This is a genomic window from Pseudomonas jilinensis (genome assembly GCF_003586265.1).
GTDB lineage: Bacteria > Pseudomonadota > Gammaproteobacteria > Pseudomonadales > Pseudomonadaceae > Halopseudomonas > Halopseudomonas phragmitis.
In genome coordinates this window covers 1-115,343 of record NZ_QJSA01000003.1, presented here as the reverse complement: position 1 = coordinate 115,343, position 115,343 = coordinate 1, and the positions used below count along the sequence as shown (strand labels likewise).

General features: G+C 60.5%; 99 protein-coding genes, 3 tRNA genes and 1 pseudogene (1 of these 103 running past the window's edge). 53 read left to right on the top strand and 50 right to left on the bottom strand.

Going from position 1 to position 115,343, the window contains the following annotated elements:
• Positions 1–1,178, bottom strand: the 5' portion of a protein-coding gene (locus C2846_RS04050) for a marine proteobacterial sortase target protein (protein WP_165443754.1). The gene continues 823 nt to the left of window position 1, outside the view; the window shows 1,178 of its 2,001 coding nt (coding positions 1–1,178); it begins with the start codon at positions 1,176–1,178; the stop codon falls past the left edge of the window.
• Positions 1,179–1,324: 146 nt separating this feature from the next.
• Here C2846_RS04050 and C2846_RS04045 point away from each other — a divergent pair, with 146 nt between their 5' ends.
• Positions 1,325–2,893: a thymidine phosphorylase family protein gene (locus C2846_RS04045; protein ID WP_080049442.1), complete on the top strand. Its 1,569-nt coding sequence runs from the start codon at positions 1,325–1,327 to the stop codon at positions 2,891–2,893.
• Positions 2,893–3,804, top strand: coding sequence for a ribose-phosphate diphosphokinase (locus C2846_RS04040; RefSeq protein ID WP_080049443.1), 912 nt, complete (start codon positions 2,893–2,895; stop codon positions 3,802–3,804). Before C2846_RS04045 ends, C2846_RS04040 begins: the two co-directional genes overlap by 1 nt.
• On the opposite strand, the gene C2846_RS04035 is transcribed toward C2846_RS04040, so the two are convergent.
• The 3 genes from C2846_RS04035 to C2846_RS04025 form a co-directional block, all read right to left on the bottom strand.
• Positions 3,801–4,982 (bottom strand): MFS transporter, encoded by a 1,182-nt coding sequence (locus tag C2846_RS04035; protein WP_119700747.1) that lies wholly within the window; start codon positions 4,980–4,982, stop codon positions 3,801–3,803. The two genes, C2846_RS04040 and C2846_RS04035, sit on opposite strands and share 4 nt — an antisense overlap.
• Before the next feature lie 5 nt (positions 4,983–4,987).
• Complete coding sequence (locus C2846_RS04030) at positions 4,988–5,920, bottom strand: alpha/beta hydrolase (RefSeq protein ID WP_119700746.1); 933 nt, start codon at positions 5,918–5,920, stop codon at positions 4,988–4,990.
• Positions 5,921–6,002: 82 nt separating this feature from the next.
• A complete protein-coding gene (locus C2846_RS04025; RefSeq protein ID WP_165443753.1) occupies positions 6,003–6,551 on the bottom strand; it encodes a TetR/AcrR family transcriptional regulator in 549 nt (182 codons plus the stop codon).
• A gap of 172 nt (positions 6,552–6,723) precedes the next feature.
• Between C2846_RS04025 and C2846_RS18605 the strand changes: the two genes are divergently transcribed.
• Entirely contained in the window at positions 6,724–6,873 is a 150-nt protein-coding gene (locus C2846_RS18605) for a hypothetical protein (protein ID WP_165443752.1), read from the top strand.
• An 8-nt stretch (positions 6,874–6,881) separates the two neighbouring features.
• On the opposite strand, the gene C2846_RS04020 is transcribed toward C2846_RS18605, so the two are convergent.
• Positions 6,882–7,703 (bottom strand): SDR family NAD(P)-dependent oxidoreductase, encoded by an 822-nt coding sequence (locus tag C2846_RS04020; protein WP_205890090.1) that lies wholly within the window; start codon positions 7,701–7,703, stop codon positions 6,882–6,884.
• A gap of 236 nt (positions 7,704–7,939) precedes the next feature.
• Here C2846_RS04020 and C2846_RS04015 point away from each other — a divergent pair, with 236 nt between their 5' ends.
• The 4 genes from C2846_RS04015 (at position 7,940) to trkA (ending at position 12,992) form a co-directional block, all read left to right on the top strand.
• On the top strand, positions 7,940–9,388 hold the full coding sequence (locus C2846_RS04015) for a TrkH family potassium uptake protein (protein ID WP_095624856.1): 1,449 nt from the start codon (positions 7,940–7,942) through the stop codon (positions 9,386–9,388).
• Positions 9,389–9,397: 9 nt separating this feature from the next.
• Complete coding sequence (locus C2846_RS04010) at positions 9,398–10,825, top strand: sensor histidine kinase (RefSeq protein ID WP_119700744.1); 1,428 nt, start codon at positions 9,398–9,400, stop codon at positions 10,823–10,825.
• Positions 10,821–11,504 carry a response regulator gene (locus C2846_RS04005; RefSeq protein ID WP_205890104.1) on the top strand — a complete coding sequence of 228 codons (684 nt, stop codon included), beginning with the start codon at positions 10,821–10,823 and terminating at the stop codon, positions 11,502–11,504. The genes C2846_RS04010 and C2846_RS04005 overlap by 5 nt, the downstream gene beginning before the upstream one ends.
• 111 nt (positions 11,505–11,615) lie before the next feature.
• Positions 11,616–12,992: a Trk system potassium transporter TrkA gene (trkA, locus tag C2846_RS04000; protein ID WP_119700742.1), complete on the top strand. Its 1,377-nt coding sequence runs from the start codon at positions 11,616–11,618 to the stop codon at positions 12,990–12,992.
• 6 nt (positions 12,993–12,998) lie between these two features.
• On the opposite strand, the gene C2846_RS03995 is transcribed toward trkA, so the two are convergent.
• The 3 genes from C2846_RS03995 to C2846_RS03985 are packed head-to-tail and all read right to left on the bottom strand — an operon-like array spanning position 12,999 to position 15,271.
• Positions 12,999–13,394, bottom strand: coding sequence for a CBS domain-containing protein (locus C2846_RS03995; protein WP_119700741.1), 396 nt, complete (start codon positions 13,392–13,394; stop codon positions 12,999–13,001).
• 15 nt (positions 13,395–13,409) lie between these two features.
• On the bottom strand, positions 13,410–13,757 hold the full coding sequence (locus C2846_RS03990; protein WP_119700740.1) for a transcriptional regulator: 348 nt from the start codon (positions 13,755–13,757) through the stop codon (positions 13,410–13,412).
• Positions 13,754–15,271, bottom strand: coding sequence for a DUF1538 domain-containing protein (locus tag C2846_RS03985; protein WP_119700739.1), 1,518 nt, complete (start codon positions 15,269–15,271; stop codon positions 13,754–13,756). The genes C2846_RS03990 and C2846_RS03985 overlap by 4 nt, the downstream gene beginning before the upstream one ends.
• 101 nt (positions 15,272–15,372) lie before the next feature.
• Here C2846_RS03985 and C2846_RS03980 point away from each other — a divergent pair, with 101 nt between their 5' ends.
• Together C2846_RS03980 and rarD are read left to right on the top strand one after the other, a co-directional pair.
• On the top strand, positions 15,373–18,264 hold the full coding sequence (locus tag C2846_RS03980) for a hybrid sensor histidine kinase/response regulator (RefSeq protein WP_119700738.1): 2,892 nt from the start codon (positions 15,373–15,375) through the stop codon (positions 18,262–18,264).
• Positions 18,265–18,322: 58 nt separating this feature from the next.
• On the top strand, positions 18,323–19,222 hold the full coding sequence (gene rarD / locus C2846_RS03975; RefSeq protein ID WP_080049456.1) for an EamA family transporter RarD: 900 nt from the start codon (positions 18,323–18,325) through the stop codon (positions 19,220–19,222).
• Positions 19,223–19,335: 113 nt separating this feature from the next.
• Here the strand turns inward: rarD and C2846_RS03970 are convergent, their stop codons facing one another.
• Together C2846_RS03970 and C2846_RS03965 are read right to left on the bottom strand one after the other, a co-directional pair.
• The gene (locus tag C2846_RS03970; RefSeq protein ID WP_080049457.1) at positions 19,336–19,854 is read right to left on the bottom strand and encodes a glycine cleavage system transcriptional repressor; all 519 of its coding nucleotides are present in this window, start codon (positions 19,852–19,854) and stop codon (positions 19,336–19,338) included.
• Between the two features lie 50 nt (positions 19,855–19,904).
• On the bottom strand, positions 19,905–20,789 hold the full coding sequence (locus C2846_RS03965) for an HDOD domain-containing protein (RefSeq protein WP_080049458.1): 885 nt from the start codon (positions 20,787–20,789) through the stop codon (positions 19,905–19,907).
• A gap of 108 nt (positions 20,790–20,897) precedes the next feature.
• Here C2846_RS03965 and C2846_RS03960 point away from each other — a divergent pair, with 108 nt between their 5' ends.
• The 3 genes from C2846_RS03960 to ptsP all read left to right on the top strand — a co-directional run bounded on the left by C2846_RS03960 (position 20,898) and on the right by ptsP (position 24,953).
• Positions 20,898–22,091, top strand: coding sequence for a class I SAM-dependent rRNA methyltransferase (locus tag C2846_RS03960; RefSeq protein ID WP_080049459.1), 1,194 nt, complete (start codon positions 20,898–20,900; stop codon positions 22,089–22,091).
• Between the two features lie 103 nt (positions 22,092–22,194).
• Positions 22,195–22,686 (top strand): RNA pyrophosphohydrolase, encoded by a 492-nt coding sequence (locus C2846_RS03955; RefSeq protein ID WP_080049460.1) that lies wholly within the window; start codon positions 22,195–22,197, stop codon positions 22,684–22,686.
• A gap of 2 nt (positions 22,687–22,688) precedes the next feature.
• Entirely contained in the window at positions 22,689–24,953 is a 2,265-nt protein-coding gene (gene ptsP / locus C2846_RS03950; RefSeq protein WP_119700737.1) for a phosphoenolpyruvate--protein phosphotransferase, read from the top strand.
• Between the two features lie 66 nt (positions 24,954–25,019).
• On the opposite strand, the gene C2846_RS03945 is transcribed toward ptsP, so the two are convergent.
• A complete protein-coding gene (locus tag C2846_RS03945) occupies positions 25,020–25,781 on the bottom strand; it encodes an NRDE family protein (RefSeq protein ID WP_080049462.1) in 762 nt (253 codons plus the stop codon).
• A gap of 107 nt (positions 25,782–25,888) precedes the next feature.
• Here C2846_RS03945 and C2846_RS03940 point away from each other — a divergent pair, with 107 nt between their 5' ends.
• From C2846_RS03940 to C2846_RS03925, 4 genes are read left to right on the top strand one after another with little or no spacing between them, the layout of a single operon-like run.
• Positions 25,889–26,671, top strand: coding sequence for a sulfite exporter TauE/SafE family protein (locus tag C2846_RS03940; protein ID WP_080049463.1), 783 nt, complete (start codon positions 25,889–25,891; stop codon positions 26,669–26,671).
• Between the two features lie 9 nt (positions 26,672–26,680).
• Entirely contained in the window at positions 26,681–27,475 is a 795-nt protein-coding gene (gene lgt, locus C2846_RS03935) for a prolipoprotein diacylglyceryl transferase (protein ID WP_095624863.1), read from the top strand.
• Positions 27,472–28,266, top strand: a complete 795-nt coding sequence (locus tag C2846_RS03930; protein WP_119700736.1) for a thymidylate synthase — start codon at positions 27,472–27,474, stop codon at positions 28,264–28,266. The genes lgt and C2846_RS03930 overlap by 4 nt, the downstream gene beginning before the upstream one ends.
• The gene (locus C2846_RS03925; RefSeq protein ID WP_080049466.1) at positions 28,263–28,778 is read left to right on the top strand and encodes a dihydrofolate reductase; all 516 of its coding nucleotides are present in this window, start codon (positions 28,263–28,265) and stop codon (positions 28,776–28,778) included. Before C2846_RS03930 ends, C2846_RS03925 begins: the two co-directional genes overlap by 4 nt.
• On the opposite strand, the gene C2846_RS03920 is transcribed toward C2846_RS03925, so the two are convergent.
• Positions 28,751–30,433 (bottom strand): putative bifunctional diguanylate cyclase/phosphodiesterase, encoded by a 1,683-nt coding sequence (locus C2846_RS03920; RefSeq protein ID WP_119700735.1) that lies wholly within the window; start codon positions 30,431–30,433, stop codon positions 28,751–28,753. The genes C2846_RS03925 and C2846_RS03920 overlap by 28 nt on opposite strands.
• Before the next feature lie 231 nt (positions 30,434–30,664).
• Positions 30,665–32,503 (bottom strand): dihydroxy-acid dehydratase, encoded by a 1,839-nt coding sequence (ilvD, locus tag C2846_RS03915; RefSeq protein ID WP_080049468.1) that lies wholly within the window; start codon positions 32,501–32,503, stop codon positions 30,665–30,667.
• Between the two features lie 216 nt (positions 32,504–32,719).
• Here ilvD and C2846_RS03910 point away from each other — a divergent pair, with 216 nt between their 5' ends.
• The 7 genes from C2846_RS03910 (at position 32,720) to C2846_RS03880 (ending at position 39,016) form a co-directional block, all read left to right on the top strand.
• Positions 32,720–32,902 carry a DUF2292 domain-containing protein gene (locus tag C2846_RS03910; protein WP_080049469.1) on the top strand — a complete coding sequence of 61 codons (183 nt, stop codon included), beginning with the start codon at positions 32,720–32,722 and terminating at the stop codon, positions 32,900–32,902.
• 242 nt (positions 32,903–33,144) lie between these two features.
• Positions 33,145–34,164, top strand: a complete 1,020-nt coding sequence (locus C2846_RS03905) for a sulfate ABC transporter substrate-binding protein (protein WP_119700846.1) — start codon at positions 33,145–33,147, stop codon at positions 34,162–34,164.
• 62 nt (positions 34,165–34,226) lie between these two features.
• The gene (cysT, locus tag C2846_RS03900) at positions 34,227–35,051 is read left to right on the top strand and encodes a sulfate ABC transporter permease subunit CysT (protein ID WP_373279488.1); all 825 of its coding nucleotides are present in this window, start codon (positions 34,227–34,229) and stop codon (positions 35,049–35,051) included.
• A gap of 49 nt (positions 35,052–35,100) precedes the next feature.
• Positions 35,101–35,940, top strand: coding sequence for a sulfate ABC transporter permease subunit CysW (gene cysW / locus C2846_RS03895; RefSeq protein WP_119700845.1), 840 nt, complete (start codon positions 35,101–35,103; stop codon positions 35,938–35,940).
• Positions 35,941–36,199: 259 nt separating this feature from the next.
• Positions 36,200–37,279: a sulfate/molybdate ABC transporter ATP-binding protein gene (locus tag C2846_RS03890; protein ID WP_119700734.1), complete on the top strand. Its 1,080-nt coding sequence runs from the start codon at positions 36,200–36,202 to the stop codon at positions 37,277–37,279.
• 88 nt (positions 37,280–37,367) lie between these two features.
• Entirely contained in the window at positions 37,368–38,228 is an 861-nt protein-coding gene (gene yghU, locus C2846_RS03885) for a glutathione-dependent disulfide-bond oxidoreductase (RefSeq protein WP_119700733.1), read from the top strand.
• A gap of 5 nt (positions 38,229–38,233) precedes the next feature.
• A complete protein-coding gene (locus C2846_RS03880; protein ID WP_119700732.1) occupies positions 38,234–39,016 on the top strand; it encodes a class II glutamine amidotransferase in 783 nt (260 codons plus the stop codon).
• Positions 39,017–39,080: 64 nt separating this feature from the next.
• Here the strand turns inward: C2846_RS03880 and C2846_RS03875 are convergent.
• The 4 genes and pseudogenes from C2846_RS03875 to argA all read right to left on the bottom strand — a co-directional run bounded on the left by C2846_RS03875 (position 39,081) and on the right by argA (position 43,395).
• Positions 39,081–39,905 (bottom strand): annotated as a pseudogene (locus C2846_RS03875) (sigma 54-interacting transcriptional regulator).
• A gap of 14 nt (positions 39,906–39,919) precedes the next feature.
• Entirely contained in the window at positions 39,920–40,501 is a 582-nt protein-coding gene (locus C2846_RS03870) for an RBBP9/YdeN family alpha/beta hydrolase (RefSeq protein WP_080051659.1), read from the bottom strand.
• A gap of 141 nt (positions 40,502–40,642) precedes the next feature.
• Positions 40,643–41,950 (bottom strand): OprD family porin, encoded by a 1,308-nt coding sequence (locus C2846_RS03865; protein ID WP_080049476.1) that lies wholly within the window; start codon positions 41,948–41,950, stop codon positions 40,643–40,645.
• A 152-nt stretch (positions 41,951–42,102) separates the two neighbouring features.
• The gene (argA, locus tag C2846_RS03860; protein WP_080049477.1) at positions 42,103–43,395 is read right to left on the bottom strand and encodes an amino-acid N-acetyltransferase; all 1,293 of its coding nucleotides are present in this window, start codon (positions 43,393–43,395) and stop codon (positions 42,103–42,105) included.
• Positions 43,396–43,492: 97 nt separating this feature from the next.
• Here argA and amn point away from each other — a divergent pair, with 97 nt between their 5' ends.
• The 4 genes from amn to C2846_RS03835 all read left to right on the top strand — a co-directional run bounded on the left by amn (position 43,493) and on the right by C2846_RS03835 (position 51,990).
• The gene (gene amn, locus C2846_RS03855; protein ID WP_119700731.1) at positions 43,493–44,962 is read left to right on the top strand and encodes an AMP nucleosidase; all 1,470 of its coding nucleotides are present in this window, start codon (positions 43,493–43,495) and stop codon (positions 44,960–44,962) included.
• Between the two features lie 151 nt (positions 44,963–45,113).
• On the top strand, positions 45,114–47,357 hold the full coding sequence (locus C2846_RS03850; RefSeq protein WP_165443750.1) for a type I secretion system permease/ATPase: 2,244 nt from the start codon (positions 45,114–45,116) through the stop codon (positions 47,355–47,357).
• Complete coding sequence (locus tag C2846_RS03845) at positions 47,354–48,766, top strand: HlyD family type I secretion periplasmic adaptor subunit (protein WP_119700729.1); 1,413 nt, start codon at positions 47,354–47,356, stop codon at positions 48,764–48,766. The genes C2846_RS03850 and C2846_RS03845 overlap by 4 nt, the downstream gene beginning before the upstream one ends.
• Positions 48,767–49,023: 257 nt before the next feature.
• Positions 49,024–51,990, top strand: a complete 2,967-nt coding sequence (locus tag C2846_RS03835) for a calcium-binding protein (RefSeq protein ID WP_165443749.1) — start codon at positions 49,024–49,026, stop codon at positions 51,988–51,990.
• A gap of 50 nt (positions 51,991–52,040) precedes the next feature.
• On the opposite strand, the gene argE is transcribed toward C2846_RS03835, so the two are convergent.
• The 3 genes from argE to C2846_RS03820 are packed head-to-tail and all read right to left on the bottom strand — an operon-like array spanning position 52,041 to position 55,217.
• Positions 52,041–53,198 carry an acetylornithine deacetylase gene (gene argE / locus C2846_RS03830; protein WP_119700726.1) on the bottom strand — a complete coding sequence of 386 codons (1,158 nt, stop codon included), beginning with the start codon at positions 53,196–53,198 and terminating at the stop codon, positions 52,041–52,043.
• A 56-nt stretch (positions 53,199–53,254) separates the two neighbouring features.
• Positions 53,255–54,511 (bottom strand): inorganic phosphate transporter, encoded by a 1,257-nt coding sequence (locus tag C2846_RS03825; protein ID WP_119700725.1) that lies wholly within the window; start codon positions 54,509–54,511, stop codon positions 53,255–53,257.
• Between the two features lie 28 nt (positions 54,512–54,539).
• Positions 54,540–55,217 (bottom strand): TIGR00153 family protein, encoded by a 678-nt coding sequence (locus C2846_RS03820; protein WP_080049481.1) that lies wholly within the window; start codon positions 55,215–55,217, stop codon positions 54,540–54,542.
• A gap of 137 nt (positions 55,218–55,354) precedes the next feature.
• On the opposite strand from C2846_RS03820, the gene C2846_RS03815 reads away from it, so the two are divergent.
• The 3 genes from C2846_RS03815 to C2846_RS03805 all read left to right on the top strand — a co-directional run bounded on the left by C2846_RS03815 (position 55,355) and on the right by C2846_RS03805 (position 59,506).
• Positions 55,355–56,758, top strand: coding sequence for a CYTH domain-containing protein (locus C2846_RS03815; RefSeq protein WP_119700724.1), 1,404 nt, complete (start codon positions 55,355–55,357; stop codon positions 56,756–56,758).
• Positions 56,759–56,822: 64 nt separating this feature from the next.
• A complete protein-coding gene (gene tfpB, locus C2846_RS03810; protein WP_119700723.1) occupies positions 56,823–58,622 on the top strand; it encodes a type IV pilus assembly ATPase TfpB in 1,800 nt (599 codons plus the stop codon).
• 41 nt (positions 58,623–58,663) lie between these two features.
• Positions 58,664–59,506, top strand: a complete 843-nt coding sequence (locus C2846_RS03805) for a 23S rRNA (adenine(2030)-N(6))-methyltransferase RlmJ (RefSeq protein ID WP_080049484.1) — start codon at positions 58,664–58,666, stop codon at positions 59,504–59,506.
• A gap of 42 nt (positions 59,507–59,548) precedes the next feature.
• On the opposite strand, the gene C2846_RS03800 is transcribed toward C2846_RS03805, so the two are convergent.
• Positions 59,549–60,727, bottom strand: a complete 1,179-nt coding sequence (locus tag C2846_RS03800) for a saccharopine dehydrogenase family protein (RefSeq protein WP_080049485.1) — start codon at positions 60,725–60,727, stop codon at positions 59,549–59,551.
• A 252-nt stretch (positions 60,728–60,979) separates the two neighbouring features.
• On the opposite strand from C2846_RS03800, the gene C2846_RS03795 reads away from it, so the two are divergent.
• The 3 genes from C2846_RS03795 to C2846_RS03785 are packed head-to-tail and all read left to right on the top strand — an operon-like array spanning position 60,980 to position 61,963.
• Entirely contained in the window at positions 60,980–61,276 is a 297-nt protein-coding gene (locus C2846_RS03795; RefSeq protein WP_095624883.1) for a DUF883 C-terminal domain-containing protein, read from the top strand.
• The gene (locus tag C2846_RS03790; RefSeq protein ID WP_119700722.1) at positions 61,273–61,710 is read left to right on the top strand and encodes a hypothetical protein; all 438 of its coding nucleotides are present in this window, start codon (positions 61,273–61,275) and stop codon (positions 61,708–61,710) included. The genes C2846_RS03795 and C2846_RS03790 overlap by 4 nt, the downstream gene beginning before the upstream one ends.
• Positions 61,685–61,963 (top strand): hypothetical protein, encoded by a 279-nt coding sequence (locus tag C2846_RS03785; protein WP_119700721.1) that lies wholly within the window; start codon positions 61,685–61,687, stop codon positions 61,961–61,963. Before C2846_RS03790 ends, C2846_RS03785 begins: the two co-directional genes overlap by 26 nt.
• Before the next feature lie 18 nt (positions 61,964–61,981).
• Here the strand turns inward: C2846_RS03785 and C2846_RS03780 are convergent, their stop codons facing one another.
• A complete protein-coding gene (locus C2846_RS03780; RefSeq protein ID WP_080051660.1) occupies positions 61,982–62,842 on the bottom strand; it encodes a DMT family transporter in 861 nt (286 codons plus the stop codon).
• 285 nt (positions 62,843–63,127) lie between these two features.
• On the opposite strand from C2846_RS03780, the gene C2846_RS03775 reads away from it, so the two are divergent.
• Positions 63,128–64,573: an HDOD domain-containing protein gene (locus tag C2846_RS03775; protein ID WP_080051661.1), complete on the top strand. Its 1,446-nt coding sequence runs from the start codon at positions 63,128–63,130 to the stop codon at positions 64,571–64,573.
• Here C2846_RS03775 and msrA read toward each other — a convergent pair whose 3' ends face one another.
• Positions 64,574–65,224, bottom strand: a complete 651-nt coding sequence (gene msrA / locus C2846_RS03770) for a peptide-methionine (S)-S-oxide reductase MsrA (RefSeq protein ID WP_177344566.1) — start codon at positions 65,222–65,224, stop codon at positions 64,574–64,576. It abuts the gene before it with no gap.
• Between the two features lie 133 nt (positions 65,225–65,357).
• Here msrA and C2846_RS03765 point away from each other — a divergent pair, with 133 nt between their 5' ends.
• Complete coding sequence (locus tag C2846_RS03765; protein ID WP_080049490.1) at positions 65,358–65,807, top strand: thioesterase domain-containing protein; 450 nt, start codon at positions 65,358–65,360, stop codon at positions 65,805–65,807.
• Between the two features lie 4 nt (positions 65,808–65,811).
• On the opposite strand, the gene nudE is transcribed toward C2846_RS03765, so the two are convergent.
• On the bottom strand, positions 65,812–66,378 hold the full coding sequence (gene nudE / locus C2846_RS03760) for an ADP compounds hydrolase NudE (protein ID WP_080049491.1): 567 nt from the start codon (positions 66,376–66,378) through the stop codon (positions 65,812–65,814).
• Between the two features lie 70 nt (positions 66,379–66,448).
• On the opposite strand from nudE, the gene yrfG reads away from it, so the two are divergent.
• A complete protein-coding gene (gene yrfG, locus C2846_RS03755; protein ID WP_119700720.1) occupies positions 66,449–67,123 on the top strand; it encodes a GMP/IMP nucleotidase in 675 nt (224 codons plus the stop codon).
• Position 67,124: 1 nt separating this feature from the next.
• Here the strand turns inward: yrfG and rimK are convergent, their stop codons facing one another.
• Positions 67,125–68,030, bottom strand: coding sequence for a 30S ribosomal protein S6--L-glutamate ligase (gene rimK, locus C2846_RS03750; RefSeq protein ID WP_080049493.1), 906 nt, complete (start codon positions 68,028–68,030; stop codon positions 67,125–67,127).
• Between the two features lie 11 nt (positions 68,031–68,041).
• Entirely contained in the window at positions 68,042–68,509 is a 468-nt protein-coding gene (rimB, locus tag C2846_RS03745; protein ID WP_119700719.1) for a retropepsin-like aspartic endopeptidase RimB, read from the bottom strand.
• 183 nt (positions 68,510–68,692) lie between these two features.
• On the opposite strand from rimB, the gene C2846_RS03740 reads away from it, so the two are divergent.
• The 6 genes from C2846_RS03740 to C2846_RS03715 all read left to right on the top strand — a co-directional run bounded on the left by C2846_RS03740 (position 68,693) and on the right by C2846_RS03715 (position 72,204).
• The gene (locus tag C2846_RS03740; protein ID WP_080049495.1) at positions 68,693–69,109 is read left to right on the top strand and encodes an RNA-binding S4 domain-containing protein; all 417 of its coding nucleotides are present in this window, start codon (positions 68,693–68,695) and stop codon (positions 69,107–69,109) included.
• Between the two features lie 31 nt (positions 69,110–69,140).
• A complete protein-coding gene (gene hslO / locus C2846_RS03735) occupies positions 69,141–70,022 on the top strand; it encodes an Hsp33 family molecular chaperone HslO (protein ID WP_080049496.1) in 882 nt (293 codons plus the stop codon).
• Positions 70,023–70,224: 202 nt separating this feature from the next.
• Positions 70,225–71,769: a phosphoenolpyruvate carboxykinase gene (locus tag C2846_RS03730; protein WP_119700718.1), complete on the top strand. Its 1,545-nt coding sequence runs from the start codon at positions 70,225–70,227 to the stop codon at positions 71,767–71,769.
• A 180-nt stretch (positions 71,770–71,949) separates the two neighbouring features.
• Positions 71,950–72,025, top strand: a tRNA-Asn gene (locus tag C2846_RS03725).
• A 13-nt stretch (positions 72,026–72,038) separates the two neighbouring features.
• Positions 72,039–72,115 (top strand) — tRNA-Pro (locus tag C2846_RS03720).
• Between the two features lie 13 nt (positions 72,116–72,128).
• Positions 72,129–72,204, top strand: a tRNA-Lys gene (locus C2846_RS03715).
• Between the two features lie 121 nt (positions 72,205–72,325).
• Here C2846_RS03715 and C2846_RS03710 read toward each other — a convergent pair.
• From C2846_RS03710 to C2846_RS03700, 3 genes are all read right to left on the bottom strand, one after another.
• Positions 72,326–73,549, bottom strand: coding sequence for an MFS transporter (locus tag C2846_RS03710; RefSeq protein WP_119700717.1), 1,224 nt, complete (start codon positions 73,547–73,549; stop codon positions 72,326–72,328).
• A gap of 107 nt (positions 73,550–73,656) precedes the next feature.
• Positions 73,657–74,982 carry an NAD(P)/FAD-dependent oxidoreductase gene (locus C2846_RS03705; protein WP_269434108.1) on the bottom strand — a complete coding sequence of 442 codons (1,326 nt, stop codon included), beginning with the start codon at positions 74,980–74,982 and terminating at the stop codon, positions 73,657–73,659.
• Positions 74,983–75,046: 64 nt separating this feature from the next.
• The gene (locus C2846_RS03700) at positions 75,047–75,223 is read right to left on the bottom strand and encodes a DUF3094 family protein (RefSeq protein WP_080049499.1); all 177 of its coding nucleotides are present in this window, start codon (positions 75,221–75,223) and stop codon (positions 75,047–75,049) included.
• A gap of 198 nt (positions 75,224–75,421) precedes the next feature.
• Here C2846_RS03700 and C2846_RS03695 point away from each other — a divergent pair, with 198 nt between their 5' ends.
• Positions 75,422–76,105 (top strand): energy-coupling factor ABC transporter permease, encoded by a 684-nt coding sequence (locus C2846_RS03695; protein ID WP_080049500.1) that lies wholly within the window; start codon positions 75,422–75,424, stop codon positions 76,103–76,105.
• 91 nt (positions 76,106–76,196) lie between these two features.
• Positions 76,197–76,412, top strand: coding sequence for a hypothetical protein (locus tag C2846_RS03690; RefSeq protein ID WP_080049501.1), 216 nt, complete (start codon positions 76,197–76,199; stop codon positions 76,410–76,412).
• Here the strand turns inward: C2846_RS03690 and C2846_RS03685 are convergent.
• Entirely contained in the window at positions 76,409–77,110 is a 702-nt protein-coding gene (locus C2846_RS03685) for an SIMPL domain-containing protein (RefSeq protein WP_080049502.1), read from the bottom strand. The genes C2846_RS03690 and C2846_RS03685 overlap by 4 nt on opposite strands.
• A 179-nt stretch (positions 77,111–77,289) precedes the next feature.
• Between C2846_RS03685 and C2846_RS03680 the strand changes: the two genes are divergently transcribed.
• Positions 77,290–78,561, top strand: a complete 1,272-nt coding sequence (locus C2846_RS03680; RefSeq protein ID WP_119700716.1) for an ATP-binding protein — start codon at positions 77,290–77,292, stop codon at positions 78,559–78,561.
• Complete coding sequence (locus C2846_RS03675; RefSeq protein WP_080049504.1) at positions 78,558–79,112, top strand: response regulator transcription factor; 555 nt, start codon at positions 78,558–78,560, stop codon at positions 79,110–79,112. Before C2846_RS03680 ends, C2846_RS03675 begins: the two co-directional genes overlap by 4 nt.
• A gap of 45 nt (positions 79,113–79,157) precedes the next feature.
• Here C2846_RS03675 and C2846_RS03670 read toward each other — a convergent pair whose 3' ends face one another.
• Complete coding sequence (locus tag C2846_RS03670; RefSeq protein ID WP_119700715.1) at positions 79,158–80,006, bottom strand: TIM44-like domain-containing protein; 849 nt, start codon at positions 80,004–80,006, stop codon at positions 79,158–79,160.
• A 112-nt stretch (positions 80,007–80,118) separates the two neighbouring features.
• Between C2846_RS03670 and C2846_RS03665 the strand changes: the two genes are divergently transcribed.
• Complete coding sequence (locus tag C2846_RS03665) at positions 80,119–81,138, top strand: Leu/Phe/Val dehydrogenase (RefSeq protein ID WP_119700714.1); 1,020 nt, start codon at positions 80,119–80,121, stop codon at positions 81,136–81,138.
• A 20-nt stretch (positions 81,139–81,158) separates the two neighbouring features.
• Here the strand turns inward: C2846_RS03665 and C2846_RS03660 are convergent, their stop codons facing one another.
• From C2846_RS03660 to C2846_RS03650, 3 genes are read right to left on the bottom strand one after another with little or no spacing between them, the layout of a single operon-like run.
• Positions 81,159–81,989, bottom strand: a complete 831-nt coding sequence (locus C2846_RS03660) for an SDR family oxidoreductase (RefSeq protein ID WP_119700713.1) — start codon at positions 81,987–81,989, stop codon at positions 81,159–81,161.
• Positions 81,990–82,025: 36 nt separating this feature from the next.
• Complete coding sequence (locus C2846_RS03655; protein ID WP_080049508.1) at positions 82,026–82,490, bottom strand: hypothetical protein; 465 nt, start codon at positions 82,488–82,490, stop codon at positions 82,026–82,028.
• Positions 82,491–82,539: 49 nt separating this feature from the next.
• Positions 82,540–83,340 carry a TatD family hydrolase gene (locus C2846_RS03650; RefSeq protein WP_119700844.1) on the bottom strand — a complete coding sequence of 267 codons (801 nt, stop codon included), beginning with the start codon at positions 83,338–83,340 and terminating at the stop codon, positions 82,540–82,542.
• Between the two features lie 360 nt (positions 83,341–83,700).
• Between C2846_RS03650 and C2846_RS03645 the strand changes: the two genes are divergently transcribed.
• Positions 83,701–84,921, top strand: a complete 1,221-nt coding sequence (locus tag C2846_RS03645; RefSeq protein ID WP_119700712.1) for an alginate export family protein — start codon at positions 83,701–83,703, stop codon at positions 84,919–84,921.
• Positions 84,922–84,967: 46 nt separating this feature from the next.
• Here C2846_RS03645 and C2846_RS03640 read toward each other — a convergent pair whose 3' ends face one another.
• Complete coding sequence (locus C2846_RS03640; protein ID WP_080049510.1) at positions 84,968–86,554, bottom strand: peptide chain release factor 3; 1,587 nt, start codon at positions 86,552–86,554, stop codon at positions 84,968–84,970.
• A 135-nt stretch (positions 86,555–86,689) separates the two neighbouring features.
• On the bottom strand, positions 86,690–87,712 hold the full coding sequence (locus tag C2846_RS03635) for an adenosine deaminase (RefSeq protein WP_119700711.1): 1,023 nt from the start codon (positions 87,710–87,712) through the stop codon (positions 86,690–86,692).
• A 386-nt stretch (positions 87,713–88,098) separates the two neighbouring features.
• Between C2846_RS03635 and C2846_RS03630 the strand changes: the two genes are divergently transcribed.
• From C2846_RS03630 to C2846_RS03620, 3 genes are all read left to right on the top strand, one after another.
• Positions 88,099–89,493: a CmpA/NrtA family ABC transporter substrate-binding protein gene (locus tag C2846_RS03630; RefSeq protein ID WP_080049512.1), complete on the top strand. Its 1,395-nt coding sequence runs from the start codon at positions 88,099–88,101 to the stop codon at positions 89,491–89,493.
• A gap of 46 nt (positions 89,494–89,539) precedes the next feature.
• Positions 89,540–90,559, top strand: coding sequence for an ABC transporter permease (locus C2846_RS03625; RefSeq protein WP_119700710.1), 1,020 nt, complete (start codon positions 89,540–89,542; stop codon positions 90,557–90,559).
• Positions 90,560–90,659: 100 nt separating this feature from the next.
• A complete protein-coding gene (locus tag C2846_RS03620) occupies positions 90,660–91,454 on the top strand; it encodes an ABC transporter ATP-binding protein (RefSeq protein WP_231705600.1) in 795 nt (264 codons plus the stop codon).
• Positions 91,455–91,507: 53 nt separating this feature from the next.
• Here C2846_RS03620 and C2846_RS03615 read toward each other — a convergent pair whose 3' ends face one another.
• The 12 genes from C2846_RS03615 to C2846_RS03555 all read right to left on the bottom strand — a co-directional run bounded on the left by C2846_RS03615 (position 91,508) and on the right by C2846_RS03555 (position 111,103).
• On the bottom strand, positions 91,508–92,860 hold the full coding sequence (locus tag C2846_RS03615) for a sigma-54-dependent transcriptional regulator (RefSeq protein WP_119700709.1): 1,353 nt from the start codon (positions 92,858–92,860) through the stop codon (positions 91,508–91,510).
• On the bottom strand, positions 92,857–94,677 hold the full coding sequence (locus tag C2846_RS03610; protein WP_119700708.1) for a sensor histidine kinase: 1,821 nt from the start codon (positions 94,675–94,677) through the stop codon (positions 92,857–92,859). Before C2846_RS03610 ends, C2846_RS03615 begins: the two co-directional genes overlap by 4 nt.
• A 90-nt stretch (positions 94,678–94,767) precedes the next feature.
• Positions 94,768–96,957, bottom strand: coding sequence for a TRAP transporter permease (locus C2846_RS03605; RefSeq protein ID WP_119700707.1), 2,190 nt, complete (start codon positions 96,955–96,957; stop codon positions 94,768–94,770).
• A gap of 67 nt (positions 96,958–97,024) precedes the next feature.
• Positions 97,025–98,008 (bottom strand): TAXI family TRAP transporter solute-binding subunit, encoded by a 984-nt coding sequence (locus tag C2846_RS03600; protein WP_119700706.1) that lies wholly within the window; start codon positions 98,006–98,008, stop codon positions 97,025–97,027.
• 218 nt (positions 98,009–98,226) lie between these two features.
• Positions 98,227–98,922, bottom strand: a complete 696-nt coding sequence (gene urtE / locus C2846_RS03595) for an urea ABC transporter ATP-binding subunit UrtE (RefSeq protein ID WP_080049519.1) — start codon at positions 98,920–98,922, stop codon at positions 98,227–98,229.
• Positions 98,923–98,924: 2 nt separating this feature from the next.
• Positions 98,925–99,704 carry an urea ABC transporter ATP-binding protein UrtD gene (gene urtD / locus C2846_RS03590; protein WP_095625037.1) on the bottom strand — a complete coding sequence of 260 codons (780 nt, stop codon included), beginning with the start codon at positions 99,702–99,704 and terminating at the stop codon, positions 98,925–98,927.
• A gap of 53 nt (positions 99,705–99,757) precedes the next feature.
• Positions 99,758–100,858, bottom strand: a complete 1,101-nt coding sequence (urtC, locus tag C2846_RS03585; RefSeq protein WP_119700705.1) for an urea ABC transporter permease subunit UrtC — start codon at positions 100,856–100,858, stop codon at positions 99,758–99,760.
• A gap of 28 nt (positions 100,859–100,886) precedes the next feature.
• Positions 100,887–102,527: an urea ABC transporter permease subunit UrtB gene (gene urtB / locus C2846_RS03580; RefSeq protein ID WP_119700704.1), complete on the bottom strand. Its 1,641-nt coding sequence runs from the start codon at positions 102,525–102,527 to the stop codon at positions 100,887–100,889.
• 115 nt (positions 102,528–102,642) lie between these two features.
• Entirely contained in the window at positions 102,643–103,938 is a 1,296-nt protein-coding gene (gene urtA, locus C2846_RS03575) for an urea ABC transporter substrate-binding protein (RefSeq protein ID WP_080049523.1), read from the bottom strand.
• A 103-nt stretch (positions 103,939–104,041) separates the two neighbouring features.
• On the bottom strand, positions 104,042–104,779 hold the full coding sequence (locus C2846_RS03570; RefSeq protein ID WP_080051664.1) for a GntR family transcriptional regulator: 738 nt from the start codon (positions 104,777–104,779) through the stop codon (positions 104,042–104,044).
• Between the two features lie 23 nt (positions 104,780–104,802).
• Positions 104,803–108,423: an urea carboxylase gene (gene uca, locus C2846_RS03565; protein ID WP_119700703.1), complete on the bottom strand. Its 3,621-nt coding sequence runs from the start codon at positions 108,421–108,423 to the stop codon at positions 104,803–104,805.
• Between the two features lie 550 nt (positions 108,424–108,973).
• On the bottom strand, positions 108,974–111,103 hold the full coding sequence (locus C2846_RS03555; protein ID WP_119700701.1) for a TonB-dependent receptor family protein: 2,130 nt from the start codon (positions 111,101–111,103) through the stop codon (positions 108,974–108,976).
• Between the two features lie 528 nt (positions 111,104–111,631).
• On the opposite strand from C2846_RS03555, the gene C2846_RS03550 reads away from it, so the two are divergent.
• On the top strand, positions 111,632–112,795 hold the full coding sequence (locus tag C2846_RS03550) for a type III PLP-dependent enzyme (protein WP_080049527.1): 1,164 nt from the start codon (positions 111,632–111,634) through the stop codon (positions 112,793–112,795).
• Positions 112,796–112,864: 69 nt separating this feature from the next.
• Here the strand turns inward: C2846_RS03550 and C2846_RS03545 are convergent, their stop codons facing one another.
• The gene (locus C2846_RS03545) at positions 112,865–114,118 is read right to left on the bottom strand and encodes a type II toxin-antitoxin system HipA family toxin (protein WP_119700700.1); all 1,254 of its coding nucleotides are present in this window, start codon (positions 114,116–114,118) and stop codon (positions 112,865–112,867) included.
• Positions 114,108–114,350: a helix-turn-helix transcriptional regulator gene (locus C2846_RS03540; protein ID WP_119700699.1), complete on the bottom strand. Its 243-nt coding sequence runs from the start codon at positions 114,348–114,350 to the stop codon at positions 114,108–114,110. Before C2846_RS03540 ends, C2846_RS03545 begins: the two co-directional genes overlap by 11 nt.
• Before the next feature lie 216 nt (positions 114,351–114,566).
• Here C2846_RS03540 and C2846_RS03535 point away from each other — a divergent pair, with 216 nt between their 5' ends.
• Positions 114,567–115,325 carry a protein NO VEIN domain-containing protein gene (locus C2846_RS03535; RefSeq protein ID WP_119700698.1) on the top strand — a complete coding sequence of 253 codons (759 nt, stop codon included), beginning with the start codon at positions 114,567–114,569 and terminating at the stop codon, positions 115,323–115,325.
• Positions 115,326–115,343: the final 18 nt, after the last annotated feature.

Here is a 115,343-nt window from a genome sequence, read left to right as displayed (position 1 = left end):
ATCTCGGTGCCGCCCGAAGCGTACAGGGCGTTGACCCAGTCGCGGGCCATGGCCAGGTGTGTGGCATCTGCGGGCACCGGCTGGCGGAACAGCTGGCTGTGCTGGTGGTTGAATTCGAACAGATTGAAGCGGTCTTCCGGTTGCAGCCGGTCCAGGGCATGCAGCAGGCTCTGACGGGCCTGGCGCATCCGCTCACCCTGCATCGAGCCGGAGGTGTCGACGATCAGCAACACTTCACGAGGCTGGCGTACGTGACTGACCGGGCGCTCGGCTGGCGACAGCATCAGCAGGGCGTAGTGGCCGTCGTCCAGGGTTTCGCTGAATACCGCGGCCTGGTTGCCAATATCGGCCGGCAGGGCCCATTCGAGGATGAAGTCGCTGTCCATGATCACTGGATTGTGGGCCAGTTGAATCCGGTAGCCACGGCCATCATAGTCATGGTCGAGCTGGTGGCTGGGGCTGTGGATGCTGTCCAGCGGCATGCCGGCGTCCAGATAGATATCCAGGCGCGCCTGGTGCGATGGCCCGTCACGCCACAGGCCTTCAACGATCGGGCCTTCCACGGCGGTGTACGGGTGTACGACGGGCACGGGGTTGTCGCTCGGTTGCGGGGCGGGGGTGTAGCGTGGGGTCATGGTCAGCGGCAGGCGCAGATTGAAGCGCCCGGCATCGGGAACCAGCAGCTCGGTGTATTCCAACGTCACGGCAATGCTCTGGCCGGCCTCGATATTGGCTACCGAAGTGCTGAACAGGTTGGGCCGACGCTGTTCGACCAGACCAGCGCGCTGGCCACTGGCCCGGGCCTGTTCATAGGCCTGCCGCGCCTGCTGTTTTTCCCTGATCTGACCGATGATCCGGCGCTCGCCGATTTCCAGTTGCATGCCGTGCACTGCGGCATTCTCGGACGTGGGCAGTACATACAGGCCTTCGGCAAAGGCCAGCCCGGGATTGCTGAAGCGTTGGCGAATTCTTACCCGGGCCAACGGGCCGCTGATGGTGACTTCCATTTCGGTATTAAGCAGCAGCGCTGGTTCCCAGGCCGACTGGTTGTCGTTGCGCAGTAGAAATACCCCGGTCCCGGCCTGATCAAGCAACGCTGTGCGCGACTCCTGAGCCTGAGCCGGGGGCAGGGTAAATAGCAGGCTGATAATGAATAACCATCCGAATCTGGATTGCATGGCGCACCTCCCTGAGTGATTGACCGCTGCAGTGTCGCCGGGCTGTTTGTGACGATGATGTGGTTTATGTGTGGATGGACTGATCGAGGTCATTGGCGTGGTTTGAGGGTGGCGGTTACAGTTCAAACACAGACACAGGAGTTGCCATGACTCAGGTTTCCAATAGCAGTGACAGCCCGCAACCGTTGCGCTTGCGTCGTGTCGGGATCGACACTTACCGCGAGAACGTTGCCTACCTGCACCGTGAGTGCGAGTTGTATCGTGCCGAGGGTTTTCAGGCCCTGGCCAAGGTTGAGGTCCGCGGCAATGGCCGGCGGATTCTCGCCAGCCTCAATGTGGTGGATGACGACAATATCGTTGACTGTGGCCAACTGGGTCTGTCGGAGGATGCCTTCGCCCAGTTGGGCTTGGCTGAAGGCTATGCGGTCAGCGTTTCGCAGGCCGAACCGGCCCGTTCGATTCCGGCCCTGCACCGCAAGATCGCGGGTGAGCGTCTGAGTCGCAAGGACTTTGGCGCCATTGTCGAGGACATCGCCGCCCATCGTTACTCGAAGATTGAATTGACCGCCTTTGTGGTGGCCTGCAACCAGGGCGAACTGGACCGTGAGGAAGTGTTCTACCTCAGCGATGCCATGAGCCGGGTTGGTCGTCGTCTGGACTGGCATGAGCACCCGGTGGTCGACAAGCACTGCATTGGCGGTATACCCGGCAATCGCACTTCGATGCTGGTGGTGCCGATCGTTGCAGCACACGGCATGCTGTGCCCCAAGACCTCGTCACGGGCGATTACCTCGCCGGCCGGCACCGCCGACACCATGGAAGTGCTGGCCAATGTCGAGTTGCCGTTCGATGACCTGCGTGATCTGGTGCATACCCATCGCGGCTGTCTGGCCTGGGGTGGTACCAGCGATCTGTCGCCGGCCGACGATGTGCTGATTGCGGTCGAGCGCCCGCTGTCGATCGACTCGCCCGGGCAGATGGTGGCGTCTATCCTGTCGAAGAAGGTGTCGGCCGGCTCGACCCATCTGCTGCTGGATATCCCGGTCGGGCCGACTGCCAAGGTGCGCTCGATGCCGGAAGCGCGCCGCCTGCGCAAGCTGTTCGAGTTCGTTGCCGGACGTATGGGGCTGCATCTGGAGGTGGTGATTACCGATGGCCGGCAGCCGATTGGTCGAGGCATTGGTCCGGTGCTGGAGGCGCGGGATGTGATGCAGGTGCTGCTCAATCACCCGCAGGCACCAGATGATTTGCGGCTGAAGTCCTTGCGTCTGGCCGGACGGATGCTCGAGTTCGACCCCGATGTGCGAGGCGGCGAGGGCTTTGCCATTGCCCGCGACATTCTCGGCTCCAGCCGGGCGTTGGAGAAAATGCAGGCGATTATCGCGGCTCAGGGGGCGAAGCTGTTCGATCCTGAACAGCCGCCTCTGGCGCCACTGGGCTTTGAGGTCACGGCGGCGACCGATGGTGTGGTGATCGCGATCGACAACCTGCAACTGGCGCGCATCGCCCGGCTGGCCGGGGCCCCCGGGGCCCAGGGGGCCGGAGTCGATATGCTGGTGCGGCTGGGTGACAGCGTTGCGCGTGACCAGCCACTGTACCGGGTATACGCGGCCTATCCGACCGAACTGCAATTCGCCCGCCAGGCCAGCGAACGCTTTACTGGCTTCATGATTGGTCGGGCCGAGGAACTGGTGGATCTGAATGTGGAGTTCTGATGGATACCTTGCTGTTATTTTTTGCCGATGAGCAGGCGCCCGCCCGGCGCCTGGCTGAAGCCGCCGGGCTGGCCTGTGCCGAGGTCATCAGCCACCGCTTCCCTGACCAGGAACTACGGCTTACCCTGCCGTTTTCCCAAGGCCAGGAGCTGCCTGGTACTCTGGTGCTTTATCGCAGCCTGGATCGACCTAATGACAAATTGGTCGAGCTGCTGCTGATCGCCCGGCATGCCCGTCAGCTCGGGATTGCCCGGCTGGTGCTGGTGGCACCCTATCTGGCCTATATGCGCCAGGACATCGCTTTCAATCCCGGTGAAATCGTCAGCCAGACCATTGTTGGCGGCTTTCTCGGTGAGTTGTTCGATGCTGTGATTACGGTCGACCCACACCTGCACCGGATCAGTCATTTACAGCAGGCTATCCCCCGTGAGCAGGCCATTGCCCTGTCGGGCGCACCGCGACTGGCTGAGCTGATTGCCGGGCGGCGTGACAACCCGCTGCTGGTTGGCCCCGATGCCGAGTCGGCCCAGTGGGTCGAAAGCGCAGCTCGGCGCCAGGGCTTTGACTATGGCGTCTGCCTGAAGGTCCGCCACGGTGATCGGCAGGTTGAAATTCAGCTACCGGATATCCCGCTGCAGGGGCGGGCGGTGGTGCTGATGGATGATGTGGCCAGTTCCGGGCATACCCTGGCCCGGGCCGCAGAGCAGTTATTGGCTGCGGGTGCGGTGTCGGTGGACGTGGCGGTTACCCACGCGCTGTTTGCCGAGGATGCCCTGGACGTGATCCGGGCTGCTGGGATTGGCGAGGTCTGGAGTACTGACTGCATCGCCCACCCGAGCAATGCCATCACCATGGCGCCCGTGCTGGCGGCCAGTCTCAAGCAGGTGCTGGCTGTTGGCGGAAAGCCTTAGCTTTTTTCCATAACCGGTTCGGCATTCGGTGTCTGCCACTGCCAGGCACAGAGCGCCCCGAGCAGCGCCACCAGCATGCCGGTCAGGCCGAGTAGCTGCAGACTGAGCAACTGGCTGACCCAGGCGCCCAGTGCTGCCCCCAAACCCTGGCCGAGAAACATCACCGAGCCATTCAACGCGACCGTGACCTGACGCGCCCCCGGTGCGGCCTCGAGCAACTGGGCCTGGACCAGCGGCGTCAGGGCGAACAGTGCGGCGGCGCCGAACAGTACCGCTGCCCCCAGACTCAGCCAACTGACCAGCCCCTGCTCGGGGAACACCAGCATGGCGACTGAGTACAACGCCTGGGTCATGGCGATGATCATGAAAATCCGCACCAGCACCCGGTTCGGGCTGGAGGAGTTGCCAAGCCGGGCGGCGATGGTGATGCCGATCAGGGCGCCGACGCCAACCAGCATCTGCGAGAACGCCACCTGCTCGGTGCTGCCGACGATGTTCTGCATGACCGGGGCGATATAGGGGATTACGCAGAACGTGGCGCTGAAAGCGGCCAGGCTCATCAGCAGCAGACGGCGGATATCGGGTTGCCAGCCGTGGGCCAGCAGATGCCAGCCGGCACCATCCTCGCTTTGCACTACCGGCAAGCTCAAGCGGTTGATCAGTGCAGCGGCCAGACACAGCACTGCGGCCAGCAGAAAAGTCGCGCGCCAGTCGAACCATTGGCCGATCAGGCTGCCCAGCGGCATGCCGAGCAGGAAGGCCAGGACCATGCCACCGGTCACCATGGCCAGAGCCTGGCCGCGTTTTTCCACCGGCAGCAGCGCAGCGATGATCGGCGGCACCACCGGCATTACCAGGGTGGCCGCCAGCCCGGCCAGAATCCGCAGGCCGATCAGTTCGCTGAAACTGCCGGCCAGCGCTGCCAGAAGATTGATCAGGCTCAGCCCGAGCAGCGCCAGCCAGAGCATCCGCCGGCGCTCCAGACGCCCGGTCTTGAGGGCAATCAGCGGTGCGGTCAGGGCATAGGTGATGGCATAGGCCACGGCCAGGTAACCGGCTGTGGCCACGCTGATGCTGAGGTCGGCAGCCAGTTCGATCAGCAGGCCGGCAAACACGAAGGTTTGTGTGCCGACTGCGCAGGTGGCCAGGGCCAAAGCCGGGATGGGGTTGCCGCGCATAATCGTTATCCTTGTTCTGACAGGCTGGTCAGGGACTCCTGACGTTCATGCAACTGTCCGGCATGGTAACGCAATCCGGCCGGATAGCGGTTGCGGCGCTGGCTGGTCTTGAGAAAGCTCATCACTGCCCTGATCACCACCTGATCGCCCAACGGGCGGTTGTGGCCGCCGTTTTCCAGCCATAGGGTCTTGGGAGAGCAACTGGCGGCATTGGCTTGCGCCGCGCTGATCGGTACTACCGGGTCGTCTTTGGCATGCACCAGCATCACCGCGGTTTGCTCCAGTCCGGCCAGGGCCCTTGGTACTTCAAACTGTTCGAGGGGAGCGCCCAGTACCTGCTGCATGTGCTGTTCCATGCGTTTGATCGCTCGCTGTGACAGGCCCTGCATCCGGGCCTGGGCCTGGGCCTGATAACGCACCGCATGCGGTGCGCCGATCAATACCAGCCGGCGGGATTCCAGACCATAGGCCTGCATGGCCAGGGCGCTGCTGGCGCCGCCGACCGAGTGGGCAATCACCGCATGCAGCGGGCCCAGGCGCTGGCCGATCCGGCTGATGGCCTGGGCCAACAATGGCAGTGGCCCCTCGCGACCGCTGGCCAGCCCGTGGGCCGGCAGATCCAGGGCTGCAACCTGGTAACCGGCGTCCAGTAATGGTTGAACGAAACCGCCCATGGCGTAGTGATCAGCTTCCCAGCCATGGACCAGCAGGACCACCGGCCCCTGGCCTCGGGTCCAGAGTGGTATCTGCTGCTCGCCAAGGGACTCGGTCAATCGCTCGAAGTCGTCGAAAGCCTGATGCCAGTGGCGTGGTTGCGGGCGCTGACGCGGGCGTACGAACTGGCGGGCACCAAGGGCGCCAAAATAGTCCGGAAACACGGCCGAAAGAGTTTTGACCATGCCCAGACGGGCGTTACGACTGAGGCGAATACTGTTCATGGTTTTGCTCCTGACTACCTACCAATTGGTAGTTTTGCGGTGGTTAAAAAAGCCCCCAAGGGGCTTCGGATCAACTCATGGATCAACGTTTGAGTTCGCGGCGTACTTCGCTGATGGCCTGCTCGATCGGCAGGGGGCTGCCCTTGACCCGCGACAGAAACAACCCGCCCTGGACCAGCATCAGCACCCGCTCAGCCCAATGCTCGGCCTGTTCGCTGTTTTCAGCGCACTGACCGCTCAGGGCAATCCCGGTCAGCCAGTCATGCTGCAAGTCCAGCAGGCGCTGGGCGCGCTGACGAAGTTGCTGATCCAGGTGGTCCCAGTCGCCCAGTACTCCGCCTACCGGGCACAGGCGCCGGCCCGGGCCGATACTGTTGAGGTAGATGGCGAAAAACGCCTCCAACTGCCGAGCTGCCGGTTGCCCCTGCTGGGCCTCAATGTGGCGGCGCAGGGCCTGAATACTGGTGTCGATTACATCGGCCACCAGGGCATCCTTGTTCCGGTAGTGGTGGAACAGGCTGGCCTTGCGAATGCCTACACGGTCGGCGATGTCCTGCAGGCTGAAGCCGTTGAGCGACTGGCGCTGAAGCAGGTCGGCGGCGGTGCTGAGAATTTGGGTTTTGGTATCCATGAGCCTACCGTATGGTAGGTTTTGCTGATTGTCAACGATTATTGAGAAGAGCTGACTGCCGCTCGTCGCGGTGTTTACCCTGCCGCTCGAGTACATCGCTGGCATCGCCCACCGGCAGATCAAGCAGTTCGAGCAACTGATCAAAAACGAAATCTGACCCGGAGCCCGGCCCATGCTAGCCAAGGACATCATGAAGTCCAAAGCTCATGGTCAACATGAGCCTGCCACGGATTCTGGTCAGCAGCGCCAACGAACTGGTCGGGATCATCACCATGAACGACATTTCGGGGCGATTCTGGAGATGGCCGACGGGGAGGCCTGACCCTCGCGTTACTGCCGGCCAATATAGCCAGGATTGAACACCACCTGCTCGCCCTGGATCATGTCGAAGATATCGCGGGCCGCAATTGCCGGGTCTTCCCAGTCGGCGGCCCGGTCTACTTCGGGATTGGCCTGCGGGCCAGTGGAGTGCCGGCTGATATGGGTGCGCATGCCGGCCGGAGCGGCAATGAAAATCTTGATATTGTCAGCCTGCAACTCTTGCGCGGCACTCTGGAACAAGCCGTGCAGTGCGTGCTTGGTCGCGGCGTAATGCCCCAGATTGGCTGGTGCCGGGCGCATGCCCAGAATCGATGACACGTTCAGGATAGTACCGCCGTCCTGCTCCCGCATGACCGCGATCGCCTGCTGAGCCAGATCGGCGTAGGCCCAGAAATTGACTTCCATCTGGTGCCGGGCCTTGTCCATATCCATTTCATCCAGCCGCGCCAGATAGGAATAGCCAGCATTGTTGAACAGGAAGTCGACCTGGCCATACTCGGCCCGCGCCCGCTCGATCAACCCGGCACGCTGTTCCGGGTCTGCCAAGTCCACCTCCAGTACCAGCGCCTGCCCACCCTGACTACGAATCTGCTCGGCCAACTGCTGCGAAGGCTCGGGGCGGACATCGACCAGAACCAGCTTCATGCCCTCGCTGGCACCCAGTAGCGCCAACTCCCGGCCCAGGCCATAACTGCTGCCGGTCACCACTGCCACCCTGTCCTTGAACGCTGGACTATCGGCCTGTGCTGGTGCTACCAGCCAGAGCATCAGCCAAACCAGCAACACGCCCGGCAGCGGCAATTGCAGCATTTTTCTATGGTAAGTCGTCATACCCCGCACTCCCTGAGTTATTGGCAACCGCTACACCTTAATGGGATTGCCCCACCAACAGTAGCAACAGAAACATTTCGAATCAGTGCACGGCATGCGACCAACGGTCGACAGCGCATGGTTGACTTATGGTGCTGATCGATCATTTACGCAACATTTACAGCCGCTTGCAGTTTTGGACATCGCTTGTTTATGCGGTTTGGCTTTAGGCTTTCGGACAGCATAGGAGGCTGTCGATGTTTGCTTTCTTTCGCCCGGTACTGCTGGTAGTGGGCATCCTAACCCTGATCATGACCGGGCTAATGTCCTGTGTGGCGTTGTTCGCCTTTTGGCGCGGCGACCCGGAGCTGTCAGTGTTCCTGATTTCAGCGGCGATTGCTGGTGGTGCTGGACTGACCTTGGTGTTGTTGGGGCGTCAGGCACGCTTCCATCTGGTAGCCCGTCAGTTGTATCTTTTGACCAGTCTGAGTTGGCTCGGTATGTCGCTGGTGGGCGCCTTGCCGCTGTTCTTTAGCCATTTCCAACTGAGCTTTGTCGATGCCGTTTTCGAAGCGGTATCGGGGATCACTACCACTGGGTCGACAGTGCTGTCCGGGCTGGAGCAGTTGCCGCCGAGCTTGCTGCTGTGGCGCTCTATGCTGCAATGGCTGGGTGGGTTGGGCGTGATCGGTATGGCCGTGTCGATTCTGCCGTTTTTGCGGGTCGGCGGGATGCGCCTGTTTCATACTGAGTCGTCTGACTGGTCGGACAAGTCGATCCCACGCATTCAGACGCTGGCCAGGCTGCTGGTGGCGATCTATCTGTGCATCAGCCTGGCCTGCATGCTGGCCTATTGGCTGGCGGGCATGAACCTGTTTGATGCGATCAATCATGCCATGACTACAGTGTCGACCGGTGGTTACGCCACCGATGACCGCTCCATGGGACGTTTCGACGAACGGGTGTTGTGGGTCGCCATTGTGTTCATGCTGCTTGGTGCTTTGCCGTTTACCCTGATCATCGCTTTTGTCCAGCGCCCACGGTTAGCGCTGTTGAGCAATAGTCAGGTAATGGCTCTGCTGTCTGTTGTCGCAGTGGTTTCGTTGCTGCTGAGCGCTTTTCTGGTATTGAATGGTGAGCTGCCATTGTTCAGCGCCTTGACCCAGGCCACTTTCAATCTGGTTTCCGTGATCACCACTACGGGCTATGCCTCTGCCGATTATACCCAGTGGGGCGCCTTCAGCGTGGCGCTGTTCTTTGTGGTGATGTTCATTGGTGGTTGTTCAGGGTCAACCAGTGGCGGCATGAAGGTTTTCCGTTTTCAACTTAGCTACCTGTTCCTGCGCAGTCAGATCCGCAAACTGGTTCACCCCAGTGGCGTATTCGTAACTCGTTATAACGGCAAAACGGTGCAGGACGATATCATTCTGTCGGCAGTCGCCTTTTCCTTTCTGTTTTTTCTCACGCTGGCGGTACTGACGCTGCTATTGGCGCTGCTCGGGCTGGATCTAGTGACCAGCCTGAGTGCCGCTGCCACGGCGTTGACCAATGTCGGTCCGGGACTTGGCGATATCGTTGGCCCTGCGGGCAACTTCCAGCCCCTGCCGGCAACCGCCAAATGGCTGTTATGCTTCGGTATGTTGTTAGGCCGACTGGAGCTGTTGACGATGATGGTGCTATTCACACCGATGTTCTGGCGCGGCTGAGGCAGAGGTATGCCGACACCCATGCACCCACGCTGGCCGGCACTGGTTCTGCCCTGGCTGGTGCCTCTGTTGGCCAGCCTGTTGGCGTGGCCACTGGCAGACTGGCTGCCCAGCGCCAATCTGGCCCTGATCTATTTAGCCGGCGTGTTGCTGACGGCGATCTATACCCGGGTTCGGCCGGCCCTGGCCTGTGCACTGTTGAGCTTTTTGGCGTACAACTTCTGGCACACCGAGCCGCGTTTCTCGCTGCAGATGTTCCATCGTGAAGATATCCTGACCGCCGGGTTACTGGTCATGGTGGCGCTGGTTTGCGGCCAACTGGCAGCTAGGCTCAATGAACAGCTTAGTGCCTTGCGTGATAGTCAGAGCTGGAGCAATCGGCAGATGGATTGTGCACGGGCACTGTCATCCTGTGTGGCTGCCGACGAGGTGGTCAACCGATTTATGGAGCAGGTTCAGGCCTGTCTGGGTTGGACCTGCCGACTGCAGGACGATGCGACCCGGTTACCAGATGGGGACGGGGGGATCGGCTGGTGCCAGCATGAACAGGGTATTCTGATCGGCTTTCAGGATGGTCAGGGCAATGCCCTTGCGGTCAGTCTGGCTGCTCAGTCGGCTCTGAAGGCGCGTGATCGCGAGCGGCTGGAAGCCTTGCTGGATCTGACCCGCCTGGCCTGGGGGCGGGTACGGCTGGCCGAGCGTTTGCGTCAGGAAACTCTGGTCAAGGAGCGCGAACAGTTGCGCTCGGCACTGTTGTCGTCGATATCCCATGACCTGCGCACCCCACTGGCAACCATGATTGGCTCGGTCTCGAGTCTGATCGATCTGCATGCGGCCCTGAGTCCGGAGCAGCGCGCCGAGCTGTTGGCCAATACCCTGAGCGAGGCTCAGAGGCTGGATCGCTATATCCAGAAACTGCTGGACATGACTCGTCTGGGGCATGGTGAACTGACCCTCGACCGTGACTGGGTCGGGGTCGATGATATTGTCAGTGTAGTGATCAAACGCAGCCGGGCTCTGCTGGGAGACAGGCACTTGGAGCTGAGCCTGACAGCGGAACTACCGTTGCTGCATGTGCATCCCGCTCTGATTGAGCAGGCATTGTTCAATGTGTTGGAGAACGCCATCCGGTTCTCGCCATCAGGAGCGGTCATTCGTCTACAGGCGAGCAGTGAGCCTGGCTGGTTGCATATCGATGTTAGCGATGCCGGTCCTGGAATCGATGCCGCCGATCATGAACGGGTATTCGATATGTTCCATACCTTCAGCTATGGCGACCAGTATGCGGCGGGAACCGGGCTGGGGTTGGCAATCTGCCGCAGCATTCTGGCTGCACATGGAGGTTCTTCCCGGGTGCTGAGTAGCGCGCCGGGGCAGGGCACTACCATGCGTTTGAGTGTGCCGCTCTCGGGTGTGCCGGCTAGTGTGGAGGATTGAGGTGACACGTGTTTTGGTGATTGACGACGAGCCGCAGATTCGCCGCTTTCTGAATATTTGTCTGGGCTCCCAGGGCTATCAGGTACTTGAAGCCGAGGACGGCCGGCGAGGCTTGGCGCAGGCCGCGCTGCATCAGCCCGATGTGCTGATCATGGACCTGGGTTTGCCGGACATGGACGGACAGCAGTTGTTGAAAACTCTCAGGGAGTTTTATCTAGGGCCGTTGATCGTACTGTCGGTACGCAACGGTGAGCGTGACAAGGTTCAGGCGTTGGACAATGGCGCCAATGATTATGTTGAAAAGCCTTTCGGTGCCAATGAGCTGTTGGCCAGAATCCGTTCAGTACTGCGAACTTTCGCCAGTATCGAGGTGCCCCCAAGCGGGTTCGACGACGGCTACCTGAAGGTTGACCTGCAAGCTCGCCGGGTTCGTCTGGGAGATGAGGATGTGCACTTGTCGCGCAAGGAATTCGAACTTCTGCGCTGTCTTATCAGTCATCCCGGACGCATCATCACCCAGCAGCAGTTGCTCAAGGACATCTGGGGACCGCATCACAGTCACGATACCCACTACCTGAGGATTTTCATTGGCCGGCTGCGCAGCAAGCTGGATGATGATCCCACAGCACCACGTTACATTGAAACCGAGGCCGGAGTCGGCTATCGGTTTATCGGCTGAGAACGCGTTTGGCAGCGTATACGGTTTTTTTACTATCACCCGGCAAAGCGGGCATGGTTTTTTTACGCGCAGCATCAAGACAATGAGGCATGCCTTTCGACGGAGAGTCGCATGCGAATCATCATTCTTGGCGCTGGTCAGGTCGGCGCCACACTGGCCGAACACCTGGCTGGTGAAGCGAACGATATCACAGTGGTTGATACTGATATTCAGCGCCTGCGGATGCTGCAGGATCGTCTTGATCTGCGCACCTTGTGTGGCCCGGCCTCTCATCCGGTAACCCTGGCCCAGGCCGGTGGTGAAGATGCCGATATGCTGGTGGCGGTAACCAGCAGAGATGAAATCAACATGATTGCCTGCCAGGTGGCGCACAGCCTGTTTAACATCCCCACAAAAATTGCCCGCGTGCGCGAGCATGATTACCTGGTTCATGAGCAGGCTCTGTTTGCCAAGGCCGCCGTGCCGGTGGATGTGCTGATCAGTCCAGAAGAGTTGGTTACCCGCCATCTCAAACGCTTGATCCAGTACCCGGGGGCCTTGCAAGTGCTGGACTTTGCTGACGGCAGAGCCCAGATGATGGCGGTCAGAGCAGAGCCGGGCGGTGCGTTGGTTGGTCAGCGAATCGCCTCATTGCGCGAACACATGCCCAATATCGATAGCCGGGTGGCGGCCATTTTTCGCCGCGAACGATCGCTGGTGCCCACCGGCGATACGCAGATCGAAGCTGGCGACGAGGTGTTCTTTATTGCTGCCCGGGAGGACATGCGTCAGGTCATGAGCGAGTGGCGGCGGCTGGATAAACCCTACAAACGCATTCTGATCGCCGGTGGCGGCAACATTGGTGCGCGTCTGGCTGCCAGCCTGGAGTCCAGTTACCGGGTAAAGGTGATTGAGCACAATGGCAATCGTTGTCAGTGGTTGTCCGAGCACCTGGATCGCAGTGTGGTACTGCATGGCAATGCCTCAGACCGCGAGTTGCTGATAGAAGAGGGGATCGAATCGGTCGATGTGTTCCTGGCCTTGACCAATGATGACGAGGCTAATGTCATGGCCTCGATGCTGGCCAAACGACTGGGCGCGCGCACCGTAATCACTCTGATCAACAACCCTGCCTACGTCGACCTGGTTCAGGGTGGGCTGATCGATATTGCTATCTCACCCCAGCAATCGACCATCGGCGCGCTGCTGACTCATGTGCGACGAGGCGACGTCGTTGCTGTGCACTCACTACGCCGTGGTGCAGCCGAAGCACTAGAGGCAGTTGCGCATGGTGATCAGGGCAGCTCGCAAGTAGTGGGGCGACGTATCGATGAACTGGAGCTGCCTGCCAGTGCCACGGTGGGCGCACTAGTACGAGGTGAGCAGGTACTGATTGCCCATGACAGCACCCAGGTCGAGTCTGGTGATCATGTGATCATCTTCGTCGCCGACAAACGTGACGTACTCCGGGTCGAGCGTTTGTTCCAGGTGGGCCTGGCCTTCCTCTGAGTGCTTTCAGCAATCCCCGTCGGCCATCTCCAGAATCGCCCCGACAATGTCGTTCATGGTGATGATTCCGACCAGTTCGTTGGCGCTGGTGACCAGAATCCGTGGCAGGCTCATGTTGACCATGAGCTTTGCCACGTACTTCACGTCCAGCTCGCGTGAGACGATCAGTGCCGGTTTGGCGCAGATGTCGTAAACGTTGAGCAAGTCGATGTCACCCTCTTCGGCGACAATGGTCTTGAGGATGTCGGTGTAGGTGATCAGTCCATAGGCGTCGTGCTCATTGCCTTTTTCCACCACCAGCGACTTGATGCCGTGCTGGCGCATCTTCTGCATGGCCTCGCGCACAGTGGCCAGGGCGGAGATGGTGATGACGTTGGACTTCATGATGTCCTTGACTAGCATGGGCCGGGCTCCTGGTCAGATTTCATTCTTGATCAATTGTTCGAACTGTTCGATCTGCTGGTGGGCGATGCCGGCGATGTGCTCGATTGGCAGGGTAAACACCACCCCACGGGTATGGTTTTTCAGATCAAGGTCCTTGACCAGTTGCTTCATCACCCGCAGTGACAGCTTCTTCTCCAGCACGAAGATCATGACCGACTGGCTGCCTTCGTAAGTCAGGCCGAAGAACGATTTTTTCTGCTCGGCACCCAAACCGCGACCGTTGAGCAGGGTGACGCCGCCGGCGCCGGCGGCTTTGGCCGAGGCGATGGCCTGTTCTTCCAGGTCCTCGGCGAGCATGGCGACCAGTACCGAGAATTTCATGCAGTTGCTCCTCTAAAGCGGCTGAGCTGTTCCATGGCAATGGCGTACAGCATCACCGTAACTATAGGAAAGATCGAGGCGAAGGCGATCAGCCCGAAGCCATCGATGAGGACGCTGCGGCCCTCGATTTGTGAAGCCAGGCCGATGCCCAGCGCGGTAACCAGCGGCACCGTGACCTCCGAAGTGGTCACCCCGCCCAGATCGAAAGCCAGCGGCACGATGAACTTGGGCGCCAGAGCCGTCAGCATGATGACCAGCGCATAGCCGCCCATGATGTAATAGTGGATCGAATCACCAGTGATGATCCGATGAACCCCAAGCGTGATCCCGATGGCAACACCAAGCGCCACCAGAATGCGGATGTGATTGCCTTTGAGCCGGCCATGGGCCGCTTCCTCGGCCTGCTCGCCGATGGCGATCAGGGCCGGTTCGGCCATGGTGGTGGCGAAGCCGATGCAGAAGGCGAACAAATAGATATAGCCCAGAGTATCCAGCGCCATCAGTTGCTCGGCCATGCTCTGGCCGACCGGGAACAGCCCTAGCTTGAGGCCGACCACAAAGGCGTACAGGCCGACAATCACCATGGCGAAACCGATGCTCACCCGGCGCAGGTAGGGGATCGGCTTGCGGATCACCGCGTACTGGAAGAACAGGATCACAGCGATGATCGGCAGCACGTCGCGGAGCATGTGCAGCAGATCACCGAGCATGCCCAGGAGGTAGCTGGCGATACTCGGCACGAGCACACTTTCTGCCTCGCTGGCCAGCCCGTTCAGGCCATCCAGTGCAGCGTTCGGGTCGGCCGGCCACAGGGTGAATACGGCGATGCCGTATAGCTGGACCACGATCATCGGCACCATCACCGCCAGTGCGACCAGGCCAAAACCGTGTACCAGCGGGTTGCGGCCCTTGATCGAGGAGGCCAGGCCGATGCCCAGTGCAGCGATCAGTGGCACGGTGACAATGTTGGTAGTGACCCCGCCGGAGTCATAGGCCAGCCCGACGATTTCCTCGGGCGCGAAGAAGGTCACCGCCACCACCAGCAGGTAGCCGCAGATCATGTACCAGTGCAGTGAGTGGCCGAGCAGGGTACGCAACACCCCCAGCGCGACCACCGCCCCGACCGAGGTGGCGACCAGGGTGCGCAGAACAAGGGCATTGATGCGACCTTCGCTGATCAGCTCGGCTTGACTGGCAACCGCAATCAGCGCCGGCTCGGCAATCACAGCGGCAAAGCCCAGAGAAAAACCGAAAATCATCAGCAACGGCAGCGAGCCTTTGCGAGCGAAGGCATTGGACAGGTTCTTGCCGACCGGGAAAATGCCCAGTTCCAGGCCCTGAAGAAAAATCGCCACACCGAACACCACGATCAGCAGACCGACCAGCATGCCGATCAGACCATCGGGTACCTGACCGATAACCAGGCTCTGGAACAACCCAACCACCAGCACAATAGGCAGCAGATTGCGGAAAGAGTGTTTGAGAGTATCCCAGAATACCTTCAGATCATTCACAATAGGCGCGGTCCCGGCGTTGATTACTGGACCATACTAGCAGAGGCCGGTGGCATCTTACTGACACCCGTCAAGGTACTCGATAAAAAAGTGGACATGGAATGACTAAAGCGACCAGCTTGCGCAAGTGGATGTGGCGGGCCTTTGTACAGAGCGCCCTGATCCCTCTAATTCTTGTCGAGACGGTGCTGGTAGCAGCCTACCTGTTGACCAACGCAGCGATTCGCGATGCCCAGATCGAGCATCTGCGCCAGGCCGCGCTCAGTGACCTGCAAACCTCAGCCGGTCAGGAGGCCGAATTGGTCAGTCAGCGCCTGCAGCACATCAGCGACCTGACTGCCCTGTTCGGCGGCCAGGTGGAGGACGTACTGACTCGTCCTGACGTATTTGATGATGCCCAGGAGCGGGCACGTTGGGAGCGCGATGCCAACAATGTTCTCTACAGCCGCAGTGATGATGGTCGGGCGGCAGTGTTCTACTCGGCGGTGACCCCGCCTGAGCGCCAGGATCTGGACAAGGTCATGCGGGTGGCCCAGCTCGACCGGCTGATGAAAGATACCGAGGAGCGCAACAGCCTGGTGGCGGCGGTGTATTTCAACACGCATGACAGCTACAACCGGATCTGGCCCTGGTTCTACACTCCGGACCAGTATCCCTACGACATGGATATTCCGCGCTACAACTTCTATTACCTGGCCGATGCCGAGCACAACCCTGAGCGGCGGGTGGTCTGGACCGACATTTATGTTGATCCGGCCGGGCAGGGTTGGATGATGTCGGCGCTGGCGCCGGTCTATCGTGGTGACTTCCTCGAGGGCGTCGCCGGACTGGACATCACCGTTGGCAACGTCCTTCAGGAAATTTCCAGTCTGCGGGTGCCCTGGGGCGGTTATGCCATGTTGGTCAGCGACGAGTTGAACATCATGGCACTGCCAGCCTCCGGCGAGGCTGATCTGGGCCTGACCGAGTTGACCGACTTCAGTTACGACGAAGCGATTCGCCAGGAAATCTTCAAGCCGTCTGACTTTAATCTGAGCAAACGCGGCGACACTCGTGATCTGGCCGCTCTGGTAGCCAGTCAGGGTGAAGGGGTTGAGCCTGTGCGGTTGGGTGGGCGCAGTCAGCTGGCGGCCTGGGCGACCATTCCCGAGACCGGTTGGAAACTGATTACCGTAGTCGATGAGGCCGAGGTATTTCGCCAGACCAATGATCTGGCCAGTCATTTCCAGCGGATCGGCTATCTGCTGATCGCCGGGCTGGTGTTGTTCTATCTGCTGTTCTTTGCCGGCATGTGGATTCGTTCGCGCCAGCTCAGCCACCAGTTGGAGCAACCGATTGCCGGCGTTGGGCGGATGATGAGCGAGATCGGTGAGGGTAACTGGTTCCCTGAGCGTCAGGCCTCACCGATCAGTGAGCTGGATCAGATGGCCTCCACCACCGTGGCAATGGGTCGACAACTGGCCGACAGCGAACAGCAGCGTCAGCAGGCCAGTGACCAGTTGGAGCGGGTTCTGGAGTCGACTACTGAAAGTCTGTGGGAGGTTGATCTGGACCAGCGCGAGGTTCAGATTCAGGGGCGCCTGCCCGAACGTCTGGGGTTGGAGGCTACCCGCTTGCCGCTGGAACGGTTCTTCCAACGGATTCACCCGGATGACCTGATGGCCGCGCGCGACAGCCTGGCACCCAGCCGGCTCAACCAGCGGCTGGAGGCCGAGTATCGGCTGCGTGACAGTGCCGGGCAGTATCACTGGGTACTGGGGAGGGGCCGAGTGGTCGGCACCAGCGACAGTGGCCAGCGGCCGCTGCGGGTGGCTGGAACCCATGTCGATATCGATGCGATCAAGGCGACTCAGGAGGCCTTGCGTTCTGCCAGCCAGCAGGCGCAAACGGCCAATATCGCCAAGAGCCGCTTCCTCTCGAGCATGAGCCATGAACTGCGCACCCCGCTCAACGTGATCCAGGGCTTTGCCCAGTTGCTGGAGTTGGATCTGGAGAAACGCGGCGATGATGCCAAGCTGCGTCGCCAGGTCGAGCAGATCCTGCATGCCAGCCAGCATCTGGGTTCGCTGATCGACGATGTGCTGGATCTGGCCCGGATTGAAGCCGAACGACCACAGGTGCATCTGGAAACCGTGGATGCCCGGCAACTGGTACTCGAATGTGTGGAACAGGTGCGCCCCGAGCTGGAAGCCGCCGGCCTGGGCCTGGATAATTTGCTGCCCGAGCAGCCGGTGCTGGTCGTGGCCGATGCCCGGCGCCTGCGTCAGGTACTGCTTAATCTGCTCAGCAATGCCATCAAGTACAACCGTCCGCAGGGCAGCGTCAGCGTCAGTTGCGAACCTGTTGGAGACCTCTGGCAGGTGCGGATCAACGACAGCGGCCGGGGCATCAGCCTGACCAACCAGACCCTGCTGTTCAAGCCGTTCCAGCGTCTGGGTCATGAGAACAGCACGATCAAGGGTACCGGTATTGGCCTGGCGCTGTGCAATGAACTGGCTGGGTTGATGGGCGGGCGCATGGGATGTAGCAGCCAGGAAGGGGTTGGCAGCAGCTTCTGGATCGAACTGCCGGCGGCCGCTGCTCCCGGCAGCCGAACCAATGATGATCAAGCGGCGCAGAGCGGGCTGCTGAATGTGGTCTACGTCGAGGATGATCGTTCCAGTCAGATCCTGGTGGAGCATGCGCTGAGCGGACTGGCGCGGGTCACCCTGATCGAGAATGGCCTTGAGGCCCTGCATCTGATTACCGAGCGCCCACCCGAGGTGTTGCTGCTGGACATCGACCTGCCGGATATGCAGGGCGATCGTTTGCTGCGTTCATTACGCAGCAGCGCCAGAACCCGGGATATTCCGGTGATCGTGATCAGTGCCGGCGCTCTGCCGGAAGACCGCGAGCGGGTCAGTGACCTGGATGTGTTGCGCTATCTGACCAAGCCGCTGCAGATCCATGATCTGCGTGAAGCGTTGCAACAGGTGCAGCGCCAGTTGGCCTGAGCATCGTTACCTGAGATCAGTTCGTGCGCGCTGAAGGGCACGGGATTCTGGAGTCTGCATGAGTGCAACCACGGCTCGCCATGGCGTCATCCTGGCGCTGCTGGCCTATGCCCTGTGGGGCGTCACGCCGCTGTACTTCAAGCTGTTGGCCAGTTTGCCGGCCAGCGAAATCATGGGCCAGCGGGTGCTCTGGTCCTGCGTGTTCGCCTCGCTGCTGATCGTTCTGCTACGCCGTGGCGCCGCCCTGAGCGAATTGCTGCGCCAACCTAGGCGACTGCTGATGCTGACCGCCAGCGGCCTGCTGATCGGCTTCAACTGGTTGGTATTCATCTGGGCGGTGAACAATGACCAGATGCTCGACGCCAGTCTGGGCTACTACATCAATCCGCTGGTTAACGTATTGTTGGGGCTGCTGTTTCTCGGTGAAAGACTGCGTCGCCTGCAATGGCTGGCGGTTTTGCTGGCCAGTGCCGGGGTGGTGCTGGAGCTACTGAAGCTTGGTCGCATGCCTTGGGTTGCCATGGCGCTGGCGTTGAGCTTTGGCTTTTACGGACTGTTGCGCAAGAAGGTGGCGCTGGATGCCCTGAGCGGCATGTGGGTCGAAACCGCGCTGCTGGTGCCGCTGGTGCTGATCTATCTGTTTTTCTTTATCGATGCCCAAACCCTGAGTCCGGCGCTGTACAGCGGCCCGCTCGGTTGGTGGCTGGTGGCCGCCGGGCCGGTGACGATGATACCGCTGATGTGCTTCGCCGCTGCGGCTACCCGGATTCCGCTGTCGATGCTGGGGTTCTTCCAGTACATCGCCCCCAGCATGGTGTTTATTCAGGCGGTATGGCTGTTCGGCGAGGCCTTGACCTTTGAGCGGGTGCTGACCTTTATCTGCATCTGGACCGGACTTTTGATCTACAGCCTGGATGTGTGGCGGGCCCATCGTCAGAGCCGATTACTGCAAAGCTGAGGCGCCCCAAGGCTTAACACCAGACCAACCCTTGGCAAGGTGACTTCTTCAGCGCGTCGAGGCGGGTGGCTAATGTGCCGCAATGGAGCACATTCGAATGTTGATCCTTCAGATCACTGCGCATCCAGATGAATTTCCACCATCAGGTCGTCGGCCAGGCTTTCCAGGTCGCGGCGCAGGGCGGCCAGGTCGGTTTGCGGGTAAACGCCCAGATGGGCTTCGGCCTTGAACAGCAGGTCGGCGCTCATCGGGGCCGGGGTGCATTCGGTTTCCAGGCTTTCGACATTGACGCCGTGGCGGGCCAGTATCTGGGATACTTCGTGGACGATGCCGGGGCGGTCATTGCCCAGCAGGTTGAGCCGCAGGCTGGACTGTGCCGGGCTTTCGGCCTGGCCGCTGACGGCGACCTGAATATTGATACCCTGGTGCGACAGCGCTTCCAGATCGATGCGCAGGGCTTCCACCTTGTCGCTGGCGATATCCACCCGCAGGATCCCGGCGAACTGGCCGGCCATGCGGGCCATGCGGCTTTCCAGCCAGTTGCCGCCATGGCGGTTGATAGTCTGGGCGAGGCTTTCCACCAGGCCGGGTTTGTCGGCACAGATCACGGTCAGTACGAGTGGAGTAGTCATGGAGTTGCTCCTGTCTTGGTGGTGGGCGGCTGCTGAATCAGGTCAGCCACTCAGTCATGGTAGTAGCGGCCATCGCCACTGGCGATCATGTCTCGGCACACCGCTTCCAGATGTTCAAAGTCGTATTCGGACAGGCCGACGTATTCGAGGATAGGTTCGGCCACGGCGTTCCACTCATGGTCGACGCTCTGGTTACCCAGCACCCGATAGGCCTGGCAGATGTGTTCAGCCATTTTCAGAATCGCCAACAGGTTTTTCAGCTGGGCGTCATTGCTGCCCTGTTCCTGAAATGTCTGCCGGGCGTTGTGATGGCTGGCGATCGCCTCACACAGGTGACGCGGCAGGCGCCAGGACTTGGCGGTGAAGTAGCCGACTACGGCGTGGTTGGTGTTGAGTCGGTGGTTTTCGACATCGACGATACGTTGGCCACTTTCGGCGTAGGACTCTTCCATTACCTCAATGTAGTAGGGGAAGCGGCTGAGCATCAGCGGGATGCCACAGTTGTGGAACAACCCCAAGGCATAGGCCTCGTCCGGTTCGACGCAGCCGATCTTCTTGGCCAGGGTCATGCAGGTCATGGCGACATCCTGGGCGCTGTCCCAGAACCGGTTGAGGTTGATGATGTTTTCATCGGTCAGCTCGCCGCGGATCGACTGGGCGTTGACGATGTTGATCACCCGTTTGACCCCGAGCAGGTTGACTGCCTGCTGGATCGAGGTAATCCGGTTGGCCAGCCCGAAGAACGGCGAGTTGACGATCTTCAGCAGGCTACCGGCCAGTCCCGGGTCCTGGCTGATCAGCCGGGCAATGACCTTGAGGTCAGGATCGGGCATGACCTGCTCCATCTGCAGATCGACCATGATCTGCGGCTGTGGCGGCACGCTGATGCCCTGCAAGGCGTGGCGGATCTGGTCCTCAGTGAGTTCCTGGGTCATCGTCGTCTACTTCGTGGCTAACGGATAGGATAGAAACTCCGAGTTTAGCCGGAGACTGGCCCGCTTGGCACCCTGTATAATGGCCGATTGTTTCTTGAGGAGAGCCCCATGAGCTTGCCCAGTCTGCGCCTGAAATCCAATAGCGACCGCCGGATCAAGGCCGGCCACCTCTGGGTGTTCAGCAATGAGGTGGATACTGCCCAAACCCCGTTGACCCTGTTCGAGCCGGGCCAGGAAGTCAGCCTGGAAACCGCCTCCGGCAAATCTCTGGGGCTGGCCTGTGTAAGCCCCAACAATCTGATCTGTGCCCGCCTGCACAGTCGTGACAGCAAGCATCGGCTGGACAAGTCGTTGCTGGTGCACCGGATCAAGGTGGCCCTGAGTCTGCGCGAGAGGCTCTTCGATCAGCCGTTCTACCGGCTGGTCTATGGTGACTCGGATCTGCTGCCCGGGCTGGTAGTCGACCGGTTTGGTGATTATCTGGTGGTGCAGATTGGTACGCCGGGCATGGAGCGGGTGCGTGAGGCGATTGTCGAGGCGCTGGTTCAGGTGCTCAAGCCGGCCGGTATCCTGTTCAAGAACGACAGCGGTGCGCGGGCCCAGGAAGATTTGCCGTCCTACGTCGAGGCGGCTCACGGCGAGGTGCCCGAGCGAGTGGCGCTGATCGAGAACGGCGTGCGCTTCGAAGCCCCGGTCTGGACTGGGCAGAAAACCGGCTGGTTCTACGATCACCGCATGAACCGGGCGCGCCTTGCTCCTTACGTCAAGGGCAAACGGGTACTGGATCTGTTCAGTTATATCGGCGGTTGGGGGGTGCAGGCGGCGGCGTTTGGCGCCAGCGAAGTGATGTGTGTGGATATTTCCGCGCCGGCGCTGGATCAGGTCGAGCACAATGCCGAACTCAACGGCGTGGCGGAAAAGATGGCGGTGGTCGAGGGCAATGTGCTTGATGCCCTGCGCGAACTCAAGGCCGCCGACGAGCGTTTCGATGTGGTGATTGCCGATCCGCCGGCATTCATCAAGAAGCGCAAGGATATCCGCAATGGCGAACAGGCCTATCGGCGTCTGAATGAGCAGGCCATGCGTATGCTCAACAAGGACGGCATTCTGGTGTCGGCGTCTTGCTCAATGCATCTGGCCGAAGACAACCTGCGTGACATCCTCAATGCGTCGGCCCGGCATCTGGACCGGCATCTGGTGATCACCGAGCGAGGCTTCCAGGGTCCGGATCATCCGTTACATCCGGCGATCCCGGAAACCGGTTACATCAAGTCATTGTTTTGCCGGGTATTACCGGTCTGATCCAGGCTGAAAACTTGGGTCCTCGGGACGGTTCTATCAGCAATTGCTGTGCCGTGTTGCTTTGTGGAACAATGCATGAGTTATAAACGCAAGGGTAGCGGCTGTGATCGATCCTGATGGTTTTCGTCCCAATGTAGGCATCATCCTGACCAATGGGTTGGGGCAGGTGCTTTGGGCCAGGCGGATCGGCCAGGATGCCTGGCAGTTCCCGCAGGGCGGAATCCAGCGCCATGAATCCCCCGAACAGGCCCTGTATCGGGAGTTGCATGAAGAGGTAGGGCTGCTGCCCGAGGATGTCGAAATCCTCGGTTGCACCCGTGGCTGGTTGCGTTACCGGCTACCGCAACGCTTGATTCGCAATCACTCCCAGCCGGTCTGTGTGGGTCAGAAGCAAAAGTGGTTCCTGCTGCGTCTGACCGCCAACGAAGAACAGGTGTGCATGACCAAGACCGCCAAGCCCGAGTTCGACGGCTGGCGCTGGGTCAGTTATTGGTATCCGCTCGGCCAGGTGGTGGCGTTCAAGCGTGATGTCTACCGTCGGGCCATGAAAGAACTGGCGCCCCGGCTACAGATCAGCGGCTTGCCGGGGTGCTGAGCATGCTCAACACGCTGCGCCGGATTGTTCAGGAGGTCAACGCTGCCAGGGATCTGCCAGCGGCACTGGACATCATCGTGCAGCGTGTCAGAGAGGCCATGGGCACTGAAGTGTGCTCGGTCTACCTGCTTGATCCTGATACCTCCCGTTACGTATTGATGGCCACCGAGGGCCTGAACAAGAGTGCCGTCGGGCTGGTGACGCTGGCCAGCAACGAAGGTCTGATCGGTTACGTCGGCACCCGCGAAGAACCGGTCAACCTGGAAGATGCGGCGGTCCACCCGAAATTCCGTTATTTTGCCGAAACCGGTGAGGAACGCTTCGCCTCGTTTCTCGGGGTGCCGATCATTCACCACCGCCGGGTGATGGGTGTACTGGTTGTGCAGCAGAAGGCTCGCCGCCAGTTCGATGAAGGTGAAGAATCTTTCCTGGTCACCATGAGTGCCCAGTTGGCCGGGGTTATCGCCCATGCCGAGGCCACCGGCGCGATCCGTGGCCTGGGTTGGGGCGGCGAGGTGGTTCAGGACACCCGCTTTGACGGTGTACCCGGCGCCCCGGGCGTTGCCATTGGTCAGGCGGTGGTCATTCTGCCCCCGGCCGACCTGAATGCCGTGCCGGACAAACCAGCTGTCGATATTGATGCCGAACTGGCGCTGTTTCGCACTGCGCTGGAGTCGGTGCGCCGCGATATGCAGGCACTGTCGAGCAAGCTGGCCAGCCAGTTGCGCCCCGAGGAGCTGGCGCTGTTCGATGTGTACCTGATGATGCTGGACGACGCCGCGCTAGGTAATGAGGTGGTGGCGATCATTCGCACCGGTCAGTGGGCCCAGGGCGCGCTGCGTGAAGTGATCAGCGATCATGTCGGCCGCTTCGAATTGATGGATGACCCCTACCTGCGCGAACGCGCAACCGACGTCAAGGATCTGGGGCGGCGGATTCTTGCCTATCTGCAAGAAGCCGGGCGCCAGGATCGGGTCTACCCCGAGCAGACCATTCTGGTCAGTGAAGAGATTACCCCGGTCATGCTGGGCGAGGTGCCCAAGGAAAAACTGGTGGGCCTGGTTTCGGTACTGGGATCAGGCAGTTCGCACGTTGCCATTCTGGCCCGGGCGATGGGGGTTCCCACGGTTATGGGGGCGGTCGATCTGCCCTATACCAGGGTTGATGGTCTGGAACTGATCGTCGACGGCAACCACGGTGAGGTCTATTCCAACCCCTCGCAGGAGTTGCGCAGGCACTATCTGGAACTGGTGCGCGAAGAGCGCGAACTGGTGCAGGGCCTGGAGAAGCTGCGTGAGGTGCCGTGCATTACCACTGACGGCCATCGCATGCCGTTGTGGGTAAACACCGGCCTGCTGGCCGATGTCGCCCGCTCGCTGGATCGCGGTGCCGAAGGGGTAGGGCTGTACCGCACCGAAGTACCGTTCATGATTCAGGACCGCTTCCCCAGCGAAAAAGAGCAGCAGGCGACCTATCGTGAGCAGTTGGAAGCCTTCCATCCGCTGCCGGTGACCATGCGTTCTCTGGATATTGGTGGTGACAAGGCGTTGACCTATTTTCCGATCAAGGAAGACAACCCCTTCCTTGGCTGGCGGGGGATCCGGGTTACCCTGGATCACCCGGAAATTTTTCTGGTTCAGACCCGGGCCATGCTCAAGGCCAGTCATGGGCTGAACAATCTGCGAATCATGCTGCCGATGATCAGCAGTATCTTCGAAGTCGAGGATGCACTGCATCTGATCCACCGGGCCTACAGCGAAGTGCTGGATGAGGGCGTGGATGTGCCCATGCCACCGGTCGGGGTGATGATCGAAGTGCCAGCAGCGGTCTACCAGGCCCGTGAATTGGTGCAGATGGTCGATTTTCTCTCGGTTGGCACCAATGACCTGACCCAATATCTGCTGGCGGTTGACCGCAACAACCCGCGCGTTGCCGATCTTTATCACTCCCTGCATCCTGCGGTGCTGCAGGCGCTGGTTAAGGTGGCTCATGCCTGCCGCGATGCCGGCAAGCCGATGAGCGTCTGCGGTGAGATGGCCGGTGACCCGGCTGCGGCAGTGCTGCTGATGGCGATGGGTTGTGATGTGCTGTCGATGAATGCCACCAACCTGCCCAAGGTGAAGTGGCTGCTACGGCAAATCAGCCTGGAAGACGCCAAGGCGCTGCTGGATGAAGTGCTGCTGCTGGACAACCCGCATCTGGTGCAAAGTACCCTGCATCTGGCGCTCAAGAACATGGGGCTGGGCAAGGTGCTCAGTCAGCGCTGATGCTGTCTTGGTAGGAGCGGCCCGCGGCCGCGATAGCTCAATCCTGTTCGCACATGCGAGGCGCTCCTACTGGTCTTTGCAGGCAAAACACCAACGCTGCTCGCCCAGCGCAACCCCCTCGGGGCCAAAGCGCTGCTCGATAAACACTACTTCACCATTGGCTTTAAGGCGCAGCAGACTGCTGGCCCGGGTGCCGTACTCGGCGCTGACGATGAATGCGGCGGACAGCAGCCGCTCCCACTCCAGGCTGATACCGGTGTCCGGCAGTTGTTCATCGGGGTAGGTGCGTGGGTCGGCAAGCAGTTGCAGCAGTTGCCGGTCATCGGCATGCAGGCGGGCTTCCAGGCCCTGGCGCAAGGCGACCAGTTTTGGCCAGGGGCTGTTCAGCCCGGCATTGGACAGCGCGTAGATGCCCGGACTTAATGATTCGGCCTGACCACTGCGGCTATTCAGATGCCAGAGCTGCTGGCGGTCGCCCACCAGCAGGTTGAAGCCGGCATATTGTTCGGCATTCATGGCGACCTGTTGCAGATACTCCGCCGGTGATTGCTGGCCGGTCAGGTAGTCCAGCACCAGTGCGCCGCGTGATAGCGGCCCTTTGCGGGCCCCCGGCGCCCGGATGTTGGTCAGGCTGGCGAAACGTCCCTGGCGGGTAATGCCCAGCCAGGTACCACCGGCCTCCAGGTCCTTGCCGGCCAGTAGCTCAGGGTGACCCTCCGGCTCCCAAAACTGCGCATTCCGGGTTGGGCGGGCATGAAATTCGTCGCGGTTGCCGAGCAGCAACAGCGGCTGGTCGGCGACTTGCCAGGCAAAGGCGATCAGGCACATGGGCACCTCCTTGAGCTAGTCAGTCTACGTTTAGTGGGACGATTCGGCTACACTAGGCGGCCGGTTGACTGCGGCCGGGATGAACGAACGGACTGCCTGGGGGCGTTGTGGAGTTTCTGATTTATCTGGTGCTGGGCGCCTGTGCCGGAGTGCTGGCCGGCCTGTTCGGCGTGGGCGGCGGGATAATCATTGTGCCGGTGCTGGTGTACAGCTTTACTCTTCAGGGCTTTGCGCCTGAAGTCATGACCCACATGGCCGTGGGGACCTCGCTGGCGACCATTGCCTTCACCTCGCTCAACGCCATTCGTACCCATCATCGCAAGGGTGCTGTGCTGTGGCCGGTGTTCGTCTGGATGACGTTTGGAATTTTGCTGGGTACCGTGCTGGGTGCGCTGACCGCTGCGCTGATCAGTGGCCCGGCATTGCAGAAGATCATTGGCGTATTCGCCATCGTCATGGCCATCCAGATGGGTTTTGAACTCAAGCCCAAGGCCAGTCAGGCTGTGCCTGGGCGGGCCGGATTGACCGGCGTGGGCGGGGTCATCGGCTGGGCCTCGGCGATTTTCGGGATTGGCGGTGGCTCGCTGACCGTGCCTTTTCTGGTCTGGCGCAGCGTGCCGATGCAGCAGGCGGTGGCGACCTCTTCGGCCTGCGGTCTGCCAATCGCCGTTGCAGGTTCGCTGAGCTTCATCTGGACAGGCTGGGCCAAGGCCGGCTTGCCGGATTGGAGTCTGGGCTTCGTGTATCTGCCGGCGCTGGTCGGGATCGCCGCCACCAGCATGTTGTTCGCTGGTTACGGAGCTTTGTTGGCACACAAGTTGTCACAACGTTTGCTCAAGCGTCTGTTTGCCCTTCTGCTATTTTGCGTGGGCATCAACTTTCTCATGTAGGGAGCATTCATGCTGGCTTACCCGCAAATCGACCCGGTGGCTTTGGCTATTGGTCCGTTGCAGATTCACTGGTACGGTTTGATGTACCTGATCGGTATTGGTGGCGCCTGGTGGCTGGCATCGCGCCGCTGGGCCGATTTTGCCCCGACCTGGAGTCGGGAAAAGCTCTCCGATCTGGTGTTCTGGGTCGCGCTCGGGGTGATTGCCGGTGGGCGTTTGGGCTATGTGCTGTTCTACGATCTGGCGGCCTATATCAATGACCCGACGCTGATCCTGCAAATCTGGAAAGGCGGTATGTCGTTCCATGGTGGATTGATCGGGGTGTTGCTGGCGGTGGCCTGGTTTGCCCGGCGCAACGGCAAGCGCTTCTTTGAGGTAATGGACTTTGTTGCTCCGTTGGTGCCGATTGGCCTGGGCGCCGGGCGCATTGGCAACTTCATCAACGCCGAGCTGTGGGGCAAGGCCACCGACGTGCCCTGGGCCATGGTGTTCCCGACTGACCCGCTGCAACTGGCGCGGCATCCCTCGCAGCTGTATCAGTTTGCCCTGGAAGGTGTGGCGCTGTTCGCCATTCTCTGGATCTACTCGCGCAAACCACGCCCGACCATGGCTGTCAGTGGGCTGTTTGGGGTGTGTTACGGGGTGTTCCGTTTTATCGTTGAATTTGTCCGAGAGCCGGACGCGCATATCGGCTACCTGGCCTTCGACTGGTTCACCATGGGTCAGTTGCTGTGCATTCCGATGGTCGTCATTGGTGCCGGGATGATCTGGTTCGCCTATCGCCGGGAGGCAAAAATCGCATGAAACAGTATCTGGATCTGATGCGCAGGGTGCGTGAAACCGGCACCTTCAAGAGTGACCGCACCGGCACTGGCACCTACAGTGTGTTCGGCCATCAGATGCGTTTTGATCTCAGTGAAGGCTTTCCGCTGGTCACCACCAAGAAGTGCCACCTCAAATCGATCATTCATGAGCTGTTGTGGTTTCTCAAGGGCGACACCAACATCGCCTACCTGAAACAGCACGGGGTATCGATCTGGGATGAGTGGGCCGACGACGACGGCAATCTCGGGCCGGTCTATGGCTACCAGTGGCGTAGCTGGCCGGCGCCCAACGGCGAGGCTATCGACCAGATCAGCAAGCTGTTGCAGATGATCCGCAGCAATCCGGATTCACGTCGACTGATCGTCTCGGCCTGGAACCCGGCGCTGGTGGACGACATGGCGCTGCCGCCCTGTCATGCACTGTTCCAGTTCTATGTTGCCGACGGCAAGCTCAGCTGCCAGTTGTACCAGCGCTCGGCCGATATCTTCCTCGGTGTGCCGTTCAATATCGCCAGCTATGCGTTGCTGACGCTGATGATTGCTCAGGTCTGCGACCTGCAGCCGGGCGAGTTCATCTGGACCGGCGGTGACTGCCATCTGTACGCCAATCACCTGGAGCAGACCGATCTGCAGTTGAGTCGCGAGCCGCTGCCGCTGCCGACCATGCGCCTGAATCCTGAGGTCCGTGACCTGTTTGCCTTCACCTTCGAGGACTTCACTCTGGAGAACTACCAGTGCCATCCGCATATCAAGGCGCCGGTGGCGGTATGAGCAGTCCACGCATCGCACTGATTGCCGCACTGGCGAGCAACCGGGTGATCGGTATCGACAACCAGTTGCCCTGGCACCTGCCGGAGGATCTGAAATACTTTCGGGCGCAGACCTGGGGCAAGCCGATCATCATGGGGCGCAAGACCTTTGACTCGCTGGGGCGGCCCTTGCCGGGACGCACCAACATCGTTGTCAGTCACCAGTCGGCTTTGCAGTTGCCCGGCGCCGTGGTGGTTACCAGCCCACAGCAGGCGCTTGAGGTGGCGCGGCGACAGGCCGAGCTGGATGCGGTCGACGAGGTTATGGTGATTGGCGGTGAGATGCTGTATCGCGAGATGCTCGATCTGGCCGACCGGCTGTATCTGACCCGGGTCGAGCTGAGTCCGCAGGGCGATGCCTGGTTTCCACAGATCCCTGAGGGGGATTGGTCATTGGTCGAGCAGCGGGATGTACCGGCCGGCCCGGATTATCCCGCTCACAGCTATCAGGTGCTGGACAGGATCAGCGGCTGAGACTGGTCCAGCACTTCCTCCAGCGGGCGCGGCTTGCCGATCCAGTAACCTTGCAGATAGTGCCCGCCCCAGTGTGATAGCTGGTTGGCGCACTGGGCGTTTTCCACGAAGTTGGCGGTCACCTGTTTACCCATTCCGCGTGACAGGTTGATCAGATTGCGCAGATAGTTGGCGTACTCGCTGTCATTACCGTCCTGCATACTCCGGGTATCCAGCTTGATGCCCTTGATCGGCAGGCGGGCCAGATAGCCGAGTGCTCCGTACTCCTCACCAAAGTGATCAAGCCAGATATCGACCCCCAGCTCACTGAGCCCCTTGCACAACTTGCTGGCCTGGCTGGCGTGCTTGAGCAGGGCCTCTTCGCGTAATTCGAGCTGAACCATTCGCGGGTCGACTTTGCTTTTGGCCAGTAGCTGGCGCAGTTGGTCGGCAAAGCGCGGCTGTTTGAGTTCCCGGTCGCTCAGGTTGATCGATAGTCGGCAATTGATGCCTGCGTTCTGCCACTGCTGGACAGCCTCCAGCGCCTGGGCGATTACCCAGTGGCCCATTGGCAAAATCAGGCCGCTGTGTTCGGCCAGTTTAAGGAAGGCATCCGGCGTCAACAGCCCCAGCTGCGGATGCTGCCAGCGCAGCAGAGCTTCCCAGGCCACGGTATCGCCCTGCTGGGTATCGACGATAGGCTGGTAGTGCAGACGGAACTGGCCTTCCAGCAGGCCGTGACGCAGCCCCTGCTCGATATCCAGATTGGTCCGGGTATGGGCTTCTTCGTTCGGACAATAGAAGCTGTAGCCGTTGCGGCCATTGGCCTTGGCCCGATACAGCGCCTGGTCGGCATGCTGCAGCAGTTCAGCGGCGGACTGGCCGTGTTCGGGATAGGTGGCGATGCCGACGCTGGCGGAAATCAGCAGATGATGGCCGCTCAGGGTGATGGGCTCGCTCAGGGTGTGAATGATCTTGCTGGCAATCAGCGCTGCGTCGTTGGGGTCATGCAGGTCATGCAGCAACGCGACGAATTCATCACCGCCGATCCGGGCGATCAGGTCATCCTGGCGCATGCTGCGGCGCAGCCGGTTGGCGATCACCGCTAGCAGCAGGTCACCCAGGCCATGGCCGAAGCTGTCGTTGATCTGTTTGAAGTAATCCAGGTCAATGTACAGCAGGGCAAAGCCTTCCTGGCTGCGTTTGCTACGCAGCAACAGACGATCCAGTTCTTCTTCCAGCAGGGCGCGGTTGCCCAGCCCGGTCAGCGGGTCCTGCTTGGCCTGTTGGGCCAGACGCAGGCCGCTGTTGCGGCGTGACTGGGCATGGATCAGGGCGCGCTGCAGATGTTCGGCGTCCAGACGGGTGCGCTGCAAGATATCGTCGGCACCATCTTCCAGCGCGGTGCTATCACTGTGTACTGAGCCGCCGTCGCTGATCAGCAGGTACAGGGTATCTGTGGCCACGCGTCGGGCATCGCGTAACAGGCCGAGATCGTTGGGTAACAGGCAGGCATGAAAAGCACCGCTGGCAAGGCGGTTGATGGCTTCTTTCGGGCGTGTGCAGACCTCGACATCAAACGTCGTGTCGGGCAAATCCCGGCACAAGCTGAGCAGGTGCTCACGCTTGTCCTGATTCGTTTCAACCAGCAACAGCTTGCGGGCAGCGGTTTCCATTGGCTTCCGTTTATGGAATTAAAGTGAAGCGTCCATGTAGGCGAGATGACATCATTATGTTAACGCCATCACAACTTGCATTCAGCACAAGCATGACATAACTGGCAAGTTTGTCCGACAAATGGTAGGGAGATTTCGGGCGATTGACGGGGTTTTGACTGCTTTTGGCGAGTTTCAGTATCTTGCTGGAAATATGACGCGGGCGAGGGCTCGCCCGCGTCATCCGTGGAGTTAGTCTTCGAGCATGGCCTTATTGCGCACCGCACCCTTGTCGGCACTGGTGGCCAGCAGGGCGTAGGCCTTGAGCGCAGTAGTCACCTTGCGCGGACGTTGTTCAGCCGGTTTCCAGCCCTTGGCGTCCTGTTCGGCACGGCGTACGGCCAGTTCCTCATCGCTGACCAGCAGGTTGATGCTGCGCTTCGGGATGTCGATCAGGATTTTGTCGCCGTCACGCACCAGGCCGATGGCGCCGCCGGCAGCCGCTTCCGGCGAGGCATGACCGATCGACAGGCCCGAGGTGCCGCCCGAGAAGCGCCCATCGGTCAGCAGGGCGCAGTCCTTGCCCAGGCCTTTGGATTTCAGGTAGCTGGTTGGGTAGAGCATTTCCTGCATGCCCGGGCCGCCCTTGGGGCCTTCGTAGCGGATAATGACAATATCGCCCGCTTTGACCTCGTCGGCCAGAATACCTTTGACCGCGCTGTCCTGACTTTCATAGATCTTGGCCCGGCCTTCGAATACATGGATGGATTCATCCACGCCGGCAGTTTTCACTACGCAGCCATCTTCGGCGATGTTGCCGTAGAGTACCGCCAGGCCACCTTCCTGCGAGTAGGCATGGGCAACACTGCGGATGCAGCCGTTTTCACGGTCATCGTCCAGACTGTCCCAGCGAGTGCTCTGGCTGAACGCTACCTGGGTCGGGATACCGGCCGGACCGGCCTTGAAGAAGGTGTGTACGGTCTCGTCGTCGGTCTGGGTGATATCCCACTGGGCGATAGCTTCCTCCATGCTCGGGCTATGCACGGTCGGTACATCGGTGTGTAGCAGCCCGCCGCGGGCCAGCTCACCGAGGATCGAGAAGATCCCGCCGGCGCGGTGCACGTCTTCCATGTGGTACTTCTGAATGTTCGGCGCCACCTTGCACAGTTGCGGCACCTTGCGCGACAGCCGGTCGATATCACGCAGGTCAAAGGCCAGTTCGGCCTCCTGGGCGGCGGCCAGCAGGTGCAGGATGGTGTTGGTCGAGCCACCCATGGCGATATCCAGGGTCATGGCGTTCTCGAAAGCCCTGAAGCTGGCGATATTGCGCGGCAAGACGTTCTCGTTGCCTTCGGCATAGTACTGACGGCACAGGTCGACGATCAGTCGGCCAGCGCGCAGGAACAGTTGCTCGCGATCGCTATGGGTGGCCAGGGTCGAGCCGTTACCCGGCAGTGACAGGCCCAAAGCCTCGGTCAGGCAATTCATTGAGTTGGCGGTGAACATGCCCGAGCAACTGCCGCAGGTCGGGCAGGCGCTGCGCTCGTACTCGGCGACGGTTTCGTCTGAGCAACTGTCGTCGGCGGCGGCGACCATGGCATCGACCAGATCCAGGCCGTGGTTGGCCAGTTTGGTTTTGCCGGCTTCCATCGGTCCGCCGGAGACGAACACCACCGGAATGTTCAGGCGCAGCGCGGCCATCAGCATGCCGGGGGTGATCTTGTCGCAGTTGCTGATGCAGACGATGGCGTCGGCGCAGTGAGCGTTGACCATGTACTCGACCGAGTCGGCGATGATCTCGCGCGAGGGCAGCGAATAGAGCATGCCGTCGTGACCCATGGCGATGCCGTCATCTACCGCGATGGTGTTGAATTCCTTGGCCACGCCGCCGGCTTTTTCGATTTCCCGCGCGACCAGTTGACCCAGATCCTTCAGGTGCACGTGGCCGGGCACGAACTGGGTAAAGGAGTTGGCGATGGCGATGATCGGCTTCTTGAAGTCCTCGTCCTTCATCCCGGTGGCACGCCACAGCGCGCGGGCGCCGGCCATGTTGCGGCCGAAGGTGGAGGTTTTCGAGCGGTAATCAGGCATGACGGTGATCTCGTTGTGTTCCGTAATCTGTCAAGCATACCAATTCGGCGAGTGGCTTGCAGTAGCGGGGAGACGGTGCTATTAGGTCTGGCTCTTTTTATTTCTATAAAGAATATAAAAATTCCAAAATAGTATTTATGGTTATAATTGGGCTGATCTAGTATCTGCTCGTCGACACCCGCGTGGTGTTGTCCATAACGAACTTCGGAGCCAGCCATGACCGCTACCAACACTGTTAATGCGGCGGCGGATGACCAGCGGGTGATAGCGGCGATTGCCGAGGCGTTGAAGAACATTCAGTTCGGCGCCGTGGAAATCACCCTGCATAACGGTCAGGTGGTACAGATTGAACGCAAGGAAAAGTTTCGCTTTCAATCGCCGCCGACCAGGACGTCCTGAAGCACCCGACCACGGGATATTGTCGCCAGACCCCTAAACAACCCCGCCGACTGGAACACCAGAGGCGTGTGAAGCCAACACGTAACTACTATTGGAGCTTCCCATGACCTCGCTCGCTTATGCCGGTCAACGCTGTCGACCCTGTAGCCGCGCTTCTCACCGAATGTGATCGCTGAGCGTTCACACCGTACCCCAGCGCCATCTTGGCGCTACGAGAAATGTATCTGCAGAGTGCACACACCATGAAAAAGTTTTTCCGCAAGACCCTGATTGCTGGCGGCCTGGCCGCTCTGGTATCCGCTTCGGCCCTTGCCCAGACGGTCAACCTATTCAATGTGTCCTATGACCCTACCCGTGAGTTCTACCGCGAGTACAACACTGCGTTCAGCCAGTACTGGCAAGAGTCCAAGAGGCAGCGTGTCAACGTGCGTCAGTCGCATGGTGGCTCCGGCTCGCAGGCGCGCTCGGTGATCGACGGGCTGGATGCCGATGTGGTGACCCTGGCGCTGGCCTATGACGTGGATGCGCTGCGCCAGAACGGTGAGCTGATTCCCGATGGCTGGCAGGATCGGCTGGAACGCAACAGCTCGCCCTATACCTCGACCATCGTGCTACTGGTGCGCAAGGGCAACCCGAAGAACATCAAGGACTGGGACGACCTGGTGCGCGATGACGTGCAGGTAATTACTCCCAACCCGAAAACCTCCGGTGGGGCCCGCTGGAACTACCTGGCGGCCTGGGGCTATGCGCTGAAACAGAACGGCGGTGACCAACAGAAGGCCTACGACTTTGTTCGTCAGATCTATGCCAACGTCCCGGTGCTGGATCCGGCGGCCCGCGGCGCGACCAACACCTTTGTCCAGCGCGGAATTGGTGATGCCTTTATTGCCTGGGAAAACGAGGCTTTCCTTGCGGTAGAGCAGCTGGGTCAGGGCCAGTTCGAGATCGTGGTGCCCTCGGTAAGCATTCTGGCCGAGCCGCCGGTCACCGTGGTGGACAAGAATGTTGATCGCAAGGGCACCCGCGAGGTCGCCGAAGGCTATCTGCAGTACCTGTACAGCGATGAAGCCCAGCGTTTGGCCGGCAAGCATTATTACCGTCCAAGTGATCCGAAAATCGCTGCCGAGTTCGCCGATCGCTTCCCTAGCGTCGAGTTCTTTACTGTCGATGAGGTGTTTGGTGGCTGGCAGAACGCGCAGGACACTCACTTCAACGATGGTGGCCAGTTCGACAGCATCCTGGAATCGATTTCCCGGCGCTGACAACGGCTGAAACCAACCCGGGCGCCATACGCCCGGGCTTTTGTCTGAGGTGATCTATGTCCCTGGCTGCAAAGAAGCGCCGCGTCATACCCGGTTTCGGGCTGACCATGGGCTTTACCCTGTTGTACCTGAGCTTCATCTTTCTCATTCCAGTGGGTGGCCTGCTGCTCTACACCTCGCTGATGAGCTGGGATGACTTCTGGCGCGCTGTCAGCCATCCGCAGGTGGTGGCTTCCTACAAGCTGTCGTTTGGCGCCTCGTTGATCGGCGCCACCATCAATCTGGTGTTTGGCGCGCTGGTGGCCTGGGTGCTGGTGCGTTACAGCTTCCCCGGCAAGAAAATCGTTGATGCGCTGGTAGACCTGCCGTTTGCCCTGCCAACCGCAGTGGCCGGGATTGCGCTGGTGACCCTGTATGCCTCCAGCGGCTGGGTCGGCCAGTACCTGCAGGTGGCCGGGATCAAGGTGGCCTACACCCAGCTTGGTGTGGTGGTGGCGCTCACCTATATCGGCCTGCCCTTTGTGGTGCGCACCGTGCAACCGGTGCTGGAAGACCTGGAGGCTGAACGCGAAGAGGCCTCGGCCAGTCTGGGCGCCAGCCGCTTTACCACCATCCGCCGGGTGATTCTGCCGGCACTGTTGCCGGCGCTGCTGACCGGTTATGCCCTGGCTTTTGCCCGCGCGGTGGGTGAGTACGGCTCGGTGGTGTTCATTTCCGGCAACATGCCCTACCGCACCGAGATCACACCGCTGCTGATCGTCGCCAAGGCCGAACAGTACGACTACAACGGCGCCGCTGCGATCGGTACGGTGATGTTGCTGGCGGCCTTTGCCCTGCTACTTCTGATCAATGGTCTGCAATGGTGGACCCAGCGTCGCGGCCTGTGAGGACTCTCCTGTGACAACACAAACCTCTACTTATGTAGCCAATCCTGAACTGGCCGCACGCTGGCGCCGCGCCACGGAAGAACCGCTGTGGGTGCGCTGGACCTTGATCGGTATAGCCCTGACCTTTCTCGCGCTGTTTTTGGTACTGCCGCTGGCGGTAGTGCTGTATGGCGCCTTTGAACAGGGGCTGCAGGTCTGGTGGGCAGCGATCAACGAGCCGGATGCGCTAGCCGCCATCCGGCTGTCGTTGCTGGTGGTATTGATCGTCGTGCCGATCAACATGGTGTTTGGCGTGGCGGCGGCCTGGGCGATTGCCAAGTTCGAGTTCCGTGGCAAGCCGATTCTGATATCACTGATCGATATGCCCTTTGCCATCTCGCCGGTGGTGGTCGGGCTGATCTTCGTCATCCTGTTCGGCTCCCAGGGCTGGCTTGGTCCTTGGCTGGCGGCCCATGACCTGCGGATCATTTTTGCCGTCCCCGGCATCATCATCGTGATCGCCTTCGGCACCTTGCCGTTCATTGCCCGCGAACTGATCCCGCTGATGCAGCAGCAGGGCAAGGAAGAGGAGGAAGCCTCGCTGACCCTCGGGGCCAGCGGCTGGAAAACTTTCTGGTACGTAACCCTGCCGAATATCAAGTGGGGCCTGATCTACGGGGTGATCCTGTGTAACGCCCGGGCGCTGGGTGAGTTCGGTGCAGTAGCCGTAGTTTCCGGGCGGATTCGCGGTGAAACCAACACCATGCCGCTGCACATTGAGGTGCTTTACAACGAGTACATGTTCACCGCCGCCTTTGCCGTGTCGTCACTGCTGACCGGGCTGGCGCTGGTGACCATTGCAATCAAGAGCTTTGTCGAGTGGCTGGATGAGCGTCATGCGCAGGCTTGAGCCTTACCACCAGCAGGTCGTTATTGCGGGGAGGCGCTTTATGCCGACGCGGCAATCCATGCCTAGCAGCAATGCGGTGCCTATGGATTGCCACGCCTCTATGAGGCTCGCAATGACGCCCCCCCACACACGTCATTGCGAGGAGGCGTTTTTGCCGCCGCGGCAATCCATGCCTGGCAGCAATGCGGTGCCTAGGATTGCCACGCCTCTACGAGGCTCGCAATGACGATGTCTATTTATTCCCGGGACGAAAATCCAAATGAGCATTGAAATCGATCAGGTCAACAAACGCTTCGGCGACTTCGTCGCCGTCGACAACGTCAGCCTCACCCTCAATGACGGCGAGCTGACCGCATTGCTCGGGCCGTCGGGCTCCGGCAAGACCACCCTGCTGCGGATCATCGCCGGGCTCGAACAGCCAGACAGCGGTCGCATCCGTTTCCACGGTGAAGACACCACTGACCTGCACGTCAGTGACCGCGGGGTGGGTTTCGTGTTCCAGCACTATGCGCTGTTCAAGCACATGAGCGTGTACGAGAACGTGGCCTACGGGCTGACCGTCAAACCGCGCCGTCAGCGCCCGAGCAAGGAAGAGATTCGCAAGAAGGTCATGCACCTGTTGGAAATGGTGCAACTGGACTGGACCGCCGATCGCCTGCCATCGCAACTGTCCGGCGGCCAGCGCCAGCGGATTGCCCTGGCTCGGGCGTTGGCAGTCGAACCTAAGGTACTGCTGCTGGACGAACCCTTTGGTGCACTGGACGCCAAAGTGCGCGCCGAGCTGCGCCGCTGGTTGCGCCGGCTGCATGACGAGATTCATGTGACCAGCGTGTTTGTCACTCACGATCAGGAAGAGGCACTGGAAGTATCTGATCGGGTGGTGGTGATGAACCATGGCAAGGTTGAGCAGGACGGCAGTCCGGAGAGTGTTTACGACAACCCGGCCAATCCGTTCGTTTACCAGTTCCTCGGCAACGTCAACCTGTTCCATGCCCGGGTGCACGACGGCATTGCCCGTATCGGTGATCTGCGTCTGGATGCGCCCGAATATGCCGGCCAGCGCGAGAGCCAGGCGCTGGCCTATGTCCGCCCGCACGACATCGAAGTGCTGGGTGGTCGCAGCGAGGGCGCTCTGCATGCCGAGATTGAGCTGGTTTCGGTAGTCGGGCCGACCGTGCGTCTGGAACTGCGCACCGACAACAGTGAGCGTGTCGTACACGCTGAACTGCCCAAGCACCGGTTTCGTGAGCTGGGGTTGGTACAAGGGGGCGATGCCTGGATCAGGCCGGTGAACACTCGGGTGTTTCTTGAGGATGGTGAGCTGAACTCACCTGGCTGAAGAGCAGTAAAAGAGTGGGGCAGGGCTGGATCAAGGGCGGGTAACCGGCTAGGGTTGTGCTTCTACAGCGATCCACTCTGAGGAAGTCATGAGCAACGGCGTTTACACCCCACCCCGGGTCTGGACCTGGGACAAGGCCAACGGTGGCCAGTTTGCCAATATCAACCGGCCGGTGGCCGGGCCGACCCACGAGCGCGAGCTGCCGCGTGGCAAGCATCCGTTGCAGTTGTATTCGCTGGCCACGCCCAACGGGGTCAAGGTCACTATCCTGCTCGAAGAGCTGCTTGAGCTTGGCATCCAGGCGGCGGAATACGATGCCTGGCTGATCCGCATCAACGAGGGCGACCAGTTCGGCTCGGGTTTTGTCGAGATCAACCCGAACTCGAAGATTCCGGCACTGCTCGACCAGAGCATGAACCCGCCGCTACGGGTGTTCGAGTCCGGCTCAATCCTGCTGTATCTGGCCGACAAGTTCGGTGCTTTTATCCCCCAGGACCTGGCCGGGCGCACCGAGTGCCTGAATTGGCTGTTCTGGCAGATGGGCAGCGCGCCGTTTCTTGGCGGTGGCTTTGGCCACTTTTACGCCTATGCCCCGGAGAAGTTCGAATACCCGATCAATCGCTACACCATGGAGGTCAAGCGCCAACTGGACGTACTCGACCGGCAACTGGCCGAGCAGCGCTATGTCGCCGGTGACCAGTACAGCATTGCCGATATGGCGATCTGGCCCTGGTATGGCGGGGTGGTGACCAATCAGGTGTATGGCGCCGCCGAGTTCCTCGACGCGCAGGGTTACAGCCATGTGCTGCGTTGGGTCGAGGAGGTTGGCCAGCGACCGGCGGTGCAGCGCGGGCGGATGGTCAATCGGACCTGGGGCGATGCAGACCAGCAGTTGCCGGAACGCCATGCCGCCAGCGACTTTGCCGGTTTGCGTGGGCAGCAGGGCTAACGGCCATGTGCGAGCTGCTGGGCATGAGCGCCAATGTTCCCACCGATATCTGCTTCAGCTTTTCCGGGCTGATGCAGCGCGGTGGGCGCACCGGGCCGCATTGCGATGGCTGGGGTGTGGCGTTTTATGAGGGCCGTGGTGTTCGCTGTTTTCATGACCCGGCGCCATGCCACAGCTCGGCGATTGCCAGGCTGATCGAAAGCTATCCGATCAAGTCCGAGAATGTCATCTGCCATATTCGTCAGGCCAATGTCGGGCGAGTCAGTCTGGCCAATACCCATCCATTTACCCGCGAGCTGTGGGGGCAGTACTGGAGCTTTGCCCACAATGGCCAGCTCGAGGGTTTCGTTGCCCAGCCCGGCCCGTTCCAGGCCGTTGGCGACACCGACAGCGAAGCCCTGTTCTGTGATCTGCTCAACCGCCTGCGCAGCCAGTTCAGTCAGTTGCCCGAACAGGCAGCACTGATGCAGGCCATCACCCGCGCCTGTACCGACTATGCCAGCCAGGGTGTCTGCAACCTGCTGCTGAGCAATGGCGACTGGCTGTTCACTCTCTGCACCAGCAAGCTGGCCTGGATTACCCGGCGGGCGCCCTTTGGTGCCGCGCAACTGAGTGACCTGGAGCTGGTGGTCGATTTTGGCGAGCACACCACTCCCAACGATGTCGTCACGGTGATTGCCACCGAGCCATTGACCAGCAACGAGCAGTGGACGCTGTACCAGCAAGGTGAGTGGCGGCTTTGGCACGGCGGAGAAACGCTGGCGTCGGGGCAGCTTGAGCTGGTTTGATTCCGGTATTGCTCATGCGCGAGAACTTAGCCTTGAACTTGTTTGGGGCAATTATGCCGGCGACCTATTGGTCGTCGGGCAGGTTGAGATCACCAGCCCGGATCAGGCCGTCGCGGCTGACCAGCAAGGCGAAATGCACGACGTTCTCCAGCTCCCGAGTGTTGCCAGGCCAGGTATGCGCCTGCAGGCGTTTAGCTGCGTGGTCATCGAACAAAGGGACAGGCAGTTCCAGACGCTGGGCATACATGGCGAGAAAGTATTCGGCCAGCGGAAGAATGTCGGCAACCCGCTGGCGTAGTGGCGGCAGCGCCAGGAAGCCTTCGTTCAGATATTCGTACAGATGCGCGTTGAATGTTCCGGCTTCAACGGCTCACTCCAGATCAATGCTTGTGGCCACAACCAAGCGGACATCCACGGGGGTTGCGTTGCTGGCGCCTACCCGCAGAATTTCACGTGTTTGCAGGGCGGTCAGTAGCTTGCGCTGCAGGTGTTTGGGCAGATCGCCAATCTCATCCAGATACAGGGTGCCGCCGTTGGCAGACCCGTACCAACCGGTACGGCCGGCCTGACTGCGGACAGGGTGGCTGGGAACATAACCGAACAGTTCAGCTTCAGCCTGGTTGCCGATCAGGGCGCCGCAATTCACCGCCACAAATAGGCCTTGGCGCGCACTGGAGCGATGGATCTGGCGGGCCAGCAGTTCCTTGCCGGAGCCGGTTTCGCCCTGGATCAGAATAGGCAGCCCGGAAGGAGACAATCGTTCAAGTTCGCGGTGCAACTGCTGCGAGCGCGGGTCGACGAAGACCAGGGCCTTGGCGCGGATGCTCAGCGGGCTTCGGTCAGCGTCGGTAAAGGTCAGCAGGGCGCCTTCAGGGCCGGGAGATGGCATGGTGAGTCACTCCGTCAGGCCCGTTGCCGGGCCTGCTGTTCAATAAAATGCTGTAGTTGGTACAAATACCGGAAGCCGCCACTCCAGTGGGTAAAGCCGGCGCTGACATTGATATGGCCGGCCTGCTCAAGAATCACGCTGTGGCTGGCCCAGGACTGACTCAGTTCAATGGCGCGTTGCGGGCTGGCTGCCGGGTCATTGCTGGAGCCAACCAGCAGGCTAGGGAACGGCAACGGCTGCTGCGGAATCGGAGCGAAACCCTGAAGGGCTGGCGGGCAGTTCTCGCGCTCGACATCGGCCGGGGCAACCAGCAGGGCACCGCGAACCTGGGCCAAGGAACGGGCTTTGCTGCGACTGGCCCAGTGTGCGACGGTAATGCAGCCCAGGCTATGAGCAATCAGGATCACCGGTGTTGGTTCGGCCGTGATGGCGTGCTCCAGCCGGTCAATCCAGGCGTGAGGGTCGGGGTGTTGCCAGTCCGCTTGTTCCACGCGAGTAGTGTTGGGTAGTACCTGTTGCCAGTGGGTCTGCCAATGCTCGGGGCCGGAGCCCTGCCAGCCAGGCAGGATCAGATAGCGGGTAAGGGAGCTGGTCATGGTCATAACCTTTGCTATTTCAGAATGGCTCCAGTGTACGGTTTTTGGGGTCTAACAATAAGGAATATAAAATTATTTGCTTATTCTCATTTTGGAATAAAAAAGGCTCCAATAACGGAGCCTTTTTCGTTGCCAGGGAAGTTACAGCAATACGATGTTGTAGCTGATGATGGCCCTGACTTCGTCGATATCACGTTGCCCGGTGACATTGCTGCGCAGGCTGGCATGACGCAGCGACAGGCCAACATTCTTGAACAGGCCATCCTGGATGGTGTAGTCCAGGCGCAGGTCGCGCTCCCACTCGTTGTTGGCCCCGGAGACGTTGCTCTTGACGTTGCTGCCGCGCAGGTAGGTGGCGTTGGCGCGCAGGCCAGGTATGCCGGCCTGGGCGAAGTCGTAGCCATACCGGCCCAGCCAGGTGCGCTCGCCGGCACGCTGGAACTTGCCGATTTGCGAGTCGGTGATCAGGTAGGCAGTGGCGCCGTCGCCGTTGTTGATGAACGGGAAGTCGCTGTTGCCGCTCAGGTGCTGGTAGCCCAGCCCCAGGCTGTGGCCGCTCAGGCTGTAGGTGAACAGCGCGCTGGCGGCGCGGTTGTCGACCTTGCCGTTGTTGTTGACACCGCGTGCAGCGTAGCCCGCTTCCTGGCGCTTGTTGGCGCCATGGGCGTTGCTGTCGAAGTAGCGCAGATCGGTGCTGAGCTTGCCGGCACCGAGCCCTGTGTTGTGGACTGCACCGAGGTAATGCTGGCGGTAGTAGTCCTGCAGCTCTGCAAAGAAGTAGCTGGTGGTCAGGTTGCTGGTCAGCCTGTAGTCGCCACCGGCATAGCGGAACTGGTTGACCCGCTGGCTGCCGCCGGCAATGGTCAGGTTCTCATAGTCGCTGGAGGCCCGACCGCTGGCGCGCTCGATCTGACCCAGGTGCAGGGTCAGGTTGTCGATGTCGTTGGAGGTCAACTGGCCGCCGCGAAAGGTTTGCGGCAGCAGGCGGCCGTCATTCAGGCTCAGAACCGGCAGGCGTGGCAGCAGGGCGCCAATCTTCAGCTCGGTTTCGGCGACCTTAAGCTTGCCGGTCAGGTCCAGGCGGCTGAAGTTGCTGACCGCGCTGTTATCGCTTTTGAGCGGGAATACCGTACCGGGGTTGCGGCTGCGCCCGGCTTTGTCGGTGCGCCCGCCAGAGTCCAGGCGCAGACCCAGTTGCCCCAGTGCGTCGAGCCCGAGGCCGATGGTGCCCAGGGTATAGCCGGACTGGAAGTTGAGCAAAAAGCCTTGTCCCCACTCTTCGGCTTTGGAGGGCGCAGCGCTGCCGCTGCGGTTGTCCTGGTTGATGTAGAAATTGCGCAGGCCAAGGCTGGCCTTGCTGTCTTCGATGAAACCGCCCTCGGCCAGGGCGCTGGACGTAATGGTCAACAGGCCAGCGGCCACGGCGCTGGCGATCAGAGTTCTTTTCATGGTGTGCTCCAGACAAACGAAATTGGCAGAATGGCGCGGCAGTGAGGTTCGTGGTCGAGTGCGTGACTGGCCGGCATCAACACAGGTTGATGCCGGTAACATAAATGAAATGCTAAAAAGCCAAAAAGAATAAAAAGTAATTTGCTTATTCTTTATGAGATCGACTTTTCAAACACTTTGGAATTGCGCTGGTAGTTGTACAGCGAGGCACGCTTGGCTGGCAGGCGCTCCACTGAACTGGGGACGAAGCCGCGCTCGCGGAACCAGTGCGCGGTGCGGGTGGTGAGCACGAACAGGGTATCCAGGCCGAGCTTGCGGGCCTGAGCCTCAACGCTGGCCAGCAACTGGTCGCCGCGCCCACCGTGGCGGTAATCCGGATCGATGGCGACGCAGGCCAGTTCGCCGCTGCGCGAATCATCCAGCGGGTAGAGGGCTGCGCAGCCGATGATCATGCTGTCGCGCTCGATCAGGGTGAACTGGCCGATCTCGGTTTCCAGCACTTCGCGCGAGCGGCGCACCAGAATCCCGGCCTCTTCGAGCGGGCGCAGCAGTTCGAGCAGACCGGCCACATCGTCGATGGTGGCCGGACGGATCTGCTCAAAGGCTTCCTGGCTGACCATGGTGCCGCCGCCATCGCGGGTAAACAGCTCGGTCAGTACTGCGCCGTCCTCGGCGAAGCTAACAATATGACTACGCCGCACACCACCGTCGCAGGCTTTGCAGGCAGCCTTGAGCAGGCTGCCGGGCAGACTGTTGCCCAGCGCCTTGAGCAGCGCCGTGGCCCGTGTTGGCTTGAGTTCACGCAGCAATTGGCCGTCGGCATCGAAAATCCCGGTATCGGGGCCGAGCAGAATCAGTTTGTCGGCGTTCAGCGCAGCGGCGGCGCTGGTGGCGACATCTTCGCAGGCCAGGTTGAACACCTCTCCGGTCGGCGAGTAACCGATGGATGACAGCAACACGATCGACTGCTCATCCAGGTGCTGACTGATCGCCTTGCGGTCGATCCGGCGTACTTCACCGGTATGGTGGAAGTCGACCCCGTCGACCACGCCAATCGGCTTGGCGGTGACGAAGTTGCCACTGACTACCCGTAGCCGCGAGCGCTGGCCCGAAGGCGCGGTGCACAGCCGCGCCTCGATGGCGATACGCAGACTGCCGACCGCATCCATCACGCAGGCCAGGGTATCCAGATCGGTGATGCGCAGGTCATTGTGATAACGCGAATCCAGGCCGCGGGCCTTGAGCCGCTCCTCGATTTGCGGGCGCGAGCCATGCACCAGCACCAGACGCACGCCGAGACTGTTGAGCAGCATTACATCGTGGATGATATTGATGAAGTTCGGATGCGCCATGGCCTCACCCGGCAGCAGCACGACGAAGGTGCAGTCCCTGTGGGTGTTGATGTAAGGCGTCGAGTGGCGGAACCAGTTGACGTAGTCGTGCATGCGTGGTGTTCCGGGCAAAACGCCAGTGTAGGGAGTTTGGCTGCTCGCCATCAAGTGTATCATTGGCTCCATGGCCCTTCGAACAGGAGCGTTCAACATGCCGCAATCGACCCCGGACTATGTCGTTGTCAACACCGCTTCAGCTGCGGTAGACCGCCTGGCTGCACTTTACCGACAGGCAACCAAGGCTTTGGGCCAGGCCTTGCATATGTATCTGCATGAACGGCGGCAGCCGAGTGCCGAGCAATTACGCCAGTTCTGCTACCCGGCGCTGCGACTGACCTATGCCGCCCATAGCGAACCCCCGGCCACAGTACGGGCCTTTGCCCGAGTACAGATTCCCGGGACCTATGCGGTGACCGTTACCCATCCAGAGGCCTTTCGCAGTTACCTGCTGGAGCAGTTGGAACCTCTGCTGAAGGACTTCGAGGTACGTCTGGAGGTTGGGCTCAGTGATCAGCCGATCCCTTATCCCTATGTGCTGGCCTATGACGAACTGTCGCGCTCCGGGATTGCCGCAGGCGAGCTGGCGCGGGTGTTTCCCGGAACCGATCTGTCGGCGATCAGCGACAATGCCGCCGACGGGCTGGATGACTGGACCCAGATGGACCCCTTGCCGCTGGCGCTGTTCGATGGGGCGCGGGTGGATTTTTCATTGCGCCGGCTGGTGCACTACACCGGCAGCGACTGGCAGCACGTGCAGCCCTGGATCCTGTTGACCAACTATCATCGCTACGTCGATCAGTTCATCCGTTACGGGATGGACATGCTGCTCAGCGAGTCGCGCTTCACCACGCTGGTACTGCCGGGCAACGTGCTGATCGAGCGCGGCATGGCCGAGGATGACATGCAGGCTGTGGTCGACAGCGTGGCCTGGCACCGCTTTCAGATGCCGGCCTACCACCTGCTGGCCAGCGATGGCGATGGCATCACTCTGGTCAACATCGGCGTCGGGCCGTCCAACGCCAAGAACATCACCGACCACCTGGCGGTGCTGCGTCCGCATTGCTGGCTGATGATCGGCCACTGTGGCGGGTTGCGCCAATCCCAGGCGATTGGCGACTACGTGCTGGCCCATGCCTATATGCGTCGTGACGGCATCCTCGATCGGCTATTGCCGCCACATATTCCGTTGCCGGCCCTGGCCGAAGTGCAGCAGGCCCTGCAGGCGGCAGCGGCGCTGGTCACAGGCGATCAGGGCGACGCCCTCAAGCGCAGGCTACGTACCGGCACGGTACTGACCTACGATGATCGCAACTGGGAACTGCGCTGGGCTCAGGAGCGACCGCTGATCAATCAGGCCAGAGCCGTGGCGGTGGATATGGAAAGCGGCACCATCGCTGCTCAGGGCTATCGCCTGCGGGTGCCCTACGGCACCTTGCTGTGCGTGTCCGACAAGCCGCTGCACAGCGAGATCAAGTTGCCGGGCGCGGCCGGGGCTTTCTATCAGCGGGCGGTCAACCAGCACCTGCATATCGGCATCGCGGCACTGGATCTGCTGCGCAGCCAGGTCAACTCATTGCATTCGCGCAAGCTGCGTAGCTTTGATGAGCCGCCGTTTAGATAAAATGTTAATTGGTTCTCTATTTATGTAGCAAAAGATTGTCACTTGTCAGGTAAGGCATTAAGTTCGCCAAGCTTGGTTGGTGATGCAATAGTGCTATCAAGGGTGTGCTTGGAGCTATATGCCACCTATACGTTTGTAGCGCTTATCTTTCATGGAAGGAATTTTTATTGTGGACACAGGGCTGTGTTCTCTGGTTGCTATTGCGCGATTTCATCAACTGCCGGCTGAACCTGAGCAGTTGGTTCACCAATTTGGTTTGCCGGGCAAGAATTTTACTAACGCTGAAATCTTGCGCGCTGCCAAAGCGTTGACACTCAAGGCTCGAAAACTATCCCCTGATCTAGCAAGCCTGAACGACAAGGTGTTACCTGCTATAGCTCAAGCCAAAGATGGAAGCTATTTCATCTTAGCCAGGTTAGCAGGGAGTAGTGTTGTTTCTGAAGGTAACACTGCTGAGGCTACTGCCCTCATTCACGACTTGCGTGAGCCGTCGCCAAAGGTTGTGAGTGTCTCTGAGCTAGAGACTCTCTGGAGCGGCGACGTGATTGTTTTGACCCGGCGTACTGGTTTGGGTGAAAGCCTGACCCAGAAATTCGACATTTCCTGGTTTATCCCGTCGCTGGTGCGTTACCGCAAGCTGTTTGGCGAAGTGTTGATTGCGTCCTTTTTTCTGCAGTTGTTTGCCCTGGCTACACCTCTGTTTTTTCAGGTTGTCATGGACAAGGTGCTTGTCCACCGGGGCTTCACCACACTGGATGTCTTGGCTATCGGATTTTTTGTGGTGGTGGTGTTCGAGGCGTTGCTTGGCGGGATTCGTAACTACATCTTCAGTCATACAACCAACAGAGTGGATGTCGAACTTGGTTCCCGACTGTTCAATCATCTGCTGAGCTTGCCGCTATCGTATTTCGAGTCGCGACAGGTGGGGCAGAATGTGGCACGGGTCCGCGAGCTGGACACCATTCGCAACTTCATTACCGGCACAGCTCTGACGCTGGTTATCGATCTGTTCTTTGTGTTCGTATTTATTGGGGTCATGTGGTACTACAGCCCGACTCTAACCTGGATAGTGCTGGCGAGCATTCCCGCCTACGTCATTCTGTCGGTTTTCATTACCCCGATACTGCGTCACAGACTTGATGAAAAGTTCAAGCACGGTGCTGCTAATACTGCATTTCTGACCGAATCTATCACCGGGATCGGTACGGTTAAGTCGATGGCGGTGGAGCCGCAAATGCGTCGCAAGCTGGAGGATCACTTGTCCAGCTACGTGCATGCTTCATTTCGTAGCAGCAACCTCAGCAACGTGGCCAATCAGGTTGCTGGCCTGATCAACAAGCTCATGACCTTGGGGATTATCTGGTGGGGTGCGCATCTGGTGATCGGTGGTGAAATTACCGTTGGCCAGCTGGTTGCTTTCAATATGCTTGCGGGTCGGGTCAGCGGCCCAATTCTCAAGCTAGTGCAGCTCTGGCAGGATTTCCAGCAGGCGGGGATTTCGATTCAGCGCCTTGGTGACATCCTCAATAGTCCCCGTGAGCCAGGCTTCAATCCCAATCGCTCAAGGCTCCCTGCAGTAAAGGGGGCGGTTTCATTCGAGCAGGTAAATTTCCGTTATCGTCCGGACGGGCAACTGATACTAAAGGGGGTTGATCTGCATGTGCGCCCTGGTGAGGTGATAGGTGTCGTCGGGCGTTCCGGCTCCGGCAAGAGCACGCTGACCAAGCTGGTGCAACGTCTTTACGTGCCGGAGTCAGGGCGAGTACTTATTGATGGTGTTGATCTTGCGATGGTCGATACAGCCTGGCTGCGCAGGCAGGTAGGCGTGGTATTGCAGGAGAACTTTCTGTTCAACCGTAGTATCCGGGAAAACATTGCGCTCGTAGATCCATCGATTCCAATGGATAGGGTCGTAATGGCGGCCCGTATGGCTGGGGCACATGAATTTATCAGCGAACTGTCTGAGGGATACGACACGCTGGTTGGAGAGCAGGGCAGCAATCTGTCGGGCGGTCAGCGCCAACGTCTGGCGATAGCCCGGGCCTTGCTCAACAACCCGCGCATCCTGATTTTTGACGAAGCTACAAGTGCCCTTGATTACGAGTCCGAGCGGATCATTCAGGACAATATGGCACGCATCTGTCAGGGCCGCACGGTATTCGTGATCGCTCACAGGTTGTCTACCGTCAAGCAATGTAATCGGATCATTGTTATGGATAAGGGGCGTATCGTTGAGCAGGGCAGCCATGATCAGTTGATCGACAGTAATGGTTACTATGCTCGATTGTACAGCCATCAGAGTCACGCTCCTGCGCTTAAGAAGGTGGCGGGAGATCAAGATCTACAGCATGTCGAGCGTCCGGGTTTGCAGCGTCGCCCAAGGGTGGATATATGAGCCTGTTACAGGCAACGCGAGAAGCCTGGCGCAGCCGTGACAAACTCGGTGATGGCAATCAGGCAGCAGAGCTGGCTGCGTTTCTGCCAGCGGCTCTGGAAATCCAGGAAACACCTCCCAATCCCCTGTATCGCTGGTTGTCACTAAGTCTGTTGGTGTTGTTCACCCTTGGTTTGCTCTGGGCTTGCATCGGAAAGGTAAATATTGTTGCTACTGCTGAAGGGAAAATCATCCCGAGTGCAGGGGTGAAGCAGGTACAGCCGCTGGAGAAGGGGACAGTACAGGCCATTTTGGTGAGGGAGGGGGAGCGGGTCAGAGCTGGTCAGCCTTTGGTGGAACTGGATGCCACCTTCACAACGGCAGACAAAAATCGCTTGCAGACAGAGCTGCACAGTACTGTTTTACGACATGCGGTGAATCAGGCTTTGCTGAAATTGGTTGAGCAGCCTGAAGGTCAGACCATTATTCCAGACCTGCAAACCCTGGAATTGCCGGAGTTGAAGGTACTGCCTGAACATGAACAACTGCTGCATAAACGGTTGGTTTGGCAGAAGTGGCAGGAATACCGGGCACAGCAACAGTCGTTATCCAGCGCCCTGACTCGGGTCAGGGCCGAGCAGGCTATGACCCGAGAGGTAATTACCAAGCTGGAACAAACGCTACCTATCGTCAGCAAGCGCAGCGACATCTTCAAAGGCCTGTTCGAGAAATCTTATGTCTCCGAAAACGAATACATGCTGGCTGAGCAGGAACGCATCAGCCAGACCCAGGACCTTGCTGCGGAAAGGCAACGCCTGCACCAATTGAAAGCATCGGAGGAGGAAGTGGCTGAGCAGGCCAAAGCGTTTGCCGCAGTAACCAGCGCAACCTTGCTGGCTGAAATTGCAGACCAGCAGCGCATGCTCGCCGTGCTCGAGGAGGAGCTGACCAAGGCTCGCGGGGCCAACGAACGGCAGGTGCTTTATGCGCCAGTTAACGGAAGGGTGCAGGATCTTGCGGTAAATACCGTTGGTGGCGTTGTGATCGAAGCTCAACAACTAATGCTGATAGTTCCTGAAGAAGAACAGTTGGAAGTGGAAGTTTTTCTTGAAAATAAGGATATCGGTTTCGTGGGTGAGGGAATGCAGGCGGAAATAAAGGTGCACACCTTCCCGTTTACAAAGTACGGGGTTGTTGATGCGGAAGTTGTGAATATTTCGGACGATGCAACTGTTGATGAAAAGCGTGGGCTTATTTATCGCATGCATCTGCGCATGCAGAAAAATACACTGTTTGGTGAAGGTAGAGAGGTAAGCCTGCAGCCCGGTATGGCGGTAACGGCGGAGGTGAAGACGGGTGATAGAAGGGTTGTCGAGTTTTTTCTGTCGCAGTTGGAACGAGCTACGAAGGAAAGTGTTCGAGAGCGATAGGTCAAGGCTCGAAGCAATGAGAAAAGTGTTAAATAGGCTCCAATATGAGAAATAAATCACAGCGAGCGGAAAAATATGGAATTTATCCTGTCCTTCTTGATGGAGGTTTTTTTTTACGGTATAGGGTACTGGTTTCTCAAGGCTGTGACTCTAGGTAGATTTAGCGATAAAAAAGTTAGTTTGTATGTGTCATTGGTTGGTGTCGCTGTATTTGTAGCTGTCGTGTTGGTATTGTATTTTATTATATGGAGATAAGGATGGATATTGAAAGGATTATAAAAAAACTTGGAGTTACTGCGGCGCTAAATGCAATTTTGGGGCAGAAGGTTTTTGGTGTAGGAGCTCTTTTTCATTCCGAAAAGATTGGTGGCTATGCAAATCCAAATTATATAGATGGCTACACGTTTAATGTGGCAGATGGGGTTTGGTATAAATCCCCTCCCGCGCCGGCCTACGGTCAGTACGGCTGGTTCTATCCTGCGCCTGCCGATGTTAATTCTGAGCTTAGCAGGTTGCGTGAAGTTCGTATACAGCACAATATATTGGAAGGGTTATCGCCTTTGGCTCCTTATATGTACACTGTGAGCCCTGATGTTAATGGCTACTTTAGGGGTGCGTTTAACACGGTATCTCCAATAGTTCTTGATCTTGATGGGGATGGGTTAGAAACATACGGAGCCAACTGGGATTCTCTATTTGATCATAATGGTGATGGCATAAGACACGGTTCCGGATGGGTAAGGCCTGATGACGGCTTTCTAGTAAGAGATGTTAATGGAAACGGCGTTATAGATGATGGTGCAGAGTTGTTTGGTGAGAACACGCTGCTGGCCGATGGTACTAGAGCAAAGGATGGGTTTGAAGCGTTGCAGGCTGTTGACTCAAACGGCGATGGTAAGCTGGATGCTAATGATGATGTTTGGTCAGATCTACGGATATGGCGCGATTTCAATGGAGACGGAATCAGTCAAGAGGATGAGCTTTTTACTCTTGAGGAAATAGGTATAAAAAGTATTAGTACTCAGTCAGATGGGGTGCGCAAGGATTTAGGTAATAACAATCACGTTGATGGCTTTGGCAGTTTTGAGTGGGATGAAGAGCGTGGTGGTGGGCAGGGGGTGATGGGCGATGTGTATTTTGAGGAGAACAAATTTTATAGGCAGTTCGCCGATAGATTAGAAATTCCTGAGGAGCTGTGGGGGTTGCCGGATATGGCGGGGTCCGGTGCCGTGAGAGATTTGCGGGAAGCTGCGACCTTGAGTTCCGAGTTGGTCGATAGCATTAAAGATTATGCTGGTGCATCAACCCGCTCTGAGCAGTATGCTTTGGTTGGTGGGGTAATTCAGAGTTGGGCAGGGACAGCTGATTTTCGCACATTTGATCAAAGGGTGTCCGATATGAATACGGACACTATCAGTTTCAAATTTTCTTATTCTTGGGAAATTCCTGACACTGGCCTAGTCGGTTCAGGTGGCTCTGGTGGTTCGACAGTGGTTGCGCCTGATGGTGGTTCAGGTCCTACTGCTGCGCAGTTGGAGAAAAAAGAACTGCTTGAAATGATTCGGGTGCTTGAGGTCTTCAATGGTCAAGAGTTCTTTAAGTTTTCATCTGCAACAACGACCACATCCTCAACGGTAAGCTTTTCTTTTCTGGCAGGTAGCCAGGGTAGACGAGGAAGTGCGGCACTTGCGAGTGGTCGTGAAATTTATGTGACCGAAGAGCACTTCCATTTCGGGCCTCAACAAGAACGGAATATTCGAGCGGCTTATGCGTCTCTAATGGATTCTGTTTATAACGGTTTATTGTTGCAGACGCGGTTGTCTGATTATCTAAATGAAGTTGGTCTAAATATAAGCGTTGAAGGCGGCATAGCTCTGGATTTTGGCAGCGCTTACGCGCTGCTTGCAGATAGATATGTAGATGACCCGGTCAACGCCATTGTTGATCTTGTTGAGTTGAATACCCGTGTGCTTAGTATGCCTGGTTTTGGTAAGACAGATCCTGGACTGGTGGCTGAATGGATAAGAGAGCTCGATGAAGCTCAGCTTGCTGCACTCAGGTCTGAAATTGGAGTTGTAATTGGTGGTGATAGTGGTGAAACCTTAACCGGGAGCTCCTCGGTGGACGTCATTATCGGGGGAGCAGGAAGAGATAGCCTGAACGGTGGTGACGGGGCAGACTATCTTTTGGGCGGAGATGAAAGAGATATCCTGCGCGGTGGAGCGGGTAATGACTTTCTTTATGGCGGGGCAGGCAACGATCAGTTGTATGGGGATGCCGGTGACGACATCCTCGACGGCGGTGCCGGCGATGACCGACTGTACGGTGGAGCGGGTAACGACACCTACCTGTTCGGTCGTGGCGATGGCCATGACACCATCTACAACGATGACGTGGCGGACCGTAACAACCCGGACAGCCATGACCGCCTGTTGTTCAAGGAAGGGGTCGCACTGGAAGATGTCAGCTACGTGCGCAGTGGCAACAACCTGGTGCTGCGCATTGAAGGGACCAGCGACAGCGTCACGGTGAACAACTGGTTCGCCACCAGTGTGGGTAGCCACAAACTGCAATCGATCGAATTTGCCGATGGCCGCAGCCTGGACCTGGCGCAGGTCGAGATCGATGTGCGGACCATTCACGGCACCGACGGCAACAACACCTTGCAGGGTGCCGAAACCGATGATGTGCTGTACGGCTACGCCGGCAACGACACCCTGCGCGGTGGTGGCGGCAACGACATCCTGTACGGTGGCGATGGCAACGATACGCTATACGGTGATGCCGGTGACGACATCCTCGTTGGTGGTGCAGGTGATGATTACCTGGTTGGTGGTGCCGGTAGCGATCTCTATCTGTTTGGCACAGGCAGCGGCAGGGATACCATCTACAACCATGATACCGACGCCAGCAGCATTGATACGGCGCGTTTCGAGGATGTGGCTGTTGAGGATCTGTGGTTCAGTCGCTCAGGCAATCACCTGCAGATCAATGTGGCCGGAACAACCGATCAGGTGACTGTTAGCAACTGGTATCTTGGTAGTGCCTACCAGCTTGACCGGATTGAAGCCGGATCGTCTGTGCTGCTGGACTCTCAGGTTGATCAACTGGTTGCCGCAATGTCGGCCTATGCAGTGCCTTCGGGCGCTGGGAGTATACTGTCGCAACAGGTCAAGGATGAGTTGCAAACGGTACTGGCTGATACTTGGCAGCCTAATACCTGAATCAGGAAGTGAAGTAAAAAAGGGTCGCGCAAGCGGCCCTTTTCATTTCATCAGTTACCCGATTGCAAACAGAATTGCTCGATCAGCCCGCGCAGAATCCGTACCGTCGGTTCGATCCGATCCAGGGCCAGAAACTCGTCCGGCTGGTGGGCCTGGTCGATGTCGCCGGGGCCGAGAATCAGGGTCTGCATGCCGAGCTGATTGAGGTAGGGGCCTTCGGTGGCGAAGGCCACGCTGCCGGCGCTGTGTCCGGTCAGTCGCTCGCAGGCGGCAACGATCGGTGCATCAGCGGCGGTTTCAAAGGCCGGGACGCCCGGGAACAGTGGCTGATAGTCGATCTGGACCTGGCGTTCGGCGGCAATCGGTGCGAGCCGGGCGTGGATCGCTGCGCGCAGCTCGTCGCCGTCCATGCCCGGTAGTGGACGGATATCGAACTCCAGCGCGCACTTGGCACAGATCCGGTTGGGGTTGTCACCGCCGTGGATGCAGCCCAGGTTCATGGTCGGGGTCGGTACGCTGAACAGTGGGTTGTTCCAGCGTTTCTGCCAGGCGCTGCGCAGCTCCAGCAGATCACTGATCACCACATGCATGGCTTCAATGGCATTGCGCCCGAGGCTGGGGTCGGAGGAGTGGCCGGCCTGGCCGATAATGTCGATCCGCTCCATCATGATGCCCTTGTGCACGCGGATTGGCCTGAGCCCGGTGGGCTCGCCGATCACCGCATGCCGGGCCTTGGGCTGGCCGCTGGCAGCCAGTGCCCGGGCACCGCTCATGGAGCTTTCCTCATCGGCGGTGGCGAGTACGATCAACGGCTGCTGAAAGGGTTGGTCGGCATAATCCTTGACTGCTTCGATGATCAGCGGGAAAAAGCCTTTCATGTCACAACTGCCCAGGCCATACCAGCGATTGTCGGCCTCGGTCAGAGCGAATGGCTCGTAGCTCCAGCGCTCGGGGTTGCACGGTACGGTATCGGTATGGCCGGCCAGTACCAGTCCGCCGGGGCCGGAGCCCAGGGTGGCGATCAGATTGGCCTTGCCAGGTTGGCCGGCGATTGGCTGGATATCACAGGCAAAGCCCAGTTGGCCGAGCCAGTCGGCGAGCAGATGAATGACGCCCAGATTGGACTGATCAAGGTCGGCCTGGGTACAACTGATCGAGGGGGCGGCGAGCAAAGCAGCGAATTGCTGCTTGAGGCTGGGCAATGACATGGTGGATCCCTGACGGCGTAAGCTGGCTTTCAGCTTACGCCGTCAGGGCCTCAGCGTCAGCCGAAAATCCCGCTGAGGACGAAGAAGTACAGAATCGACAGACCAGCACCAGCCGGCAGGGTGATGACCCAGGAACTGAAGATGGTGCCGACCACCCGCAGGTTCAGTGCAGCGATGCCGCGCGCCATGCCAACACCCAGAACCGCACCGACCAGCGTGTGGGTGGTGGAGATCGGCAGCCCCAGGCCCGAGGCGCCAACCACGGTGGTGGCGGTGGCCAGTTCGGCGGCAAAACCGCGGCTCGGGGTCAGTTCGGTGATGTGGCGGCCGATGGTGGCGATTACGCGATAGCCATAGGTAGCCAGACCGACCACGATACCGGCGGCGCCGAGCAGCAGCACCCAGCCGGGCACCAGAGAACGGGCCGCGATTTCACCAGTCTGCAGAACGCCGACAATGGCAGCCAGCGGACCAACGGCGTTGGCCACGTCGTTGGAGCCGTGGGCGAAGGCCATGGCACAGGCGGTGAAGATCATCAGTACCGCAAAGACCTTTTCCACGCTGGCGAAATGGAAGTCCTTGTCGGCCTCCGGGTCGGCCTTGATCCGGGTCAGCAGAGCCACGCCCAGTGCGGTGATCAGCAGCCCGACCAGTACCGCCAGACCAAAACTCTGCCAGTTGCTCAGGTCCAGGCCCACATGCTTGAGGCCTTTGGTCACGGTCATCAGGGTGACGATGAAGCCGACGGCGAACATGTAGTAGGGCACGTAGCGCTTGGCGTTACGGAACGGCTCCTCGGTATCGAGGATCAGCTTGTGCACGCTCATGAAGATCAGGAAGGCGACCACCCCGGACAGGGTTGGCGAAATCACCCAGCTAGCAACAATCGGTACCACGCCGGACCAGTTGACCGCTTCCATGGAGACGCCAACGGCGCCGAAGCCGATGACCGCGCCAACAATGGAGTGGGTGGTGGAGACCGGCCAGCCCTTGATCGAGGCGATCAGCAGCCAGGTGCCGGCTGCCAGCAACGCCGCCAGCATGCCGAAGATCATCTGCTCCGGGCTGATCATGCTGGAATCGAGAATGCCGCTACGAATGGTTTGGGTAACCGAGCCGCCGGCCAGGTAGGCGCCGAGGAACTCGAAGACCATGGCGATGATGATCGCCTGCTTGATGGTCAATGCCCGGGAGCCGACCGAGGTGCCCATGGCATTGGCGACGTCGTTTGCGCCTACCCCCCAGGCCATGAAGAAACCGAAGAGGCAGGCCAGGATGAGCAGGGTAGTGCCGTATTCTGCGATAAGAGTCATAGTGAAAATCTCTGCGCGGTAGCGGGACTCAGCGAGCCATTAGCAGTTCCAGGCGGTTACCGACGCGCTCGGCGCGGTCGGCGACATCACCGATCCATTCGATGATCTGATAGAGGAACATCACATCGACGGGAGGCATGTCTTTTTCCAGTTTGAACAGCTCGGCGCGCAGTTTGACCTGCATACGGTCGGTGTCGCGCTCGATGTCTTCGAGCTCGATAACCAGTTTTTCCACCAGAGTGACTTCACGGCCGGCAAAGCCGGTTTCCAGCAGCTCGTCCAGCTCGTTCATGGCCTTGAGCGCCTGGGCTGCGGCATCGACTGAACGTTGAACGAAGACCAGAAAGGCTGGTTGCAGAGTGGCCGGGATAGTCATGTTGCGGCCCAGCATCAGGCCGGCGATATCCTTGGCGCGGTTGGCCACTTTGTCCTGTACACTGAGCAGCTCCAGCAGGTCCGAGCGCGGCACTGGCAGGAACAGGCTTTTGGGCAGATGAATCCGCACATCCTTTTTCAGTTTGTCGGCTTCGTGTTCCAGTTGCACGATCCTTTGCTGAACCTGTTCAGCCGCTTGCCAGTCGTCGGCAAATACCGCTTCGATGAAGGGCACGAGCTGCGCGGCGCATTCATGAGCCTTGGCAATATGCTGCTGCATCGGACCGATCGGTGAGCGACCGAACAGTTTGATGAAAGGATTGTTGGGCATGGCGCCTCCTGGGTTAGTGAGGCGCAAAATTATAGGTGCTGAGACCGCCAACGTCATCAAAATGCCGTGGATTGGTCATTTCTATGTCATTTTTTGCCGCGCTAACCGATGAGTGGCAAGGCTTTTTAGAGAGTCACATGGTTAAAGAAACCGAAATCAAGCTGCGCGTCAGCCGGCAAACTCTGGACGCCCTGCGCGAGCATCCTCTGCTCAATGCCCGGCGTCAGGGCGACTGGCAGACCAGTACCCTGTACAACCAGTATTACGACAGTGCCGAGCGAGCCCTGTCCACGGCTCGGGTTGCCCTGCGCCTGCGGCGTGATGGCGAGCAGTTCATCCAGACCCTGAAAAGCCGTGGCCAGAGTGTTGCTGGCTTGTCCGAGCGCAATGAATGGGACTGGTACCTGAGTCAGCCGGCGCTGGATCTGAACCTGCTGGATGACCAGTGCTGGCCTCAGGCATTGGCCGAGCTGGACAAGACGCAACTGCAGCCGGTGTTCACCACTGATTTTCAGCGGACCCGGGCAATGCTGTGCTGGGAACGGGACGGCGAATCGGTTGAGGTCGAGGCCGCGCTGGATCTGGGCAAGGTTCTGGCCGGTGAGCGTGAGGAGCCGATCTGCGAGCTGGAGCTGGAAATTCGCCAGGGCCCGGCCGAGGCCTTGCTGGAACTGGCCCATGCGCTGGCTGCCGACCTGCCGCTGATGCCTTGTGATATCAGCAAGGCCGAGCGTGGCTACCGGCTGTTCGACCCGACCAGTTACGAGCTGCGTCCGGCGTCGCCGGACTGGCAGTCAACCACAGCAGTGGATGAGGTGATCCATAATGGCGGCTGGCAGTTGTTGGGCCAGACCCAACGCCTGGCCGAACAGTATCGGCATACCCGGCAGTGGAAGCTGTTTCGTGAACTGAGCCAGCAACTGGCCGAGCTGCGAGCCTATTTCGGCGTGTTTGACCTGGGCATGCCACGCTCGGCGGCGGCGCCCTTTATCGCGCCCCTGGATGCGCTGTTGCAGCGTTTCCGACCGCTGGTGCTGGCCGGTTGGGCCGATGATCAGGACGGTCAGGCCGCCCGTGATGCGGCGCCAGAGGTGTTCGATCAGGCCATCGCCGAGCCGGCTTGGGGCCAGTTGTTCATTGGCCTGGCGTTGTGGTTGCAGCGGCGCCAATGGTGCCAGGGCCGACCGCCACGCGGTGACAAGGTCGGCCAACTGGAACTGGCGCGCTGGCTGCTGGCAGCCTGTGCCAAGGAAATTCAGGAACTGCGGGTGCCGCATGCCAATGACCCTGATGGCATGGCCAGCGAGTGGGTGGACCAGTTGCCTCGGCTCGGGCGTCTGCACTTTTTGCTGGCCAACTTCCGCCGATGGCTGGAGGTGCCCGAGGCCGACCGGCTGTACGGTGAACTCAACAAACTGCAGGCGCTGCTTGAGCAGTACCCGCTGGTTGAGGCCGAACAGCACCCGGCGCTGCTCGCCGCCTTGCGCAAACAGGGCCAGCGTGTACGCCGGCTGGATGCCTGGCGCGAACTGAATAATTAAGACTCTGGCGGTTAGCCGATCGCAAGCCGGCAATTGATCTGGAACATAAGGATAAGGGGTGTGCATGAACAGTCTGGCTGACCTGTACCTGCCTGGCCAGGAGCGGCCACTGGATCTGGCCGATATCCTCAAATTGCTGGTGGCCCAGGGCCGGCTGGATCTTGAAAGTGCCGAGCAGCTCAGCGCGCTGCGCCGCTCGGCCACCGGCGATACTGCCAAACTGCATCCGCTGGAGTTCATTGCCAGCCAGAATCCGGCTGATCTGGCTCGGCCGGATCGGACGCTGGATCTGGAAACCCTGAGCCGCTGGCTGGCCGAGGAAGCCGGCCAGCCGTTCTATCGGATCGACCCGCTGAAAATCAACGTCGCGGCTATCACCCCGCTGATGTCCTTCGCCTTTGCCCAGCGGCACAAGATTCTGGCTGTCGAGGTCAACGAACGCGAAGTCACCATCGCCAGCGCCCAGCCGTTTGTCACCAGTTGGGAGCCGAACCTGCACCATGTGCTCAAGCGCGAGATTCGCCGTGTGGTGGCCAGCCCAGCGGATATCCAGCGCTATTCGGTCGAATTCTACCGGCTGGCGCGCTCGGTTAGCGGTGCCAATGCCAGCGATCAAAAGCTCAGCGCGGTCGGCAACTTCGAGCAGCTTTTGAACCTGGGCAGCATGAGCCAGGAACCGGACGCCAACGACGCTCACGTAGTAAATATTGTTGACTGGCTGTTTCAGTACGCCTTCGAGCAGCGTGCCAGCGATATCCACATCGAGCCGCGGCGCGATACCGGTAGCGTCCGGCTGCGCATCGACGGGGTATTGCACACGGTCTATCAGTTCCCGTTGCAGGTCGCGGTGGCGGTGGTCAGCCGGCTGAAAACCCTGGGCCGGATGAATGTGGCCGAGAAGCGCAAGCCGCAGGATGGTCGGGTCAAGACCAAGTCGCCCCAGGGCAACGAGATCGAACTGCGCTTGTCGACCCTGCCGACCGCCTTCGGCGAGAAGATGGTGATGCGGATCTTCGACCCCGATGTACTGCTGCGCAGCTTCGATCAGCTTGGCTTCTCGGCGGAAGATCAGCGCCGTTGGCAGGGCATGGTGACCCAGCCCAACGGTATTGTGCTGGTCACCGGTCCGACCGGGTCGGGCAAGACCACCACCCTGTATACCACGCTCAAGCAACTGGCGATCCCTGAGGTCAACGTCTGCACCATCGAAGATCCGATCGAGATGGTTGAGGACAGCTTCAACCAGATGCAGGTCCAGCACAATATCGAGCTGACCTTCGCCAGCGGGGTCCGGGCCCTGATGCGGCAGGACCCGGACATCATCATGATCGGCGAGATCCGCGATCTGGAAACCGCCGAGATGGCGATTCAGGCGGCGCTGACCGGTCATCTGGTGCTGTCGACCCTGCATACCAACGATGCGCCCAGCGCGATCAGTCGACTGATCGAGCTGGGGGTGCCAGCCTACCTGTTGCGCGCCACTATCCTCGGGGTCATGGCCCAGCGCCTGGTGCGCACCCTGTGCCCGCATTGCAAGGCTCCGACCGAGGTCGACGCCGATGCCTGGAGTGAGCTGACCAAGCCCTGGAATGCACCATTGCCAAGCCAGGCACACAAGCCGGTAGGTTGTCCGCAATGCCGGGAAACCGGCTACCGCGGGCGCGCCGGGGTGTACGAGCTGATGCCGCTGAGTGATGGCCTGCGGGCGCTGATCCAGACCGACACCGATCTTAGTGCGCTGCGTCGTCAGTCCTACAAGGAAGGGATGCACAGCCTGCGCTTGTCCGGTGCGCAGAAGGTTGCCGCCGGGTTGACCACCATTGAGGAGGTGTTACGGGTGACGCCGACCAGCCAGCAACGTTAGAGGGGTTCGGGTAGAATGGCGCCGATCAACCGGAGCCTGCTATGAACTACCGTCACAGCTATCACGCCGGCAACCATGCCGATGTCCTCAAGCACGCCATCCTGCTGCGCATGCTGCAACTGTTGCAGCGCAAGGAGGCGCCACTGTGTTATCTGGACAGCCATGCTGGCACCGCGCTGTATGACCTGAGCGGCGAGCAGGCCGGTAAGACCGGCGAGTATCGGGACGGGATTGGCCGGTTGTGGTCGCGTGAAGACTTGCCGGCCCTGCTGGCCGGCTACCGCGAGGCAGTGGCTCGACATAACCCCGATGGTCAACTGCGCCTGTATCCGGGCTCACCGCAACTGCTGGCCGATCATCTGCGCGAGCAGGATCGGATGATCCTCAGTGAACTGCATCCCGAAGATGCCGCGACCCTGAAACAGCATTTTGCCGCTCAAGCGCACATCGCCGTGCATCAGCGTGACGGCTATGAACTGCCCAAGGCTTTCCTGCCGGTGGCGGAAAAGCGGGCGCTGTGGCTGCTCGACCCGCCCTTCGAGAAAGGTGATGACCTGCAGCGCTGCGTTCAGGCTATTCAGACCGGCATCCAGCGCATGCGTCAGACCGTGGTCGCCTTGTGGTATCCGATCAAGGATGAACGTCAGCTCAAGGCGTTCTACCAGCATATGGCCGAGGCTGGTTTGCCCAAGGTGTTGCGGGTGGAACTGAGTGTGCGGCCGACCGACACCAGTCTGGGGCTCAATGGTTCGGGGCTGATGCTGGTCAACCCGCCCTGGCCGCTGTGGGAAGAACTGGAGCAGGTGTTGCCGTGGCTGAGCGAGACACTGGCGCAGTCCGGTCCCGGTAGTTGGCGGATGGACTGGCTGGCCGGCGAACCCTGACGGTTCACCGTACCAGCCCGCGCCGGCGTTTTCAGGGGGCCTTCAGCTCTCCAACTGGAACTTCAGCCCGGCATGTTCCTGCAGACGCTTGATCAATTTGTCGCCCAACGCCGGGGCGGTGGTCCAGATCCCGCCGGGCGTGTCTAGGGCATCGCGCACCAGGCACAACGCGCTTTCGGCAATCATCCGTGAGGTTGAACCATAGCCTGGGTCACGCTGGCCGCTGACGCTGGCCTTGAGCGTGCGCCCGTCGGCGCTTTCGCCGATGAACAGTACATCGTAGAAGCCATTTTCACGCTCTTCCTTGCTCGGCCCTTCGCCGGGCTTGGGAGCCTTGTCGCTGGCCAGCGAGCGGTCGCCAGCAACAGCCTCGGCAATTTTCTGTCCCTGCTCGCCTGGGCCAGTGAGGATCATTTCGTCGTAGACGAAGTCCTGGCCGTAGGCATGCTTGAGCAGAAAGTTGGAGCGGTGCACATTGCGAGTATTGATCGCCGCCATGACAAAGGGCGCAGCCCAACTGCCCAGCGTTTCATCATATTCCGGCTGGCTTGCTGGTGGCTGGGCCGGGCCACTGAAGCCGGGAGCCAGGGCGAAGGGGTTGGTCAGCAGGGCGCGGACCTCGGGGTTTTCCTTGGCGGCAACCAGGGTTGCCTTGAGGCTGGCGGCGGTGCCGCCGGAAAAGGTGCCTTTCATCTTGCGTACCCGGCCCTTGATCCGCGGCAGCGGTGCGCCGAGCTGCTGGCGCGCATGCTGCTGCAGGAACCAGACCCCCAGGTCGAAGGGAATTGAGTCGAAACCGCAGGAAAAAACGATGCGTGCCCCGGATTGCCGGGCGGTGGCTTCATGGGCGTCGATCATCTGGCGCATCCAGGCCGGCTCGCCGCACAGGTCGACGTAGTCAGTACCCTGGGCGGCGCAGGCGGCGACCAGCTCCGAGCCGTAGAGCTGATAGGGGCCAACCGTGGTCAGCACTACCCGGGTACGGCTGACCATGGCTTTGAGGCTGGCCGGGTCGCTGGTGTCGGCCTGGATCAGAGGGATGTCTGCGGGTGCGGCGATTTCGTCACGCACGGCGGCGAGCTTGTCCAGGTTGCGTCCGGCCATGGCCCAGCGTAGCTGGCTGTCGCCGGCATATTCCTGACTCAGGTATTCGGCTACCAGACGGCCGGTATAACCGCTGGCGCCATAGACGATGACATCGAATTCACGAGTGCTTTGCATCTGGGAGATCCTCGACGAATGGAGCAGTTGTCACAGTCTGGCACAGTCGGGCCAACCGTGTATGAATACCCAAGAGTGGATGATTTGGGCGTGGCAGAGAAGTATCTGGTGCGGGTTTCGCCACGGCGAATGCGCTGGCATAACCGGCTTGCATACCGGCAGTCGGCGCTAGGGAACTGATGTGCAATGGCGACAGTCCAGAGTCTGTATTAGTCTGAAACAGACACGGACAGCCCCGCAAAGGAGGACCCCATGGCTGATGCAAAGAAAGAAGCGAACGGCAAGGAGCAGGAACTGGAGGCCAGCAAGGAGGCTTTGATGGCGGCCTATCGGGATTTGATGGAAGCCAAGGAGCATTTTACCCGCGCTGCCGAAGCAGCCGGACTGGACCTGAAGCAGGAAGCCACCGAGCAATTGCTCAAGGGCAAGCACAAAGCTGAAGAGCTTGGCCAGGAAGCCAGTCGTTATTTGCAGGAAAAACCCCTGGCGAGTGTGGGTATCGCCTTTATTGCCGGGTTTATCTTTTCCCAGCTGTTTTCCCGTCGATGAGTGCTCAAGACCCGGTACAGGAGCCGGCCGGCAATGCTGCCGGCCTGGCTGATGCGAACGAGCTGCAGGCCTGGCTCGACTGGGCACGGCAGGCATTGGCAGCCGGTGACACTCTGGGAAGGTTGTTTCAGGCCGAACTGCGGCTGGCGCTGGCCGATGCCCGCCGGCTGTTGCTGATTGCCCTGGCGCTGCTGCCGCTGCTGCTGATGAGTTGGCTGGGGCTGTCGGTATTGTTCGGCTGGCTGGTTTACCACTACAGCGCTTCGATGCCTTGGGCCATTACCGGTTTTATTGCTCTGCAGTTGCTGTGCATCCTGGCTTTGCTGGGGGTGGCGCAGAGCTATCGGCGGCATTTGCGCCTGCCGGCTACCCGTCGCCATGTGCAGGCCTTTCTGGAGGGTGCCCGGCATGTCCCGCAAGCAACTGACCATTGAGCTGCAAGGCCTTGAACAGGAACTGGCGCAATGCCGTGGCCGGCTGTTGCTGGCATCACGCCAGCGCCTGGCGGCGCTGGAGCGGGTGCCTGTGCCAGTTCGTCTGGGCGCCGCGGTGCTGACGGGCTGGCTGGTCGGGCGCTTGGCCCAGGCCAGTCAGGTTGGTGTCTATCGAGCCTATCTCGGCGGCCGGCGGCTTTGGCGCCTGGGCGGGCTACTGGTGCCGGTACTGGGCTTGCGACTGCGCGAGTGAAGCGCTCGGCAGTCTGGTTCAGGCTGGCTGTTCGGGTGCCCGACGCCCCAGGATCAGGGCGCTGATGATCAGCACGCCACCCAGCAACATGCGCAGGGTTGGCTGTTCGGCGAACAGCATCCAGGCGAACAGAATGCCGTAGACCGGTTCCAGCGCAAAGAACAGTGAGGCGACGCGGGCCTTGAGGACACTGAGGCTGGCGACGAACAGGCCGTGTGCCAGGCCGGTGCACAGCAGCCCCAGCAGCGCGACCCACAACCAGTCCAGCGCCGGCATGCTGATCAGTTCGACACTGGCCAGCGGCAGCAGACACAGCAGAATGACCAGATTTTGCCAGCCCGCGACCTGCACGGCATGCAGCTTGCCGGCGGTCAGTCGGTTACCGACCGACACGGCGGCGAAGCAGAACCCCGACAGCACGGCCCAGAGCAGCCCGGTGGTGGCCTGATCACCAAGGGTGAAGCTGGGCGTGACCAGAATCAGGCCGCAGCACACCAGTGCCACCTTGAATAGCTCCAGGCGGCTGGGGTGTTCACGCCAGAATATTGCCTCAAGGATCACCACAAAGGCCGGGAAGCTGGCAAAGCCCAGGGTGGCGATGCCGACGCCAGCGATCTTGACCGCATGAAAAAAGGTTAGCCAGTGAATCCCGAGCAATACCCCGCACAGCGCCAGTTGCAGAAAACGTCGGGGATTGATGCCGCGCACGATCGGCAACCGTAGCAGCCGGGCAAACAGCAGCAGGGCCAGCACTGCGAACAGGGCGCGGCCAAGCACGATGGCCTGCGGTCCGGCCTGGGTCAGTTTGCCGAAAATCCCGGTCAGGCCGAACATCAGGGCTGCAACGTGCATGCTGAGCAGCGCACGGCCGTGGGTCATCTGGGGCATGGTTACATCCTTGCTGCGGGTGATCAGACGGCGAGTGTCGCGTGTGGGCGGTAGGCGAGCGATGGTGTACGGTGGTCGTCTGCCAGGCCGGCGGCTGCCAATCAAACGCCGAACCGGCAAGTCTAGCGGCTCTGCAGGTCCATGGCTATGTTCGGGAGTTGCTGACTGGCTCTCAGTGGCAGCTGGTTTCTGATGTTATATTGATTTCAGACAATAAGCGTATGGGCATCCAGAGGTGGTCGATTGACTGACGAAATCAAGGGCCTGCACCAGTGGATGGAGCGTTTTAGTGAGGCGGAACTGCCAGCCATGGCAGTGGTGGTACATGATCTGCTGCGGGTTTCCCAGCAGGAGAACGCATCGGTCAAACAGTTGGCGGATATCCTGTTGCGTGATGCAGCATTGACCTCCAAGGTCCTGCGGGTCAGCAACAGTGTGTACTGTAATCCGGGACGCGAAGTTGTACGGACCATTTCCCGGGCGGTGGTGGTGCTCGGGTTCGAGCAGGTGCGGATGATCGGCTTGTCGATCAGCTTGCTCGACACCTTGGGCAAGGGGGCTGCCAGTCAGCAACTTCAGAGCCTGCTGGCGCGCTCCTTCCATGGCGCGGTGCAGGCCCGCAATCTGGCCCAGTACGTAGCGCTGGCGCACAAGGAGGAAGTCTTCATCGCCGGCTTGTTGCAGCATCTGGGTGAGTTGGCGTTCTGGAGCCTGGCTGGCGAATCGGCTGAGCAGTTGGCCGAAGCTCTGGCCGTGCCGGATATTGATCGCGACAAGGCGGTGCGCCGGGTATTGGGCTTCAGCTTTGAGCAGTTGACCCAGGGTCTGCTGCGCAGCTGGAATCTGGGTGATATTGGTCATCTGATCCAGTCCGGCCGTGACGCCCGAACTCCAGCGGCGCGGGCCCTGGCCATGGGTAGTCGGGTGGCCGAGCAAGCGCAGGGCGGCTGGCACTCGGAAGGTTTTCAGGCATTGATCAAGCCATTGGCCGGACTGATTGGCAGCAGTCCGGACGAAGCTCTGCAGCAGGTGCTGGCCAGTGCCCACGAAGCGGCGGACATCGCCGCCGGTTGCGGAGCCCATGAACTGCAGGCCTTGATTCCCAGTACCGAGGGTGTGCCGCTGGATCTGGCCGGCTTGCTTGAGCAGGAGGCGGTGGGCGTGGCCGCCAGGGCGACCATCAGCGAGCCGCTGCTACAGGGCAATGTCGATCTGCTCAAACTGTCGATGCAAAACATGGCGCTGATGGTCAAAAGCCCGATCAATGTCGAAGCTATTTTGTCGACGCTGATGAACGGGCTGCATCTGGGTGCCGGGCTGGAACGGGTGATGCTGGCGGTGTTGGCTGACAACCAGAGTCGGTTCAAGGCCAAACGGGTGGTCGGCAAGGGAACTCAAGCCTGGTTGAGCGGCTTTGATCTGTCGTGCAGTCGAGCGCATGAGCATATTTTTGGCTATGCCCTGCGTCAGCGTGAAGTGCTGTGGATGGGTACTCCTGCCACCTGCAGCCTTGAGGATCTGAGTGACCAGCGGATCCGCGAATATTTTGGCGACGGCATGTTCTTTATCGCCCCTATCCTGGCCGGTAACCGTGAGATCGGGGTGCTGTATGCCGATATGCGGGTATCTGGCCGCGAGCCCAGTGAAGCCCAGTTCGCAGCGTTCAAGCGCTTTACCGAGCTGACCGGGCACTGTCTTCAGGCCCTGGGGCGGCGCGGCTGATCAGCCCGGCGGCAGGCAGACCCCGGTGCCACCCAGGCCACAGTAGCCGCCGGGGTTCTTGTCCAGGTACTGCTGATGGTAGTCCTCGGCATAATAAAAAGTAGTGGCTGGCAGTATCTCGGTGGTGACCGGGCCTTTGCCAGCCTGGCCCAGTGCATCAGCAAAGCGGGCCTTGCTGGCCTCGGCTACAGCACGTTGATAGGGGTTGAAGACGTAAATGCCGGAGCGGTACTGGGTGCCGATATCGTTGCCCTGGCGCATGCCTTGGGTCGGGTCGTGGGATTCCCAGAACACCTTCAGCAGCTCATCCAGACTCAACTGCTCCGGGTCGAACACCACCAAAACCACTTCATTGTGTCCGGTCAGACCCGAGCAGACTTCCTCGTAGGTTGGGTTGGGCGTCAGTCCAGCGCAATAGCCAACGGCGGTGGTGTAAACCCCGTGTAATTGCCAGAAGCGACGTTCGGCGCCCCAGAAGCAACCCATGCCGACAATGATCTGCTGTAACCCTTCGGGAAACGGCGGCTTGAGCTGTGTGCCGAGAACCGTATGGGTGTCACTGGTCGGGATTGGCTGATTGCGTCCCGGCAATGCCTCCTCTTCACTGGGCATGCGCAGTTTGTGTTCCGGTATTTGCCGGTGAAACATGATGCTGATCCCCTGTAGTCAATGTTCCGGAGTCATGATGCGCCTGGGGTATTGGGCTGTCCAGCCTGGGACCCGACGTGACCGTTGCAAGGTATGATGACGTCAGAGCCTTGTCTCGCTGTGAGGAGGTTGTCTTATGTCTGATACTGTTCATCCGCTGCAGCCGTTGTTGCATGACGAAATCCCTCTGACCCGTGCCCTGGGGCTCGAAGTGGTGAGCTATCAGGCCGGCACGTTGACGCTCAAGGCGCCGCTGGCGCCCAATGCCAATCACAAGGGTACGGCGTTTGGCGGCAGCTTGTACTGCATGGCGCTGGTCGCGGGCTGGGGCTGGTTGCATCTGGCCCTGCGCGAAGCCGGTATTGATGACGGCCATGTGGTGATCCATGAGGCCCAGGTCAAATACCAGGCGCCGGTTGAAGGTGAGTTGGTGGCGGTTTGTGCGCCACCGCCAGTCGAAGCCTGGGAGCGCTTCGTGGCAATGTATCAGCGCCGGGGCCGGGCCCGCATCAGTCTGGATGCCCGAGTGCTGGGGGAGGGTGGAGATGCGCTGCGTTTCAGTGGCCAGTTCGTATTGCAGCGCTAGAACCTCAACGACTCAGTTCGCCACGTTGCTCCAGCAAGTCGCGGACCAAGTAGAGAGCGGCCAGGGCGCGGCCCTCGCTGAAGGTGTCGCGCTCGGTCAATTCCGCCAGAGCGTATAGATCGACGCTGTCGACCCGAATCGGCTCGGGCTCATCGCCGGGCAGGCGCTTTTCGTACAGGTCACGGGCCAGCACCACGGCAATTCGCTGACTCATATAGCCGGGTGAGAGTGACAGGTGGGTGAGGTATTCCAGGCGCTCGGCGCCGTATCCAGCTTCTTCCATCAGTTCCCGGTTGGCCGCATCCAGTACGTCCTCACCGGGCTCGACCAGTCCTTTGGGTAGCGACAGTTGGTAGTCATCGGTGCCGCCGCAATACTCTTCGATCAACAACGCAGTACGCGGATCCTTGAGTGCCACTACCATCACCGCACCATAGCCCTGACCTTTGTTCACCAGCCGCTCATAAGTGCGTTCGACGCCATTGCTGAAGCGCAACTGGACCTGCTCCACGGTGAACAGGCGGCTTTTGGCGACGATCTTGGCTTCCAGTGTTTCGGGCTTCTGCGGCATAAGGGCTCCGTGGTGGTCGGCGGCAGGCTCACGTATCATAGCCGCTCATTCACGGCAAACCCAACCGCTCATGCTTAATTGGAACACCATTGACACCGTATTGCTGGATATGGACGGTACCCTGCTCGATCTGCACTTCGACAACCACTTCTGGCTCGAGTACCTGCCGCAGCGTTACGCCGACCATCATGGTCAGTCGTTGGCCTGGGCCAAGGCCGAGATCTATCCCCTGATGCAGGCCAAGCAGGGGCAACTGGACTGGTACTGTCTGGATTTCTGGAGTCGTGAACTGAGCTTGCCAATCACCGCGCTCAAGCGTGAAGTGGCGCACCTGATCAGTTTGCGTCCGGATGCCGATCTGTTTTTGCAGGCCCTGCAGCGAGCCGGCAAGCAGGTGATCCTGATTACCAATGCGCACCGCGAATCGTTGTCACTGAAAATGGAACGGGTCGAACTGATGACCTATTTCCAGCGTCTGATCAGCTCCCACGACTTCGGCTTTCCCAAAGAGGCCCAGGCCTTCTGGCAGGCGTTGCAACATGAAGTCCCATTCGATCCCGAGCGCACCCTGTTTATCGATGACAGCCTGCCGATCCTGCGTGCGGCGCGTGAGTACGGCATCGCGCAGCTGCTGGCGGTGCGCCAGCCGGACAGCCGGGGCGCACTGCGTGATACCGAGGAGTTTGATGCGGTAGAGGAGTATGCCCAGTTGGCGGGGCCGCTGTTGAGCACACCCGACGCCTGAGTTAGCCCTTGCCCCGGGTGCGGGTCTGATTCGGCCGGGCGTTCTTTTCGATGTACTGGATGATCAGTCCGGCGATATCCTTGCCGGTGGTGGTTTCGATGCCTTCCAGGCCGGGTGAAGAGTTGACCTCCATGACCACCGGGCCATGGTTGGAACGCAGAATGTCGACCCCGGCCACACTCAAACCCATGACCTTGGCCGCACGCACGGCGGTCATGCGTTCTTCCGGGGTGATCTTGATCAGGCTGGCACTGCCGCCGCGGTGCAGGTTGGAGCGGAATTCGCCGGCCTTGGCCTGACGTTTCATCGCCGCGATCACCTTGTCGCCGACCACGAAACAGCGGATGTCGGCGCCGCCGGCTTCCTTGATGTATTCCTGGACCATGATGTTGGCCTTCAGGCCCATGAAGGCCTCAAGCACCGACTCGGCCGCCTGCTCGGTCTCGCACAGCACCACGCCAATCCCCTGGGTACCTTCGAGCAGCTTGATCACCAGGGGTGCGCCGCCGACCATGCTGATCAGGTCGGGGATGTCATCGGGTGAGTGGGCGAAGCCGGTAACTGGCAGACCAACGCCCTTGCGGGCCAGCAGTTGCAGCGAGCGCAATTTGTCGCGTGAGCGGCTGATCGCCACCGATTCGTTGAGCGGGAACACCCCCATCATCTCGAACTGACGCAGTACCGCGGCGCCGTAGAAGGTAATAGAGGCACCAATGCGCGGAATCACCGCGTCGAACCCGGTCAGCTCCTGCCCCTTGTAGTGGATCGAGGGCTTGTGACTGGTGATGTTCATGTAGGCCCGCAAGGTGTCGATCACCTGCATTTCATGGCCGCGCGCCAGCCCGGCTTCGACCAGCCGCCGGGTGGAGTAGAGATTACGGTTGCGCGACAGCACCGCGATTTTCATGGAAATGTCCTTCAGCCTTCAATAAACAATGAGGTTTGCGGCTTATCCTGGACAAAGCGTAGTCCGGGATTGATCACCAGTTGGCCATCGAGCATGGCGGTACAGCCGAGCAGAACCCGGTAACGCATGGCTTTGCGGCAGGTCAGGGTGAAGTCGACCCACCAGCAGCGATCACCCAGTACCAGTGGCGTGCGGATCACATGGCGCTCCTGAAGCTGACCGTTGGAGCTTTTGACCCGCTTGAAATCCACCAGTTGCGCCTCACAATACTGTTTGCGCTGCTTATTGCGGCTGCCGATGTGGGCGTTGAAGTGCACCCAGGGCTGACCATCGCGCTCGAACGTCACGATGTCGCTGGCGTGCAGAGCCGAGGTTTTGGCTCCGCTGTCGACCTTGGCCATGACCTGGTCGATCCCCAGCCCCGGCAGCCCGATCCATTCACGCAGGCCTATCACATTCAGATGGTCGAAGGTTTTCATCGGCTGTCTCCCTGTGCCGAAACAGCCTGGGTGGCAGCCGGCAATACCGCCTGTCGGCGGCTGGGTGCGGGTACCCCGCTCCAATGGCGCGCATCATGGGCCAAGACGCAGCGTTCGACAAGTCTGCCGGCGGCCCTGTTACACTCGTGTGAAGCCTGTTAGCGAGATAGCAGCGAGACAACTATGGCAGAGGATGACAAGGTTCGCCTGGACAAGTGGCTCTGGGCGGCGCGTTTTTTCAAGACCCGGGCGCTGGCCAAGGCCGCGATTGAGGGTGGCAAGGTGCAGTGTGGGGGTGAGCGCTGCAAGCCTTCCAGAGAGCCACGGGTAGGCGACCAGCTACAGATTCGCCAGGGGTTCGACAACCGAACGGTGATTGTCCGGGCGCTCAGCGTTCAGCGTCGGGGGGCTCCCGAAGCCCAGTTGCTGTACGAGGAAACCGCCGACAGTATTCGCCTGCGCGAGGCGGCGGCTGCTCAGCGCAAGGCCATGGGCGCCGGGCTGATGATCAGCGAGCAGCGTCCGAGCAAGAAACAGCGGCGGCAGATTCACCGTTTTCGCGACGAGCGCAATGCCGACAACGGCGATGGCTTGATATAATCGCTTCTTTTTCGCAATGAGCTGATTCTTGATGCAGTCCCTGGATACCACCCAACGCTTTCTCTTCGAACATGCCGATGTGCGCGGCGAGATGACCGCGCTTGATCAAAGCTATCGGGAGATTCTGGCCAAGCACGATTACCCTGAGCCGGTGCGAGCGCTGCTGGGCGAGATGCTGGCTGCTGCCGTATTACTGTCGACCACCATCAAGTTCGATGGCCTGCTGGTGTTGCAAGCACGCTCCAATGGCCCGCTGTCGACTCTGATGGTCGAATGTTCGAGCAGTCAGCAGGTGCGCGGCATTGCGCGTTACGCCGATGATCTGGAAGGTGACTGCCTGGCTGAACTGATGCCTGACGGTGTACTGGCGATTACCATCGACCCCGAACAGGGCCAGCGCTATCAGGGGATCGTGTCTCTGGAAGGCGGCTCGCTGGCTGAGGCGCTGAACAGCTATTTCGAGAACTCCGAGCAGTTGCCGACCCGTTTCCGGTTGCTGGCTGATGGGCGTCTGGCACGCGGCTTCCTGCTTCAGGCCCTGCCGGCTGACCGGCAGAAGGACCCCGAGCAACGGGCGCTGACCTGGGAGCACCTCAATGTTCTGGCCGATACCCTGACCCCGGAAGAGTTGCTGGCGTTGGACAATGCCGTATTACTGCACCGGCTGTTCCACGAAGAGGATCTGCGGCTGTTCGATACCCGCCCGGTGAGTTTCCACTGCAGTTGCTCAAGCGAGCGCTCGGGGCAGGCACTGGTCAGTCTGGGCCGCCACGACGCCTTTCAATTGCTTGAGGAGCAGGGCGGTAGTGTTGAGGTGGACTGCCAGTTCTGTAACAACCGCTATCGGTTCGGGTCTGCTGAGCTGGAGGCGCTGTTCAGCGATAGCGAAGAACACGCCCGGAGCCTGAACTAGAGCGATAGCGAACCTCTATTGGACCGATTGATGTCGGTCTGGAGCTGGGCTTAGCGCACTTGACTTTTTTTTGGCATAATGGCGCGCCTGCGCGCTGACCCAGCGCTGATTTGTGAGCTGTATAAACCTTTGATCTCCCGTGCTGAGGCCGTCTACCGGTCTTGAAGTAGAGTTCGGTCAAAGCCGAAGAGGATGATGTTTGATGACGCAAGCTACCAACACCGTTTATACCGATCTGAGCATCGCTCACCTGGTCGAGTTGGCGATCCAGCGCAATGAGGGTCAGTTGGCCGATACCGGCGCCCTGGTGGTAAAGACCGGTGCCCGCACCGGCCGCTCGCCGATGGATCGGTTCATTGTCGAAGAGCCGAGCACCCAGAACGCCATCGCCTGGGGACCGATCAACCGCCCGTTCCCGGCCGACAAGTTCGACGCACTGTGGGCTCGCGTGGCGCAGTACCTGTCGAGCAGCGAAAGCTTCGTATCGCATGTGCATGTTGGTGCCGACCCGGAGCACTACCTGCCGGTAGTGATGACCACCGAGACCGCCTGGCACAACCTGTTCGGCCGTACTCTGTTCATCAATCCGGCCCAGTTCAACCCGGCCGGCAAGGACAACTGGCAAATTCTCAACGCCCCGCATTTCGTTTGCGAGCCCGAGCGTGACGGTACCAACAGCGATGGCTGCGTGATCATCAACTTCGCCCAGCGCAAGGTGCTGCTGGCTGGCATGCAGTACGCCGGGGAAATGAAGAAGGCGATGTTCTCGGTACAGAACTTCCTGTTGCCGGCCAAGGATGTATTGCCGATGCACTGTGCCGCCAACGTTGGTGACGACGGTGATACCACCCTGTTCTTCGGTCTGTCCGGTACCGGCAAGACCACCCTGTCGGCCGACCCGGCGCGTAACCTGATTGGCGATGACGAACACGGCTGGGCCGAAGGCAGTGTGTTCAACATCGAAGGCGGCTGCTACGCCAAGTGTATCGATCTGTCGGAAAAGAACGAGCCGGTGATCTGGAAAGCGATCAAGTTTGGTTCGATCATCGAGAACGTGATCATCAACCCGGAAACCCGTGTTGCCGATTATGCCGACGTCAGCCTGACCCAGAATACCCGCGTTGCCTATCCGCTGGAGCATGTCGAGAAGCGAGTGATCGCCAACCGTGCTGGTGAGCCGAATGCGATCATTTTCCTGACCTGCGACCTGACCGGGGTGCTGCCGCCGGTGTCGATCCTCAACAACGAGCAGGCTGCCTATCACTTCCTGTCCGGTTACACCGCACTGGTCGGCTCTACCGAAATGGGTTCTGGCGGCGGCATCAAGTCGACCTTCTCTACCTGCTTCGGCGCACCGTTCTTCCCGCGTCCTGCCGGCGAGTACGCCGAGCTGCTGATCAAGCGGATCAACGCCTTCGGCAGCAAGGTCTATCTGGTCAACACTGGCTGGACTGGCGGCCCCTACGGCACTGGCCAACGCTTCAGCATTCCGACTACCCGGGCGATCATCGCTGCGGTGCAGTCGGGTGCGCTGATCGGCACCGAGACCGAGCACCTGCCGCTGATCAACCTGGATGTGCCCAAGGCGGTCCCGGGTGTCGACACCCAACTGCTGAATCCGCGCAATACCTGGTCCGATCCAGCGGCCTATGACGCTGCCGCCCGTGAGCTGGCCGCCAAGTTCATCGAAAACTTCAAGAAGTTCGAGGTGTCCGAGGCCATCGTTCAGGCTGGTCCGCAGCTGTAATCAGCCGCTTCGGCTGGAAAGAAAAACCCGCCTTTGTGCGGGTTTTTCGTTTTTGCCAAGTCATTGTGCCGGATCGGAAATTTTGGGGTTGACAGGCGCTCTCTGGACGGTAAAATGGCGCGCCTCAGCAGGGGGAATGTGACACCAACCGCAGTCTCCTCTGAGGGTTCTCAAGGTAATTCCGCGATAGCTCAGTCGGTAGAGCAAATGACTGTTAATCATTGGGTCCCTGGTTCGAGTCCAGGTCGCGGAGCCAACTTGCTGAATATCGGGGTATAGCGCAGCCTGGTAGCGCGCCTGCTTTGGGAGCAGGATGTCGGGAGTTCGAATCCCCCTACCCCGACCATTTTTCAGAATATGGGTCGTTAGCTCAGTTGGTAGAGCAGTTGGCTTTTAACCAATTGGTCGTAGGTTCGAATCCTACACGACCCACCATTTTCTCCCCCTGTTTTCTCTTTCTCTTCATTTCTCTGTTTGCCTTACTTGAAAGCATCGCCCACTCGGGCCGGCGAATCCATGGGCGTTGATCAAACAGGTCGATCTTGGTTGTAGCCGCTCAAGCTGTCTGAATACTGTCCTCGCTGTCGGCTCCGCTAGATAAATGCTGCACTCGCCTGGCCCACAGAAACAGTCCCAGTCCGGCCAGAGCGGTCAGCGCACCGATATAACCGGTCACGGTCCAACCCATGCCAGCACTGATCGCCAGCCCGCCGAGCCAGGGACCCAGGGCGTTGGCGATGTTGAACGCGGCATGGTTGGAGGCGGCGGCCAGAGTCTGGGCGCCCTCGGCAATATCCATCAGGTGTGTTTGCAGCGCCGGCCCCAGGGCGATCATGGTGCCGACTGCAAAGATCGCCAGCAGGGCGCTCCAGGGCTGCTGTGCGGCCAGCGGAAAAACCAGCAGTACCAGCGCGCTCCAGATCAGGATCCAGGCCACCGCGCGAAAGCGCAGGCGGTCGAACAGCCGGCCGCCGAGGTTGTTGCCGACGATGCAGCCGGCACCGAATACGGCCATGGCCAGCGGAATCCAGCCCTTGCTGAGGCCTGTCACCTCCAGCAGGGTCGGAGCAACATAGCTGAATACGCAGAACATGCCGGCGAAACCGATGGCGCCAATCGCCAGTGCCAGCCAGATCGGAGCCCGGTTGAAGGCCCGTAGCTCCTCGCTGGGGTGGTTGCGTGGCTCGTTGCGGTCCAGTGGCAGAAACAGCGCCACCATCAGCACCGTGATCAGGGCAATCAGGCCGACCAGCACGAAAGCCAGGCGCCAGCTCAGGGTTTGCCCCAGCCAGGTGGCCAGAGGGTTGCCAATCAGAATGGCTACAGTCAGGCCAGCCAGTACCCGGCTGACCGCCTTGGCTCGCTGGCTGGGCGGCGCCAGCGATGCGGCCACCAGCATGGCGATACCGAAGTAGGCCCCGTGCGGCAACCCGGCCAGAAAGCGGAACAGCAGTAGACTGGGGTAGTCCGCCGCCAATGCGCTGGCAAAGTTGCCCAGCGCAAAGCAGCCCATCAACAGCAGCAACAGATGGCGGCGAAACAGCCTGGCCCCGAGCAGGGCCAGAGCAGGAGCGCCGATCACCACGCCCAGAGCGTAGGCGCTGATGACATGGCCGACCTGAGGTTCGCTGATGCCCAGATCCTCGGCAATGGTGGGCATCAGGCCCATGATGGTGAATTCGCCAGTACCAATGGCGAAGCCGCCCAGCGCCAGGGCGAGCTGAATCAGAATAACGGTACCGCGCGCAAGAGCGGGCGGTGTTTGGGCATGACTGGGCATGACTCAACCTTGTGAGTGAGTGGATCAAGCGGGTGCTGAGTTGTTATTGGCGTGGACCGCCGCTGCGCTGAGCGGCGGTTGGCGGCGGCCCGGTCGGGCCTCCAGGTTCAGTGCAGTTTGAGGCGTGGTTCGGTACTGCGCCCGATCCGGTCGCTGAGCATCAGCAGCAGGGTGCGGGCAACGCCGTACAACGCCATCTGGTGCAGGCGGTAGAGCGAAATGTAGAACATTCGCGCCAGCTTGCCTTCGAGCATCACGCTGCCGGTAAGGTTCCCCATCAGGTTGCCTACCGCGCTGAAACTCGACAGTGAGATCAGTGAGCCGTAGTCGCGATAGCTATATTGCTGCAGGGGCTTGCCGTCCAGCAGTCGGCGCAGGTTGGCAGCCAGCAGGCTGGCCTGCTGGTGAGCGGCCTGAGCCCGCGGCGGCACCAGTTTGCCGTCCTCGTCGGTGGGGCAGGCGGCGCAGTCACCAAAGGCGAAAATGCGCTCATCCAGGGTGGTCTGCAGGGTGCGCTGCACCAGCAACTGATTGATCCGGTTGGTTTCCAGTCCGAGTCCGGCGAGAAACTGCGGGGCGCGAATGCCGGCGGCCCAGACCTTGAGCGAGGCCGGCACCTGTTCGCCGTTGGCCAGCAGCAGATGGTCGGCGGCCACTTCCTTGACCGGAGAGCCGGTCAGCAGCTTGACTCCCAGGTCGCCGAGGACTTTGGTTACCGGGCCACTGATGCGTTCCGGCAGGGCCGGCAGCACCCGCTGGCTGGCCTCGATCAGGGTGATGTTGAGGTCTTCCGGGCGAATCCGGTCCAGGCCGTAGGCGCGCAGCAGCCGAGCTGCATGGTGCAGTTCGGCGGCCAGCTCGACGCCAGTGGCTCCGGCGCCGATGATTGCCAGATTGATCGGCTCGTTGGTGGTGCTCAGTCCTTCATTAGCCTGGGCTTTCATGTACTGGTTGAGCAGTAGGCGGTGAAAGCGCTCGGCCTGGTCTCGGGTATCGAGGAACAGGCAGTGCTCGGCCGCACCGGGGGTATTGAAGTCGTTAGTGGTACTGCCGACGGCGATCACCAGATAGTCGTAACCCAGCGTGCGTTGAGCGATCAGCTCGTCACCTTTGTCGTCGGCAATAGCCGCCAGGGTGATTTCCCGGCGTTCGCGGTCCAGCCCGCACATACGCCCGAGCTGAAAATGGAAGTGGTTCCATTTGGCCTGGGCGACATAATTGAGTTCGTCTTCGGTGGAGTTCAGCGAGCCGGCGGCGACTTCATGCAGCAGCGGCTTCCAGATGTGGGTCATGTTGGCGTCGACCAGGGTGATCCTGGCGCGCTTTTTCTTCCCCAGTTTGCGTCCCAGCCGGGTGGCCAGTTCAAGACCACCGGCGCCGCCACCGACCACCAATATACGCGGTAGGGCTTGATCCATTTGTGCGTTCGACATGTGCAAGACTCTTGAAATGAGTGAATCTGGCGTCAGTCGAAGCGAGCAGACTCGGGCTCGGGGGTCACCCCAGAACCAGAGTGGACAGGTAACGCGCGAGCAGGCCCATGGCGACCACCGCACCGAGAATGACGGCCAGCAGCAGCCAGACATTGAACGGCTTGCGTTCAACCTGGTGATGCGGGGCGCTCAGGTATTCATCGACCCGTTTTTGATCTTCGGGATACAGACGGCTGGGCATGGCATAACCTTTTTGTTCTTGGCGCAGTTGGGGGCCGCGCGGACAGGCTTGGACTGACTATGCCGGCAGTGTAGCCCCTTGTGACAAAGATTTCATCCGCCAAAAGTACTCACTTGGGAGCGGGTCCTTGGTCGGCTGTGGCTGATTGGCCGGGTTTGGACTGTTATCATCAGGCTCTGACCACCACCGGGACTCGTCATGCTCGCTGCCCACCTGCTCAGCACCAGTCAGATCGTCATCACTCTGTTGCTCTATGGTCTTGCCCTGTTGTGGGCGCTGGCGCGGGTGTCCTGGGTTGAGCTGCTGGCCGATAGTCGGCGTCAGCATCTGTTCTACGGTAGCGTGTTTGTGCTGGCCGTGCTGTGGCTGGTACGCCGTGAGTTCGATAGTGGGCTGACCTTTCATTTCATCGGCCTGACCGCCGTCACCTTGCTGCTCGACTGGCAACTGGCAATTCTGGCCGGTGCGCTGGCGCAGCTGGCGCTGATCGCTCTGGGCGTGGATGACGCGGCGGCGATGGGCGCCAATGGACTGCTGCGAATCCTGTTGCCAGTGCTGGTCACGGTATTGATCCTGCGTGGCCTGGAGCGCTTTCGGCCGACCAATTTGTTCCTGTATATCTTCATCAGCGGCTTTTTCGCCGCAGCACTGTCGGCCGCGGCGGTGGTGCTGGTTGGCATGGGGTTGTTGAGCTGGGGCGGCCAGCTCAGCGTGCCGGATACGGCGCTGGAGTTTTTCGGCTATCTGTTGCTGGTGATGTTTCCCGAAGCCTTTATCAACGGTACCGCCGTCACCGGGCTGGTGGTGTTCTACCCGCAATGGGTGGAAACCTTCGACAGTGATCGCTATTTGCAAGAGCCTTATGATTCAGGTGATCAATAGTGATATGTGTCAATATTAATGTTTGTATGATTGTGCTGAAATGACGGTGTGTCTGGTAATGATCTGAAACCCAGCAATGGAGGTAGTCAGCATGTCAGTATATGCATTGGCCAAGACGGTTGTTGAGCAAGGTGTCGAACAGGCCCGGGAAGCCGGCTACGGTGAGCAGGATCTGGCCCGGGCGTTGATGAACGAGGTGATCGCCATCTACAAGCGCGAACGCAGTCTGGCGGATATCGCCCATGAACTGCAGTTCCTCGCCGAGAATCTCGACGAGGATCAGGATTATGCCTTTATGCGTCCCTAGGGCAGGTTGACCTCAATCACCCCATCGGCACTGACGGTAACATCGGCCTGGCCGCCTTCCACGCTTGGCGAGGCCATTTCCGCGTCGGCCATCATGGCCATCTTCGGGGCGCTGCGCAGTAGAATCGGCGGCATGAACTGGGTGTTCAGGTTCAGGTTGACGATCTTGTAACCGTTACCGCCCAGGCTCTGGCTGGCAATCTCGGCCCGGGCCTTGAACGCCTCGATGGCTTCACGAATCAGCTCATCCTCGGTAGCCCGGCGGCTGGAGGGCGACAGGCTGAACTGCATGTCGCCCAGGCTCAGGTCGCTGAGCAGCCGGCCAGTCAGGCTGGACAGAGCGGTGAAGTCGCTGCCTTCCAGAATGATCTCGCCGCGCTCGCGCCAAGCTACGATACGTGAGCGTTTTTCGTCGTAGACAGGTTGGCTACGGCGGTTGCCGCTACTGACCCTGATGCCTTCTACCTGGCGCGCGTTGTCCAGACCCTGATTCAGCTTCTGGGTGATGCGGTTGGCCAGGCGGGCTGGGTCGCTGTCCTGGTCTTCGGCGAACAGAGTGACCCGCAAGGTGTCATGATTGACCGACTGCTGAACCTCGGCCCGTAGCGCGACCTGGTTATAGCGAGGGCTGTCGGCCAGCGCATGAGTGCCGGCCAGAGTCAGGGTTAATAGCAGGGGTAGGGCAATAAGCTGACGCATGGGAACTCCTTGTTCAGTGGTCATGGCTCAGACTGGTGCGCAGGCCTCAGGTTCCGTGACCGCCCGTTTTTGACGACTTTGCAGGTACGCTGTGGGCTTGCTTTATGCGACTCTGTGTCGCACAAGTCTGCATTGGATCAACTCTATACTGGAGTCCTTCTGTGTCACAGCGGTTTCTCATGAGTCCCAACGCCCTGGCGCTTTCACCTTCCCGGCAGAATCTCTGGCGGTTGATCTTGATTCGTCTGCTGGTGCTGTTGGCGCAAAGCCTGTCGGTGGCCGGCGCCTATGTCAGCGGCTGGTTTCCGCTGCCCTGGACGGCGCTGCTGGTAACTCTGGGAGTGTCCAGTCTGGTCAGCATCCTGACCTTGTTGCGGCTGTCACAGCGCTGGCCTGTGACCGACTTCGAATACAGCCTGCAACTGCTGTTCGACATGATGATTCATAGCATTCTGCTGTACTACTCGGGTGGGCCGACTAATCCCTTCGTCTCCTACTATCTGGTGCCGCTGACCATCGCTGCGGCCACCTTGCCCTGGTTTTATACCGGATTTCTGGCCTGTGTGGCGGTGACCGCCTACAGCGTACTGCTGGTCTGGTACAAGCCGCTGGAAGCCTTCGAGCTGCCGGTCATGGCTGGGTTGGTCAATTTGCACGTGATCGGCATGTGGCTCAACTTCGCCATGAGCGCCGGGCTGATCAGTTTGTTCGTGGTACGCATGGCCGACGCTCTGCGTCAGCATGCCGAGCGCCTGGCCGAGCGCCGCGAACAGAGCATGCGCGACGCCCAGTTACTGGGGATCGCCAGCGTCGCCGCCGGGGCTGCGCATGAGCTGTCGACGCCGCTGTCGACCATGAGTGTTCTGCTCAAGGACATGCACAGTGATTGCCGTGATCCGCAGACCCGGGAAGACCTGGCCCTGCTTCAGGAGCAGGTGAAACTGTGCAAGGACAGCCTGCAACATATGGTCCGCAGTGCTGAAGACAATCGCCGCCAGCCGCAACGTCTGGAGCCGGTCGACCAGTGGTTGCGCAATCTGCTGACGCGCTGGCAGTTGATGCGCCCGGAAGCCTCTTGGCAATGGCTGCCGGTGCCGACCAGCTCGGCGCCGCAGGTGCAGGCCAGCCCGGAGCTGGGCCAGGCAGTGCTCAACCTGCTCAATAACGCTGCCGATGCCTGCGCCGAAGGGATTGAAATCACCTTGGACTGGGACCCGCAGCGGGTATGTTTGCACATCCGTGACCACGGCCCTGGAGTACCGCTGGATATTGCCGAACAGTTGGGAACCGCGTTTCTCACTACCAAAGGCAAGAAAGGATTTGGTCTGGGACTGTTTCTCAGCCTGGCCGCCGTGGAGCGAATTGGTGGCAGCGTACGGCTGTTCAATCAGGAAGGCGGTGGTACCCTGACCGAAGTGCTGCTGCCGATAGCAACCGAGGTGAAATCATGAGCGAAACGCTTGAGTTGGACGAACAGCCGTTGCTGTTACTGGTCGATGATGACCCGACCTTTACCCGGGTCATGGCACGGGCCCTGATCCGGCGTGGGTTGCGGGTCGAGACAGCGGCCAATGCCGAAGAGGCGATGCAGCTGGCTCAGGCCAACCGGCCTGACTATGCCGTGCTTGACCTTAAGATGGAAGGCGATTCGGGGCTGGTTTTGCTGCCCCGGCTGCTGGATCTTTATCCGGAATTGAAAGTGGTGATCCTAACCGGCTATTCCAGCATCGCCACTGCTGTCGAGGCGATCAAGCGCGGGGCGACCCACTATCTGTGCAAACCGGCCGATGCCGATGATGTGCTGACTGCGCTGCTGTCCGAACAGGCTGACCCGGAAACTCTGGTGCCTGAGCACCCGATGTCGGTGGATAGGTTGCAATGGGAACACATTCAGCGGGTTTTGGCCGAGCACGAAGGCAATATTTCCGCCACCGCCCGGGCCTTGGGCATGCACCGGCGGACGTTGCAGCGTAAGTTGCAGAAGCGTCCGGTAAGACGTTAAGCGCCTATTGGAGGCTGGAGCATAACCCCAGCCTCCGGCTCGGTATCAGCGGTTCTGACGAATCCCGACAATGATCCACGGCTGGCCGTCGCCGTCGATCCGCTCCAGTCCCCAGCTTTCATCAAACCACTGGCCGCTGTCTTCCACGCTGTCGCGATCCAGACCGTTGAAGCTCACGGTCACCAGGGTCCGACCATCCCGCTGTTCAACGCCGTCCAGGCGTACGCTGAGCTGCTCGACGAAGCCATTGGCGGTCGGTGGCTGTTCGGCCCGGGCTTGGATCAGCGCTTGCAGCAGTTCCGGGCTCATGTACTCGGCCATCCCGGCTACGTCATTGTCGCGCCAGTGCCGCTGCAGAGTGTAGAAGTGCTCTTCGGCGCCTTGCAAAAAACTCTGGGCATCGAACCAGGCCGGTGCGGCATGCAGTGTGCCAGGAGCAACGGTATCCGAACCGGTCGCCGGTCCAAAGGCGTTTGCTGGTTGGCGAAACATCGCGCCAGGGCTGGCTCCGGCGGCCTGTGGCTGCAACGCCGGCTGAGCGCGGCGGCTGAACAGTTTGAACAGCATGAAGGCGATCAGGCCGAGAATCAGAATGTCGAACAGCTGAATGCCGTTGAAGCCGTCACCAAACAGCATGGCGGCCAGCAAACCACCAGCGGCGATGCCGGCCAGTGGGCCGAGCCAGCGGCTGGCACCGCTGGCGGCGGGTGCGCCGGACTGCTGCCGGGGCGCGGCCTGTTGCTCGCGCGGCGCCTGTTGGCGCTGGGCCGGCTGGCTTTGATGGGCCGGCGCATTGCCGAAGCTCTTGCCGCCTCCCAGGCGACGGGCTTCGGCATCGGGAATGCTGACGCCAACCATCAGCAGTACGGTGAAAAAGGGCAGTAACCAGCGCATGTCATTATTCTCCAGAGTCAGGCGCGGCAAGTTTGCCAAACCGAAGTGGGCAATGACCAGAATTAGTGTGTATGGTTATTTCAGGCATCTCGGAAAAGCAGGAGAGCACCTCATGTTTGCAGCCATGCGATCGGAACGAATGGAAGCCCTGCACTTCTTCACCGATGCAGCGACTGGCCTGGAGGCCATCATTGCGATTCACAATACCCGCCTTGGCCCGGCGCTGGGGGGCTGTCGCTACCAGCCCTATGCCAGCCTGGACGAGGCCGTGGCTGACGCCATGCGGTTGGCTCGGGGTATGAGTTACAAGGCCGCACTGGCGGGGCTGGAGCAAGGTGGTGGCAAGTCGGTGATCATCCGCCCGCCGCATGTCGAGGATCGCGCCGCACTGTTCGAGGCCTTCGGTCGTTGCATCGAGTCCTTGCGCGGGGGCTATATCACCGCCGTCGACAGTGGCACCAGTCCGGCCGACATGGACTGCATTGCTCAGCAAACCCAGCATGTCACCAGCACCACCAGGGCCGGCGATCCTTCGCCGCAGACTGCGCTCGGGGTGTTGGCTGGCATTCGTGCCGCAGCCCGGGCCCGGCTTGGCCAGGATGACCTCAATGGTGTGCGCATTATGCTTCAGGGGCTGGGTAATGTCGGCCATGCGCTGGCTGAGCTACTGGTTGCCGAAGGGGTGGAGTTGCTGGTCGCCGATCTGGATGCTGGCAAGGTTCGCCTGGTGGTGGACGAACTGGGCGCCCAGCCGGTGGCGCTGGATGCAGTTTTTGAAGCCCCTTGCGATATTTTTACTCCCTGTGGTCTGGGTGGGGTGCTCAATGCCATGAGTATCGGCCAGTTGCGCTGTGCCGCTGTGGCCGGCGCTGCCAACAATCAGCTCGCCGATGCCGATGCCGCCGATCTGCTGGACGCCCGGGGTATCCTGTATACCCCGGATTATGTGATCAATGCCGGTGGACTGCTGTATGTGGCGCTCACCCACAAAGGCATGAGCAAGGGGGAAATCGCGCTGCGCATCCGCCAGATTGGCGATAGGCTCGACAGTATCTTTGCCCAGAGCCAGGCCGAGGGCCGCTCGCCGGCTGAGATTGCTGACCGGCAGGCGGAGGGAATTCTCTACGGTTGAGGGTCTGAACGCCTCACGGCTCAGCTGGCACTGTTGTCCAGGCCGAAGCGCTTGCGCAACTGTTTGTCGAGAATCGAGGTTGGTAGCCAGCGCTTCATCCGGACCATGCTGCGGCTGCTGGTGCCGATCAGCGCGACTTCCGGGCGCAGCGGATTCTTGATATAGCTCATCAGTTCTCGGGAGAAATCCAGCGCCGAGGTCGAGGTCGACTTCTGCGAAGCCTTGGCCCGTGCCTGCACGGCCTTCTCCCAGGGTTTGAACCAGGAGCTTTCGTCCATGGTGATGGCAGCAGTGGCGTTATTGCCGAAGTCCGAGGCGATCGCCCCTGGCTGCACGGTCAACACCTTGATACCGAACGGGTGCAGTTCCAGGCGCAGGGCGTCAGACAGCGCATGCAGCGCGGCCTTGGACGCACAGTAGACCCCAGAGAACGGGGTGGTGGTTACCCCTGAGACGCTGCCGATGTTAACGATCAGGCCCTTGGCCTCGCGCAGTAGGTCGGCAGTGGCCCGTACCAACTGGATCGGGGCGAAGACATTGGTATCGAACTGCTTGAGCAAGGTGTCGCGGTCGGCATCCAGAACCGGCCCCATGGCACCATAACCGGCATTGTTGATCAGCAGGTCCAGACGTCCGGCCTGCTGGCGCAGGCGTTCGGCGCAGGCGTTAATCTGGCTGGCGTCATTGACATCAAGTTCGACGGCAATCGCGCCGCGCTCGACCAGTGGCGCCAGAGTTTCCGGGCGGCGAGCGGTGGCCCAGACCTGATAGCCTTCATCGAGGCAGACATTGGCCAGGGCCTGGCCAATGCCGGTGGAGCAGCCGGTGATCAATGCAACGGGTTGGCTCATACGGTTTTCCTTATTGTTCTTGGTGTAATTTGTAGATTAACGTCGGAATTCGGCGCGGACTCGGTCAGCGCGGTACTCCAGATCGGGTGCGCGATAGCCGCTGCGCAGCCGCGGGACCGCATAGCAGCGCTGCCAGCTTTCCCCGGAGGCCAGCGGCTGGTCGATCTGGTAACTGGTCGCGGTCACTGCAACATCCAGTAGGTTGCTGCTGTAGCCCGGCTGAGTTGCCAGCAGTTGCCAACTGATTCTGCTGGCGGTGCGCTCGCCCCGGTTTTCGATGTGCACCTGTAGCGGACGGCCAAAATCGCAGGCCTCGGGCAGGTACTCAATGCGAATCTCCAGTTGCGCTGCGCTACGACCGTCGAACCACTGCTTGAGTCCGACTCCAGCCGCCAGCAGCAGAGCCAGGGCCACCAGTACGCCGCTGGCCGGGACCATGACACGGGGAAAACGGATCAGCAAAATCAGCCAGATCAGTAACAGGGCAATCCCCAGGATCATAGGTGTCCTCCCAACTCAGTTTTCCTCATCTCCAGACTCTACCAGAGCTTTAGCCTGAGGGCATTGGCGTGGCCGGCCAGCCGAATAATTCACAACTGTTATGCAGGCAGGCGTTGGCGAACTCTTCTGCTGATTCGCCGCGCAGTTCAGCCAACTGTCGGGCGATTTCGGGCAGCCACTGCGGGCTGTTGCGTTGATGGGCCTGAAAGCTGGGAGCCATGTCCGGGGCATCGGTCTCCAGTACCAGCGCCTCGCGCGGTAATTCGGCAACGACCCGGCGCAGCCGCTGGGCCTGGGGCCAGGTAGCGGCGCCGCCCAGGCCGAGCTTGAAGCCAAGCTTGATATATTCACGCGCTTCCTCGCGGCTGCCGGCAAAGGCGTGGATGATGCCGGCACGCTTGAGTCGCCAGCGCTTGAGAGTAGCGATGGTCGCGGCATGGGCCCGGCGCACATGCAGCAGTACCGGTAACTCGAACTCGGCGGCCAGTTGCAGTTGGGCTTCGAACAGCTCTTGCTGGCGCTCGCGGTCCAGCTCGCTGATGAAGTAGTCGAGCCCGATTTCACCGACGGCGCAACACTTGGGGTGCCCGCTCAGGCGCTCCAGCCAGGTACGCAGCTCCTTCAGATGCTCGGGGCGGTGCTGCTCCAGATAGATCGGATGCAGGCCGAAGGCGGCATATAGCTGCGGGTGCGCTTGCACCAGCGTCCACAAGCGCTCCCAGTTGTCGCGATAGACCCCCATCACCAGCAAGCGCCGCACCCCCAGGCGCCGGCTATCGGCCAGCACCTGCTCGCGATCCGGATCGAAGTCGGGGAAGTCCAGATGAGTGTGAGTGTCGATGTAGTTCATGGGGGTAGCTTCGCGCCTGTGGGTGGTGACTGCAAGATTTTGATGCCCATCAAGGTGAAGCTCATCAGGCTTGTTGATCATCGCAGTGCACCAGAACGGGTGCCGGACTGCCCGCACTGCGCGCTGGCGGAGCGCTCCGGCCCTTGAGTTCGATTAAGCCAGGAAGACTTCGGCTTGAAAAACATGACGTTATTGTTACTGGCACGGGCTTTGCTGCGGCAGCAGCGGCCAGCGGCGATGCTTCTGGCCAAACCAATATTTCTGGGCAAAGGCGTCCACACAACTGCTCCTTCGGGAAGCAATTGGGTGGACGCTTTTTTTTGTGCGCGTTTTTTGCCATCACCTGGGGGAGAAACCACGATGAGCATCCATTTTCAAACACCACGCAAAACCCTCTTGAGCCTGGCCGTGCTGCTGGCCGGTGCCAGTTCGGCAGCTCACGCTGACAGTCCGTCGCTGTGGGAGGCGCTGACCGAGGGCAAGGCCGGGCTGGATCTGCGCTATCGCTATGAGCGGGTCGATCAGGACAATTTTGATCGTAACGCCCATGCCTCGACTTTGCGTACCCGGCTCAACTACGCCACCGGCACCTGGCAGGGGCTGGGAGCCTTTGTCGAGTTCGATAATGTCAGTGTGCTGGGTGAGCAGCGCTACAACGATGCGAGCCTGCGTCCGAGCGCCAAGACCCAGTACCCGGTGGTTGCTGACCCCAAGGGCACCGAGGTTAATCAGGCCTTTCTCAGCTATGCCGGGCTGAGCGATACGCTGTTCAAGTATGGTCGCCAGCGGATTATCTATGACAATGCCCGGTTCATTGGCAATGTTGGCTGGCGCCAGAACGAGCAGACCTTCGATGCCTTTACCGTGGTCAACCGTTCGCTGCCCGACACCACGCTGTCCTACGCCTATCTCGACAAGGTGCACCGGATCTTCGGCAAGGACTCGCCGCGTGGTGAGATCGACATGAAGTCCCACCTGCTCAATGCTTCCTACAGCGGGTTTGGGCTGGGCACCCTGACCGCCTACGGTTATTTCCTGGAAGATCAGGATACGCCGGCCAGTTCCAGCGCTACCAAGGGCCTGCGTTTCTCCGGTGGCTACCAGCTCGCCGAGAGCAGCAAGCTGCTCTATACCCTGGAGTGGGCGCGTCAGGATGACTATCAGGACAGTCAGGGTGTCAATGCCCGCTACAAGTTTGCCGAGCTGGGGTTGCAGTATGCCGGGATCACTGGACGGGCCGGTTATGAGGTCCTGGGCGTCAAGGACAGTGCCTTCAGCACCCCGCTGGCCACTGCCCACGCCTTCAATGGCTGGGCGGACGTGTTCCTGGTCACACCGGCCAACGGCCTGCGCGACCGCCATGTGAAACTGGGCGGGTCAGTCTACGGCGTGGGGCTGATGGCCGCCTATCATGACTTCAAGTCCGATCGTGGCAGCATCGACTACGGCAGCGAGGTCAACCTGCAGGCGAGCAAGGCCATCGGCAAGGTTAATCTGACCGCCAAGTATGCGCGCTATTCGGCGGATGACTTCTTTGTCGATACCGAGAAGTTCTGGTTGATGGGGCAGGTGGCGTTCTAGGAACCGGGCTGACGCTGACCCCATGGGGTCAGCGTTGCCTGCGGCCTCAGTGATGCTCGCGGGTAGCACGGAAGCGGATGTCTGGCCAGCGCTCTTCGGTCAGACTCAGGTTGACCCGGGTCGGGGCCAGGTAGGTCAGGTGACCGCCGCCATCGACTGCCAGGTTCTCAACCGCCTTGTTGCGAAACTCCTCAAGTTTCTTCTTGTCGTCCGACTCGATCCAGCGTGCTGACCAGACGTTGATCGGCTCGTACAGACACTCGACCTTGTACTCTTCCTTCAGCCGGCTGGCGACCACATCGAACTGCAGAACCCCGACCGCGCCGAGAATGATGTCGTTGTTGCGCTCGGGGAAGAACACCTGGGTCGCACCTTCCTCGGCCAGTTCCTGCAGCCCCTGACGCAACTGCTTGGATTTCAGCGGGTCTTTCAGCCGTACCCGGCGGAACAGCTCCGGGGCGAAGTGCGGGATGCCGGTGAAACCGAGCTTTTCACCCTCGGTGAAGGTGTCGCCGATCTGGATGGTGCCGTGGTTGTGCAGGCCGATGATATCGCCGGCCCAGGCCTCTTCAAGATGCTCGCGCTCGGCCGCGAAGAAGGTCAGGGCGTCGGCAATCCGGACATCCTTACCGGTGCGTACCTGGTGCAGCTTCATGCCCTTTTCGTAGTGGCCGGAACAGATGCGCATGAAGGCAATCCGGTCGCGGTGCTTGGGATCCATGTTGGCCTGGATCTTGAAGATAAAGCCGGTGAACGGGGCCTCGGTGGCTTCCACCTGGCGCTCGTTGGCCGGCCGCGGCAGCGGCGCCGGCGCCCAGTCGACAACCGCGTCCAGCACCTGATCGACACCGAAGTTGCCCAGTGCGGTACCGAAGAATACCGGGGTCATCTCGCCCTTGAGAAAGGCCTCGGGCTCGAAACTGTGGCAGGCGCCCTGCACCAGCTCCAGTTCTTCAACGAAGTTGTCGTAGTCATCGCCCAGATAGTCGCGAGCCTCGGCCGAGTCCAACCCCTGAATCCGCTGCTGCTCGGTACGCTCATGGCCGTGGCCAGGCTGGTAGACGATGATGTAGTCGCCCTGCAGGTGATAGACACCCTTGAAATCCCTGTAGCAGCCGATTGGCCAGGTGATCGGTGCGGCCTTGATGTTGAGTACCGCCTCGATCTCGTCGAGCAGTTCGATAGGGTCGCGGATATCGCGGTCGAGCTTGTTGACGAAGCTGACGATCGGGGTGTCGCGCAGTCGGCAGACTTCCATCAGGGCGATGGTCCGTGGCTCGACCCCTTTACCGCCGTCGAGCACCATCAACGCCGAGTCGACCGCAGTCAGGGTACGGTAGGTGTCTTCCGAAAAGTCCTCGTGACCGGGGGTGTCGAGCAGGTTGATCATGCACTCGCGGTAGGGGAACTGCATCACCGAGGTGCTGACCGATATACCGCGCTGCTTCTCCATCGCCATCCAGTCGGAAGTGGCATGGCGGTCGGATTTGCGCGCCTTGACCGTACCGGCGACGTTGATCGCCTGGCCCATCAGCAGCAGCCGTTCGGTGATGGTGGTTTTACCCGCATCCGGGTGCGAGATGATGGCGAAGGTACGGCGCTTGGCGACTTCTTTGGCGATGGCGTTGGACATGTGCTGTTCGGTTCGTGCTGAGGCAGGGAGCCACGGCACATCAGCGCCAGCCGGCTCCAGGCGGAGGTAAAGGACAATCGGCGCGTATTGTGGCCGATTGTCGTGGTCAAGACAAAGGGTATCGCTGCCCGCCGGTCAATTGCCCGTCTCAGCGAACACCTGCTCCAGGCGTTGCAGGTGGCGCTGTTTGCTTGGCTCATCGAGCCAGGCGCCCTCGAAGGCGTTGCGTGCGAGCTGGTACAGCTGTTCGCGGGTCAGCGACAGGTGTTCGATCAGGGCCCGGTAGTTGTCGCCGATGTAACCGCCGAAGTAGGCAGGGTCGTCGGAGTTGACCGTGGCCTTCAGGCCCAGATCGAGCATGCGCAGGATCGGGTGCTGGCGCAGGTCGTCGACCACACACAGCTTGAGATTGGAGAGCGGGCAGACGGTCAGGGTCAGGCCATCGGCGGCCAGCCGGCGTACCAGCGCGTCATCTTCCAGTGCTCGGTTGCCGTGGTCGATGCGATCAACCTTGAGCAGGTCCAGCGCCTCCCAGACATACTCGGGCGGGCCTTCTTCACCGGCGTGCACGGTGATCTTGTAACCCAGTTGCTGGCAGCGGGCGAACACCCGGGCGAATTTGCTCGGCGGATGCCCGCGTTCGGAGGAGTCGAGGCCAAAGCCGTCGATCTGCTCAGCGAACGGCTGGGCCAGTTCCAGAGTTTCGAGGGCGCTGTCTTCGCTCAGATGACGCAGGAACGACAGGATCAACCGGAAGCTGATGCCCAGTTCGCGCTTGCCCTGTTCCAGGGCCCGACGGATGCCACCAATCTGCACGTCCAGACCGACGCCACGCTCCAGGTGCGCCTGCGGGTCGAAGAAAATCTCCACGTGCACCACGTTGTCTTGTTGCACGCGGGTCAAATAGGCCCAGGTCAGGTCGAAGAAATCCTGCTCGGTCAGCAGTACCGACATGCCAGCGTAATAGACATCGAGAAAGTCCTGCAGATTGCTGAACGCATAGGCTGCGCGCAGGCTGTCGATATCGGCATAGGCCAGTTTGACCTGGTTGCGCTCGGCCAGTTGGAACACCAGTTCAGGCTCCAGACTGCCCTCGATATGCAGGTGCAGTTCGGCCTTGGGCATGCGTTCGGCCAGTGACAGGAGAGAGTGGGGCATGGGTATTCCTTGGACTGCGCGGTTGATCAGGCGATCCATGATACCACCTTGGCCGGCCTGATCAGACCTTGCACAAGCACAGTGCGTCAGAACGTTGATGCGCACCGCCAGCAGGCATGGGTGCCCTTGGCGCCGGTTCCAAAGACTGTTTTTATCTATGAATTTCAGTGAGTTGATAAAAGTTGGTACAGCCATTGCTTTATTCGGGACAGGGGCAAGGCATGCAGATGAGGCGGCCGGCCTGACAATTTGATCTCAGGGCAAAGGCGTCCACCGACACGACCGTGAACAGGGTTGTGAACGTGGACGCCTTTTTTTGTGCCTGCATCGAGGAGTCCGGCCTGCGTCCTGATCGGCGAACCAACACTTTATCGAGGAGCTATTCCATGTCACATGCAGGTAATCGGGCACACCCGGGGTTAGCGACCATTGGCCGGCGACTGGCGACAGCGCTGCTGGGGGTTGGACTGTTGAGCAGCGCACTGGCTCAGGCTGCCGGGCCGCTGGAGAAAGAAGATCTGAAGTTCGGCTTTATCAAACTGACCGATATGGCACCGCTGGCGATTGCCTACGAGCGCGGTTATTTCGAGGATGAAGGGCTGTTCGTCACCCTTGAGGCCCAGGCCAACTGGAAGGTGTTGCTCGACCGGGTGATCGATGGCGAACTGGACGGTGCGCACATGCTGGCCGGCCAGCCGATTGGAGCAACCATTGGGTTTGGTACCGAGGCCCATGTGGTTACCGCCTTTTCCATGGATCTCAACGGTAATGCGATCACTGTTTCCAACGAAGTCTGGGAGGCGATGAAACCGCATATTCCGCACGAGAACGGCAAGCCGGTACATCCGATCAAGGCTGACTACCTCAAGCCGGTAGTCGAGGGTTTCCGCGATCGCGGGCAGCGCTTCCAGATGGGCATGGTGTTCCCGGTCTCGACCCACAACTACGAGCTGCGTTATTGGCTGGCTGCTGGCGGTATTCATCCCGGCTATTACGCCCCGCACAAAGGTGATACTTCCGGCCAGCTGGATGCCGAGGTGCTGCTCTCGGTTACCCCGCCGCCGCAGATGCCGGCCACGCTTCAGGCCGGCACTATTCATGGCTACTGCGTTGGTGAGCCGTGGAACCAGCAAGCGGTGTTCATGGGCATCGGGGTGCCGGTGATCACCAACTACGAGATCTGGCGCAACAACCCGGAGAAGGTGTTCGGGGTCAGCAACAGCTGGGCCGAACAGCATCCCAACACCCACATTGCCGTGGTCAAGGCGCTGATCCGGGCCGCCCACTGGTTGGATGCCGACAATAACGCCAACCGCGCCGAGGCGGTGAAGATCCTGGCCCAGCCGCACTATGTCGGCGCGGACGAGGCGGTAATCGCCAACTCGATGACCGGCACCTTCGAATACGAGAAGGGTGATAAGCGCGAGGTGCCGGACTTCAACGTGTTCTTCCGTCACCACGCGACCTATCCCTATTACTCCGATGCCATCTGGTTCCTGACCCAGATGCGCCGTTGGGGCCAGATCCCCGAGCACAAGCCTGACAGCTGGTATCTGGACATGGCCAAGAAAGTCTATCGCCCGGAAGTCTACCGCCAGGCCGCCGAGGCGTTGATCGCCGAAGGCAAGCTGCCGGCCTCGGTGTTCCCCGACTTCGCCACGGAAGACGGCATGCGGGCGCCGCAGAGCGAGTTTATCGACGGTGTGGTGTTCGATGGCCGAACCCCCAACGACTACCTCAACAGCCTGACGATCGGACTCAAGGGCGAGCAGAAACTCTGAAACGCCTTGGCCCCGCGGCTGCGGGGCCGGGCTGAGGTGCATGAACATGACCAATCGACTGATTCACTACCTTGAAATGACCGGCTTCACCTGGATGGTGCCGGTGGTGCGCCTGGTGCGCGGCGAGAACCTGCGCGAACAGCTCGGTGAGCTGTTCAACCGGGTCGGTCTGCCGCTGCTGGCGATCGCAATCTTCCTGCTGCTGTGGTCGGCGCTGGCGGCCCAGGTCAAGACCAGCCTGGGCGACTTGCCTGGCCCCGTTCAGGTCTGGGAGCAGGCCGGCAACCTGTATGCCGAGCATCAGGCCGAGCGCGGGCGTGAGCGGGCCTTTCTCGAGCGTCAGGTCGAACGCAACGCCCGGCTACTGGAAGCCGACCCCAACGCTGAAGTGCGCTGGCGCAGCTACACCGGCAAGCCGACCTTTGTCGATCAGATTTTCACCAGTCTGAAGACCGTCTTCGCCGGTTTCGTCCTGGCCAGTCTGGTGGCGATCCCGATTGGCGTAGCCTGTGGTCTGAGTCCGCGTTTGTATGGGGCGATCAGCCCGCTGGTACAGGTGCTTAAACCAGTGTCGCCATTGGCCTGGCTGCCGATTGTGACCATGGTGGTCAGCGCCGTGTATGTCTCTGACGACCCCTGGTTCCAGCGCGCGTTCGTCACCTCGGCGATCACCGTGATGCTCTGCTCGCTATGGCCGACGCTGATTAACACGGCGGTGGCGGTGGCTTCTATCGATCGCGATTGGATCAATGTCGGCCGGGTGATCCGCCTGCCGTTGGTCACCCGGATTTTCAAGATCGCCATTCCCGCGGCCCTGCCGATGATGTTCACCGGTCTGCGGATTTCGCTGGGGATCGGCTGGATGGTCCTGATCGCCGCCGAAATGCTGGCGCAGAACCCAGGCCTGGGCAAGTTCATCTGGGACGAGTTCCAGAACGGCAGCTCCAACTCGCTGGGGCGGATCATGGTGGCGGTGCTGGCGATTGGCATCATCGGCTTTCTGCTCGACTGGCTGATGGTCACTCTGCAGAAATGCCTGTCCCACGACAAAACCGCGGCCCAATGAGTAGCGAATGAGTACAGGAGAGCACAACATGTCAGTCCTTCACGCTATCAAGGATCTTGTCAGCGAGCCGCAGCAGGCGGCCCAGACCGAGCCAGCGACAATCCGCTCCTTCCTTGACCTGAGCGGAGTATCCATCGACTTCCCGGTACGCGGCGGCAGCTTCCGCGCGCTGGACCGGGTCAACCTGAAAATCGCCAAGGGCGAGTACGTATCGATCATCGGCCACTCCGGCTGCGGCAAATCGACCGTACTGAACATCGTCGCCGGCCTGCTGCAGGCTACCGAGGGTGGCGCCATTCTGGAAGGGCGGGAAGTGACCCAGCCGGGGCCGGACCGGGCGGTGGTGTTCCAGAACCACGCTTTGTTGCCCTGGCTGACCTGCTACCAGAATGTCGAGCTGGCGGTGAAGGCGATCTTCAAGGGACGCAAGAGCCGCAAGGAAATGCGCGAATGGATCGAGCACAACCTTAAGCTGGTGCACATGGACCATGCGATGCACAAATACCCGGCGGAAATCTCCGGGGGCATGAAGCAGCGGGTCGGGATTGCCCGGGCGTTGGCGATGGAGCCTACAGTGCTGCTGATGGATGAGCCGTTCGGCGCGCTCGACGCGCTGACCCGTGCTCATCTGCAGGACTCGGTGATGGCGATCCAGGCTGAGCTGAACAACACCGTGCTGATGGTGACCCACGACGTCGACGAAGCTGTGCTGTTGTCGGACAAGATCGTGATGATGACCAATGGCCCGGCGGCCAAGGTCGGTGAGGTCTTGAGTATCGACCTGGAGCGCCCGCGTGATCGTCTGGCGCTGGCCAGCGATGCCCGCTACAACCAGTACCGCTCCGAAGTGCTGCGCTTTCTCTACGAGCGTCAGCGCCGGCCAGATGAACATTGAGGGTAACAGGTCGAGTGCCCGTGCCCTGCTGCGGCCGGGCTGGGCCTTCGGTCTTAGTCGCGGAACTGGGCCTTGTCCAGACCGTGGCGCTTCATCTTCTCGTACAGGGTCTTGCGGGCGATACCCAGGCGCAGCATGGTGGCCTTGAGGCTGCCCTGGCAGGCCTGCAGGGTGGTGATCAGCAGTGAGCGCTCGTAGCCGTCCATCAGCTCGGCCAGACTCTGGCCGGCCGGCAGTTCATCGCTGAAGCTGGCGTCGCCCGGCTCCAGCGCCAGTGGTCCCATCAGTACGTAGCGCTCGGCCAGATTGCGCAGCTCGCGGACGTTGCCGGGCCAGTCGTGCTGCATCAGCCGGGCAGCCTGGGCCGTATCCAGTGGCACGCTGTCGCGGTCGTAGCGGGCAGCGGCGATCAGGGCGAAGTGGTGAAACAGCAGTGGGATATCTTCCTTGCGTGCGCGCAGCGGCGGAATGTCGATTTGTACCACGTTGAGCCGGTAGTAAAGGTCGGCCCGAAATTCGCCGGCATCACTGAGTTGCTTGAGATCGCTCTTGGTGGCGGCGATTACCCGCACATCGACCGTTTGCAACTGGTTGCTGCCCAGGCGTTCGACCTTGCGTTCCTCCAACACCCGCAACAGCTTGACCTGCAACGCCAGCGGCATGCTTTCCAGCTCGTCGAGAAACAGGGTGCCCTGGTGGGCGTGTTCGAACTTGCCGATGCGTTTGCCTTCGGCGCCGGTAAAGGCGCCAGCCTCATGGCCGAACAGTTCGCTCTCGATCAGGTTCTCCGGAATTGCACCGCAGTTGATGGCGACGAAGTTGTGTTCGCGACGTGGACTGTTCTCGTGGATATAGCGAGCCAGGGCATCCTTGCCGGAGCCGGTTTCGCCGCGCAGGAGAATGTCGGCGTTGGTATCGAGCAGCGGATCGATCATTGCCAGCACCCGGCGCATGGCGGGTGAGTCGCCGCGCAGGCGCGGGCCAGGCATTGCCAGGCTGCGCAGTTGCTGCTTGAGCTGGCGGTTCTCAAGCGCCAGTTGGCGCTTTTCCAGCGCGCGTTTGAGGATTTCCAGCAGGCCGTCCTGGTGGAACGGCTTCTCGATGAAGTCGTAAGCGCCTTCGCGCATGGCCGCCACCGCTGTGCTGATGTCGCCCTGGCCGGTGAGGATTATCAGCGGAATGCTGTCGTCGATCCGTTTCAGCGCCTGCAGCACCGCCAGACCATCCATGCCGGGCATGTGATAGTCACACAGCACTACACCGGGAAAGTTGGCATCCAGGTGTGTCAGCGCCGCAGCGCCGTCGGCAAAACACTCGACCGGCAGTTCCTCCAGGGCCAGGGTCTGGGCCATGACCTGGCGAATGGCGGCATCGTCGTCGATGAAAATGACCCGGGTTTCACTCATGCTGGGTTCTCGTTGGCCTGGCGTCGGCGCAGGGACATGATGAATTCGGCACCACCATCGGCGCGGTTCTGGCCAATCAGACTACCACCGAGCGCCTCGGAGATCTGCCGCGAGATTGACAGTCCCAACCCCAGCCCCTGTTTCAGCGGCTTGGTGGTGAAGAACGGCTCGAACACCTGCTCGCTATTGGCCGGCAGGCCCGGGCCGTTGTCGCGTACCCGGCATTCGACCTGGTCATCATACAGGTGCAGATCGATGTCGATGCGTGGTTGGGCACTGCCATCCACTGCCTGCACGGCGTTGCTCAGCAGATTGACCATGACCTGTTCGATGCGGATCAGGTCACCGTGTACCATCACCGGTTGTTCTGGGCGCTGCCAGTGAATCTCGGGCGTCGCACCGTCATTGCGGCTGAACAGCAACTTCAGTGCAGCGTCGATTGGTAGGCGCAGGTCGACCTGACTCGGCAGCCCTTCTGACTTGCGGGCGAACACCTTGAACTGGCGAATCAGCTCGGCCATTTTCTCGCACAGGGCAAGGATTTCGCCCAGGTTGGCTTCGACCATCGCCGTATCGCCACGTTGCAGGAACCGCCGGCTGTTGCTGGCGTAGCCTTGCAGGGCGGTCAGCGGCTGATTGAGTTCGTGATTGAGGCCCGCCGACATCTGCCCCAATACCGCCAGCTTGGCGGCCTGGATCAGCTCCTGCTGGGTGGCCTTGAGCTCGTGTTCAGCACGCTGGCGTTCGGCAATTTCAGCGCGCAACTGCTGGTTGCTGGTCTTGAGATCAGCGGTTCGCTCGGCAACCCGTTGCTCCAGCTGCACGCCACGTTCGGCCAGTTCGGCTTCACGCCGGTAGCGCTCGCGCAGGTACAGGCCGATGCTCAGCACGCCGGTCAGCAGCACCAGCGCACCTAGCACAAAGCGCAGCCGCACCCAGCGTACCGGTGTTGTCTCAACCAGTACATTCAGGCTCCAGCCCTGCTCGGCCACCTCATGACGTACCCGCAGATACTCGCGCCAGCTGCCGTTTTCGTCGATTTGCAGTCGCTCACTCAGCGCTGTGCTGCCCAGCGGCTGACCAAGCCGGCGCAGTGGCAGCACTGGCAGTGGTTGGTCAGCGTAACGGCGCTCACTGGCCAGTCGCTCGCGTTGGGCCTTGGTCAGTGGCTCGAAGGCCTGATACAGCCATTCGGGGCGGCTGGCCAGAAAGCTGATGCCGTAGTTGTCGAGTACCAGCATCTCTGTGGCCGGGCTGGCCGAAGGGCGGCGCCACTGGGCTTCCAGTTCATCGACCTGGACTTTCATGGCGATCACCCCGATCGCCTGCTGGTCCGCCAGGATCGGATAGGCGAAATACAACCCGCGCACGGCCGAGGTGGTGCCCAAGGCAAAATAGAACTGGCCCTGGTGCTGGGCCAGGGCGTCGATGAAATAGGGCCGGTAACTGAGATCCTGGGCAATGAAACTGTCTTGCTGCTGGTAATTGCTGGCGGCGATCACCAGACCTTGCGGGTCGAGCAGATACACATCGGAACTGGCGACGATGGTCGCCATCAGTTGCATGATCAGGTTGGCCTCGAGGATCAGCGGCGCATCGTCTGGACGACGCAGGGTTTCAGCCAGCAGTGGATGCTGAGCCGCCAGAGCGACGATCGGTTCATAGCGTTTGATCTCGTTGCCGAGCAACTGACCGTAGCGGAAGGCATCCTCGCGGCTTTCCCGTTCCAGTTGCCGGTAGCCGAACAGCCCGCCGAGCTGCCAGGCCAGCAGGCTGCTTAGCAGGATGCTCAGGGGTAGCCAGATGCGGTAGTTCATGGTTGTGTTGCCAAAGGGGTATGGACCTCAGAGTAGCGGTCCGGGAGGGTGGGAACAACCCGCCGACGCAGGGCCGGCGGGTGCTCGGGTTCAGGCCTGCGGTAATGGTGCCGGGCGGCTGAACTGGCGCTGCAGCACAAAGGCAGCAATGGCGGTGCCTATTCCCAGCAGATCGGTGACCAGTCCGCCGGCGATCATCAGGAAGGCGGCGCCGATCAGCAGCGCGCGCACCGGCCAGTTGGCCGCCTGACGCAGGAACCAGGCCTGGACGCCGGCCGACAGCAGGTAGACACCGATGCTGGCGGTGACCAGCGCCTGGGCAATCGCCAGATAGCTGGCGTTCATCAGCAGGGCGCCGTTGTAGAAGAACATGAACGGTACGATGAAGGCCGCCAGGCCAATCTTGAACGAAGCCATCGAGGTCTGCATCGGATTGGCTCCGGAAATCCCGGCGGCGGCGAACGATGCCAGAGCCACCGGCGGGGTAATGGCCGAGACCACCGCGAAGTAGAACACGAAGAAGTGCGCGGTCAGCGGGTCGATACCGAGCTGGATCAGCCCCGGCGCCACCACCGATGCAGCTACCGCATAGGCGGCAGTGGTTGGCATGCCCATGCCGAGAATGATTGAGATCAGCATGGCGAACACCAGCGCCAGCAACTGGCTGGCATCGGCCAGGCCCAGCAGCAGCGAGGAGAACCGCGCACCGACCCCGGTCAGGGCGATGACGCCGACGATCACCCCGGCACAGGCGCAGACCACGATGATCTGGATCGACATGATGCCGGCCAGCTCCAATGCTCGCAGAATGCCGCGCAGCCCCATCTTGTTCGGTGACAGCCAACTGACGACCGCCGCCGCGACCGTGGCCAGGGTACCGGCGCGGATCACCGAGTAGCCGAGAAACAGCGCCACGATCAGAATCAGGATCGGCACGAACAGATACACCTGGCGCAGCAGTTTGGACAGCACTGGCAACTCGTCCTTGCGCATGCCGCGCATGCCGGTCTTGGCTGCCTCCAGATCAACCATGAAGTACACCGAGGCGAAATACAGGATCGCCGGAATCACCGCCGCAATGGCGATCTCGGTATAGGGAATACCGGTGATCTCGGCCATGATGAAGGCCCCGGCACCCATGATCGGCGGCATGATCTGCCCCCCGGTGGAAGCTGCCGCTTCGACCGCGCCAGCGGTCTTTTTGTTGTAGCCAACCTTCTTCATCAGCGGGATGGTCAGCGAGCCGGTGGACACCACATTGCCGGCGCTGGTGCCGTTGATCATGCCCATCAGACCGGAGGCGAAGATCGAGACCTTGGCCGGCCCGCCGCGCGAACGTCCGGCGACCGCGAAGGCGAAGTTGACGAAGTAATCACCGACCTTGGAGGCCTGCAGGAAGGCGGCGAAGATGATGAACAGGATGATGTAGGTCGAGGAGACCGCTGTGGTCGGGCCAAGCACGCCGATGTCGGTATAGACCTGGCTGAAGAAGCGCTGCAGGCTCAGGCCCGGATAGCCAAGAAAGCTCGGCAGGTGTGGGCCGGCAAACACATAGCCAACGAACAGCAGGGCAATGATCACCAGGGCCAGGCCGGCGACCCGGCGGGTCAGTTCCATGATCAGCGCGGTGCCGGCCACGGCGGCGAAGGTCATGCCAACCGGAGCAAATGGCGTGCCGGTACTCATACGCATCGGCGAGTTGAACACCACCAGAAAATAGCCGGCGCTGGCCAGGGCGCAGACGATCAACACCAGATCCGGCAGGCTGAAGCGGCTGCGGCGCTGGCATTGCAGCCAGCCGAGCACGATGCCCACGGCGCTGGCGGCCAGCAGCGGCCAACCGTAATGCCAGACCTCGATCTCGACCGGCACCCGCATGGCGCCGTCCTGCAGCAGCAGGTACATGGCGAAACTTTGCCACAACGCGTACAGCGCCGGCAGCAGGGCCAGCAGTGCGGCGGCGTCCAGCCAGCGCTGGCGCCGCGCTGGGCTGTCACTGAAGCGGCTGCCGGAGAACAGCAGAAAGCCGAGGATCAGGGCACCGGCCACGTGGATGATACGGAAACTCCAGGTTTCCATCGGCGCGATATTCAGGACATAGAGATGGAACGCCGAATAGGCGATAGCCAGCAGCGCAACCGCGCGCAGCAGCCAGCCGTGAAACATCCGGCGATTGCCTTCGACCGGCTCGTCGTCGACGCCTTCAACCAGCACCGGGGCTGGCGGCCGTTCGCTCAGGCGTGGATCTTCAGGGGTATGGGCAGTGGTGGACTGGGTCATGGGACACCTGCAAGGGCTCGATCCACCCCGCGTTGGGCGGGGTGGCAGTGGGCAAGGAATGGGTCGCTTACTTGATCAGGGCCGGGTCGATGCTGTGGCCGTTCTCGGCGAACCAGCGCGCCGCACCTGGGTGCCAGGGCAGCACGCTGTTCTTGTCCAGGTTCTCAGGAATGCTGGTCATCGCGGCCTGATGGATCGAGACCATGCGGGCGTTGTTTTCCATGGTCAGACGGGTGACTTCATAGACGAAGCTTTCCGGCAGATCACAGTTGGCAACCGCGAAGTTCCACATGGCCACGGCGCGGGCATCTTGCTTGAGGGTGTTGTAGGTACCGGCCGGAATGATGAACTCGGAGACCGGGAAGTTGGCGGTCAGTTGTGCCACTTCCTCTTCGCTGAAGGAGATCACGTTGACCGAGGTCTGCACTTCCAGTTGGCTGATGGTCGGAATCGGCACCCCGGCGGCGAAGCCGACCATGCCCAGCAGGCCATCCTGCATCTGCCCACCCAGGTCGGCCCAGCTGCCGTTGCGCCGGCTGAAGTTAGCGCCCAGGGTTTCCAGCATGCGCGGGAAGTAGCTGTCGGCGGTCGAGCCGGCCGGGCCGAAGCCGATCCGGGTACCGCGCGGAATGTCACTGACACTGTTGATCCCGGAGTTGCCCAGCGCCGCCAGCGAGAACGGGGTTTCGAACATCGGGAAGATCGCACAGGCATTGTCCAGCGGCATGCCTGGAGCCAGCGGGCTCTTGCCCTCCAGCGCATCCTGGGCCGGACCCATGGTGGTGAAGCCGAAGGCCAGATCGCCGGTATGCACCAGCGCCATGTTCTGTACCGGACCACCGGTAACCTCGGCACCGGCCGATACTCCAAGTTGTTCGGCGATGAAATTGGCCCAGCCCGAGCCATAGGCGAAATAGGTACCGCCCTGGCTGGCGGTGCCGACCGTAAAGTTGGACGGCCAGCCGCTGCGATCCTGGGCCTGGGTGAGGGTGGTGGTAAGCAGGGCAGTGGCAGACAGACTGGCCAACGCCAGGGTGCGCAGTGTTTTCATGCTGGACTCCAGTTTTTGTGCTTGTTGTATCCGCGGGTCGGGTGTTGACTGCGGAGCTATCACAGGCACTGGAGCAAGGGCTGTGCCACAAGGCTGAAAGTGCTGATGCAGAGAGGTTGGTGGATTTTAGGCGGTTTTTTTCGGGTGGAATCATGCCACTGCTGGAAAGGCTGATGGGTGGAAATCCACCCATCAGGTGTCAGGCTCTGGTCGCGTCATTACACGGTCAGATACTGCTGGATCAGGCTGTCGTCAAGATCGGTCATCGGCCCGTTGGCGACCACCCGGCCACGCTCCATGATGAAGAAATCATCGGCGGCGCGGCGAGCGAACGGCAGTTTCTGTTCCACCAGCAGCACGGTCAGCCCCAGTTCGCTGTTGAGTTTGCGGATCACGTCGCTGATGTCGCGCACGATGTTGGGCTGGATGCCCTCGGTTGGCTCGTCGAGGATCAGCAGCTTGGGGTCGAGCACCAGCGCCCGGCCGATGGCCAGTTGCTGCTGCTGGCCGCCGGACAGGTCGCCGCCGCGCCGGTGTTTCATTTCCTTGAGTACCGGAAACAGCTCATAGATCTGCGCAGGGATCTGCCGGGCACGGTCCTTGCGCGCGCCGAGCGAAATCTTCAGGTTTTCTTCCACCGTCAGCAGCGGAAATATCTCGCGGCCCTGGGGGACGTAACCGATCCCTGCCCGGGCGCGGTTTTCCGTGCTCAGGCGGGTGATGTCCTGACCGTCGAGCAGGATCTGGCCATCGCGGATCGGCAGCAGCCCGGTCACGCACTTGAGCAGGGTAGTCTTGCCCACCCCGTTGCGTCCGAGCAGGCAGCCGCAGGTGCCTTCCTTGAGCTCAAGGTCGAGATCCCAAAGGATGTGGCTCTGGTTGTAGTACTGGTTGATACCCTGGATGCTCAGCACGCTTATTCCCCCAGATAGACTTCGATCACGCGCGGGTCGTTCTGCACCTGATCCATGGTTCCTTCGGCCAGCACGCTGCCCTGGTGCAGCACCGTGACCTTGCGCGCGATCGAGCGGACGAAGGCCATGTCATGCTCGACCACGATCACCGAGTGCTTGCCGGCCAGTGAGGTCAGCAGGTTGGCGGTGTGCTCGACTTCTTCGCCGGTCATCCCGGCCACCGGCTCATCGACCAGCAGCACCCGGGGGTTCTGCATCAGCAGCATGCCTATCTCCAGCCACTGCTTCTGGCCGTGGGACAGCTCGCCGGCGTTGCTGTGGCGCTTGTCGACCAGACCGATCTGGATCAGGACCTCATTGATCCGGTCGCGCTGCTCACCGTTCAACTGGCGGGTCAGGGTGTACCACACGCGCTTATCGGCGGCGGTGGCCAGCTCCAGATTTTCGTAGACGCTGAGCGCCTCGAAAATGGTCGGTTTCTGGAACTTGCGGCCGATTCCGCCACGGGCGATCTGATGCTCTGACAGCTTGAGCAGGTCAATGCGCTGGCCAAAATAGACGCTGCCGGTATCGGGCCGGGTCTTGCCGGTGATCACGTCCATCATGGTGGTCTTGCCGGCGCCGTTGGGACCGATGATGCAGCGCAGTTCGCCGTCGTCGATATACAGGTTGAGGTTGTTCAGCGCCTTGAAGCCGTCGAAGCTGACGCTGACGTCCTCGACGTAGAGAATCGGGCCGTGCCTGGTATCCACCGGTCGCTCGAACTCCGGGGTTGGTAGCATGAAATCGAACACCCGGTCGCGGCGCCAGGTTTCACGGAATTGCGCCAGTGTGGTCATGCCTTGTCTCCCTTGCGGCGTACCAGTTTGTCCAGCAGCCCGACGATGCCCTTGGGTAGCAACAGGGTGACCAGCACGAACAGCGCGCCCAGAATGAACAGCCAGGTTTCCGGCGAGAAGGTGGTGAAGAAGGTTTTGGCATAGTTGACCGAGAAGGCGCCGACAATCGCGCCGAACAGGGTGCCACGCCCACCGGTGGCGACCCAGACCACCATTTCGATCGAGTTCAGCGGCGAGAACTCGCCGGGGTTGATGATGCCGACCTGGGGCACGTAGAGCGCACCGGCCACCGCCGCCAGCATGGCCGAAAACACGAACAGCCAGAGCTTGTAGGACTCGACCTGATAGCCGCTGAAGCGGGTCCGGCTTTCGGCATCGCGGATCGCGATCAGCACCCGGCCCATGCGTGAGGTGACGATGTAACGGCAAGCCAGGTAGCCGAGAATCAGGGCAATGGCCGAGGCGACGAACAGCCCGGCCCGGGTGGTCTTGGCGGTGATGTCGAAGCCGAGGATTTCCTTGAAATCGTTCAGCCCGTTGTTGCCGCCAAAGCCCATTTCGTTGCGGAAGAAGGCCAGCATCAGGGCGAAGGTCAGGGCCTGGGTGATGATCGCAAAATACACCCCGGTGACCCGCGAGCGAAACGCCAGCCAGCCGAACACCAGGGCCAGCAGCCCGGGCACCAGCAGGATCATCAGTGCGGCGAACCAGAACATCTCGAAGCCCTGCCAGTACCAGGGCAGGGTTTCCCAGTTGAGGATCACCATGAAGTCCATCAGCTCCGGGTGACCGTAGACGCCACGGTCACCGATCTGGCGCATCAGGTACATGCCCATGCCGTAGCCACCGAGGCTGAAGAAGGCGCCATGGCCGAGCGAGAGAATGCCGGCATAACCCCAGATCAGGTCGACCGACAGCGCCAGCAGGGCAAAGCACAGAAACTTGCCGAGCAGGGCCACGGTGAAGTTGGAGATGTAGAACGGCGAGTTGGTGGGCAGCGCCAGGTTGCAGATCGGCACGATAATCGCCATCAGCAGCACCAGACCCAGCACCAGCATGCCGCCGCGATCACTGAGTAACAAACGTTGAGTCAGCATAAGTGTCTCTCGTAATGGGGCGTGCGGCTCAGTCAGCCGCCGCCCGGCCCTTCTGCGGGAACAGGCCCTTGGGTTTCTTCTGGATGAACAGGATCAGCATCACCAGTACCAGCACCTTGGCCAGCATGGCCCCGGCATAGGGTTCGAGGAAGTTGTTGATCAGCCCCAGGCTCATGGCGCTGACCAGGGTGCCCCAGAGATTGCCGACCCCGCCGAATACCACCACCATGAACGAGTCGATGATGTAGGCCTGGCCGAGGTTGGGGCCGACGTTGGTGATCTGCGACAGCGCCACCCCGGCGATACCGGCGATACCTGAACCCAGGCCAAAGGTCAGGGCATCGACCCAGCTGGAGCGGACCCCGACTGCCCGGGCCATGGCTCGGTTCTGCGAGACCGCGCGCACCTTGAGGCCGAGGCTGGTGCGCTTCATCACCAGCAGCAGGGCGAAGAACACCATCAGCCCGAACAGCAGGATGTACAGCCGGGTATAGGTGATCGACAGCACCGGGTTTAGGGTCAGGGTGCCGCTGATCCATTCCGGTGAGGTGACCGGGCGGTTGAGCGGGCTGAACAGGCTGCGTACCGCCTGTTGCAGGATCAGGCTGATACCGAAGGTGGCCAGCAGGGTTTCCAGCGGCCGGCCGTAGAGAAACCGGATTACCCCGCGCTCGATGGCGATGCCGACCAGCCCGGCGATGGTGAAGGCAGCCGGAATGGCGATCAGCAGGCTCCATTCGATCAGCCCGGGGAACAGGACCTGCACGCCCCAGGTGGTATAGGCACCGATCATGATCAACTCGCCATGGGCCATGTTGATCACGCCCATGACGCCGAAGGTAATGGCCAGGCCGATAGCGGCCAGCAGCAGGATCGAGCCCAGGCTGAGGCCGAAGAACAGGTTTTCGACGAAGCGATAGAACTGGATCTTGGTCTGGATCGAATCCAGTGCCGACCGGGCGGCGGCGCGCAGCTGCGGATCAGCATCCTGCTCGGCGATCCGGCTCAGAGCGTTGCGTGCCTCGCGTTCCAGCGAGCCGCTGAGGGTGTCGATCGCCTGCAGACGCAGGGTCTGATCGACGCCTTGCAGTTGGTACAGCGCCAAGGCGGTGTCGATGGCATCGCTGACCCGGCCACTATCTTCGATCTGCTGGCGCTCCAGCAGCAGGGCGATGGCGTCGCTGTCGATGCCGTCGCGGATAAACCGGCGTACCGCGTTGTAGCGGACCTCGGCACTGTCATGGCTCAGGTTGAGCTGGGCCAGCAGGCTGCGCAACTGGCTGCGCAGGCTGTTGTTGATCGGGATGCGGCGCAGGTCACTGAGGTCGTCCAGCAGCTCGCCACTGAGGGCATCGAATGTCCGGTTGCCGTCACGGATGACGACCAGCGGCGGGGTATCGCGGTTGGCCTGCAGATTGCCGTCCTGCAAGGCGGTCAGCACATCGATCAGTCGGTCGTGGTCAAGGCTGGCCATTTGCGTCACGGTAGCGGCGCGCTGCTGCAGGCTGCCCTGCGGGAGTTGCTGGACCAGGCTGGCAAAGTCCGGGTCGGCGGGCACGTGCTCGGCTAGCGGGTCGGCCTGTGCGGTCCAGCCCAGGCCCAGACCGGCCAGCAGGATCAGCCATAGTCCGGCAGCGCGCAGCCGTCGCCAGAATGAGTGTAAGGTCATAACCGCAGTCCTGAATCAGGTGCCCGGCAAGTGCCGGGCAGGGTGTCGTGGTTCTGTCTGTCAATGTGGGGCTAAGCTCCACAAGGCGCCCCGGGATGCCCGGGGCGCTCACCGGTCACTGGGTGCTGGTGCCCAGGCAGGTATTGGTTTTGGTGTTGTAGTTGCCGCAGTTGATCGGCGCAGTCCAGTCGGCGATCAGGTCCTTGCTGCCTTCCAGATACTTGGACCAGGCATCGCCTGGAACCAGGTCGTCGGTACGCGAGACTGTCAGGAACTGGCCGTCGTCCTGGATTTCGCCAATCAGTACCGGCTTGGTGATGTGGTGGTTGGCCAGCATAGTGCTGACGCCGCCGGTCAGGTTCGGCACCTGCACGCCGATCATGGCGTCGATGACCGCGTCGGTATCGGTGGTGCCGGCTTTCTCGACCGCCTTGACCCACATGTTGAAGCCGATGTAGTGGGCTTCCATCGGGTCATTGGTGACGCGTTCGGTGTTGCCGATGAACTCGTGCCAGGTCTTGATGAAGGCCTCGTTCTCCGGGGTCTCTTCGCTCATGAAGTAGTTCCAGGCGGCCATGTGGCCGACCAGCGGCGCGGTGTCGATCCCCGAAAGCTCTTCTTCGCCGACCGAGAAGGCCACGACCGGAATGTCTTCGGCCGATACGCCCTGGTTGCCCAGCTCACGGTAGAACGGCACGTTGGCGTCACCGTTGATGGTCGAGACTACCGCGGTCTTCTTGCCGGCGCTGCCGAAGCGCTTGATGTCGGCGACGATGTTCTGCCAGTCGGAGTGGCCGAACGGGGTGTAGTTGATCATGATGTCCGACTCGGCCACGCCATTGGCCTTGAGGTAGGCCTCGAGGATACGGTTGGTGGTGCGCGGGTAGACGTAGTCGGTACCGGCCAGTACCCAGCGTTCGATGCCCAGTTCATCCTTCAGATAATCCACTGCCGGAATCGCCTGTTGGTTCGGCGCCGCCCCGGTGTAGAAGATGTTGCGCGAGGATTCTTCACCTTCGTACTGCACCGGGTAGAACAGGATGCCGTTGAGCTCTTCGACCACCGGCAGTACCGATTTGCGCGAGACCGAGGTCCAGCAGCCGAAGATCGCATCGACCTTGTGCTGCTCCAGCAGTTCGCGGGTACGCTCGGCGAACAGCGGCCAATTCGAGGCCGGGTCGACCACTACCGGTTCCAGTTGCTTGCCGAGCAGGCCGCCTTTCTTGTTCTGCTCCTCGATCAGCATCAGCATGGTGTCTTTCAGGGTGGTTTCGGAAATCGCCATGGTGCCGGACAGCGAATGCAGAACTCCGACCTTGATGGTTTCCGCCTGCACCGCCAGGGCGGTCAGGGCCATGCTGCAGGCCACGCCCAGGGCGCCTGCCTGTTTCACCAGTTTCTTCAATGTCATTGTCGTTCTCCAGATGTGTGCGCGTGTTCAAATCAGGTTTATTGCTGGAACATCGGGTGTGTCTGGCAATGGACCTCCTTGTCGTCGTTGGGCCTGTTCTGCCTCAGGCCTTCTGTTGTTCGCCAGTGGCTTCGGGCCGCTGGCTGGTATTCAGTTTGTTCTGGTGCTGGCGGGCCTCGAAGATCATGTGCAGGGTGATCTTGCGGACCTCGGCCTTGCTTTCCTCGATATGACTTTTAAGCAGCAACTGGGCTTCGTCGGCCCGGCGTTCGAGTACGGTGCGCAGGATCTTGCCGTGCTCGATGTAGGTCGCCTCGATCCGTGGCCGCTGGGTGAAGTCGATCCGGCGGACGATGCGCAGGCGCTCGGTCAGGTCGTGGTGAATCCGGGCCATTTCGGCGTTGCCGGTGGCCTCCACCAGCTTCTGATGAAAGCGCTCGTCAAGCGCGCAGACCCGCGGGCCGTCGTCCAGCCGTTCAGCGGGGGCCACCAGCCAGACCTGTTTGAGTTCTTCCAGGTCTGGCCCCGGCTGCATTTCGCACAGGCGCTTGACCGCCGCCATCTCCAGCACGATGCGTACGTCGTAGAGCTGTTCGTACTGCTCGAAGTCGAACGGTCGAACCTGCCAGCCGCTACGGAACGAGACCGCGACAAAGCCCTCACGCTGCAAGCGGGTCAGGGCTTCGCGCACCGGGGTGCGGCTGGCCTGCATCTGCTCGGCGATTTCGTTCTCGCTGAAGCGGTCGCCCGGCAACAGTTCGAAGTCGAAGATGCTCTGCTTGAGCTGTTGGTAGATCCGCTCGGTCAGGTTCTGCCGGCGTTCGCCGGTGGCTCTTTCCAGTTTCAGCACGCTAATCGTCCGCCTCAGTCTTCAAGAACCAGCAACAGGTCGCCGGCGTTGACCGGCCGTCCCGGTTCACAGTGAATGGCCAGCACCTTGGCGCTGCGGTCGGCGTAGACCGAGAATTCCATCTTCATCGCCTCGACGATCAGCAGCGGCTGATCCGGTTCGACCTGCTGGCCAGGCTCGACCAGCAGTTTCCAGATGTTGCCGCTGATGTCGGCGGTGACGGCGTGGCCGTCGACCTCGATCGGGCCGTCCTGAGTGCGGACCTGCAGGGCCGCGTCAACCTGGGCCTGCTCATCGGCTTGCCACAAGGCCACCTCTTCGCTGAAGGCGGCCTGCTGACGCTGCTTGAAAGCGGTGATGCTGGCGGTGTTGGCGGCAATAAACTGCTCGTGTTCGGCCAGATCGAAATAGCTGTCTTCGATGTGGAGGTTCAGCCGGCCTTCACGGAATGCCTCGCGCTGCTCGGTCAGTTCATCTTCGCTGACCGGGTAGTAGCGCACCTGGTCGAAGAACTTCAGCAACCAGGGCTCGCCGTTGACGAACACCGGGCTCTTGAGGAACTTGTTCCAGATCGGCAGGGTGCGGCCGACCAACTGGTAACCACCGGGTGAGTCCATGCCGTAGATACACATGTACACGCCACCGATGCCGACGGTGCCTTCGGCGGTGTAGGTCCGCGCCGGGTTGTACTTGGAGGTCAGCAGGCGATGGCGTGGATCGACCGGCACCGCGCAGGGCGCACCCAGATACACGTCACCGAGGCCGAGCACCATGTAACTGGCGCTGAACAGGATGTCGCGGACCTGCTCGGCGCTGTCCAGCCCGTTGATCCGGCGCATGAACTCGGTGTTGCTCGGCAGCCAGGGCGCGGTGTCGCGCACCGACTGGCGATAGCGCGCCACGGCATCGAGGGTCGCCGAGTCCTCGTAGGCCATCGGCAGGTGAATGATCCGGCTCGGCACCCGCATGGCGCTGGCGTCCGGCAGCTGGGTTTCCAGCACCAGCAGGCGGTCGACCAGGTCGTGCTGGTGAATCAGCCGGCTGTCGTAATTGATCTGCAACGAGCGCACCCCAGGCGACAGCTCGATGATGCCTTCGATCGGCTGGGCCTTGAGCGCCTCCATCAGCGCATGAACACGCAGGCGCAGGCGCAGGTCGAGTACGTTGGGGCCGTATTCGAGCAGGATGTACTTGTCGCCGGCCTGACGGTAGGCGACTTCCGGGCGGCTGCCCTGCTCGGGCAGCGCGGCGAGGATGCAGGCCGAGAGATTGTGTTCGGGGCGAACCTCGGGCAGCGGCGTTACCGCAGGCTGTTCGGCCAGCTCCTCGATGGCCCGGTCCTGGGCCAGTTCCAGGGCCAGGGCGGTATCGAAGCTCAGGCGCTTGAAACGGATACGGTCACCCGGTTTGACCTGGCCGACTTTCCACAGCTCGGCCTTGACGATGGTCGCCGGGCAAACAAAGCCGCCGAGGCTGGGGCCGTCCTTGGTCAGGATCACCGGCATGTCGCCGGTGAAGTTGATCGAGCCGACCGCATATTCAGTGTCGTGAATGTTCGAGGGGTGCAGCCCGGCTTCGCCGCCGTCGCTGCGGGTCCAGGTCGGCTTGGGGCCGTTCAGGCGGATGCCCAGGCGGTTGGAGTTGTAGTGCACTTCCCAGGCGGTGGAGAAGAACATCTCGATGGCTTCATCGGTGAAGAAGTCCGGCGCGCCATGTGGGCCGTACAGTACACCGATTTCCCATTCCTGCGGATACTCGGGGATCAGCCCGGCCGGGGCCGGTGCCGGCTCGAACAGCGGTGCCGGGGTGGTGCAGGCGGCCAGTGCCGGATTGCTGATCGGCAGCATGTCGGCGGCACGCAGAGTGCGTCCGGCATGGCCGCCGAACTGGCCAAGGGCGAAGGTCGAGCGGCTGCCCAGATAAACCGGTACATCAATGCCGTTGCGCACGGCCAGATAGCTGCGGCAGCCGGTTTCGGCCTTGCCCATGTCCAGCACCTGCCCGGCCTTGACTGTGATCGGGGTCCAGAACGGCAGCGGCTGGCCGTCCAGATGGGCGGCCGAGGCGGCGCCGGTCAGGGCGATTACGGTATCGACATGAAAGCGCAGCTTAGGCCCGATCAGGGTGAACTCCAGCCCGGCAGCACTGTCGTGATTGCCGACGATGCGGTTGCCCAGGCGGAAGGCATAGTCATCCATCGGCCCGGAGGGCGGTACGCCAACGCTCCAGTAGCCGGCCCGGCCCGGATAATCCTGCACGCTGCTGTAGGTGCCCGGTTGCAGTACTTCGATCACCGGTGGCTGGTAGGCGAAGCTGGCCAGACGGTTGGTTGCCACCTCGCCTGCGGCGAAGAACTCGGCATCGATGATCTGGCGCAGATAGTCGAGGTTGCTGGCGATACCGGCGATGCGGGTGGCATTCAGCGCTTCGCGCATTTTGCCGATGGCATCGGCCCGGTCATGGCCGTGGACGATCAGCTTGGCGATCATCGGGTCGTAATAGGGCGAGACCTCGGTGCCGGTGGCGACCCAGGTGTCGATCCGGGCGTGCTCGGGGAACTGCACCTCGGTCAGTACACCGGGCGAGGGCTGGAAGTCGCGCACCGGGTCTTCGGCGTACAGGCGCACTTCGATAGCGGCCCCCTTGGGCTCGATCACCAGCTCATTGAGCGCCGGCGGCTGACCCGCCGCCGTCAGAATCATCCACTCGACCAGATCGACGCCGGTGCAGGCTTCGGTGATCGGGTGTTCGACCTGCAGACGGGTGTTCACTTCGAGAAAATAGAAGGCGTCGCGGGCGGCGTCATAGATGTATTCGACGGTACCGGCGCTACGGTAGTTGACGGCCTTGCCCAGACTGACCGAGGCCTCCAGCAGTTTTTCGCGGGTGGCGGCGGGCAGGTGCGGGGCCGGGGTTTCCTCGACCACTTTCTGGTTGCGCCGTTGCAGTGAACAGTCGCGCTCGCCCAGAGCAATCACGTTGCCCAGGCCATCACCGAAGATCTGGACTTCGACATGGCGGGCGTTGTCGACGAAACGCTCAAGGAACACGCCGCTGTCGCTGAAAAAGTTCTGACCCAGGCGCTTGACGCTCTCGAAGGCATCAATCAGCGCTGCTTCGTCATCACAGCGGGTCAGGCCAATGCCACCACCGCCGGCGGTGCTTTTGAGCATGACCGGATAGCCCAGTTCGCTGGCGGCGCTGCAGGCCTGTTCGACCGAGTCAAGCAGACCGGTGCCCGGCGTCAGCGGTACGCCAGCCTGTTCGGCGATTTCACGCGAGGTGTGCTTGAGACCGAACTGGCGGATCTGCTCGGCAGTCGGACCACAGAAAGCGATGCCGACTGCTTCGCATTGTTCGGAAAAACCCGCGTTCTCAGACAGAAAACCATAACCGGGGATGATCGCCTGGGCACCACACTCAAGGGCCGCGGCGAGAATGCGTTCGGCTTGCAGATAACTGTCGGCGGCACTGTGGCCACCCAGGGCGATGGCTTCGTCGCAGGCGCTGACGTGGGCGCTGTTGCGGTCGGCTTCGGAGTAAATGGCAACTGAGGTGATGCCCATGGCTTTGAGAGTGCGGGCGATGCGGACGGCAATCTCCCCACGGTTGGCGATCAATACTTTGCTGAGCATGGCGTGATCCATCAGGCGGCTATTGGCTGGAGGGAAAGGTCGGGCAGGCCGCATGGAGGGCGAACGCCGGTATGGGGTGTCGCGCCGTCCCTGGGATCGGGGGCAAACTCCTGGTGGTCGATCGAGTCATGCCGTTGTCCTGCTGTTGTGGAATACCGACTTGTATGCAAGCTGGTATTCAGCAGGGAGCGTGCCAGTTTTCGATAAATGGTCAGGAAATACGCTTGCGCCCTTTGGAATCAGGGGGTTGGCTTTTGTTAGTGGGAGATTTCAGAACTGCGCTGAGGGGTGTTATGCACATGGATGTGCACCGTGCGGGGGCGTTGGGGCTCAATGTGGTGCACTGGTATGTGCCCTTGGTCGGGCTTCTCCTGGATTGCTTCAGACCTTTGGTCTTCGCAATGACGTAGCGGCGTTGACTCGGTACAAGGTGTTCCAACCGCAGGTCATCGCGAGGGCCAACGGCCTGTGGCGATCCAGATCTGGCAAGGAAAAAAAAGCCGACCGCAAAGCCCGGTCGGCACAAACGCCAGGTTGGCGCAAGGAGCACTCAGAAGCGGAAGGTCACCCCGCCGACCACGGTGCGCGGGGCGCCGGGGCGGATGCCTTCCTGAATGTCGGCGATATACAGCTTGTCGCTCAGGTTGCGGCCTTGCAGCCACAGGGTGGTGTCCAGCCTGGTCGGCAGCTGGTAGCTGGCCCTGGCCGACCACAGAGTTCGGCCTGGGACCCGACCGGCGTCGTCCTCGCTGCCGGTTACATCCAGCGCCCGGGTATTCTCGATGTCGGTGTAGAAGGCACCGAAGTGGCTGGCGGTGACACTCAGCTGCCAGCCGGCAGCATGCTCGACCCCCAGGGTCAGGCTGCCGACCCGGGTCGGTACTTCCGGTACCTGGTTGCCCTTGAGTGGCCCGTTGCTGAAGCGCGCCTTGGTGAAGTTCAGAGCCAGCTCGGCGAACAGGTTGTAAGGTGAGTTGTAGAAGGCATCGGAGTCGATCCGCGCGCCCAGATCCAGACCATGGACATGCGAGTTGGCGGCGTTGATGAACAGCGCATCACCGAAGCTGTCGACGCTGTCACGGATCAGAGTGTCCTTGATCCGGTTATAGAAGAAGGCTGCGTCCAGGCTAACCCCGCGCAGGGCGTGGCTGCGTACACCGATCTGGCTATTGATGCCGGTTTCCGGCGTCAGCGGGAAGTCATCGGTCCGGGCTGAGGCCGGGGCGTAGCCACGATGGATGCCGGCGTAGATCTCGGTGGCGTTAAAGCCACTGTACAGCAGGCTGATGCCCGGCAGCCAAAGACTGTTGCTGTCCTTGTCACGACTGCCTTCGGCTGAGCTGCCGGGGCGGAAGTTGGTCTTCTTGTACTGGTTGTAGGTCTCGTAGCGCAGGCCTGGGGTAATGGCCCAGTCACCCCAGCTCAGGGTGTTCTGGATAAAACCGGATACCGCCTCGGCATCGTAGCTAACCAGCCGGCCATCGCGGGTGTAACCATCCACGCCGGCACGGGCATAGACATTGCCGCGGTTGCTTTCCTTCAGATATTCACCGGGGCGGCCGACTGGGCGGCGGTCGGCGAAGCGGTGCTTCTCATAGCGCAGCCCGGCCTGCAGCCGATGCTCCAGGCCCAGGGCATGGAGATTGCCGATATCGATGCGGCTGTCGGCACCGAGCGTGTGGTAACGGCGGTCACGGCCTTCCATGACGCCACCCTCACGCGGCGACGTGCCACGAGTCTGGAACCGGGGACGATCCAGCTCAGTGGCGAACACTTTGCTCGACAGCCGCACGTCATTGCTGAGCTGGAAGTTGTGGGTCAGATCCAGTTTGTAGTAGTCCACCGAGATGTTGTTGAACTCTCTGGCTTCATCGAGCTGGCGCTTGCTGCGTGGCTTGTTGCGGTACTCGGCCAGAGAGAGATTGCTCTCGTCATAGCCCTGGCTGCGTTCACGGAAGTAGGTGGCCGAGGTCGCCAGTTGGTGGCGTTCGTTAACCTGCCATTGCAACGCAGCGTAGAAATCGTCGAACTCGTGCTCCTCGACATCAAAGGTGCCGTCAGCCTCCTGGCCAGTGTAGGCGAACACCATGCCTACCGGACCTTCGGTGCGCCGATGCATGAGGTGAACCTGACGGGTGTCCTGGTTGCCAGCGCCCAGTTCGACCTTGGTCTGCGGGGTAGCCGTTGGTTTGAGATTGCGGAAGTTGATGATGCCATGGTTGTTCAGCGGCCCATGGACAATCTGGCCGGCCCCCTTGAGGACCTCAATCTGCTCCAGGCGCTGCATCGGCGGGGTGTAATGGGCGCCAGAGTCCAGATAGGCGCTGTTGTTGATTGACGTACCGTCTTCAAGCAACAGCACTTTGCGCGAACGCCGCGGTGGCGCGCCGCGGATACCGATACCCGAGCGCAGTCCGAGCACGTCATCGTCAATTGTCCTTACCCCAGGCACGAAGTCGAAGGCATCATGCAGGCTGTAGGGCTTGTAGGTATCCAGAGTTTCACGGCTTAGCAGATTGGCAGCCCCGGGCATACCCTGGACCTCGCTGGGAACCAGGCTGCGCACGTCCATCGACGGCAGTTGCAGGGGCTGTTCGCTGGTCTGTGCCAGGGTCAGGCCGGGCAAACAGAGCAGGGCGGTGAGCTTTACCGCCCGAGCGATCGGAGTCAGAGCAGGCATCGTGTGTTCCTTATTATGGATGGCAGATTAGTCACGCCTGCATGCTGACATCCCGGCTGGCCAGGGAATATTGCCCGGGTGTTGGGCTGACGGGCTGCTTTGGTCGCCCTACCTGTGGCGATTGGACTGGGAAAATTTCCCGTCGGCCAGTCTGTGCGATACCCGTCTGCGCAGCTATTTGACCGGCAGCTCTTGACCCCGTGGTCACTTGGTTTTATGGTTCGCCCCGAACGTTGAGGCTGGCACGATCCATACGGCTCAAGTACTGACGACGAGACAGCAAGACCGGGGTTTTCCGGACTTATTGCTTTCGGCGCACGCCTTGGGAAGTAGGCGAACCAAAGTGGGGATACTGATCAGACGTTCGCACCCCCGGGTTGTGTGTTGGCTTATGCGTTCAGAGCGCTTCCGTCGGAGAGCGTCTCCTTTCTGGTTCGTCCGGAGGGAGTGCGCTTGTCTGCCCTGCATCTGATCAGTTCATGTCCTCACGCGGCCCGATCCGAACTTTGCAACTTTGGAGCCGACGCCATGTCCATCAAGCTGGAAGACTATTTCGACCGCGACACTTTTGGTCGCATCAAGGCCTGTGCTGATCAGCACGAAACCCCGTTCCTGGTGGTTGACCTCAAGACCATCGACCGCGCCTACGACGAACTGGTCGATGGGTTTCCATTCGCCAAGGTTTACTATGCGGTCAAGGCCAATCCGGCCAATGAAGTGCTGAGCCTGCTGAAAAGCAAAGGTTCGAACTTCGACATCGCCTCTATTTATGAATTGGAGAAGGTCCTGGCTCTGGGCGTCAAGCCCGAGCAGATCAGCTTCGGCAACACCATCAAGAAGTCCAAGCACATCCGCGCCTTCTATGAGAAAGGTGTGCGCCTGTTCGCCACCGACTCGGAAGCCGACCTGCGCAACATCGCCAAGGCCGCTCCGGGCTCCAAGGTTTATGTACGCATTCTGACCGAAGGCTCGACCACTGCCGACTGGCCGCTGTCGCGCAAGTTCGGTTGCCAGACCGACATGGCCATGGATCTGCTGGTGCTGGCCAAGGAACTGGGCCTGGACCCCTACGGCATCTCCTTCCACGTCGGCTCTCAGCAGCGCGATATAGGTGCCTGGGACGCGGCGATTGCCAAGGTCAAGGTGATCTTCGAGCGCCTGAAAGAAGAAGACGGCATCACCCTGAAGATGATCAACATGGGTGGTGGCTTCCCGGCCAACTACATCACCAAGACCAACACTCTGCAGACCTACGCTGAGGAAATCACCCGCTTCCTGCACGAGGACTTTGGTGACGAGCTGCCGGAAATCATCCTCGAACCGGGCCGCTCGCTGATCGCCAACGCCGGCATCCTGGTCAGCGAGGTGGTGCTGGTCTCGCGCAAGTCGCACACCGCGCTGGAGCGTTGGGTGTACACCGACGTGGGCAAGTTCAGCGGCCTGATCGAAACCATGGACGAGTCGATCAAGTTCCCGATCTGGACCGACAAGAAGGGCGAGCTGGAAGAAGCGGTGATCGCCGGTCCGACCTGCGACAGCGCCGACATCATGTACGAGCACTACAAGTACGGTCTGCCGCTGAACCTGGCGATCGGCGACCGCCTGTACTGGCTGTCTACCGGCGCCTACACCACCAGCTACAGTGCGATCGAGTTCAACGGTTTCCCGCCGTTGGAGGCTTTCTATATCTAACGCGCGCCGCGCTGCGGTGTAGTGCACAAAACCCGCCCCGGAGACGAGGGCGGGTTTTTTGTGGTGAAGTTAGCTGCCGATTTTTTGCTGAGTCAGGGCGCAGCGCTGCTCGATCAGCGAGACAATCTGCTCGATCACCGCATTGCTGGCAAAGTCGTGCCTTGGATCGGACTGGAGTTGCCGGGCTGTGCCGGGTAGTGATTGTGCCAATGCCTGTATGCGCTTTCTGGTCTGTGCCGGGCTAAGCCCTGCCGCTTTGGCGAACTGATCCCAGTGGCGTGCCTGAAGCTCGGTAAAACGGTACCTGCTGCCAATTTTCATTGCCATGCGTGGCGTCAGGGTTGGGTACACAGCGGTCGACAGAGCGTCATAGAGCGGAGCCAGAACCACTGTGCCACCGGTGTACAGCAGTGAGAAGTTCTTTGCGTGTGCATCATGGTTGCCGATCAAGGCATTGAAGATTACGTAGTCGAGCAGGCGCAGGATCTGAGGCGCACTGGGACGTGTAACCCGGCGCAGCAGATCGAAGCATTGCGGCAGGTCAGGGCCGCCTTCGTTCTGGTATTTCAACTCTGGTACCACGCCCAATGCCTGGCAGAAATCCTCCTGATGCAGCCGTTGCCATTGCTCCTGCGCAGTGGCGATCCGGTCATAGCGCTCGACCAGCAGGAACTGTCGTCCCAGCACTCTATGTACTGACGTATGAGCTGCTTTTAGCTGCATGGCTGCTGCCAGTGCCAGACAGAAGCCTTCGTTGAGGACCGTCGCCTCAAGGCTCTGGATCGCGGGCTTGAGGATATGTGTGCTGGGCATCTCATTACGTGGCAAGCCGATACGGGTACCATCAAACACTACCGGCAATTTATCCTGCGCGCCCGCCAGCGATAACCGCAAACCTTCGTTACCCGCTAGCATCGGACGTTGTGGCAGTTCATCGAGGATGGCAGCCAGCTCCTGATCACCCAACCACTGCACATCACCAGTATCGGCGACATTCAGTGGCTGCCCGATTTCCAGCAAGCTGACTGCCCCGGCACATTCACCGCCGATACGCTCAAGCAAGGCAAAATCGTTCTGTCGGGATACCTGAAATTGCTGGGCAATCAGTCGGCGCAACTGTCCCTCGGGCAGCAGCCCGGCAAAAAAGGGGCGGGCTTGTCTATCGTCGAATACTTCGGTTTGCAGGGGCAATGCTGTGGATAGCGGCATGGCATCTGACCGGGACAGCCAGTTGGAGTTATAACGAAAGCTCAGTCTGCCATCGACTAGCCCGAGTATTCCTACCGGTTCCTCAAATAGCCACACTGCCAGTTCATGTGTCATGCTTGTTGCTCCTGACCTGCGGTAAACCTCCGAGCCGCAACTGACCACCCAGTGCATCTATCACACGAAGCACTTTTTCCAATTGCACGGTTGGCTTGCCCGCTTCAAGCTCGACGATAAAACGCACTCCAACCCCCGCCGCCAAGGCCAACTGCGGCTGAGTCAGCCCTAGCTGCTTGCGCGCGGCACGCAATTGATCACCTAGTTGTTCGGTGGTTTGAATGAACATCATGACGTTACCTATTTCCCGTTCAGGAAACTATCTGCCAGAAAAAGTGCAGGTGCAAGGTTTATTTCCCGATCGGGAATTTTCTATTAAAAATGGTCGGTTGCTCTAAAAATATTACCGCTCGGGAAATATTGGTTTTTGTTTTTTGGATTGGATATCTGGTTAAATCGCTTATCCCTTGATTGTTACCTTGTTGTCGGCAGGAGGCTGCTTGTGGGTATGACTAAGAACTGGTCTGCGTCCGAAGTGGAGGCCGCTGTACAGGACTATTTTCAGATGCTGCGCGCAGAGATGGAGGGGCAGCGTGTGAATAAAACCGCGCACAGAGAAGCATTGAGAGAACGGCTGGATGATCGCTCCAATGGTTCGGTTGAGTTTAAGCACCAGAACATTAGTGCTGTCTTAATGGAGCGCAACCTGCCTTACATCGCTGGCTACAAACCGGCGTTAAATTATCAGCGACTGCTCTTGCCCGAAGTAGTTGATGCGTATTTGGAAGCGCACCCGGATATCTGGGAATTGTTTGAGGCAGACACCCGGGCCGTTCCGAAACTGCCGTCTATTACTGACTTGTTGTCTAGGGTGGAGGATGCACCTGCACGGCGCGAGCGCCGTGTGTCGATTGGGGAGACGCGAGCAAGCTATGTAGCGACTGGTGTCGATTATCTCTCATTAGAGGCTAGTAACGCCCAGTTGGGTGAGCTGGGTGAGCAGTTTGTTATCAGTCTTGAAAAAGCGCGCCTGATCTCTTTAGGTAAAGAGTCTTTGGCAGACAAGGTTGAGCAGGTCTCCGACACCATTGGGCCGAGTGCGGGTTTCGATATTCTTTCCTTTGAAGCTGATGGTTCAGACCGCTATATCGAGGCCAAGACTACGAAATACGGTAAGCAGACTCCGTTCTATGTGACGCCGAATGAGCTGCGTTTCTCAGAGAGAAACGCAGCACGTTACCACCTCTATCGTGTTTTCGGGTTTTGAATCGCCCCGGGTTTCATG

Coding starts and splice junctions, on each gene's coding strand:
- C2846_RS04045 (WP_080049442.1), top strand. CDS start 1,325: ATGACTCAGGTTTCCAATAGCAGTGACAGCCCGCAACCGTTGCGCTTG.
- C2846_RS04040 (WP_080049443.1), top strand. CDS start 2,893: ATGGATACCTTGCTGTTATTTTTTGCCGATGAGCAGGCGCCCGCCCGG.
- C2846_RS04035 (WP_119700747.1), bottom strand. CDS start 4,982: ATGCGCGGCAACCCCATCCCGGCTTTGGCCCTGGCCACCTGCGCAGTC.
- C2846_RS04030 (WP_119700746.1), bottom strand. CDS start 5,920: ATGAACAGTATTCGCCTCAGTCGTAACGCCCGTCTGGGCATGGTCAAA.
- C2846_RS04025 (WP_165443753.1), bottom strand. CDS start 6,551: ATGGATACCAAAACCCAAATTCTCAGCACCGCCGCCGACCTGCTTCAG.
- C2846_RS18605 (WP_165443752.1), top strand. CDS start 6,724: ATGCTAGCCAAGGACATCATGAAGTCCAAAGCTCATGGTCAACATGAG.
- C2846_RS04020 (WP_205890090.1), bottom strand. CDS start 7,703: ATGACGACTTACCATAGAAAAATGCTGCAATTGCCGCTGCCGGGCGTG.
- C2846_RS04015 (WP_095624856.1), top strand. CDS start 7,940: ATGTTTGCTTTCTTTCGCCCGGTACTGCTGGTAGTGGGCATCCTAACC.
- C2846_RS04010 (WP_119700744.1), top strand. CDS start 9,398: ATGCCGACACCCATGCACCCACGCTGGCCGGCACTGGTTCTGCCCTGG.
- trkA (WP_119700742.1), top strand. CDS start 11,616: ATGCGAATCATCATTCTTGGCGCTGGTCAGGTCGGCGCCACACTGGCC.
- C2846_RS03995 (WP_119700741.1), bottom strand. CDS start 13,394: ATGCTAGTCAAGGACATCATGAAGTCCAACGTCATCACCATCTCCGCC.
- C2846_RS03990 (WP_119700740.1), bottom strand. CDS start 13,757: ATGAAATTCTCGGTACTGGTCGCCATGCTCGCCGAGGACCTGGAAGAA.
- C2846_RS03980 (WP_119700738.1), top strand. CDS start 15,373: ATGACTAAAGCGACCAGCTTGCGCAAGTGGATGTGGCGGGCCTTTGTA.
- rarD (WP_080049456.1), top strand. CDS start 18,323: ATGAGTGCAACCACGGCTCGCCATGGCGTCATCCTGGCGCTGCTGGCC.
- C2846_RS03970 (WP_080049457.1), bottom strand. CDS start 19,854: ATGACTACTCCACTCGTACTGACCGTGATCTGTGCCGACAAACCCGGC.
- C2846_RS03965 (WP_080049458.1), bottom strand. CDS start 20,789: ATGACCCAGGAACTCACTGAGGACCAGATCCGCCACGCCTTGCAGGGC.
- C2846_RS03960 (WP_080049459.1), top strand. CDS start 20,898: ATGAGCTTGCCCAGTCTGCGCCTGAAATCCAATAGCGACCGCCGGATC.
- ptsP (WP_119700737.1), top strand. CDS start 22,689: ATGCTCAACACGCTGCGCCGGATTGTTCAGGAGGTCAACGCTGCCAGG.
- C2846_RS03945 (WP_080049462.1), bottom strand. CDS start 25,781: ATGTGCCTGATCGCCTTTGCCTGGCAAGTCGCCGACCAGCCGCTGTTG.
- lgt (WP_095624863.1), top strand. CDS start 26,681: ATGCTGGCTTACCCGCAAATCGACCCGGTGGCTTTGGCTATTGGTCCG.
- C2846_RS03930 (WP_119700736.1), top strand. CDS start 27,472: ATGAAACAGTATCTGGATCTGATGCGCAGGGTGCGTGAAACCGGCACC.
- C2846_RS03925 (WP_080049466.1), top strand. CDS start 28,263: ATGAGCAGTCCACGCATCGCACTGATTGCCGCACTGGCGAGCAACCGG.
- C2846_RS03920 (WP_119700735.1), bottom strand. CDS start 30,433: ATGGAAACCGCTGCCCGCAAGCTGTTGCTGGTTGAAACGAATCAGGAC.
- ilvD (WP_080049468.1), bottom strand. CDS start 32,503: ATGCCTGATTACCGCTCGAAAACCTCCACCTTCGGCCGCAACATGGCC.
- C2846_RS03910 (WP_080049469.1), top strand. CDS start 32,720: ATGACCGCTACCAACACTGTTAATGCGGCGGCGGATGACCAGCGGGTG.
- C2846_RS03905 (WP_119700846.1), top strand. CDS start 33,145: ATGAAAAAGTTTTTCCGCAAGACCCTGATTGCTGGCGGCCTGGCCGCT.
- C2846_RS03890 (WP_119700734.1), top strand. CDS start 36,200: ATGAGCATTGAAATCGATCAGGTCAACAAACGCTTCGGCGACTTCGTC.
- yghU (WP_119700733.1), top strand. CDS start 37,368: ATGAGCAACGGCGTTTACACCCCACCCCGGGTCTGGACCTGGGACAAG.
- C2846_RS03880 (WP_119700732.1), top strand. CDS start 38,234: ATGTGCGAGCTGCTGGGCATGAGCGCCAATGTTCCCACCGATATCTGC.
- C2846_RS03870 (WP_080051659.1), bottom strand. CDS start 40,501: ATGACCAGCTCCCTTACCCGCTATCTGATCCTGCCTGGCTGGCAGGGC.
- C2846_RS03865 (WP_080049476.1), bottom strand. CDS start 41,950: ATGAAAAGAACTCTGATCGCCAGCGCCGTGGCCGCTGGCCTGTTGACC.
- argA (WP_080049477.1), bottom strand. CDS start 43,395: ATGCACGACTACGTCAACTGGTTCCGCCACTCGACGCCTTACATCAAC.
- amn (WP_119700731.1), top strand. CDS start 43,493: ATGCCGCAATCGACCCCGGACTATGTCGTTGTCAACACCGCTTCAGCT.
- C2846_RS03850 (WP_165443750.1), top strand. CDS start 45,114: ATGGAAGGAATTTTTATTGTGGACACAGGGCTGTGTTCTCTGGTTGCT.
- C2846_RS03845 (WP_119700729.1), top strand. CDS start 47,354: ATGAGCCTGTTACAGGCAACGCGAGAAGCCTGGCGCAGCCGTGACAAA.
- C2846_RS03835 (WP_165443749.1), top strand. CDS start 49,024: ATGGATATTGAAAGGATTATAAAAAAACTTGGAGTTACTGCGGCGCTA.
- argE (WP_119700726.1), bottom strand. CDS start 53,198: ATGTCATTGCCCAGCCTCAAGCAGCAATTCGCTGCTTTGCTCGCCGCC.
- C2846_RS03825 (WP_119700725.1), bottom strand. CDS start 54,511: ATGACTCTTATCGCAGAATACGGCACTACCCTGCTCATCCTGGCCTGC.
- C2846_RS03820 (WP_080049481.1), bottom strand. CDS start 55,217: ATGCCCAACAATCCTTTCATCAAACTGTTCGGTCGCTCACCGATCGGT.
- C2846_RS03815 (WP_119700724.1), top strand. CDS start 55,355: ATGGTTAAAGAAACCGAAATCAAGCTGCGCGTCAGCCGGCAAACTCTG.
- tfpB (WP_119700723.1), top strand. CDS start 56,823: ATGAACAGTCTGGCTGACCTGTACCTGCCTGGCCAGGAGCGGCCACTG.
- C2846_RS03805 (WP_080049484.1), top strand. CDS start 58,664: ATGAACTACCGTCACAGCTATCACGCCGGCAACCATGCCGATGTCCTC.
- C2846_RS03800 (WP_080049485.1), bottom strand. CDS start 60,727: ATGCAAAGCACTCGTGAATTCGATGTCATCGTCTATGGCGCCAGCGGT.
- C2846_RS03795 (WP_095624883.1), top strand. CDS start 60,980: ATGGCTGATGCAAAGAAAGAAGCGAACGGCAAGGAGCAGGAACTGGAG.
- C2846_RS03790 (WP_119700722.1), top strand. CDS start 61,273: ATGAGTGCTCAAGACCCGGTACAGGAGCCGGCCGGCAATGCTGCCGGC.
- C2846_RS03785 (WP_119700721.1), top strand. CDS start 61,685: ATGTCCCGCAAGCAACTGACCATTGAGCTGCAAGGCCTTGAACAGGAA.
- C2846_RS03780 (WP_080051660.1), bottom strand. CDS start 62,842: ATGACCCACGGCCGTGCGCTGCTCAGCATGCACGTTGCAGCCCTGATG.
- C2846_RS03775 (WP_080051661.1), top strand. CDS start 63,128: ATGGAGCGTTTTAGTGAGGCGGAACTGCCAGCCATGGCAGTGGTGGTA.
- C2846_RS03765 (WP_080049490.1), top strand. CDS start 65,358: ATGTCTGATACTGTTCATCCGCTGCAGCCGTTGTTGCATGACGAAATC.
- nudE (WP_080049491.1), bottom strand. CDS start 66,378: ATGCCGCAGAAGCCCGAAACACTGGAAGCCAAGATCGTCGCCAAAAGC.
- yrfG (WP_119700720.1), top strand. CDS start 66,449: ATGCTTAATTGGAACACCATTGACACCGTATTGCTGGATATGGACGGT.
- rimK (WP_080049493.1), bottom strand. CDS start 68,030: ATGAAAATCGCGGTGCTGTCGCGCAACCGTAATCTCTACTCCACCCGG.
- rimB (WP_119700719.1), bottom strand. CDS start 68,509: ATGAAAACCTTCGACCATCTGAATGTGATAGGCCTGCGTGAATGGATC.
- C2846_RS03740 (WP_080049495.1), top strand. CDS start 68,693: ATGGCAGAGGATGACAAGGTTCGCCTGGACAAGTGGCTCTGGGCGGCG.
- hslO (WP_080049496.1), top strand. CDS start 69,141: ATGCAGTCCCTGGATACCACCCAACGCTTTCTCTTCGAACATGCCGAT.
- C2846_RS03730 (WP_119700718.1), top strand. CDS start 70,225: ATGACGCAAGCTACCAACACCGTTTATACCGATCTGAGCATCGCTCAC.
- C2846_RS03710 (WP_119700717.1), bottom strand. CDS start 73,549: ATGCCCAGTCATGCCCAAACACCGCCCGCTCTTGCGCGCGGTACCGTT.
- C2846_RS03705 (WP_269434108.1), bottom strand. CDS start 74,982: ATGTCGAACGCACAAATGGATCAAGCCCTACCGCGTATATTGGTGGTC.
- C2846_RS03700 (WP_080049499.1), bottom strand. CDS start 75,223: ATGCCCAGCCGTCTGTATCCCGAAGATCAAAAACGGGTCGATGAATAC.
- C2846_RS03695 (WP_080049500.1), top strand. CDS start 75,422: ATGCTCGCTGCCCACCTGCTCAGCACCAGTCAGATCGTCATCACTCTG.
- C2846_RS03690 (WP_080049501.1), top strand. CDS start 76,197: ATGTCAGTATATGCATTGGCCAAGACGGTTGTTGAGCAAGGTGTCGAA.
- C2846_RS03685 (WP_080049502.1), bottom strand. CDS start 77,110: ATGCGTCAGCTTATTGCCCTACCCCTGCTATTAACCCTGACTCTGGCC.
- C2846_RS03680 (WP_119700716.1), top strand. CDS start 77,290: ATGAGTCCCAACGCCCTGGCGCTTTCACCTTCCCGGCAGAATCTCTGG.
- C2846_RS03675 (WP_080049504.1), top strand. CDS start 78,558: ATGAGCGAAACGCTTGAGTTGGACGAACAGCCGTTGCTGTTACTGGTC.
- C2846_RS03670 (WP_119700715.1), bottom strand. CDS start 80,006: ATGCGCTGGTTACTGCCCTTTTTCACCGTACTGCTGATGGTTGGCGTC.
- C2846_RS03665 (WP_119700714.1), top strand. CDS start 80,119: ATGTTTGCAGCCATGCGATCGGAACGAATGGAAGCCCTGCACTTCTTC.
- C2846_RS03660 (WP_119700713.1), bottom strand. CDS start 81,989: ATGAGCCAACCCGTTGCATTGATCACCGGCTGCTCCACCGGCATTGGC.
- C2846_RS03655 (WP_080049508.1), bottom strand. CDS start 82,490: ATGATCCTGGGGATTGCCCTGTTACTGATCTGGCTGATTTTGCTGATC.
- C2846_RS03650 (WP_119700844.1), bottom strand. CDS start 83,340: ATGAACTACATCGACACTCACACTCATCTGGACTTCCCCGACTTCGAT.
- C2846_RS03645 (WP_119700712.1), top strand. CDS start 83,701: ATGAGCATCCATTTTCAAACACCACGCAAAACCCTCTTGAGCCTGGCC.
- C2846_RS03640 (WP_080049510.1), bottom strand. CDS start 86,554: ATGTCCAACGCCATCGCCAAAGAAGTCGCCAAGCGCCGTACCTTCGCC.
- C2846_RS03635 (WP_119700711.1), bottom strand. CDS start 87,712: ATGCCCCACTCTCTCCTGTCACTGGCCGAACGCATGCCCAAGGCCGAA.
- C2846_RS03630 (WP_080049512.1), top strand. CDS start 88,099: ATGTCACATGCAGGTAATCGGGCACACCCGGGGTTAGCGACCATTGGC.
- C2846_RS03625 (WP_119700710.1), top strand. CDS start 89,540: ATGACCAATCGACTGATTCACTACCTTGAAATGACCGGCTTCACCTGG.
- C2846_RS03615 (WP_119700709.1), bottom strand. CDS start 92,860: ATGAGTGAAACCCGGGTCATTTTCATCGACGACGATGCCGCCATTCGC.
- C2846_RS03610 (WP_119700708.1), bottom strand. CDS start 94,677: ATGAACTACCGCATCTGGCTACCCCTGAGCATCCTGCTAAGCAGCCTG.
- C2846_RS03605 (WP_119700707.1), bottom strand. CDS start 96,957: ATGACCCAGTCCACCACTGCCCATACCCCTGAAGATCCACGCCTGAGC.
- C2846_RS03600 (WP_119700706.1), bottom strand. CDS start 98,008: ATGAAAACACTGCGCACCCTGGCGTTGGCCAGTCTGTCTGCCACTGCC.
- urtD (WP_095625037.1), bottom strand. CDS start 99,704: ATGCTACCAACCCCGGAGTTCGAGCGACCGGTGGATACCAGGCACGGC.
- urtC (WP_119700705.1), bottom strand. CDS start 100,858: ATGCTGACTCAACGTTTGTTACTCAGTGATCGCGGCGGCATGCTGGTG.
- urtB (WP_119700704.1), bottom strand. CDS start 102,527: ATGACCTTACACTCATTCTGGCGACGGCTGCGCGCTGCCGGACTATGG.
- urtA (WP_080049523.1), bottom strand. CDS start 103,938: ATGACATTGAAGAAACTGGTGAAACAGGCAGGCGCCCTGGGCGTGGCC.
- uca (WP_119700703.1), bottom strand. CDS start 108,423: ATGCTCAGCAAAGTATTGATCGCCAACCGTGGGGAGATTGCCGTCCGC.
- C2846_RS03555 (WP_119700701.1), bottom strand. CDS start 111,103: ATGCCTGCTCTGACTCCGATCGCTCGGGCGGTAAAGCTCACCGCCCTG.
- C2846_RS03550 (WP_080049527.1), top strand. CDS start 111,632: ATGTCCATCAAGCTGGAAGACTATTTCGACCGCGACACTTTTGGTCGC.
- C2846_RS03545 (WP_119700700.1), bottom strand. CDS start 114,118: ATGACACATGAACTGGCAGTGTGGCTATTTGAGGAACCGGTAGGAATA.
- C2846_RS03540 (WP_119700699.1), bottom strand. CDS start 114,350: ATGATGTTCATTCAAACCACCGAACAACTAGGTGATCAATTGCGTGCC.
- C2846_RS03535 (WP_119700698.1), top strand. CDS start 114,567: ATGACTAAGAACTGGTCTGCGTCCGAAGTGGAGGCCGCTGTACAGGAC.